Source organism: Nonomuraea sp. NPDC049646 (genome assembly GCF_044465525.1).
Lineage (GTDB): Bacteria > Actinomycetota > Actinomycetes > Streptosporangiales > Streptosporangiaceae > Nonomuraea.
Map to the genome: position 1 here is coordinate 785,460 of NZ_JBITLU010000001.1, position 115,343 is coordinate 900,802.

The following is a 115,343-nucleotide window of genomic DNA, read 5'->3' on the forward strand; positions in this document are numbered from 1 at the left end:
CCGGGGCGTGCGCCGGATCGTCAGCGACGGCGCGGTCAGCAGGGTCGCCTGCACGAGGCCGATGCCGCCGAGCGCGACGTGAGCCTGGAACGCGTCTTCCCGGCCCGGTTCGCAGGACGCGTCCAGCGGCATCCACATCTTCGAGCTCATCTCGCGCCAGTAGGCGAACCGCTCCTGCGGTGGGACGTCGGCGAAGCTGACCACGTCCATGGGCCTCCACATCGAAGTTCCGCTCCGGGGCCGCCCCAGCATCACCCGCTCAAGGTCTCGCGCACAACCCGCCCGGCCCCGGCGCCCGGCGGGCGCTCACCGGGTCCCGTCGGCGAACAGCCTGTCCAGATGCAGGTCGATGGTGGTGAGAGCGTCCTCGGGAGTGATCACGTCCAGTTCGAGGAGGGGGGTGAGGCCGGTGAGGGCGAGGAGCAGGTTCGTCTCGGTCGCCGGGTCGCGGCCGGGGGCGAGGTGCCCGTCGTCGATCGCCTGGCGGACCAGCCGCTCGACTAGGGCCCGTCCCTGGAGGAGGCCGCGGCGGGCCTGCTCGTGGACGGCCTCGTCGTGCAGCGCCTCCAGGACGTAGGCGGCGCTCATCCGGCTGGTGGCGCGGGCGTCGGCGTGCAGGGGCAGCATCTCCGCGAGCGTCAGCCGCAGCACGTCGCGGGGGTGCGGACGGTCGCCGAGGCGGGCGAGGCCCCGTTCGACGCGCAGCGAGGTCTGCTCGGAGGCGAGGTCCATGGCGAAGGAGAGCATGGCGGCCCGGGAGGCGAAGTAGTGCTGGAGCTGCCCGAGGGAGATGCCGGCCTCCTGCGCGACCACCCGGGTCGTCAGGTGCGCGACGCCGTGCTGCGCCACCACCCGCCACAGCGCGCGGGCGATCGCTTCGCGGCGTTCGCGGTGGTCCACCTGTTTCGGCATCGCGGGCCTCTCCCTCGTCAGCCTTTTTCCATACAGTTGACATAATACACTTGACCTATAACCATGGGGGTCCGTTTCGAGGAAGGAGCCGTCATGTCGGTAGAGCCGAGGGTGCGCACCGCGGAAGGCGTGGTGCAGGGGCGCCGGCGGCGGGGGCACGCGGTGTTCCGCGGCATCCCGTACGCCCGGCCGCCGGTCGGCGCGCTCCGCTTCGCCGCGCCCGCCCCGCCCCGCCGCTGGGACGGGACCCGGCAGGCGGCGGAGTTCGGCCCCGCGGCGCCGCTGTCCCTGCCGGTCGACGTGGGCCCGCCGCAGGGCACGGACTGGCTGACGCTCAACGTCGGCACCCCGGATCCGGGCGCGGCCGGGCTGCCGGTGCTGGTGTGGCTCCCCGTGGGCGGCTACGTCTCGGCGGCGTCGAGCGACCCGATGTACGACCCGGCGGCGCTGGCCCGGGCGGGGCTCGTCGTGGTGACCGTCAACAGCCGCGTGGGCGCGGAGGGTTTCGCGTTCCTCGACGACGCGCCGCCCAACCGCGGGCTCCTGGACCAGGTCGCGGCGCTGGAGTGGGTGCAGCGGAACATCGCCGCGTTCGGCGGCGACCCCGGCCGGGTCACCGTGGCCGGGCAGTCCGCCGGGGCGGGGTCGGTGGCCGCCCTGCTGACTATGAAACCGGCGCGCGGCCTGTTCCGGCGGGCCGTCGCCCATTCCGTGCCGGGGCTGCACAGCACCCCGGCGCTGGCCCGGCAGGTCACCGCCGCGCTCGCGGACCGGCTCGGCGCGGCCCCCACCGCCGCGGCCCTGCGCGACACCGACCCCTGGCGCCTGGCCGCGGAGCTCACCTCCTTCAACGCCGGCCTCCATGCCCACCGGGAGAGCTGGGGACGGCTAGCGGCGACCGGCACAGCCCTGTGCCCCGTCGTCGACGGCGAGGTGCTGCCCGAGACGCCCTGGTCCGCGCTGACCGGCGGGCGCGCGGACGGGATCGAGCTGCTGGCCGGTCACACCCGGGACGAGTTCCGGCTGTTCAGCGTCATGAGCGGACGGCAGGGCACCTTCACCGAGCAGGACGCGCACGCGGCCCTGGACCTGTTCGCGCCCCGGCCGCACGGCCCGCAGGCGTACCGCGACGGGTTTCCGCAGGCCGGGCCGGAGGAGCTGGTGGAGACGGTGTACTCCGACGCGCTCTTCCGCATGCCGTCACAGCTGCTGGCCGAGGCGAACGCCGTGGCAGGCGGCAGCTCGTACCTGTTCGAACTGTGCTGGGCCGCCCCGGCGCTCGGCGGCGCTCTGGGCGCCTGCCACAGCCTCGACGTCCCCCTGGCCTTCGGCACGCCGGACAGCCCCGTCGGCGCGCAGCTCCTCGGCGACGAGCCCGCCCCCGAGGCCGTCGCGCTCTCCCGCGAGCTCCAGGAGGCATGGGTCCGCTTCGTCACCACCGGCGAGGCGGGATGGGCCGCGCACCGGCCCGGCCTGCGGCTGACCCGCGTCCTGGACGCCGAGCCGGCGACCCTGCCCTACCCCGAGGAGGTCTCCCGCCGGATCTGGGCGGGCCACTCCCCCGCGCCCTTCGACCTCCCGCCGGACGGGGACGCGGCCCCCGGGGCGCCGCGCCGCTGAGCCGGTTCTGCGGACAAGCCGCGAGGGACTGCGGCGACGGGCGCGCTCTCCGGCCGGATGGGCGCCTGACGCAGGAACGCCGAGGTCGTGGCCACGAACCGGCCGGCGTCGTCGAGCCACGGGAAGTGCCCTGCACCGGCTTGCACGACGAGCTCGGCGTGCGGGAACAGCGCGGCGAGCTCGGCCACCGCGGCGGGCGGGGAGTTCAGGTCCGTCTCGCCCGCGAGCAGCAGCACCGGCGAGGCGAGACGGGTGAGCGCGGCACGGGTGGCGTCGGGGTCGAAGGCGCCCTCGGCGGCGAAGACGGCTGCCGCCTCGTCGTTCCGCTGCTCGTCCTCGGCGGCCTTGTGCGCCTGGGCGGTCTCGTCCCAGCGGCCGTACCAGAACGGCGCGATGGCCCGGAAGGCGTCGCGGCTGGCCTGCCCTGACATGACCTGCTCCAGGGCCGCGAACGCCCCCGGGAACCAGGGCTCCCCCGCGCGCAGCCGGGCGGTCTCCCGCCGGACCTCTTCAGTGACCGTGATGCCGACGGCGGCGACGCTGGGAGCGATCAGCACGAGCCTTCCGACGCGTTCGGGATGGCGAGCCGCGTGGAGGACGGCCAGGTTCGTGCCCGCGGAATGGGCGAGCAGGTCCATCCGGTCGAGCCCAAGGTGCTCGCGCAGGGCCTCGACGTCGTCGACGAGGCGGTCGCAACGGTAGGAGGCGGTGTCCGGCGGCACGGCGGACCGCCCGGTGCCCCGCAGGTCCGCCATGATCAGCCGCCGGTGCGCCGAGAGGCCCCCGAGGTCGCCGAGGTAGGCGGCGGCCTGCATCGGCCCGCCGGGCAGGCAGACCACCGGGGGGCCGTCGCCGTATGCGTGGCAGGCGAGCTCGACGCCGTCGTGGGCGGTGAAGAAGTCCATGCCCGCCAGCCTGCGGGGAAGCCGCGCGCCTCGGCTATCGTTCAGCCACAGCTACATGATGAGGGCGGATGGCGGTCGAGATCAGGTTCACCGCGGCGTCGGTCGCGAAGGTGCGCTTCGCCGTCTCGCCGCTGGGCGAGACGGTGCTGGCGCTGCGGATCCTGTTCGGCACGGGCGGTCATGCCGTCCACCGGCCCTGGGTGCGCCGGGCGCGCCCGCTGCTGGCGCGCGAGAGCGAGCTGCCGCTGCTGCGCGCGCTGATCGCCGGGCCGCTGCCGTCGTTCCTGTTCCCGGCGCCGGCTCAGCGCCTGCCGTCCATCGCGGCGGAGCTGGACCTGGTACGCGCCACGCGGGAGGACTTCTTCCGGCAGGAGTACGGCGCGGTCCTGGGCATGCCGGCCGAGGACGCCCCCGAGCCCGCGGCGGTCCTGCCGCGGCTGGCCGAGGCGCTGCGTCGCTGCCACGAGCTGCTGATCGCGCCACACTGGGGCCGGATGCGCGCCGTGCTGGAGGCCGACATCGGCCGGCGCGCGCTGACCCTGGTCGAGGGCGGGGTGCAGGCGCTGTTCGCCGAGCTGCACCGCGACCTCGCCTGGGACGACGGCCAGCTGGTCGTGCACGGCCGGCGCACCCCGCACGCCGCGCACACGGTGGACTCCGGCGGGCATGGCCTCGTCCTGCAGCCCAGCGTCTTCAACTGGCCGGACGTGGGCGTCGACAAGGCCCCGGTCGCCGCCGCGTCGATCCGCTATCCGGCGATGGGCGTCGGCCTGCTGTGGGAGTCGCCCCGGCCGGCGCTGACGGGCCTGATCCCGGTGCTCGGCCACACGAGAACGCTGATCCTCGCCGCCTTGGCCGAACCCCTGACGACCGCGGCCCTGGCCGTCCGGCTGAGCGTCACGCCGAGCGCGGTGTCACAGCACCTGAACGCGCTGCGGGGTGCGGGCCTGGTGTCGACGCAACGCATGGGCCGCACGGCCCTCCACCTGCGTACGGACCGAGCCAACCACCTGATGGACGGCCCGGTCCCGGACGGCCACTGACCGGCGGCGATCAGGGGCCGGCGGGCGCCGGATCACGGGGAGTCTGGGCCGCGCCGCGTTGCACATGCATGCTCTTTGACGTCTGCCGAAGGGCGGTGCTCTACTTCCCGCCATGACGCCCCTGACGAACCTTCGGCCTGCCCCCGTCATCGACGAGACAGCCCGCCTGCTGACCGAGCACTACGTCTTCCCCGAGACAGCCGAGCAGCTCGCCGCCCTGCTGAGACGACGTCTCGCCGACGGCGCCTACGACGTCGGCGAGGCGGCGGAACTCGCCCGTCTGGTCACCGCGGACCTGCAGTCCGTCAACGGCGACAAACACCTGAGGCTGAAGCACCACGCCGACCCGGTGTCGCCCGAGCAGGGCGCGGCGACCCTGGAATCCATCCGCCGCGACTACGACACCTCGCTGGGCGGCGCGCCCCGGGTGGAGCTGCTCGACGGAGGGGTCGCCGTGGTGGAGCTGGCGCCGATGCTGTTCCCGCTGGATTGGGCCGCCGAACCGCTGAGCGCCGCCCTCACCCTGGCCTCCCGCGCCCGGGCGCTCATCGTGGACCTGCGCGGCAACCGGGGCGGCGACCCGGACACCGTCGCCTTCGTCTGCAGCTACCTCCTGGACGAGCGCACCCACCTCAACACCATGCACTGGCGCGGCGGCGGGCGCAGCGACCAGTCCTGGAGCCTGCCGCACGTCCCCGGCGCGCGTTTCGGCGGCAGCAAGCCGTTGTACGTGCTGTCCAGCGGCGCCACGTTCTCCGCCGCCGAGGAACTGGCCTACGACCTGCAGCAGCTCGGCCGGGCCGTGGTCGTCGGCGAGCCCACCCGCGGCGGCGCGCACCCGTGCAGGGGCTGGACCGTGCACCCGCACCTGGAGGCCACGGTCCCCACCGGCCGCGCCGTCAACCCCGTCTCGGGCACGAACTGGGAGGGCAGCGGCGTGCAGCCGGACGTCCCTTGCGCCGCCGCGGACTCCCTCGACCGGGCACACGCCCTGGCCCTCGCCCGGCTGTCAGGCTGACGCCGCCGGCGGCACCGGACGCCCTTCCGTGACCCGGTCACGGGCCTTCGACCGGCCGCAGCCGGCAGCCCTCGGCGTCCACGAACCAGCCTCCTGAGACCAGGGAGGTTCCGTCGGGGTGGAAGGCCAGTGCGGCAGCCCTGCGGTCGGTCACGGTCGCCTTGGCCCGGCCGGTCGCCGCGTCCCACAGCCGGATGCCGTCCTTGTCGGCCACCGCCAGGGTGGCGCCGTCCGGGCTGAAGGCGACGGCGACGAGCCCGAGGGAGAACACATCGCTGGGCGGGCCGATCTCGCGGCCTCGCGCCTGTTCCGGGGACATGAACGACGGGGTGCCGACCACTGCGTGGGAGAGGGTGTGGGAGGTGTCGTCCAGTGCGCGGGCGATGCCGAAGTCGATAAGGCGGGGGGCGTCGGCGGCGAGGATCACGTTGGACGGCTTGAGGTCGCGGTGCACCAGGCCGCAGGCGTGGATCGCGCCGAGCCCCTCGGCCGGCCCCGCGCCCAACACGGTGCCCGCCTCCGTGGGCATCGGGCCGTGCGCATCGACGGCCTGCTGCAGGGACGGGCGGGGAACGTAGGCGGTGACCAGCCAAGGCGGGTCGGCCTGGGGGTCGGCGTCGACGAGCTGGGCGGTGCAGAACCCGCCGACCCGGCGGGCGGCCTCGGCCTCCAGGGCGAACCGGCGCCGGAACCCGGGATCGTCGGCCAGGTCGGGCCGCACCAGCTTCACCGCGACCGGACGTCCGCCGGGCGAGCGTCCCAGGAACACCTGCCCCATCCCGCCACCCCCAGCCGCCCCTCCAGCCGATAGGCCCCCGCCCAGCGCGGATCACCCGGCCGCAGCGGCTCCGGCCAGCGCGGCAAGTCCATCGCACCTCCGTGTTCACGTCCCGGCAGCGTTCCAGCCCACGGCACGCCGTCACCGGGTCGTCCGTCCACCGGAGATTTTTTCAGGAACAACCCCCCGGGGAGAGTGATCTGCGTCGGCCGACGCCCTGAGCCGGCGAAATGTCGTCGGGTCATGTGAAGATCAGCCGACATGGACATCGACGAGTTCTGGCACCTGATCGAGGAGTCCGCGCGAGAAACCGCCGGGAGGGAGGCGCGCCTGGAATGGCTCCATGAGCGATTGGTGAGGCGTTCCGCGGAGGACATCCTCGATTTCGCTTCATGGATGGAGGTGGCCCGATGCCAGGTGGACACCTATCTGATGTGGGGCGCGGCGCGTACCTTGCACCTGGTAGGCGGATTGGACAGCGTCTGGTATTTCTATTTCTGGGTCATCAGCCTGGGCCGGGAGACCTTCGAACGAGTGACCAGCGACCCCGACACCCTCATGGACGTTCCTGAGGTTCGACGCTTCAACGCCATGCAACGTGACCGCGTTCGGCGCTCGGACGAGGATCGGCCGGAGTTCGAGGAGTTGGGTTACGTGGCCCTCCGGGCGTGGGAGCAGGCGACAGGCAGGGATTGGGAATCCCTGGCCGCCGCTCTTGAGGCTCGTGGCCATGTTCTCGACTCATTGCCCAATCCCTCGGATGAGGAGTGGGATCTGGACGACAAAGAGGAGTCGGCCCGCCGGTTGCCGCGAAGTACTCGGTACATCCGCGACCTGTTCGGCCGCGCTTAGATCACCAGGCTTGTGCCGTGGTCGCTGGCTAACTCGTAGTGAGATTCGGACGCGCGGGTGTCCGGGCTGACTGCCGGCGCAACGGCGTCGCCGCGCGGGAGAATGCCCCGGCCGGGGATGTTCTCCTGGCCGGGGCATTCATTTCCGGGGAACGGTGACGCGTCACGCCTTTCGTGGTTTCAGGCGCGGATGAAGCCGTTGACGATGAGCGGGAGCGACGCGTCCAGGCCGGCCACGTTCAGGACGCCGTCGTCCTTGGGATCGCCGATCGAATATCCCGCGGGCGTCATCGCGGCGACGACCACGCGGACGTCGGCGTTGACGGTGCGCCGGTACGCGTCGAGGGCCTGCGTCGGGTGGGAGGCTCCCGCCCAGGTCTCGTTGTCGGTGAGGACGACGATGCCGTCCACCTCCATGCGCTGGTCGCGCGCCCACGTGAACGGCAGCGACAGGTCCGTCCCGCCGCCCGACGGCTGCCACGAGGCGATCTGGCGCAGGTTCGTGCGCGGGGTCACCTTGGAGGCGTGCACGGACGTGTCGACGTCGATGACGTGCAGGTTTCCCTCCTCGATACGCGACAGCATGACCGCCATCGCGTTGCCCACCTCGTAAGGGGAGCCGATCGGGGAACCGCCCACCCGTACCCCGCCGCCCCAGCTCATCGACCCGGACGAGTCCACGGCGACCAGCAGCCGCCTCCCGGACGGCTCGACCGCGCCGAACGACAGCTCGTACGTCTCCTCCAGCGCGTCGAGGACGGCCGGGACGGGCTGCCAGGTGTGCAGGTCGGCACGCGGGCCGGGCTGCGCCTGCCCGGAGGCGTAGACGCGCATCGCGAGCCAGGCGTCCATGGGGTGGATGCGGGCGCGCAGGATCGCCTCCCGGTCGGTGAGCCGGAGCACCGCCCGCGACGTGGCCGCCGCCATCGGCTGGAGGGTGCCGAGCCGGGTCATGCGGGCCAGGTTGCGGATGAGCGCGGTCAGGCCGACCGTCTCGATCAGCGCCTCCCACACCGACGGCTCCTTCAGGACCGAGTCCGGCAGGAACTCCCACGGCACCTTCGCCTCGGTGACCACCCGCACGGCGTCCTCGGCGGTGGTGACGGCCTTCGCGGTCAGGAACCGGTCGACGGCGGGCAGCTCGTCGCGCGCCTCGTCATCGGAGACGTTGCCGGCGATCCAGCCGAACAGCGTCCTGCGCTGGTCGGTGTCGGCGACCGGGTGGGCGATCCGCAGCACGTCCCGCAGCGCGAACGCCTCGCCCTGCGGCGTCCTGCGCTGGGCCGCCTTGCACGCCTTGAACGCGACCGCGTCGGCCTCACCGGTGAGGAACCAGGAGCCGAGCGCCGTGCGCAGACTCCGGCCCGTCGTCGGCGCGGTGCCTCGGCCGGTCGCCTTGCCGCCGAGGTTCTTGTAGTAGCCGAAGAACTGGGCCAGGTGGTCGGTGGTCCGGGCGACCTTCGCCAGCGCCCGCTTGGCCGCTTGGCGCGTGTCGGCGTCGCCCGCGGCGTAGCAGGCGGCGAGGGCGAACAGGGCCGGACGCTGCTTCGGCGCCCGCGGCGGCCGGGCCGTCGAGATGTCGGTGAGCAGCCTGACGACGCGCGGACCGTCCTCGGCGATGGCTTGGAACAGCACGCCGGCGTTGTCGGCGGTCAGCTTGCTCTCGCCCACGTAGTAGGTGCCGCCGGTGGTGCCGAGGATGAGGAAGTCCTCCAGCCTGCGCCACACGTCCTTGGCGAACGCGTGGCCGCCGGCGGCGTTCGTCACCTGGCCGGCACGGCCGGGGATCGGCTGCGTCTGCGGGGTCGCGATCGCCGAAACGTTCGCGAGAGGGTCATGCGCCATCGTCGGCTCCTTCCTTTCGACCCGCCCGAGGGCGGATGTGACGAAGGGAAGCGGATGTGGTGATGTCCGCCGGTCTTTTATGACAGGCGCTCTTCCGGCTGAGCTACCACCCGGCGTTGCCGGCCGGGTGGGCAGGACTCGAACCTGCGACGACCTGTTCCGATAACCGACGAGCTTCGACTCGCTCCCCCGCCCGTATGCGTCAGCCTTGCCGGCGGTACGGATGTGGAGGTTCCGACCGGTCTCAGCGTGCTGCCGGTTACACCACGGCCCGCGAGTGCGGGCCGCCGGGGCTCGAACCCGGACGACTCGAATGAGAATCGATAACCGATCGGATTCGACCCGTACCGCCGGCAAGGCTGACGCGTGATCAGGTCTGGAATCGGCACGGATATGGGGGACCCGCCGGCCGTTACGGTGCTCTGCCATTGAGCTACACGAACCGAAGTCCGTGACGGGATTCGAACCCGCAACCACCGGCTTAGAAGGCGATAACCGACGAGATTCGACCCGTGCCGACACCAGACCTGACCGGCCTCGCGCGGCCCGGAAAGGCGCGGATGTGCGTGACGGGCACCGGCGGGTTCTTTGTTGGAGAAAGATAACCGACGCCCATTCGACCCGCGCCTGTCCGGGTCTCGCGAAGCTGGTCCCCACATTAGCGATCAGCGCGCCGCAGCACATCTGAATATCGCCCAGATGTGGAAATGTCGGCGCTTAATGGCACGCGATGACCGGCTCGCCCTCACGGACAAGCGGGCAGATCGCCCGGCTCTTCCCGGACGGCCGGGCATTGACGTTCGTGACGGCCGCGCGCACACAATGGGTCGTGGCTTGGAGCCCGCTCCTCGGCGGCGACGCCGGGCGCATCGGCGGGTACACCCGCGCTGGACGTCTGGGTGCGGGCGGCCAGGGCGTCGTGTTCGAGGCGTACGGGCCGGCCGGTGACCGGGTGGCGGTCAAGGTGCTGCACGCCGGGGCGGCACCCCGGGCCCCGTGCTCGCTCTGTCCTTCTCCCCCGACGGCCGCACCCTGTACGCGCTGACCGGCGACGGCGCCCTGTTCGCCTACGTCGCCGACGGCCCCCGCGCCGCCGTCCTGCTGTGCAGCCGCGTGGGCGGCCCCCCGTCCCGGGCGGACTGGTCCCGCTGCATCCCGGACGCCCCGTACCGCGAACTCTGCTGAACGGCCGGGAAGCCACGGTCGTGGTCGGCGTGGTTTCGACGGTCAGCCGCGGGCCTCGCGCAGTTCCCGTTCCAGCCGTTCGATGCGGTCCTGCATCGAGGTGAGCGCGCCCTCCACCGCCTGGCGGGGGAAGAGCTGCGGGATGTGCTGGTGGCAGTTCCAGTCGAAGGCCTCGACCGTGACGAGCACGGTGCGTTCCACCTTGGCACGGTAGTCCGCCACCGCCAGCGGCGATTCGCCCTCCACCACCCGGGCGCGGCCGAGGATCTTCATGCGGGCCTGGTGGGCGTAGTCCATGAGGAACAGGGAGACCCGGTCGTCGTGGTCGAGGTTGCCGACGGTGATGTACTGGCGGTTGCCGCGGAAGTCGGCGAAGCCGATCGTCCGCTCGTCGAGGACCTTGAGGAAGCCGGGCGGCCCGCCGCGATGCTGGATGTAGGGCCAGCCGGTCTCGCCGACGCTGGCCAGGTAGAAGCTCTCGCGGGTCTCGATGAAGGCCCGCTCGTTCTCGCCGATCCGGTCGGGGTCCTGCGGTCCTTCCAGCAGGCGGCGGTAGGCGCCGTCGCTGCCGTGCTCGCGCTGGTGCCGCTGGACGTCCTGCGTGAAGGCGAGCTGGGCGAACCTGCTGGTCATCGCCGCGGCCCGGAGATCGCGCGGTCGGTCTCGCCGATGGCGACGTCGTCGCCGGCCTCACGGCGGGCCGCGTCGGGGGCGGACCGCCGGCCGCCGTCGTCGTGCCACTGGTACGGGAAGCGGGGCATGGGGCTCCTCCTCGAAGGTCGTGCCGGACGAGCGACCCTCTTCTAATGGCCGCAAAGCTCACTAACCATTAGAAGAGGGTGGCGATTCCCGGTCCGCCGAGGACTCTCACGTGACGTCCCGCGGCGGCGGGATCGTCAGGCGCAGAAGGAGGTCCAGGCGGCACGGCCCCCCGGGTCGCGCAGACGGTAGTCGCCTGTGGACCAGTCGAGGTCGAAGTACAGGGCCCACAAGGAGGCGTGCTGGGTGAGGTAGGCGGTCATCTGGCCGACCCAGGCGGCGCGGCGCGTGCCGTCGTCGCCCGCGGCGATGTGGCTGCCGAGTTCGGCCACGCCGTGCGGGAGGTTCTCGGCCTGGTTGACGGCGTACGTGCGGTCGAGCAGGGCGGCCGGGGTGAGGTACTGGCCCTTGGCGGCGACGCTGTCGTAGTTGTAGACGTCCCAGGCCAGGACGTCGATGGCGGCGCTGCCGGGGTAGTAGTCGTGCCAGTCGCGGCCTGAGGCCGGGTCCACCGTCCAGCCCATCAGGATGAGCGTGGCTCGCAGACGGGGGTTGGCCGCCTCGTCGGCCAGCGCGGCGAGGTGGCTCCAGGCCTGACGATAGGCCGCGGCGGTGAACTCGCCGTTCCTGATGTTGTCCTCGGGTTCGTGGTAGTAGGTCCAGTAGATGTCCTGGTCGCGTGGTGCCGCGGCGAACCAGGCGCGCATCGCGGCGTCGTGGGTTCCGGCGACGATCGCGGCGGGGGCGGCCTTGAACGAGATGACCATGGGCCGCTTGCCGGCGTCCAGCTTGCCGGGCCAGGGGTCGGGCAGGCCGCCGTAGAAGACGCGTACCGCCTTCAGCCCGCCGAACAGGGTGTCCTCACGAGCCAGCGCCTGCTGGTAGGTCTCGCCGGTCTCGGCGGCGAAGGAGGCTCCGCACAGGGTCGGCCGGGTGTAGCTGAGGATCAGGCGGGGGCCCAGGTCACCGGCCTCGCGCGAGTGCACGACGGTCGCCGACTCCGCGCTCGGGTTGGTCATCACGAAGGAGTACGTCCCGGCCGCGCGCACCGTGGCCGAGACGTCGAAGCCGATGCTGGTGGCGCCCGGCGCGGGCAGGGTGGCGGTGGCCACGACGGGTCCGGGCGCGGGCCGGACGGGGTAGGTCATCGACTCGGTCCAGGAGTTGTCGGCGACCGAGCGCAGTTCCGTGACGCCGGCCTGCTGGTCGGTCTTCTGGTAGAGCATCTCCAGCCGGGCCGAGGCGATGCTCTGCCCGGCGGGCGGGGCGGGCACGGAGAACTTCAGGTACGCCTGACTGTGCCAGGGCGTGCTCCAGTTGGAGGCCGCGAGTTTGGCCGACGTCCCGTAGACGGTTCCCGGCGCCTCGGCCACCACGTAGGTGTCGGCGACGGGCGCGATGCCGTCCCGTGCCGCCTGTGCCGCAGCGGGCAACGGGGCGAGGCCGCCGAGCAGCAGGCCTGGAAGCAGTGCCCAGGCACGTAATCTCACGGCTGGGCGGAGCATTCTTGGTCGCACGTCTCTCCCTGTCATCTTTTTGGTCGTCCGTTCAGGCCTCTTGCCCGGCTCGAACTTGCGACCTTCAGGAAAAGGCGAACCAGGCGACGAAGAATGCCATGGCGAGAATCGATGGAATGCGACCGCGGCCATTCTTCGCCCGGCTGCACGTCTGCATTCCCGGTGATCGTCGGCCGGTCACCGACGTTTGTCAACCCCAGCCACGACGACCGCCGGGAGTCCGAGACCTCCGTTGGCCTGCGATGCTGATGAGCTGTTCGTCCCCCTTCGCAGGAGAGAGCCATGTCCTTTCCCGAACTTCCCCAGCCGCAGACCGGCGAGGTGCTGCTGCTCCGCGTGTGCCACGAGGACGACACGGACCTATGGGGCGGGCTGCCCGGCGAGATCGGGGGCCGCCGGGAAGGCGACATGCTCGTCGTCGGGGACGGGGTGCGGCTGCGGCCGGTCGAGGACGGCAGGTGGGAGTCCCTGCGCGGCGGAAACGTCCCGGCGCTGGTCGCCGACGGCGGCCCGGTCGCCGTCCTGGTGGACATTCCGGCGGTGTACGGCGACGGGCTGCTGCTGGTGGACCTGGCGGCGACCCCCGGCCGCGGCGTCCGGGTGTCGCCGGCCCGGCTCGGCGAGGTCCTGGCGGCTCTGCTGGACGGCACACTCGAATTCGACCATCTGGTACGCGACATGGACGTGTACGGCCTGTACCAGGGAGACGGCGGCCGCCCGGCCTTCCCCACACCGGCTGCCGTACCGCATCGGCCCTTCCCGGCGCTGCCCACCGGGGTACTGCTGGTCCGCACCTGTTTCGACGACGAGCAGGGCTGGCGGGCCCTGCTCACCGAGCTCGGCGGCGCCGACGAAGACGGCTGGATCGGCGCGGACCTGGACCTGGACGCGATCGACGTCGATCACTATCCGCTCACGGCGTCGGTCGTCGACGACCGGGCCTTCGAGGGTCTGCTGCCCGGTCAGGTCCCGGCGCTGGTCCCTCCGGGCACGGACGACCTCTCGCTGGTCATCCTCGCCGACGCCCGCACCTTCGCCGACCCCGGCCGCCCACTGACCGTCGTCGACCTGTACGACACCCCGGGACAGATCGCCGTCCTCCCCTGCCGCATGGTCGGATCGATGGCGGCCAACCTGGAGATCGCCAACATGGACTTCCACGAGTTCATCGCCGTGGAAGGCACGCAGCCGTGGTGGCAGGGCTCCTGAAAGGCTGCCACGATCACGCCTCGCCACAGCTCGCCTGCCGCCGGTCGACAGCTTGGCCGTGGTGCGACGAGCGCTCGCCCAGGCAGACAAAGCAGCCGCGGGGCATGTGGACGGGTCGCGGAACGCGAGGATGACGAGGCCCGTGCACGCGCGTCTGCCTCGCGCCCTTGTCAGGCGCGGAGCCCGGCCAAGCTCCGCGCCGGGACGCCCGCACAGACCTCAGCCGCCGGTGCCGGGCCAGAAGTCGTCGCCCATCGGGGCGATCCCGCCCGAGCTGGGCCAGGGTTCTTGGCGGCTGCCGGGCCGGCGGCCAGGGCGAGCCCGGCCGCGGTCAGCAACCCGATCGCGGCCAGCTTGAGCGTCGTCTTGGTCATGTCGTCCCCTCTCGTCCCCTTCGGTGGGTGAACTGCGCCCGTGCCCGCCTGGCGACCGCATCGGCATCTGTCGCGAGGCGTCTGATACGTCAAGTAGCTCGGGATCGGGCCGCCGCCATAGAGGCGGACATTGCCCGACTTGCAGCCGTTCCAGTCGCTGCCCGCAGCCGCTGAGGCGAGTGCCGCCGCTCCCGTCCGAAGGAGCATCTTGATCACGGAGTATGGGTCGCGGCCCCTGCGGGGGTCAGGTGAGGCTGAGCGGGGCCGGTTCCACGTCGAGTTCTCTCATCGCCTCGGCGTAGAGCCGGTAGCGTCTGCGGGCCTCACCGTGGCGGCGGGCCTTGGTCAACGTTCGAACCAGGTCCAGATGGGCCGTCTCGTCGTAGGCGTCCCGTTCGAGCAGCCGCAGCAGGTAGCGAACCGCCCGGTCGGGGTCGTCGGCCGCCTCCGCGAGTGCGGCCAGTTCGCGGAGCAGGGCCTGGTGCACGGCGCGAGCCTCCTCACGAAGAGGCACCAGCCACTCGGCGTAAGGAGAGTCCTCGCAGACGTCCCCGGTGTAGCGGGCCTCGGCCGCGACAAGCAGATCCTCGTCCCCGGCGGCGAGCGCCTCGGCGGCGGCGCAGAGGAACTCCTCGACATCGGTACGGAGTCCGACAAGCTGGATGCTGTACTTGTCGGCGCGTACGAACTCCCCGGGCCCGAACTTCCGTTGCGGATCCAGGACCGAGCGCACGGTGGACAGAGCGACCGAAAGCCGGTTGGAACAGGACGCGGGCTCCTCACCCGGCCAAAGGATCTCCATCGCCGCTTCCCGGGCGACCGTGCGGCCGCGCTGGCACGCCAGCCAGGTCAGCAGGTCGCGCGCCTTACGGGACTGCCATTCGACGGCGCCGCCGCGGCGGCTGAGCCGTACTCCGCCCAGCAGGCACAACCGCACGGCGTCGTGGTCGAGGAGCGTGATCGCGCGGAGCAGGCCGGCGCCGGAGCTGTGCGGCCCGCGGATGCCGACGCGGCGCAGCTCCTGCTCGGCCTCGTCGAGGCCGGAGCCGTTGAGCCGCGCGCGGGCGAAGGCGTTACGCGCGATGTCCACAGGGCTGCCGATCCGCGCCCAGATCTCCGCCGCGGAGGCCAGCAGGTCCGCCCGCTCGCCCGGGGATTCGGCCACGGTGAAGGCCGACAGTTCCAGGGCCTCCGCCATCCTGGCCCCGTCGCGGCGGCTGACAGCCGCCTCGTGGGCGGATCGGGCGTAGGCGCCGGCTTTGGCCCGGTCGCCGGTCTCTGCCCAGACCCAGCCGGCGGCCAGGAGCGCGTCCACCCGGCTGGAGCCGCCGCCTGCCGCGACCGCGCGTTCTGCCAGCTGTACGGCCAGCGCCGGATCGTCGACCGCGTGGACGCGGGCCAGTCCGGCCAGGGCTGTCTGGGTCAGATGGGCGTTTCGGAGTTGTTCGGCATGCTTCAGGGAGTTCTCGAAGCCGATCCGGGCATGCATCAGCTCCCCGCGTTCCAGATGGACCTTGCCGAGCCCCGCCAGCGGGTGGCCGAGCTTGTCGCTGCCCACCCGGCCGAAGATGTCGCGCGCGCGTTGGAAGTCGGCCAGGGCTTCGTCGAGCCTGCCCAGGCCCATGAGCGCCTCGGCGCGGTTGTGCAGGGCGATCGCGGTCTGGACGGGGTCCCCGACCAGGTCGGCTCGCCGTACCGAGAGGTCGGAGTCGGCGATGGCCTCCTCGTAGCGGGCCTCCTCCGTGCGGCTCGCGGCCCGGTTGGCCAGGACGCGGGCCGACAGCAGCAGGTCTCCCGAGCTCTCCGCGGCGGCGAGGGCGAGGGCGCTGTGCCGTTCGCTTCCGGCCCCGTCGCCGGCGTCGTGGGTGACCATGGCCAGCGCGGTGTGGGCGCAGGCGGCGGCGCGCTCGTCCTGGCAGAGGGTGGCCATCGCCAGGGCCTGTCCGGCCAGCTCGGCCGCCTCCGCGCTCTGGCCGACCAGCCAGCGGGCGCTGGCGGACCAGGCCAGCAACATCGCCCGGTCGGAGGAGCCCGACGAGGGCGACGGGTACGCCGAGCCGTCGAAGCCGCCGGCCAGCTCGAACGTCGACAACGCCGCCTTGTAGTCCCCCCGCTGGTAGTAGATCATCCCCATCCGCCAGGCCACCGCCGGGTCGGTGGCATCCACACGGCGAAGGCACTCCAGCGCGCCGGCCCAGTCCCCCTGAACCTGGCGTGCCTGCCCCTCGGCCATGTCCACGGCACACGTCCGCGACCCCGCCGGCACGGCAGCGCAGGCCCGGACGAGCTCAGCCGCGTGCCCCTCGGCGAGCAGCGACGCGTGCCACCGTTCGATCATCGCCACCCGATGGACGGGGTCGTCACAAACCGCCAGCGCCTCCCGGACGAATCCATGCGACTCGTACCAATGGGCCGCCACCGACCTCCGTCCGGCCTCGCCCATGAACTCCCGGACCAGGGTCGACACCGCATAACCCTGATCGCAGGGCGTGATCAGGATGTGCTGGGCGGCCAGAGCGCGCAGCTCCTCGCGGGAGACGGCGACCCCCATCGCCCGGCACAGCTCGTCAGTGAACCAGGGCAGCCGGGCGGTCGCGCGGAGGAATTCCTCGTGCTCGTCCTTCACCACCTCCTCGACCAGATAGTCGAACACCGGCGTGGCAGCGATCCGCCTGGCACGGTCCACCGAGGGCAGGCCGCTCAGCCAGCTCAACGTGAGCCGTACGGCGACCGGCCACCCCTTGGTGAGCTCGTGCACCTGATCCGCCAGGTCGTCCGTCCCCAGAACGATCGAGGACAGCGCGCGGGTCTCGGCGGGAGTGAAGGCGAGCTGTTCGGCCGACACCTGGAGGACGTGGCCCAGGCCGCGCATGCGCTGGATCGGGAAGGGCACGGCGGAGCGGGAGATCAGCACCAGGTGAAGGTCGTCGCCGCCGTGGTGACAGAGCTCTTCGAGCAGGCGCGCCCCGGGGGTGCCCGGCTGGATCCGCTCCACCTCGTCGATGACGAGCACGGTCGGCCGGCAGACGGCGGCGGCCAGCTCGGTGGCGAGCCCGGCGGAGCGGATCCAGCCGGCGGGCGCGCCCAGGGCCTGACAGATCTCTTCGATCAGGGTGGCGTCGTCGGCCCAGGTCAGCCAGGCGACCGGGTGATCAGGCCGGGCCCGCGTCCAGCCGCGTACGGCCGAGGTCTTGCCGCCGCCCGGACCGGCGGTCACCACGGTGAGCCGGTGTCGCGGGATCCGGTCGAGAAGGGCGGTGAGTTGCGCTCGTGCCAGCAGAGGCTCGGTCGCCGTCACAGCGAGAAGTATCTGCTGGGCTGGACTTTAAGGCAACTGAAAGATCCATTTCTACCGTTGTTCCCGGTCCCGAACAACGAGGAGAAGATCGTGAGAGTCATTCCAGGCCTGCTCGCGGCGAGCGCCGGCGTCCTCATGCTCACCGCCACAGCCACGGCCACAGCCGCCGCCCCTGCCACCGCCCCTGCCGCCGCCACGACGAAGGCCATGAGCGAGCCCACAGCGGAGGAGCTGCGGGCGGCGCCGATCGCCGAAGAGGCGGAGACCGAGGTCAAGCTCGCGATGCTGCGCTACGGCAACGGGCTGACCGTGGAGTTCAACGAGAGCCGGCCCTCCGGCGACGTGGGCATCGTCCAGACCGCCTTCATCGGCCGCGCCGGCCTGTTCGTCCGCGACCGTGGCGACAGCTTCCTCGAGACCTACCTGAAGATCACCCCGGTCTCGGTCGCGGTCCCGCAGCGGCTGGTGGAGGCCCATGGCACCGAGCCCCTGCCTGCCGAGCTCCAGCGTCGGACGGTCACCGGGGAACCGGTGGAGGCCGACGGCCTCGCCGCCCCCGCGGTCCCGACCATGTCCGGCGCGGTCAACTGCAACAAGACCTACTACCCCTGGTACCACTGGCGGGACGTGGGCCACCCCGGCATGCTGCCCAGGGACTCCTACTCCTCCAGCTACGGCGGCAAGTACGTGCACGCCGACAGCTGGCTCATCAACTGTGCCGCGGCCGGCAACCCGCCCCAGATCGCCGCCCGCCATCGGCTCTTCTACTTCAACAACGTCCTCAGCAAGTGGGCGGAGCAGAGTGACACCGTGGTGTACCCGGGTCAGGAGCAGCACGTCGAGAAGGGGCTCGTCAACCGCTACCGCAGGGTCATCCAGGACGACACCTGGGGCTCCGACCCGGACTGCCTTTCCTGCAAGTACACGCGCGAGGGCCGTTTCCACGACTGAACCCCGACCTACCGCGAACACCGGTGAGCGGGCGGTGGGTTCGATCACTTGCGGCGCCCGGCGCGGCTCGCGCCGGGCGCTTCCGGTCGGTCAGCCGCAGTGTGACCAGTCGGAATTCCAGCTCGTACGGGAGCCGAAGGCATAGCCGCCCCACTTGACGCACGTTCCCGGGGCGGCGAGCTTCCACTGTTCCCCGTCACTCCCTTCGTGATCAAACGGACGTTCGACGAAATCTACGCCATGGGCCGTCGCCCCGGCCGCTGTCGTCCTGGGGGTCAGCCGCTGGGGAAGCCGGGCGCCGAGACGCTGCCGCCCCACGGTGGCAGCCGGTAGGTGCCGAGGGTCCGGATCCTGCCGGTGGTCACGTCGATGGCGTGGACCGTTTCGCCCAGGTCGGGCCACCGGTCGGAGTTCGGATCGCGTACGGTGCCGCCCAGGGCGAGGACCTCGCGCTCGTTGAGCCAGTACCCCAGCCGGTGCGGATTCAGCCGCTGCGCCCGATCGAGCCTGACCTCGGACCTGACCTGGCCGCTCGCCCGGTCCACGGTGACGACCTTGTCGTACGGGTCGGCGCTCGACACGGTCTCTCCCCGCGCCGCCGGGCCGGTCAGCATGGCCACGGTCGTGCCGTCCGGGCCGACGGTTCCCGTCAGCGCCCAGGTCTTCGGCTCGGCGAAGACCGTCACCTCGCCGTCCGAGAGCACGCCGAACCGGCCGTCCTCGTGCTCCACGACCAGGGGCACGCCCTCGTCGGCGGGATAGAGGAAGTTCCAGCCCTTGGGCACCTGCTCGACGACCTGCCCGCTCTCCACGTCCACGACGACCTGGGGGAGGCCGGCCAGGTTCAGGCCGAGCCGGCGCCCGTCCGGCGAGAAGGTGATCAGCCCGCCGCCCTTGACCATGGCCTTGCGCCTGACCACCTGCGGGATCTCCCACACCTGGCCGGTGCCGAGCTCGCGGACGGTGAAGCGTTCGCGCGCGGGGGCGTAGTAGGCGATGCGACGTCCGTCGCGGGAGATGGCCAGCGGGGCGGCGGTGTTCATGTAGTTCTTCCTGGTCTGGTCGGTGTAGACGCTCAGCGCGTCGGCGACCCGGTACCGGGTTCCGTCCTGCAGGACCACCTTCCACTGCAGGCACGTCTCGTCGGCCACCGGCGCGTTGTCCCCGCCGGGCTTCCACGCGTCCTGGCAGAAGTCGTAGTAGGCGTAACGCACCGGCCCCACCCCGGACGCGGGCAGCACGGCGCGGACGGGGACGAGGTCCTCCGGCGACGGCGTCGGCCCCGCGGGGATGCCCCGGAAGGTAGGAGCGGACGAGGGCGTACCGCTCGGGACGGCGCCGACGTCGGCGGGCCCACCGGGTTTGACGAGAAGGGTGACGGCCAGCGTCAGTGCGGCGACGGCCGCGACCGCGGAGCCGCTGATCAGGGTCGTCCGCGTACGCCGGGCGCCGCGCAGCGCGGCCTCGGCGAGATCGACGTCGGGTGCCTGCCGGGCGATCGCGTCGAGCTCGTCACGGAACCTCGTCATCGCGGCACCTCCACCGGATCGATTTCGGACAACAGATCGGCCAGTTCGGGCGCGAGGACGCGCAGACGGCCCAGGGCGTAGTGGGTCTGGCTCTTGACCGTGCCAGGTGAGCAGTTCAGCGCTTCGGCGGTCTCCTCGACGCTGAGGTCTTCGTAGAAACGCAGCACGAGGACGGCGCGCTGCCGTGGAGTCAGCCGGACGAGCGCCTGTTGCAGGACCATCCGGTGCAGCCCGGCGGACTCCGGGTCGTAGGCCCGTTCCGGCGGGCTGCTGGTCAGGATGTCCGTACGCCTGCGCCGCAGCCAGGACACGTGCTCGTTGACCAGAGACCGGCGGGCGTACGCCTCCGGGTTTCCGTCCCTGGCCAGCTTGGGCCAGTGCCTGGCGATCCGGGTCAGCACGGTCTGCAGGAGGTCCTCAGCCCGGTGGGCGTCTCCCGTGAGCAGGTACGCGGTGCGCATCAACGCCTGCTGGCGGGCGCTGACGAACTCCCTGAATCCCTCATATTTGTCCATGCGACTCCTTCCGCCCTAATGAACGTCGGACGTCGGAGACCGGTTGGAGGCGATCCACGCCCGATGCGCGGGCGCGCAGAAACCCGGCGACCCGGCCGGCCCGGCCGGGTCGCTTCGAGCCAGGACGGTCAGCCCTTGGTGCGGACCGTGGCCGACAGTTCGAGCGGGAGGGTCGTGCCGTCGGCGGCCAGCGGGCGGACGGTGAAGGTGTAGCTCGTGCGGCCCCGGAGCCCGGTGACGCGAGCCGTCGTCCCCGTCACCCGCATGACCTCCGTGCCGCCGTTGAGGACCGCGTAGCCGGTGGCGGCCGGCACGGACGGCCAGGTCAGGGTCACCGACTTGGCGTTGACGTTGCCGACGCCGAGTTCGGCGCCGTTCCAGGTGTTGGGCGTCTCGACCACGAACGCGTCGATGACGATGAACTTGTCCGCGCCGTTGACGACCTTGATGGTGTGCTCGCCCATCGGCAGCCCGGTGAGCTGGAACACCCGCTGGGCGGCCAGCCGGATCGGCGAGTCGCAGTCGACGGTGGCCTTGAGCTCGCCGTCGACGTAGACGTCGATGGTGCTCATGTCGGAGTAGCGTTCGGACAGCAGGCTGATGCCGGTGCCGGTGAAGGCGAACTCGACGGCCTGCCCGGCGCGCCAGCCGGCGTGGACGTCGTCGCCGTAGTCGCCCATCCCGCGGTCGGGGCTGTAGGTGAAGTCGTCCGCGGGGTAGGCGATGCGCTTGTCGGTGTCGTTGACGTAGGTGAGCACCACCTTCGGGTCGGTGACGGTGATCCTGTGCTCGCCGGAGAATCCGTCGTGGATCGCGGTGATCGTGGCGGCGCCCCAGCTGCGGGGGGTGACGAGGCCGTCCGCGTCCACGGTGGCGATCGACGGGTCGGAGCTCTTGAAGGTGACGCCCTCGGTGACCGGGGTGCGGGTGCCGTCCGCGCCGACCGTCGCGACGGACAGCCGGGCGGGCTCGCCGACCTTGAGGGTGCCGGCGCCCGCGACGTCGAGCGCCTTGATCGCGGCGGTGGAGGCGGTGAGGGTGAACCTGTCGAGTTCCAGCCCGCTGCCCTCGCTCACGATCCGGAGGGTGTGCAGGCCGGCGGACATCTTGACCCAGGTGGTCACGTTCGCGTCGGCGGACTTGGGGACGAGCACCGTGTTGCGGTCGCCGTCCACCTCGAACCTGAACGTGGTGTCCTGGGCGGCCGAGCCCTTGAAGGTCACCTTGTACATGCCGGTGTCCGGGACGAACACGTTCTCGTAGCGCAGGTAGTCCTTCGGGTCGATGCCGCCGACGACGCCGCCCTCGGTGACGACCCCGGTGTCGGCGCCCTTCCAGTTCCACTCCTGGTCGGTGTTCCACTGCATGGTCCAGTGCTCGGCCTCGACGGTCTGCTCGGACGTGCCCTGCAGGTCGAGCCGGAGCCAGTTCCAGACGACGCCGCCGCCGGCCTCGATCCAGACGACCTTGACCGAGTGCCGGCCCGCGGTCAGCGGCAGGACGAAGTCCTCGGTCCGCGGGCTGAGCGCGCCTCCGGTGGGGCGCAGGCTCAGCGGTCCGGTGGCCTCGGCGCCGTCGACCTCGACGCGGAACGTCAGCGGCTTGTCATTGACGGTCGAGTAGCGAAGCTGCAGCAGGTACTTGCCGTCGGCGGGGACGCTGACGTCGTCGAAGCGCGACCAGTCGCCGGTGTCCACGGAGGTGACGCCGGGGGTGCCGTCGTCGCTGTCGGTGAGGGCGGTGTTCTCGGTGCCCTGCTGCTCGGTCGCCGACTCGGCCTGGAGGGTGATCGACTCGGGCCGTTCCAGGGTGAAGCGCATCCAGTTGAGGAAGAACCAGCGCCCGTCGGGCCGGGTGAGCCTGATCGTGTGACGGCCCTGGGTGAGCGGGATCTGCCGTTCGAAGGTCCTGTAGGTGTTGTAGCCGCCGGAGTCCGGCACCTTGACGGTGGTCACCTCCTTGCCGTCCACCTCGACCTTCAGGTGGTTGGCCTCCTCGGAGGAGGCCCGGAACTCGACCCGGTAGGTGCCGGTGGCGGGCACGTCGACGTTGTCGTACTCGGCGTACTCGCCGGCCGCGTCCATGTAGAGCGCGCCGAGGCCGCCCTCGGGCGGGGCCTCGACGCCGTAGGCGCCGCTCGCCGCGGTGTAGTCCTCGTTCTGGATGGTGAACTGCGTCAGCGGGGACGCCGGCCGCCCGGCCTGCCCGGCTCCCGCGGCGACCCGGACGGCGCCGATCGGGTAGACCTTGTCCTCGCCGCCCGGCATCGCCAGCTCGATGCGCGGCCTGCCGTCCTGGCCGAGCATGGCGACGGCCACGTCGTAGGAGCCCTCGGGCAGGTCGGACGGGAGGGTGAAGGCCGAGTCGATCTGGCGGACGTCGCCCTTGAAGAGCTTGGTCTGGTCGAGGGCGGCGTCGGTGCCGCGCCACACGACGCGGCCGGTGGCCTTGTCGGTGAAGCGCACCTCGACCGGGTAGCGGCGGGGGCTGAAACCGACCCCGCCGTTGGTCCAGGTGTGCGAGATGCGGAACTCGCCGCCGGGCCTGACCTCGGTGTCGTACGTCGCGGTGGGCATGAGGAAGCGGTAGCCGGTGTAGCGCGCCAGCGTCTCGAACCACTCGCCGTAGGCGTCCTTCATCGGCTGCCAGTTCTCGAAGCCGGTGTTGTTGATGCCCTGGAGGTTGGAGTGGTAGCCCTCCAGCGAGTTCTTCACGAACAGCCGGGGGTTGTTCAGCATGATCGTGGGGTTGTCCCAGTTGGAGCCCTCGGACACCTGGATCATGTCGCGGCGCAGCCTGCGGTTGACGTACGGGGCCTGCGCGGTGTCGCCGTAGTTGTGCCAGACGAAGCCGGCGTTGACCGTGTCGGACCGCACGCCCCAGTTGTCGAACGTGCCTGCCTGGTCGTAGCCGTACACGTGGAACCGCTTGGCCTGGGTGTCGGCGTCGGGGTCGTTCCTGTTCACCTCCGCGCCGGCGTTCTGCATCATGACCATCGACTTGTCGAACGCGTCGTCGTAGATCTTGAGGATCGCCCGGAGCGTCGAGACGCGGGTGGCGTTGTCGGGCCACGGGAAGTTCATCGCGTCGTTCCAGCCCGACCACTCGCCGAACAGGGAGAAGGCGCGCAGGTCCACCCACGCCACGCCCGGGTCGCCGTCGTAGCGGCCGGCGAAGGCGTCCACGGCGCGCTTGAGCCGGTCCAGGTAGATCGGGTTGTGGTAGATCGGCTGCTTGGAGAAGTGGTCGTTGTACGGCGCCATCCGGAAGGGCACCCCGGCCTTGTCGAACAGCCAGGCCGGCGGGTACTCGTACGGGAAGACGCCCGGGTCGTTCCTGTAGTCGGGCGCCTCCGACATGAGCAGCTGGAACTCGACCGTCTTGCCCTGCTCGTTCACGCGCTTCATGAACGCGTCGAGGCGGTCCCAGACGAAGACGCCGTCGTCGGGCTCGAAGTCGGCCCAGGCGATCTGGAGCCGGACCACGTCGGCGTCGGCGGGGATCTTCTTCCTGCCTTCGATGAAGTCGGTGATGCCCGGGTCGTTGGTGAAGGTGTAGCCGGGCGTGCCCGGCGTCCGGTGGGTGTTCACGTCGAACGCGGTGCCGGTGTACGGGTTGCCGTGCAGGATCTCGTGGGTGTCGGCGAAGGTCACCGTCGTACGGCCGGCAACCGGTCCGGCGGCGGAGGCGGCGTGCGCGGGCACCACCAGTAAGGCTGCGGTCGTCGTGGCGGCGAGGACGTGGCGGATCATCGGATCTCCAGGGGGACGGAGGCGGCGTCGAGCAGGGAGCGGTAGGCCGCCTCGACGAGGGCGACGGTCCGGTGGCCCGCCCAGGCGTCGGGCTGGCGGGCCCGGCCGTCGCGGACGGCGTCGAGGAAGGCGCGGATGAGCAGGTCGTCGAGCGGCGCGCCGTACCCGTGGGCGAGCGGGCCGTCGTTCCATCCGGTGAGGACCCCGGAGAAGGGCGCGATGTCGGCCACGCCCTCGGTGCCGATCACGGTGAGGGTGACCAGGTCGCCGGTGTTGGGCCGGCCGGGCGGGCGCGACCAGGAGCAGTCGATGGAGGCGATGGCCCCGTCGCGGTAGAGCAGGGAGACCAGCCCGGCGGTCTCGACGGCCTTGCCCGGGTTGGGGATGGAGTTGGCGATCGCGTAGACCTCGACCGGGTCGTCGTCCAGCAGGTCGGCGAGCAGGTCGGCGACGTGCACGACGTGGTCGGTCAGGGCGCCGCCGCCGCTGTCGGCCGGGTCGGTGAACCAGTCCCTGGTGGTGGGGACGCCGCCGCAGTTGGTGGCCGCGATCGACACGATCCGGCCGAGGTCGCCCCGCCGTACCGCGGCCCGCAGGTCGGCGTAGGCCGGCGCGAAGCGGACGGGGAAGGCGGTCATGAGGACGGTTCCCGCCGCGCGGGCGGCCGCCAGCATCGCGGTGGAGTCGGCCGGCGAGGTGGCGAGCGGCTTCTCGCAGAGCACGTGCACGCCCTGGGCGGCGGCGCGCAGCGCGAACTCCCGGTGCCGCGTGTTCTCGGCGCAGATCACCACGCCGTCGGGCCGCCAGGCCCACAGGTCGTCCTCGGTCGGGAAGACGGTGACGCCGTCCGGGACGCCGTCGTGGCCGTCGGCGTAGGCGCCGACCTCCACGTCGCCACGGCGCAGGAGCGCGGCGGCGTACTCGGCGGCGTGCAGGTGGGCGAAGGAGAGCAGGGCGATCTTCATGCGGCTTCCAGGGGCTTGAGGTCGACCGGCCGGCCTTCGGCGGCCGAGCGGGCGACGGCGTCGGCGACGCGCATGGCGGCGAGGCCGTCCAGCGCGGTGACGCGCGGCGGGACACCGGTGGCGATCGAGCGGACGAAGTCCTCGATCTCGGCCCGGTAGGGGCTGGTCAGCGGGGAGAAGGGGGGCAGGATGTCGGGCGCGGGCACGGCGTCGCCCTGGTAGCGGTAGGGGCGGCGCTCGTCGGAGTCGGCGTGCAGCAGCCCGTGCGAGCCGGCCACCTCGAACAGCGTCCTGAACTCGATCGGCGCGGTGGTCCAGGTCGCCGCCAGCACGGAGATCGAGCCGTTCGCGTGCGTGAGGAACGCCTGGGTGCTCTGGCTGCCGCCGACCGCGTGGGTGCGGGCGAAGACCCGCTCGACCTCTCCGCCGATCCAGCGGGCCATGTCGATGTCGTGGATCATGAGGTCGAGCAGCACGCCGCCGGAGAGCGCCTCGTCCAGGAACCAGCCGCCGGCCGGGCTGCGGCCCTGGCGGGTGTGCCGCTGCACGGCGACGTCGCCGATGTCGCCGCGGGTGACGGCCCGGTGCAGTTCGGCGTACTCGGCGAAGTAGCGGACGACGTGCGCGGGGAACAGCGGGACCCGGGCGGCGGCGAAGCGGGCGACCAGGTCCTCCGCCTCGGGGAGCGTACGGGTCAGCGGCTTCTCGCAGATCGTCGGCAGGCCGTGACCGAGCGCGGCGAGCGCCAGTTCGTAGTGAGTGTGCGTCGGCGTGCAGATGTCGACGACGTCCGCCGCCTCGAACAGGGCGTCCAGGCTGGGGACGGTCCGGCCGCCCCCGTGGCGCCGGGTCAGCGCCTCGGCGTCGTCGGCGATCGAGTGGACGACGACGTCGTGGCCGAGGTCGAGCCAGGCCGGGAGGTGCGCGTTGGCGATGCCACCGGCGCCGATGAGTCCGACCGTTGCGTGCATGGGAGATCCGTTTCTTCTCATTTGCCGATGCCTTGCGTCATGCCGTTGACGATGCGGCGGCCGAACCAGAGATAGGTCGCGATCATCGGGAGCACCACGATGACGACGCCGGCGAAGAGCCCACCCCAGTTCGAGGTGTATTGCATGTTGGAGTAGAAGTTGAGCAGCGCGACGTTGAGGGTCTGCGCGCCCTGGTCGGGGACGAGCATCAGCACGATCACGGTCTCGTTCCACAGGCTGAGCGCGTTCAGCACGGCCACGGTCGTGACGCCGGGCCTGGCCAGCGGCACCATGATCTGCAGGAAGGTGCGGAACGGCGACGCGCCGTCGAGGGCGGCGGCCTCCTCCACGTCGCCGGGCAGCGAGCGGAAGTAGCCGATGAGCACGAAGATGCTGAACGGCAGGCTGAGCACGACGTAGAAGAGCGTGACGGTGATCCGCGTGTCCCAGGCGCCGGTGACCCAGTCGATCATGAACCGGGACAGCCCCGCCCCGATGAGCACCATGGGCACGGCGAACGCCTGGAACGGGATGCTCATGCCCACCGCGAAGAAGGTCGCGACGGGACCGCTGGAGCGCCCGCCCAGCCGGGCCACCGCGTAGGCGGCGGGGATGGACAGCGCCATGATGAGCGCGACGGACACGAGCGTGAGGACCACCGAGTTGATCGCGGCGGCGCCGAGCCCGGAGTCCGACCACGCGGTGGCGAAGTTCTCCCACATCCAGGTGGCGGGCAGGCCGGCCGGGTTGTCGAAGATCTCCCGCGAGCTCTTCACCGAGTTCAGCAGGACCCAGACCACCATGCCGACGTTGAACAGCACCCAGGCCCAGATCAGCGCCCTGATCAGGGCGAGCCCGGCGCGGATCACGCCAGCTCCAGTCGTTCGCGCCGCTGGATCCGGCGGGACAGGACGATCAGCACGGCGGTGATCACCGTCATCACGATCCCGATCGCCGCGGCCTCGCCGAGCTGGGCCAGTCCGCCCTCACGGCCGCCGGTGACCCGGAGGTACTGCTCGACGGCGAGGGTCCTGGCCTCGGGGGGCGGGGTGCCCGCCGTGCCGACGAAGGCGATGACGATCTCGAAGGTCTTGATGCCGGCGATCGCCCAGAGCGAGGCGGCGATGGCCAGCATGTCCCTGGTCAGCGGGAGCGTGACGTAGCGGAACTGCTGGAGCTCGCCGGCGCCCTCGATCCTGGCCACCTCGTAGTAGCTCGGCGGGATGCCGTCGACCGCGGACATCACCAGCACGACGTAGAAGCCGGCCGCGCTCCAGACCACCCCGGCCATGATCACGTTGAGGATCAGCTCGGGGGCCAGCCAGGGTTGCCGCAGCTCGGCCAGGCCGAGGGCGCCCAGCGCGGTGTTGATCAGTCCGTCCGGGTTGAACAGGAACGAGACGGCCAGGCCCACGGCGATGGGCGAGATCATGAACGGCAGGAAGACGGCCGCCCGGATGAACGCGCTGCCGCGGGCCGTACGCAATACGATCATGGAGGCGCCGGCGATGAGGAACAGGGCCAGGCCCACGACCAGCGTCAGGCCCAGCGTCTGTACGAACGAGGCACGGAACAGCTCGCTCCCGGCCACCGACACGTAGTTGGCGAAGCCGACCCAGGACAGCTCGGTCCCCAGCCCCGACCACTCGGCGAAGCTGAGCACGACGCCGAACAACGACGGCAGCACGAAGAGGACCAGGTAGGCGATCAGTGCGGGAAGCAGCATCGGCAGGTACAGCCGGCGGCGCTCGCCCTGGAGCGCGCCGCGGGCCGCCTTCGCCCGCCGGTCCGCGGACGGAGCCCGCAGGGCGGTGTCGGACACGGTCACGGTCATCCGTTCATGGCGGCGGTCTTCGCCTTGCCCTCGGCCAGGAACTCCTCGGCGCTGAGCTTGCCGGCGACGAACTTGTCGTCGAGGGGGAGGAAGACGTCGGCCAGCCACTTGGGCCGCACGGTCGAGACGCCGTCGCCGTCGAGCGTGACCTGCTCCGCGTCGCGGATGGACGCCTGCAGCTGCTGGAGCTCCACCGGGGCGGGCGAGTCGGCGCGCGAGGGGATGTTGGCGGCGTCGGTGCCGATGCGGTCGATGTACTTCTTCTGCATGGCGAAGGCCAGGAAGTCGGCGACCGCCTGCTGGTTCTTCGACCTGGCGTTCACGCCCCAGCCGAGCGCGCCGACCGTGGCCACCGCGCCCTTGGCGGGGTCGACGGGCGGGAAGGCGATGATGCGGGGCTTGACCGCGGGGGCGCGCAGCGAGGCGGTCTCGCTGCCGAGCCAGGAGCCGTTCAGGATGAAGCTGTGCTTGCCGGCCGCCCAGGCGTTCTGCGCGGCCGGGAACTTGGTGGCCATGTGGTCGGGCTCGAAGAGATCGGCCTTGACCAGCGACTCCAGCGCCTTGGCCGCCCGCTTCACCTCGGGCAGGTCCCAGGCGGCCGGGTCGGCGGCGAGCTTGAGCAGGATGCCGGGGCCGGCCGTGGACAGCAGCATCTGGTGGATCCAGAAGGAGTTGTAGGCGTTGACCGAGCCGTCGAGCGCGATCGGCGCGCGGCCGGACGCCTTCTCCTTCTTGGCGATCTCCAGCAGCTCGTCGAACGACTTGGGGGCGAAGTCGGGATACTTGGCGGAGTCGTACCAGAGGCCGATGGAGAAGACGCTGTGCGGGACGAAGCCGTACCCCTTGTCGTCGCTGATGGCCTTGAGCACGCTCTTCGGCAGGACCTCCTCGATGGTCCTGCCCTCGCCCGGGATCTTGGTCCGGAAGATCGGGGCCAGGTCGCCGAGCACGCCGGCGGCGCGGAACTCGGCGGTGTGGTCGATGGCGGTGTCGAAGAAATCGGGACCGGCGCCGGTCGCGACGGCGTTCTTGACCTGCTGCTCCTGGCCCTGTGCGAGCCACTGGACGTCGATCTTGACGCCGGTCTGCCGGGTGTAGTCGGCGATGACGCTCTCGAACAGGTTCGCCTGCGGGGTGCCCTTCGCCCACTTGCCCCAATACAGGAGGCTCGCGGGCTCGGCGCCGGCGGGCGCCGGCGAACCGGCGTCCTGGAGCTTCTGGCCGCACGCGCCGAGGGCGAGCACGGCGGAGGCGCAGGTGGCGACGGCTATGGCGCGATTGCGCATGGATGGTCCCTTCTTGCTGGGAGGCACGGTTGGCAATAATAAATACACTTTGTGTTTTAATGGAAGACGTCCCAGGAAACGAAAGGGCCACGTGAGTGCTGACCGGACGTGAAGCGAGCCTGCTGCGCCAGCCCGCAGGCCAGTCGCGCCTGCGCCGCATCAATTCGCTGGCGGTGATCGAGGCGATCCGCCATGAGCCGCTCACCATCCCGGCGATCGCCCAGGTCGTCGGGCTGTCGAAGACCGCGGCCGACACGGTGGTGGGCGACCTCGTGACCCTCGGCTGGGTGACGAGCGTCGAGCCCCTCTCCCCCACCGGAGCCGGGCGCCCGGCCAACCGCTACCGGTTCAACGCGGGCGCGGCCGTCGTCGCCGGCATCGACATCGGCCAGCACACCACCCGCGCCGAGCTCGCCGACCTGAACGGCGAGGTGCTGGCCAGCCGGTCGGTCACCGTCTCCGCCGCCGACCCGCCCGAGGCCGTCCTGGCCGACGCCGTCGAGGTCGTCGACCGGCTCCTCGCCGCGCAGGGCCGCGGGCGCGCCGACGTGTGGGCGATGGGGGTGTCCGTGCCCGCCGTCGTCTACCAGGACGTCGTCACGCGCGGCCTCGACGACTGGGAGGGGCTCAACGTCCGCACCGCCTTCGCGGCGTCCTTCGAGTGCCCCATCGCCGTCGAGAACGACTCCAACCTCGCCGCGTTCGCCGAGGCGTGGAAGGGCAGCGCCGCCGAGGCCGGTTCGATGGTCTACGTGCACTCCGGCAACCGCACCGGGGCGGGGGTCGTCCTGAACAACGCCGTCGTGCGAGGCGCGAACGGCGCCGCCGGCGAGATCGGCGCGCTGCCGCAGATGGGCTGGGAGCATGCCCAGCAGCACCTGCACGACGTCGAGCTCGCCGACGGCCGGCGGGTCAGCAGGGAGGGCGTGTTCGACGCCGCCACCGCGGGCGACCCGCTCGCCGTGGCCGCCGTCGACCGGTTCGCCGACGTCATCGCGATCGGCATCGCCGCGCTGGTGCTCACCGTCGACCCCGAGATCGTGGTGGTCGGCGGCGGCAACGTCCAGGCGGGCGACACCTTTCTCGACCCGCTGCGCCGCCACGTCGAGAGGCTGTGCACCGTACGGCCCGCGCCCCCGATCGTCCCCTCCGCGTTGAAGGACCGCGCGTCGATCACCGGCGCGGGCGGCCTGGCCGCCACCTCGGTCATGGAACAGCTCTACGCCTCGGCCCTGGGCGGCAAGACGCTCTCCAGCGCCTCGACGCCGCCCTGGAAATGGTAAGAACCGGAGAAGGATCCCCCCGTGCCCATGCAGCCCTGGTTTCCCGACGCCAAGCTCGGCATCTTCGTCCACTACGGCCTCTACGCCGTCGAAGGAGTGGCTGAGTCCTGGTCGTTCTACTACGGCGACATCTCCCGTGAGGCCTACCTGGCCCAGCTCGGCGGATTCACCGCGGACGGCTATGACCCCGCGGCGTGGGCGGAGCTGTTCGCCCAGGCCGGAGCCCGGTACGCCGTGCTCACCACCCGGCACCACGACGGCTTCGCGCTGTGGGACAGCGCGTACGGAGAGCTGAACGTCACAGCCTCCCCGGCGGGCCGCGACCTGGTCGGCCCCTTCGCGGACGCGCTGCGCGAGCGCGGGCTGAAGGTCGGCCTGTACTACTCGCACTCCGACTGGAACCACCCCGACTACCCCAGCGTCATCGGCCCGGAGGCCCACCCGAGCCCCTACGTGACCCCTCCGGAGGGGCGGGAGGACCCGGCCGCGTGGGCCCGCTACCTGGCCTACCGCGACGGCCAGGTGGACGAGCTCGTCGAGCGGTACCGGCCCGACCTGCTGTGGTTCGACGGCGAATGGGAACGCTCGGAGGAGCAGTGGGGCATCGACGCCCTCGCCGACCGCATCCTCGCCGTACAGCCGCGGACCGTGCTCAACGCGCGCATGCTCTCGCGCGGCGACTACGCGACGCCGGAACAGGGCGTCCCCATCACGCCGCCCGACGGCCCGTGGGAGCTGTGCCTCACCGTCAACGACAACTGGGGTTTCCGCCCGCACGACACCAACCACAAGCCCGTGGGCCACCTCGTCCGCTACTTCACCGAGACCATCGGCGCGGGCGGCAACCTCCTGCTCGACGTCGGCCCGACCGCCGACGGCCGCATCCTGCCCGAGCAGGCCGACCGCCTGAAGGGCCTCGGCGCGTGGATCGAACGGCACGCCGAGGCGGTGTACGGCACGACCGCCGGCCTGCCGGCGGGCCACCACTACGGCCCGAGCACGCTGTCGGCCGACCGCAGGACCCTGTACCTGACCTGCTTCGACCCGCCCCGCGACACGGTGACGGTGCGCGGGCTGCGCAACACCGTCCTGCGCGCCAGGGTGGTCGGCGCCGACTGCGAGCTCGGGCACTCGATCACCGGGGAGCTCAACGGGGTGCCCGGCGTCCTGTGGATCGACGCGCCCCCCGCGCACGCGATCGACCCGCACGCCACGGTGCTCGCGCTGGAACTCGACGGCGAGCTGAACCTCTACCGCGGCAGCGGCCGCGACTAGCCGTCACCGACCGGGAAGGGCAGCAGCCGCAGCGCATCGTGCGACGCCGCACGATGCGCACGGCGCGGGACGGCGCCGGGGTCCAGGCCGTACGAGCGCGCTCCAAGTGCGTTGCAGCCGAGCCACAAGCGGGCTTTCCTAGCCTTCGGATCATGTTGACGACCCTGGTGGTGACCGCCTCCCTCCTGTTCACCGGCGCCCCCGCGCAGAGCGCGGCGACCAAGCCGCTGACCTTCCGCGGGATGACGCTCCAGATCCCCGCTACCTGGAAGGCCGGGAAGGCGGACAGGTGGGGCATCCACGTCAGGACCAGCGGCTGCGACCGGCTCGCCGTCGAGTGCCGCGGGTTCTACCTCGTCGGGCCGGAGGGCATCTCCCTGGCCCGCCACGGCAACCCCTACGACCCCGAGGAGCCGTACCACCCGGGCAACGGGCTGGCGAGCTGCGCACCCGACAAGCGCTACATAGAGGACTTCCCCGGCAAGCTCGTCGTCCGTGGCATCCGCCCGGTCGGCGCGGGGCACAAGGCTGCCTACCGCGTCTGGCGCGTCGGCTGCACGACGCAGTCGGCCAAGCGGACCGGCGTCTCCTACCAGGAGCGGATCTGGCACCTGCCCAAGTCGAAGATCCTCGTCTTCGACCAGTGGAGCGACAGCCGGCTCGGCGCGATCCTCCAGCGGGCGACCTGGGGCTGAGCCCGCCGCTCAGGCCGGGCGGGCGCGCTCGTCCTTGCCGGCGAGCCAGAAGAGGACCGGCGGCAGAACGAGTTCGACGACCGTCAGCACGATCTGGAACCCGTGCGGGCGGCCGGACACGGCGAGCGAGAGCAGCCGTCCCACCCCGCCCAGCAGGAAGACGGCGGCCAGCCATCGCACCACCCGGGCCGGGATCGGGCGCTGCCGCGCCGCCCACACCCACGCCAGCCCGTAGCCGGCGAAGGCGGCCCCCATGAACCGGCCCCAGCTGTCGATCGTCGGCCCCGCGGCAGCGGCGCCGGGGATCGCCGCGTTGCCGAGCGCCACGTGCAGCAGGCCGATCAGCACGCAGGCCCACCCCATCAGCTGCGCGAGCGTACGGAGCGCCTTGACCATGATCTCTCCCGCCTTGGTTGACATGTGTCTACTAACGGTGCACGCACTAGTAGACGCGTGTCAACTAGACTGGGGCCATGCCTCCACGCCGGCGACTCACCCCTGACGGGCGCCACGCCCAGCTCCTCGCCGTCGGCGCCCGGCTCTTCGCCGCGCACCCCTACGCCGACGTGCTGATGGAGGACGTCGCCGAGCAGGCCGGCGTGTCACGGGCGCTGCTCTACCGGCACTTCCCGAGCAAGCAGGCCCTCTTCGCCGCCGTCTACCAGCAGGCCGCCGACCGGTTGCTCGCCGAGACGCGGCTCGACCCCGCCCACTCGCTGCGCGAGCAGCTCGCGCAGGGCATGGACGTCCATCTCGACTACTTCGTGGCCAACCGCAACGCCGTCCTGGCCGCGAACCGGGTCCTCGCGGGCGATCCGGTGATCCAGACGATCATGTCGAACGAGCTGGACGCGCTGCGGGCGAGGCTGCTGGCGGTCCTGCCGCTCGCGGGCGACGACGTTCGCGAGGCCGTCTCCGGGGTCCTGAAGAGCTGGCTGGTCTTCGTCCAGGTCCTCTGCGTCGACTGGCTCACCCGCGAGACCTGCCCGCGCGACCAGCTGCGCGACATCTGCGTCGGCGCGGCCCTCGGCGCCCTCGAACCCCTGCTCGCCGACGACCCGGCCGGCCGCTGAGAGACGCGCGCTCCCCCGGCCCGCGTCGGGCAGCGGCGCCGCCGGGGTCCTTTCCCGCCGTGGCCCTTGCGGCGTCTTCCGCCCGGACGTCCGTCGGCCCTAAGATGCCGGACCAGGCCTTGGCGATCATGCTTCACCCTTGATCACCGAGCGCCGGTGCAGAGACCCGGGGGGACGTGGCGGCGAGGCCGGTTCGAGGCGTGGACGAGGGCGAATCGAGGGCGGATTGCCCTATTTTGTCGGCCTGGTGGGGGGACCGGCCCTCACCGGTCGTGCCCGGTCCGTCACGGGCGCGATGGAAGGCGGGGCGCGTGACGGCACCTGCCCGGCCCGCTTCCTGATCGACGCCCCGGCCCCCGGCCTCCTGGCCCCCCTCACACACGACGAGCTGCCAGCTCGTGAGCCAATTAGCGAAAGAAGAGATGAAAATATCCTTTTTGTCCCTCGCCGGGATGAGCGCCGTTCTGCTCGGCGTCCTGGCGACGGCCGTCATCCCCGCCTCCGCCGCCGAGGAGACCCTGCGCACCGTGGCGGCGGCCCGGAACCTGCGCATCGGCGCGGCCGTCAACGACCGCGCCCTGGAGACCGACAACGGCTACCGCGACAAGCTCAAGTACGAGTTCAACAGCGTGACCCCCGAGAACGCCATGAAGTGGGTCAACGTGGAGCCCCAACGCGGCGTGTACACCTGGGCCAAGGCGGACGCCGTCGTCTCCTTCGCCCAGGAGAACAAGCAGACGGTCCGCGGTCACACCCTCGTCTGGCACGGCGGCCTGCCCACCTGGGTCAGCGACGGCTCGCTCAGCGACCAGGAACTGCGCGGCGCGCTCCAGCGGCACATCGAGACCACCGTCAAGCGTTACGCCGGCCGGGTGGCCGTGTGGGACGTCGTCAACGAGGTCCTCGCCGAGGACGGCACCCTCAGGCAGTCCATCTGGCTCAAGCGCCTGGGCCCCGGCTACATCGCCGACGCCTTCCGGTGGGCCAGGGCCGCCGACCCCGCCGCCAAGCTCTACATCAACGACTTCGGCGCCGAGTGGAGCACCCCCAAGCGGGACGGCCTCTACAAACTCGTACACGACCTGCGGACCCAGGGCGTGCCGATCGACGGCGTCGGCTTCCAGACCCACTCCATGATCCAGGACCCGATCCCCGGCACGCTGCCGCTGACGCAGCTCAAGAGCACTCTGCAGCTGTTCGCCACGCTCGGCGTCGACGTGGCCGTCACCGAGCTGGACGTCCGGCTCAAGCTGCCGGTGGACGCGGACAAGCTGGCCGCCCAGGGCGAGGTCTACCGCCGGGCCGCCACCGCGTGCCTGGCCGTCGCCCGCTGCGTGTCCCTGACCATGTGGAGCCTCACCGACAAGTACTCGTGGGTGCCGTCCGGGATCTCCGGCTGGGGTGCGGCCCACCCTCTGGACGAGAAGCTGGCCAAGAAGCCCGCCTACCTCCAGCTCCGGTCCGGGCTGACGGACCGGGACTTCACCTCGACCGCCGTCGCCGGCCACTCCGACAAGTGCCTGTCCTTCTCCGGCACGCAGGTCGTCCAGGCGGTGTGCGGCACGAACCAGCGGCTGCTGTTCCGCCGCACGGCGACGAAGACCTACCAGATCTCCGACCCGTCCGGAGAGCAGTGCCTCAAGGTCGGGATCCCGAGGGCGGGGATCCAGTACCCCCTGACCCGCGGCTCGTGCGCGCCCTTGCTCACCGACTACCAGTTCGAGCTGCGTCCGTCGGGGGACGGGCAGCAGATCGTGTCCGTCAGCAACTCCAGATGCGTCGCCGTCGAGGACCGGAGCACCACCGCGGGAGCCGTCCTCGAACTGGTGCCGTGCTCGGGCACCCCGGTCTGGGAGCTGCCCGACATGCCGGGACACCCGTAACAGCCGGAAAGAACCCGGTCGCCGGCGCCGGGCGGTCCGGTCCTCGCCACCGCCCGGCGGGCGCGCGTCGTCATCGCCCACCGCCTCAGCACGGTCAGGTACGCCGAGCTCCTCGCCGCCCAGGCCGGGTCCTCGCGGAGGTGGGCGGGGCCGTGAGCGCTTTTCGGCCCGTCGTCCCTCACCCGGGTTCGGGCTTGTGCTTCGATGTTGCTTTGTCAGTACATCGAAGGAGAGGTCACCGATGCCAGACCTTGACGACCCGGCCGCCACGTTCAGGGAGTTCGACCGCGACCGGGACGGTTACATCACCCGCGAGGAGTTCGCGCTCGCCATGACCGCCCGCGGCGAGGAGGTCACCGCGACCGAGCTCGACTCGATCTTCCACGTCTCGGACGAGCGCGACGGGGACGTGGACGGGCGCATCTCGCTGGCGGAGTTCCTGGTGGCCTGGAACAGGTGACGGCGCGCTCGCCCTGACCCGGCGGCCGGCGTCACCGGAGATGATCGGCCGCCCAGGTGCGGAACGTGCGAGGGGGACGTCCCAGCACCCGCTCGACGTCAGGGGTGAGCCGGGCGTTGCCGTCCCGCGCCACCAGCCGGGAGCCGTCGACCGCGACGTCGGCGAACCCGGCATCCATCCCCGCGGCGACGAGCTGCGCGCGGTAGACCTCCAGCGGCACGTCCACCGTCTCGACGGGCCGTCCGAGCGTCTCGCCCAGCGTCCTGGCCATGTCCGGGACGCTGAGCAGCTCGGGCCCGGTCAGCGTGAGAACGGACCCCACGTGCTCGTCGGACGTCAGCGCCCGCACCGCCACCTCCGCGACGTCCCGCGGATCGACGACCCCCTGCCGGCCCCGGCCCGTCGTGTTCGGCACCGGCCGCCCGAGCCGGACCTGCGCGGCCCACCTCAAGGCGTTGGAGGCGAAGCTGGACGGCCGCAACACCGTCCAGTCCAGCTCGCTCGCGCGCAACGCCTGCTCTCCGGCCCGATGCCAGTCGCCGACCCCGGCGCCGCCGTGCTCCTCTCCCGTGCCGATCGCCGAGAGCTTCACCACCTTCCGCACCCCCGCCGCCCGCGCCGCCCGGACCATCGCCTCGTCATGCCGGGCGAGCCAGGGGCCGGGGGCACTGAGCAGGAACACGGCGCCGGCGCCGCGCGCCGCTCCGGCCAACGACCCCGGATCGTCGAAATCCCCCTGTACGACCTCCACCTCCGGCGGCATCGCGACCCTCGACGGTTCCCGCGTCATCGCCCGGACCCGCTCGCCCCGGCCCGCCAGCAGCCGGACCACCTCACCGCCGACCGTGCCCGTGGCACCCGTGACAACAATCATGCGGATCACTCTGCCGCCCCGCCCACCAGCCTTGATAGGAACTTTCGGCACACGTGCGCAGCCCGCGGCGCGGCTACCGTGGGGTCATGAGCATCGAGGTCCCGATGACCGTGCCGGACCGTCTGCGCCCGCTGGTCGAGGCGGTGAGCGCGCTGAGGGCGGAGGATCCCGCGGCGGGCGGGCGGCCGCCGCTGGTGCACCTCCCCGACCCCGGCACGTCCCTGATCTTCCGTACGTCCCGCGCCGGGCACGGCGACCTGCTCGTCATGGGCCCGCGCACCCGTGCCTCGTACCACGTCGGCAAGGACCTGCCGTTCTGCCTGCGGTTGCGGCTGCGTCCGGGCGCCGGCCGGCCGTTGCTCGGCGTCCCGGTGAGCGAGGTCGTGGACCGGGTGATCCCCCTCGGGGAGCTGTGGGGCGCCTCCTGCGCGCCGCTGGTCGCCGCCCTGAGGCGCGCGGGCGGCGACCACGGCCTGGTGCTCCGGCATCTGGCGGCGGCGCTGCCCGCCAGGATCTCGGCGGACGGGACGAGACGCGAACTGGTCCAGGCCGCCGTCCGGGCGCTGCGCGGTCGTACGGGCGCACGGCGCGAACCGCTGCCCGCGCTCGCCCGCCACCTCGCCGTCAGCGAACGTCACCTGCGCGGCCTGTTCGCCGACGCCGTCGGCCTGTCGCCCAAACGCTACGAACGCATCGAACGCGTCCGCAAAGCCCTCGCCCTCGGTCGCGCCGGCGGCCGCTGGGCCGACCTGGCCACGGACACCGGCTACTACGACCAGTCCCACATGACGGCCGAGTTCCGTACGTTGATGGGCGTCACACCGGCCGCCTACTTCCAGGGCCGCCTGCCCGCCCTCCAGCCCTGCTGACCCGCCGGCAGGTGTCCGAAGGCCCCCGCCTCGCGTTCGGGACGGTTCAGAGCGGGCCGATGCTCAGGGCGAGCGGGCCGGAGACGCCGGTGAGCCCTTGCGCGGTGAGGCAGGCCTGGGGCTTCGTGCTGAACATGGTGAACGTGCCGGTCCACCGCGCCCCCTCGAACTCGCCGTCGACCACCACCCCCTTGATCAGCACGATGCTCTCCGCGCCGTTGAGCGAGACGGTGGAGGTGGAGGACAGCGTGCTGGTGTTGCCGTTGTTCCAGGTGATCATCCGGCTCCCGGTCCTCGTGCCGGAGGTGCAGGAGAACGTCCCCGTGGCGGAGAAGGCCGACGTGGCCTGGAAGATGCTGGGATCACTGCTGGAGGCGCACTCGATCAAGGGAGCCTTCCCGCTGACCGTCACCTCCCTGGGCTGGTCGGTGAGGCCGGGGCTGTAGGTCACCGTCTGGGAACCCGTGCACTTGGTGATCCCGATCGCGGCGCGCGCGCCGGTCGCGGCCGGGCCGAGCAAGGCGGCGACCATCGCGACGAGCAGCGCAAGGCCGCCGATCGCCCGCCCGGCGAACCGAGGCCCGCGCGAGGCGGACACGACCGGCCGGACGCTCGGGAGAACTCGCATGTCCCGGCCTGGAGACCTCACAGGCCCGCTACTTACCGTTAGCATGCACAAACATTACGTCAACATTCCGGTCCCGGACAGCGGCTCCAGAGAGGCAGGTCAGCCAGTGGTCACCCGCAGAGGATTCCTCGGCACCGCCACCGCAGCCGGTGCGACGACGCTGCTCGGGGGCGCCGTCCTGCCCGTCGCGCGTGCTGTCGCCGCTCCGCCGGACGCGGCCGGACAAGGGCCGGCCCGCGACGCGATCCGTGCGGTCAACGCCGGCACGCGGCGGAGCTACGCCGCACTGAAGGCCGACCTCGCCAAGCACCTGAGCCCGGTCGTCGTCGTCCAGAACGACCATCGGGGTGGCCGGTACAGCCTCGTCTCGAACGGGCGGGCAGTGGAGTCGCTGCACCCGGTCGACGAGCTCTACGAGCTGGCGAAGTCGATCGCCCACCTCCCGCTGGGCATCTTCACCGTCATCGCCCCCTACCTGCCCAAGCAGGTCCCGGCGTTCCAGAGCGCCAGAATCGATCCGCACGACCTGGACATGGTCGCGTTCAAGGGTCCGGAGGACGGCTGGATCCAGCCGCTCAAGGACGTCGCCGCCACGATCGACACGGCCCGCCGGCACCTCGACGAGGCGAGACTTCCACCCGGCCTTCAGCAGTCGTGCGCGAACATTCTCGACAGATCACGCGAGTTCATCGCGGACGCCACCCGGAGCCGCTCCTTCGACCTGGACTCCTTCGAGGACTACTCGGGCAGCGTGTACCCGAACATCCGCACCAACATGTACTGGGCGTCCAAGGCGCAGATCGACGGCGTCACGGACGTCATGACCCGCTGGCGCGGGCAGCTCGGCGACAACGCCTGGAAGAACCTGTACGTCGTCGTCTTCACGATCTGGACCACGTCCTCCCTGAACCAGAACTCCGTCATCATCAAGCGGTTCATGGACCCGGCACGGGCCGGCACCCACCTGATCGACATCTCCACGGCCGAGCTGCCCTCCGAGCCGATCGCCGTCGCCCTGGACAACGTCGCCCGGATCGTGCAGGACAACGTCGCCGCAGAGATGATCTTCTGCACCGACACGAAGCTCGCCGACGCACTCAAGGGCCCGGACGAGCTTCTGTCCGGCGAGATCCTGCGACTGCTCGACCACCCGCCCGGCGTCCAGGATGCGGACCGCGCGGTCCGTCGCGGACCCCTTGGCGGGCCCTGACCCGGCCGCGCCCGCTCATCGGTCTCGACCTCGGCTCGCGCACGTCGGAGGATACGGCCGTGGCCGGCTGCGCCGACTCCGCCAGGACGGCTCCGGCAGCACGTCGGCCACGACCGGAGAACGCATCACCCATCGACCCCCTAGGAGCCCAGGAGTCCCTTCATGACCACCGTGATGCTGGTCCACGGCGCCTGGCACCGGCCGAGCACCTGGACGAGACTCGAACCCGAGTTGCACGCCCTCGGCTACGCCACGCGCGCGCCCGCCCTCCCGAGCGCCGGCGAACGTCCCACCGCCGGCATGCACGACGACGCCGCCGTGCTGGCCGCGGAACTGGCCGCGGTCGAGGGCCCGATCGTGCTGCTGGCCCACTCCTACGGGGGCATCCCGGCGACCGAGGCCGCCGCCGGGGCGGGCAACGTCGAGCGGCTGATCTACCTGGCCGCGTACGTGCCGGACCGGGGACAGTCGTTGTGCACCCTCCACGGCCTGCCGGACCCCGACGACACGAGCGGCCTGTTCCCCCTCATCGACCAGCCGCGCACCTCGTTCTACGGCGACCTGCCGGACGCCGAGGCCGAGCGGGAGATGAGCCGCCTGGTCAACCAGAGCGCGCGGTCCTTCACGGAGAAGACCGGCGCGGCCGGCTGGCACGACATCCCCTCCACCTACGTCATCACCGAGCGGGACCGGGCACTCCCGCCCGTCCTGCAGGAGCGGATGGCAGCCCGAGCCGCCGAGATCCGCAGGCTGACCAGCGGCCACTGCCCGTTCCTGTCCCAGCCGGACCGCCTGGCCGCTCTCGTCGACGGCATCGTGCGGTCATCGCCCGGCTGAACCGCGGATCGCCCGATCTCCAGGCCGTGCGGATCACGACGCGTGCCCGGTGGGCAGCAGGACGGTCAGCAGCCAGCCGCCGTCCTCGTCCGGGCCGGCGGTGAGGGTGCCGCCGAGCGCGTGGGCGCGTTCGCGGACGCCGCGCAGCCCTTGCCCGGAGGAGGGCAGGCCGAGCGGTGCGGCGGGCGGACGGCCGTTGCGCACCTCGACGGCCAGCCCGCCGGGGGCCGCGGTAAGGCTGACCCGCACCCGGGTGCCCGCCCCCGCGTGTTTGAGGACGTTGGTGAGCCCCTCCTGGACGATCCTGGCAGCCGCGGCGCGGGCCGGCAGAGGCGTCCGCGCCACTTCGGGGCCGAGGTCGAGCTCGACGAGCAGCCCCGCCGCGCTCATGCGCTCGGCCGACTGGCGGATCACGGCAGCCGGGTCGGCCGGCGGGCCGGGCTGCCTTCCGGGGTCGCGCAGCAGGTCGAGCAGGTCGTGGAGGTCTTCGAGCACCTGGTGGCCGGTGTCACGGATGTCGGTGAGCACCTGGCCGGAGGGCCCGCCGGGGTCGGCGTGGCGGGCGGCGCCGGCCCGCAGGACCATGGCGCCGACGTGGCGGGCGACGATGTCGTGCATCTCGCGGGCGATGCTCTCGCGCTCGGCCAGCTGGTCGGCGCGCACCTGGGCCAGCGCGCGCTGTCGCGACTCGCGCAGGCGCAGCCGTTCCGCCTGGCTCGCGGCCTGCCGGGCCCGCAGGTAGCGGCCGCTCGCCACGGGGGCCACGACGAGCGTCATCAGCGCCAGGACACGCATCGGCCGCCCCTCGGCGCCCGGCCCGGCGTCGGCCGGCGCGGCGGTGAAGGCGGCGACGACGAGAACGGCGACGAGGTAGACGACGATCGTCCAGAGCCGGGAGGCCACGCGCATGGCGAACACGCCCAGGGCGACGAGGACGAGCATGACGCAGGTGGCCGTCGCCTCCTCGAAGTACCGGCCGGCCAGCGGCATGAGGACGACCTGAAGGACGAACACCAGCCCCGGCAGCCGCCGCGCGACGCCCAGGGACAGGCCCGCGAGCACCACCACCGACGCGGTGACCCAGACCGGCCCGCCGGCGGTGTCCCAGCCCGTCCAGGTGTTCAGGACGGTCAGGGTGAGCCCGCCGCCGGCCAGCAGCACGTCCGGAGTGACGTCGCGCTCGGGCAGGCGTCCGGCCGGGCCGCGCAGGTAGACGCCGATCAGGACGGGCACCACGACGGCCGCGGCGCAGTACCACCAGGCGCCGGCCGTGACGGGGTGGCCGGGATCGGCCAGGTTGACCAGGGTGGCCGCGCCCACGACCAGGGCCGAGCAGGACACGGTGAGCGGCCGCGCCCTGTGCGCGACGACGCCGAGGGCCGCCAGGAGCAGGATCTGCACGGTGTTGACGGTGAACGCGCCGAGCTGGTCGGTGAGGACGAGCAGCCCCGCCAGGTAGCCGGCCACCGCCACCGGCCACCGCCGCAGGAACCCCATGGGAGCCCCGGCCAGCACGGAGAAGGCGCCGCAGATCACCACGGGCGCCGCCGCGGTCCCCCAGGTCTGCCACGTGGTCAGGACGTCGAAGCCGATGGCGGCCGTCACCAGCAGGACATCCAGCGCCTTGCCACGCCATCGCATGCGCCAACGGTATCCAGACAGCCCCGGAGATCGATACTCCCGAACTACCGTCACGTCGACAGATTCCCCGCGCGGCGGATCAGCCTGATTTCGGTGCCACCTGAAGGAACGTCGAACATGAGGACGACGCGGCTGGCTGGGCCCGTACGACGGGCTGCGCCGACGCGCGGGCGGAGGTCACCTCCATCAGCGGTGCGCAGGGACGAGCGCAAGCGGATCGTCCCCCCTGCCGTCGGCCTGCTCGACCTCACCTGCCTCGGCCTCTTCAGCGAGGACGACCGCCAGCGCCTGCTCTGGTGCACCCCAAGCGCCGGGAGCGACACCGCTCGCGCGCGGCCTGGGCGCGTGATGCCCTGTCGGACCTCTCGCATGCGGAACAGACGAGTTCACCGGGGCCGGCGGGATCAGTCGGCGCCGATGACGATGAACGGCGCCCACGTCCCGTGGTCGCGGTAGACCCGCGGGTGGGCGCGCCGGACCGCGGCCTTGGCGACGGCAAGCGCCTCGGCGGCCGGTCGGCCGCGCGCCAGTTCCTCGTAGAAGCGCCGCATCAGGCGCCGGGCCGGCGCGTCCTGAATGGGCCAGAGCGTGAGCACGACGTTCCGCGCCCCGGCGTACAGGAGGGCGCGGCTCAGCCCCACCATGCCCTCCGCGGCGCGCATCCGGCCCAGTCCGCTGTCGCAGGCGGAGCAGGTGACGACCTGGGCGCGCAGCCTGAGGTCGAAGATCTCGTGCATCTGCAGGACCTCGTCCAGGTTGTCGAAGTCCGCCAGTTCCTCAGGCGCCGGAGGAGACAGGACCAGTCCCGAGTAGAGCGGATTGACGTCATCCAGGACGCCGTGCGTGGCGAAGTGGACGAACCGGTACTCCGGCGCCTCCCGCCGGACCGCCGCTTCGGTCGCGGACGGCCCGAGACGCACCCGAGCGAGGTCGCCGAACACCTCGGCGATGGCACGCAGCTCGCGGCGGGTGCCGGGCAACCGGGAGAACGCCTCGTCCGTCCCCGGCCACAGCGGTTGCGCCGCCTCACCGCCCGGGTCCGGCAGCACGGGGTCGCCGAACCCGAGGAACATCTTGCCCGCCTGTGCGGGGGGCGTCCCGCGGAGCTGGCTCAGCACGGTGGCGGAAGGCGCGTACGACACCACGCTGTGGTCGGTCAGGTGGCCTCCGTCCGGATGCGGGAGCAGTTCGAACGGCAGGTAGGCCAGCCGGCCCTCGGGGACCACGATCATCCGTCGCCCCCGGCCCGCGCCGCCGGGCAGGAGCGGGCGCAGCACCAGCCGGGCAAGCTCCTCCTGCGCGTCTCTTTCGGCGTCGCCGCCCGGCTCACCGCGCCGGTACGCCGCCGTGGCCGTGTCCACCAGCTCCGCCAGACCGGCCGGGGAGACGGGCAGTTCCGCCATGTGGAAGCCGGTGCGAGTGACCGACCAGCCGAACACCATGTCGCCCGTCACCGCGTAGGCGAGCATGACCTCGCCGTCACCGAGCACGGCCTGCGCCTGCCCGAGGGTGAGCGGGTCGGGCGCACGTAGGTCGGCGTATCCGGGAAACACCTTCCGCAGGCGGGTCAGAACGCTCTCCAGCTCCTCCTCGACCCGCTGGATCTCGGCCTCGACGCCGTTCTCGCCGTGGTACGCGGACTGCTTGCGGAGCGCGGACAGCCGGTGCCGCAGCCGCCGGTCGTCGGCCACGAGAGCGTGCTGCTCGTCCGTGGCAGGCGTCAGATCGATCCCGCGCTCGGCGAGCAGGTCGCTCGTCGTCCGCGCGCGGACGCGCTCCGCCTGGTCGAAGGCGTCGGCGTGCTCGCCCCGCGCGTGCAGGACGGCCACCAGCTTGTGGTAGGCGATGTGCCGCTCGGTCAGCGCCGGCTCACGGGCGCTCGACGTCGTACCGGACCGGTTGCGCAGCGCCTCGCTGAGGTTCACGGCCTCTCTGAGGTTCTCGGCGGCGATGTCGAGGTCGCCGCGGGCCCTGGCGATCTCCCCGAGAAGCATGAGGTCGCCGGCCACCCGGTCCGAGCCGGGCACGCGGCGCCGGTCGATCTCCAGCGCCCGCTCCGCCAGTCGCCGGGCTTCGTCGTCCTCACCGCGCAGGTGCCGGACCCAGGCCAGGTTGGCGAGCGAGGCCGCCACCGCGGGCGAGTCCGGCAGCCGGTCCCGGTCGGCCTGGTAGGCCCGGGTGAGGTGGTCGAGCGCCTCGTCCAGGTCACCACGGGCGGCGTACACCCCGCCGATGTTGGTCAGGTCCGTCGCGTGCTCGCGGGATGACGGCGCGGCGCGCTGATCGATGTCCAGAGCCGTCCGGTACGCGGAGAGCGCCGCGTCCGTCTCCCCCAGCGTCCGCAGGACGGAGCCGACGTTGCTGTGTGTGCTGGCGGTGGCCACCGCGGCGGGAGCCAGGGCGTGCTGCAGGTCACGGGCCTGCTCGTAGTAGCTCAAGGCTCGCCGCAGGTCACCCATGTCGTGATAGACGGCGCCGAGATTGTTGAGCGCGACGGCGGTCCCGGTCGAGCGCTCGGCGAGATCGCGATGCAGCTTCAGAGCCTGCCGGTGCGCTTCGAGGGCATGGCCGAGGTCTCCGGACAACTGGTACGCCTGGCCCAGCGCGCCGAGCGCTCCGGCGTGCGTCGCGGAGCCGGGGGCCGAGGCCACCGCGATGTCCATCGCCCGCTGTACGCTCCGCTTCGCCGCGTCCGGATCGCCGTCCGCGAGCAGCACCCGCGACAGCGACACGTGCGCGTTCGCCGTCTGCAGTGACCCGGCGTCGACTGCCCGGCTGGTTTCCAGCGCAGCTTCGTAGAAGCGCCGCGCAGCCGCGTGATCGCCCTGGTCCAGGGTGACATGGCCGAGGTTGGCCAGGACCGTCGCTCCCGCGGCGGGACGGCGGGCGCGACGGCACAACTCCAGCGCCTCCCGGTAGGCGGCCAGCGCCTGATCGAGGTCACCGCGTACGTGATGCACCCCGCCGATGTTGTTCAGGCAGGTGGCGACGAAGGCGGGCGCGTCGTCCCCGGCGAGCCGCAGTGCCTCCTGGTAGCAGGACAGCGCCTGGTCGTACTCCCCCAAGGCGTCGTGCACGGAACCGAGGTTGTTCACGATGACCGCCGACTCGGCCGTCGGCCGCCCGCCGTCCTCGAAGATGGCGACGGCTCGCCGGTAGAGCGCGACGGCCGTCCGGTGCTCGCCGCGCGCGAACGCCAGACGGCCCAGATTGTTGAGCGCGTTGCCGGCCTCGGGCGTGCCGGGCGGGTCGTCCGTGCGCTCGCCCTCCGCCCGCAACGCCCTGGTGAACAGGTCCTCGGCCGCGTCCAGCTCGCCCTGATCCTGGCGGACGCGTCCCAGCCAGTTGAGGCAGGCGGCGATGCGGTCCGACCCCGGCGCGAGGGCCGTCCACAGCTCCAGGGCGCGGCCGAACTCGGCTGCGGCCGTGTCCAGGTCGCCGCCGAAGTAGGCGTCCTCGCCGGCCCGCACGGCCCTGTCGGCCGACCTCCGCTTGAAGATCACGACGACTCCGGCAGCAGAGGGGAGAGACCGTCGCCGATGACGGTCAGCCCGGCCCAGGTTCCCGGCGCCGGCGACGACCGCCGCCGGAGGTAGTCGAGCTGTGCCCGCTGGAGCGCCGCCGAGGGCGGGATGCCGGCCCGCAGGAGCTCGTAGAAGGTCCGCAGCAGGGTAGCGGTCGGCGTGCTGCCGATGTCCACGGTCCCGGCCAGGACCCACCGCGCGCCGGCCAGCAACGCTGCCGTCGGCAGGCCCAGGGGGTCGACCGCCGCCCGTACGGCCAGCCGGCCCGACCAGCATGATGCGGTGATGAACGCGTCCGGCAACCGGCAGCCCAGCAGTTGCGCCGCCGTCAGCAGGTCGTCGGGGCCGAGTTCGACGGCCTGCGCGAGGCCGGCGTGCGGCGACGGGCCGTCGTCCCCGGACCGTGGCTCCGCGCCGTGCGCGCTGAGCACGACCGCCGCGTAGCCGCTCGCGTCCGCGAGCCGGTCGCGCAGCTCCCGCTGCCCGGCCAGCTCGACCGGGCCCGGCATGGACCGCAACGCGTCCTTCTCCCGCCGCCAGCCGGGCAGGCCGTGATCGAGGAAGGCCAGCGTTCCCCGGCCGCGGCGGGGAGGACGCGCCCGTAACGCCGACCACAGGGCCAGCGACGGCACCACGGAGATCTGCGCCAGCTCGGCGAGGTACCGGCCGTCGATCATCAGGGCCGCCACGGGCACCGGCCCCAGGACGCTGCCCGTGGAGACGATCAGCGGCGGGTTCGCGCCCGCAGCCAGCGTCTCCGCCAGCTCGCCGGGGACGAGCGTCCGGCCGAGCTCGGCCAGCTCTGTCTCCTGCGGCTGCCAGGCGATCTCGTCCTGAGCCTGGTGGTAGGCGTCCAGGTGCCGCCGCACACCCGTCGGCATGATCACCTCTTCGACGGCCCGGACCCCCTCGGACGTCACCCAGATGCGGTGGCAGAAGGTGTCGTCCTCCTCCAGGACGTCCACCAGCAGCGCGTGGCCGCCTTCCGGCAGGCTCGCGATCATCTCGTCGAGGTCGGCGCCGCCCTCGACGGTCTGCCGTAATTGGCGGGAGGTCTCGTCCTCCAGGCGCCGGTACAGCTCCCGAAGCCGGTCGGCGTCCTCGGGGCGGGCGTCCCGCGACCGGAGTTCCGCCCTCCTCAGCGTGATCTCCCCGATCAGCTCGCGCAGCGCGGGGGCGAACGTGGCTCCGGCGCGCACGAACGCCGCCAGCGCGTCCGACCGGGCCGCGGTCGCGACCTTCAGAGCGGTACGCCCGTCCCCCGCCCGCGCGGCGCAGTGCAGGGCCAGCCCGTACGTGTGCCGGTGGGACTCGTAGAAGGAGCGGCGCTCATCGGGCGCCCGCAGCCGCCGGCCGTGCTCCTCGTCCAGCTCGAATGCGGCCACGGCATGGCGGGTGGCCTCGTCCACCTGATCCGCGAGGATCAGTTCGGTGGCCAGATGGTAGTGGACGAGACCGGCTGCGCCCGGGTCGTCGCTCACCCGCAGGGCGGCGAGCGCCTCGCGGAACCGCATGATCGCGGTGGGGCGGTCCGCGCGCCCACGAGCGATGAGTCCGGCCTCAAGGGCGGCCTGCGACAGGCCGCGGGCGATGTTCTGGCCGCCGCCCATGGCGCTGTACATCTGGACGACGTCGTCGAGCAGCTCCTCCGCCGCGTCGAGGTCGCCTTCGAGGCGGGCCAGCTGAGCCAGGCCCAGGGTGGTGAGCACCTGGTTGCCCGCCTCACCACCCCCCAGGCGCAGCGACTGCGCGAATCTGCGGCGTACGCGAGCCGCCACCGCGGGGTCGTCGGCGACGTCGGTCATGTCGAGGTTCCCCATGCGGCGAGCCACCTGGGCGGCGCCGAAACGGCGACCGGCCCGCAGGTGGCCGGCGAAGGCGGCGGCGTAGTGCCGCCGCGCCTCCTCCCTCTTGCCGACCTCCGCCAGCACCGCGCCCAGTTCACGCTCCGCGTTCGCGGCTCCCACCCGGCGCCCGAGGCCGCGATATCCCTCCAAGGACTGGACGAGCAGATCGCGGGCGGTGTCGTAGTCGCGCGCCAGCCGTGCCGAGAGCGCCAGCTCGCCACGGCCCCCGGCGAGGAGAAGCTCGGCCGCCGGACCGGGCGGACACCGCTCGGCGGCGCGCAGGGCCTCCAGCAGGAACCCGCGGGCCTTGACGAAGTCGCCGTCGAGGTGGGCGGTCTTGGCCCTCTGCACCAGCGCGTACCCGACCTCCAGATCGTCGTTCCCCTTCCGGGCAACCTGCTCGGAACGTTCCAGCAGCCGGTCGGCAGCCAGGTAGTCGCCGTCATAGCGGGCCACGATCGCCGCCTCGCGCAGCGCCTCGCACAGGAGCTTGGGCTCCCCCAACCGCTCCGCGAGGGCGACGGCCTCGGCCAGCGCGGCGCGCGCCACGTCGTTGCGCTGGACGGCCCCCTGGTGCCAGCCCCACTCCAGCAGCACGCGGACGCGCCGGTCGGCGGGCAGCTCGTCCAGCCTCTCCAGCAGTGCTTTGAGCAGGGCCTCGGCTTCGGGCAACCGGTGCGCGTCGACCAGTGTGGTCACCTGCGCCAGCATGGCGTCCACCTGAACGAGGTCACGAACCATCGGCGTCTCCAGGGCATGGTGGTCTCAAGGGTTCTGCGGCACGGCGAAGGCCGTCAAGGATCGCTGACGGTCGGCGCGCCATCGCCCGGGGTTCAACGCCCCACCCACGACCACGCGTCCGCCGCGTACTCCTTGCTCTCCACCCGGCACCGGCGGAAGTTCTCGGGGTTCAGGTAGCCCTCGCGCACCACGTACCTGTAGAGCACGTCCGCGATCACGGCGACCACGTCGCTCTCCGGATTGTCGCGCACGACCTCACGCAGCGACTCGCTGTTGAGCATGCGGTTGACCTCGATGATGGTGGGACCGGAGTAGCCGATCGCGGCTATCCCGAACGGCCCGAGCACCACCGCCAGGCGCAACCTCATCCGGTCGGAGAAGCGCCGGTTGTCGGCGGCGAGCCGGTCGCGCCAGGCGTGGAGGAGCCGGGGGAGCGTGTCGTGCAGTTCGAGGTCCTGGGGCAGGAACACGTTCATCCCGTCGCCGGTGTCCTGCCGGTCGGTCGTGGTGACGTCGACGCCCAGGTCGTCCAGAACCTGCTGGCACAGCGCCGCCATCCGGTCCTGGACATCTCTCTTGCCGGGCCCCGACCTGGCGCTGTACTCGACCACATCGACCGCGAACCCCATGCGGACCAGCTCGCGCTCGCCTGGATCCCGGCTTCGGACAGGGCGGCCAGGAGGGGGTTCCGCTTGTCGCGGCGGTTCGCTCCGCGCGATCTCCTCGATGCTTCTGGCGTTGGACAGGGTCAGCCGGGCGTAGCGGCCCGCGTCCTGCAACTCCCTGATGAACCACTCGGCCAGCTCGAGGTCACCGGGCAGCGGTTCGCCGGGCGATTTGGTCATGTTGTCCAGCGCGATGGTGACGGTGTGCCGCATCTTGTCGAGCTGAGCGCCGGTCGTCGCCAGATCCGCCATGCTGACACGCAGCTCTCGCAGCTCCAGGAGCAGCTCCGGGCTCGCCGGACGATCCCGCAGCAGACGCTGGATCCGGCTGATACGGGCGTCCGTCTCCCGCTCCAGGGAACTGGTCTGTTCCCCGTCGCCCCAGATGCGCAGCTGGTAACGGACCTTGGCGGCATGCATGAGGTGACGGGCGAGCGGCGGCAGGCTGACGTCCCCGCGGCTCCACGTCCACGCGCTCAGCTCGGCGTCCCGATCCGGGGAGGCGAGGATGACGAGACGCCGTTCCGCACGGTCGTCGCCACCGGCCCCCGTCTCCCAGAGAAGGAAACCGTCACGCTCGTGGCGCTGCTCGTCCCAGTCCGGCCGCCATTCCGCCGCGGGCAGCCCCAGCCGGACGGCGTCGCCCAGCGCGGAGATCGGCTGCTCCTGGTGCTTCGCCTGGTAGATGCGGGCCGAACCGAGCAGTGCGCCGGTGCCGCCGCCGGACAGCTCCTCCCACCAGCGATCGAATTCCACCCAGCCGTTGGAGGTTCGCGAGCCGAGTCGCGCGGCCCGGTCGGCCGCGTCCAGCGGAGAGGCGAACACCAAGGACAGGTTCAGCACGTCGTGGATCTGCCGGGCGATGATCTGGCAGTCGGCCCTCGGGTCCTCCTGCGCCGCGAGGGCGCGATCCGGCGCGTTGGGCCGCAGCGTGCGAGGCAGGGTCGTGAGCAGGCCGGTCCCGGCGACGGGGAGCGTGGTGCCCAGCCGCCGGCGGCACCTCGACCAGATCTCGCGCACCTGCTCGTAGCCCTCGGCGGCGAACGGTCCCTCGACCGGGGCGAAGACGTGGACGATCAGTTCCTGATCAGTCAGCGCCGGGCTCTTCATCGTCCCTCCCCCGCGTGCCGGGCTTCTCACCGTCCCTCCGCTGACCGGAGCGAACCTCCCCCAGCGCGTGCACCAGCCGGTTGCGGCGATCCCGCACATCCTCGGACGGGGGGAGCAGTGGCTTGGTGCCGATGCGGGTGACCCGTACCGGGCCCGCGAGCTCCAGCTCGGCCACGGCCTCCTGAGCCGCCTCCGGGTCGTGCGAGCGCAGTGCGGCCGCGAGGGCGTCGAGGAGGTCCCGCACGCGTTCCCACCGTGCGGATGCGAGCCGCCATTCCAGCAGATCGTCCAGAACGTCAAGGGCATCCGCCACCGCCTCGGCGCCCAGCGCCGGGACATCGTCGGCCGTCTGGTCAAACGCGTCCATGCTCGAAGCATCGCACCGACACGCGGCGGATGCACTACGTTCAACGCTTCCACAGCCCATCGCGGAGAGCGGCGTCGAGCGGGCTGCGAGGACCGAGCCGCGGACACCGGCGGCCCGCCGGCGGAAGACTGTCGGATTCTTCGAACAAACCGTGGCCGCATGGGGATGGTGGGAGCGCGGTTCGTCGGCCGTGCGCGGCGCGACACCTTGGACCGCGCCGCAGTTCGCCCCCGGAACGACACCTCGCACGTCGCCGCGTGACGTGCGACGGAACTGCGCAGACAGGCGGGTTGGTGCTGACGTGGATCGAGGCGACGGCGCGCGGAGCGGGCGGCGACAGCCCCCTCCCCGCCGCGGGGATCTCGTTGATCCACTCGCGGACTCCCTCGCCGCGCTCTTTCCAGCCCGGACGGCCAGACCTTGGCCAGCGGCGGAGGCGACCAGGTGATCAGACTGTGGAACATGGACCTGGGCCAGGACATCAAGCGCATCTGCGCCGTCACCTGGAACACCCCCACGGCCGACGAATGGCGGCGCCACATCGACAGCTCCCTGACCTTCCCCGCACCCTGCTGGCCCATGCCGGCCGCTGCGGCGGATCGCCACCGGTGGCATGGGCCGCGCCCGGTCAGGCGGGCGTGAGTGGCCGGCTTAGCCTCGGCCTAACCTTCGACAGACCCGCGGACGAGCTGCGTCCGGCTCGGACGCATCAGCCACACGGCGGCGGCGAGCGTGAGCACCCAGCCGGTCACTTCGATGAGCAGGTGATCCGTTGCGGCGGGGACGGACTGCAGCAGGTACACCCGGACGCTGTTGATCGCGCCGTGCGTCAGGACCGCGGGCCAGACACTCCCCGACCGCCACCGAAGTGCGAGCAACAGCGGCGCCCATGGCAGCATGCCCGCGAAGTAGACGACGATGTCCCAGGTCGACCGATCGCCGATGACGGCGAGGACCGGCAGGTGCCAGACGATCCAGACCAGACCGCTGACCAGGGCCAGCCGCCAGAATCCCCATGCCGCGGCGCGCGTCGCCAGCCAGCCGCGCCAGCCGAACTCCTCGCCGATGGCGAAGGCCGACTGCATGAGGAAGACCGGAGCGATCCAGATGGTCGCCGCGGAGATCTCGTCCAGCGGGTTGAGCTGCCAGATCCCGAATGCCAGTGCGATGGCGGTCTGGATCGCGGCGATGGCGGCGATGAGGCCGATGCCGACGCCGGCCCACTTGGGGGTGCCGCGCCACCTGACGGCGAACGTCTCCCGGAACGTTCCGGGTCGTCGGGCGAGCCACATGATGATCGCCGCGAGCAGCGGGGTCAGTTGCAGGATCGGCGTGATCAGGTTGTAGACGTCCGTCGGGACGAGCCGGAAGACCATCGGGACGGACAGCGCGAAACACAGCAGGACGGCGATCGTGAAGAACCACGTGACGTCGACAGCAGCTGATCTGGAGCGCGTGGCGGACGCGGTCATGATGACCTCGCTTCGTGCGGGCGCGAGGATGCAGCTCGCCGAGTGGTCCCGGCACAGGCCGGGGCTGTCCGGCCGGCGAGCATGACGACGTTGGGAGGTTTGAGACGTAGGAAACGCACGAACTCGAAGGTAGGGCGGGCGGAATCGTCCGGCCTCACCCCCAGGGGTGAACCAGGTACCGCCCGTCAGGATGGAATCCGCCTGCCGGCCGGGGCTTCGGCGGTCAGCCGGGGTGGCGGTCCAGCAGGCCGGCGAAGGCGGCTGCCGCGTTGTCGGCGCGGGCCGGGTCCGCGGCCACCATGCGGTCGAGTGCCAGGCCGTCGAGTGTGGCGAGGATGAGGTCGGCGAGCGGCTCGGCCTCGTCCGCCGGGATGCCCAGGGCGAGGAGGCCGCTTCGCAGCGGCTCGCGCCACGGCCCGCGCAGCTGTTCGACGGCGGCCCTCCAGCGTTCGGGTTCCTTGGCTGCGAGGACGGAAAGGTCGAGATAGAGCCGGGTGGTCCGCGTGCCGCTCGGGTGCGCGAGGCTGGACCACACATGCCTGACGAGGTCGGCGACGCTGCGCACCGCCTCGCCGGGCGGTTCGGCCGCCGCGGCCAGCCGCTGCTGCGCGAGTTCGAGGGCGGCGCCGACAAGCCGTTCCTTGCTGCCGAAGTGGTAGATCAGCATGCGGTCGCTGGTGTTGAGGGCGTTGGCCAGCGGACGCAGCGACAACCCGATGAGACCGTGTTCGAGCACGTAGTCCAGCACCTGCTCGGCCAGCTCGGCACGACGATCCATGGCTCGACCGTAGCAGCCTGCCCCGCGGATGTAGCGCATGCTACATCCGCATGAACGACTCCTGCGCCTCCGCCGCGCAGGCCATCCTGCGCAGCACGGCGGTCGGCCACTTCCTGAACCCCGAGACCATGACGGCCGAGCCCACGACCATGTTCACGCTGCCCGACACCTGGGGACCGGCCGGCGGCACGCCGATCGGCACCGTCGCCGACCTGCTCGCCTTCGGGCGCACCCACCTCGCGGGTGGGGTGTCGCCTTCCGGCGCGCGCGTGCTGTCGGCCGAGTCGACCGCGCTCATGCAGCAGGTCTCGTACGACATGGCGTCCCCGAACACCCCGCCGATGGGCCTGGGCTGGGTGCTGTACCCGTTCGGCGAGACCACCGTCCTGGCCATGTCCGGCGCGTCGCCCGGCGGCGTGTCCATCCTGTGCGTCCTGCCCGAGCACGACCTGGTCCTCACGGCCTTCGGCAACAGCCCGGGGGCGATCATGCTGCAGGACCAGCTCCTGCAGTGGCTGCTGAGCGAGCATCTCGGCGTCCGGATCCCGGCTCTGATCACCGGGGCGGAGGAGGTGGACCTCACCCCGTACGTGGGCACGTACCGCTCCAACCAGCTCCGCATCGAGGTCAGCATCGCCGACGGCCAGTTGGAGGAGCGGACGACCTACGAACCGGCGGACGAGACGCAGGAACGCATCTTCACCGAGTTCGCCGGCGGCACGACCTCGGCCCCGCCGCAGCGCTACGTGCCCATCCGTCCGGGCCTCTTCGCGCCCGCCGGTTACCCGCTGGAGACGTTCGACGGATACCTGCGGCTGCTGCTCGTCTCCTACCACGACGTCCGCGACGGCCAGGCGCGCTTCCGCAACGGCGGCGGCCGCCTGACCCGCCGGGTCTGATCACTGCCCGCCGAAGTGGAAGGATGTCCAGCATGCTCACGATCGGCCAGCTCGCGGACTACGCCGGAGTGACCGTCAAAGCCATCCGGCACTACCACGAGCGCGGTCTGCTCGCCGAGCCCGACCGCGACTCCTCCGGTTATCGGCGCTACGCCGCCGAAGACGCCATCGATCTCGTCAAGATCCGGACCCTGGCCCATGCGGGCGTGCCGCTGGCCCGCGTCAAGGATCTTCTCGACGCCGACCCGGACGCGCTCGCGGCGGCCATCGCCGAGATCGACCACGACCTCGAAGACCGCATCGCGCAGCTGCTGCGAACCCGCGATCAACTCGCCCAGCTGCGCGGCGGCGACCGGCTCTTCGTCTCCCCGGAGGTCGCCGACCACCTCGACGATCTGCGCCGGCTCGGCGTGAGCGAGCGCCAGACAAGCCTGGAGCGCGGCGGCTGGATCCTCATGCAGACCGCCTCCCCCGAGGACGCCTCCTTGTGGATCGCCGAAAAGCGCGAGCTCATGGCTGATCCCGAGTTCCGCGCCCTCTACCTCGAACACGACGCCGCCTACGACTGGGCCGCGGACGATCCCCGCCTTCCCGTCCTCGCGGACCGGACCCGGAAGTGGTTCGCCGGCCACCACAGCTGCTCGGAGACCAGCCGCGTCCCCGACCCCGCCATCGCCCGGCTGGCCGCGCAATCCCAGCCCGGCGCCTCGTCCCCCGCCTGGGACCGCCTCACCCAGCTCATGAACGGCTGACCCGTGCCAGGAAGACGAGCTCTCTTCCTGGCCGATCAGGCGCGCTCTGCCGCGTTACCGCAGAGCTGCCTCGGCGGCGGTTTTCAGGTCATTGAGCCAGGTTTCAAGGCCCATGTCGGACTTGGGGTCGGCTTGCGGGCCGGTGTGGCTTTCCTCGGTCCGTACGAGGACGCCGCCGCGGACCTTGACGAAGTTCCAGACGTGGACGCCGTCGATGTGGAAGCCGGGACCGTCGGCCGGTCCGGTCCAGCGCATGCACGTGCCGTACTGGAGCTGCCGGACCACGGAGGTGATGACCACCGTGCCGGGCGGGGCCGGCGGGTCGGCGGGCAGGTGGACGGTCGCCTGGAACCGGGAGTTCCTGCGCAGCGGGCCGGCGTCCAGGCGCTTCACGGTCATGGGAGCGGCAGGCTTCTGCCATGAGGGCCAGGCTTCGACATCGGCCTGGAGGTTCCAGATCGTGCGCAGCGGCGCCTGGATGAAGATCTCACTCCGGTGGCGGGCCTCGGCAGCCGGGTCGACGCCCTTCCCCTGGCAGGTCAGCGAGGAACCAGGCAAGCCATGGGCGATGGCGGCGGCCTGGGCCGGTAAGGCGGCGATGGCCAGCGGGAGCGCAACCATGACAGCGCGCGCACTGACCCGGCGGCGAGAGATCGAACGACCGAGGAACATGACGCCTCCACAAGGAAGTTACATAGACTCTTGTTAGTTAGAGGCTATAACGCAAGTTTCAAGGCGTCAACGGAACCCGTCGCCGACCTGCCGGTCACCTGCCCTGATCAGGTGCGGACGTGAGGGCGGCGACGGTCAGCGTCAGGCGCCGGGTCAGCACCTCGGTGGCGGTGTCGGCATCACGGGACAGCGCCGCCTCCTCCGGGCGGCGGTGCTCCGCGGCGCCGTCGCGGCCGGGCGTGCGCCGCGCCGACCAGCGGCGGGCCGGCTCACCCGCCGTCCACAGCCGGTCGAACGCGTCCAGCGGCACGGGGTTGCCGCACCCGTCCAGCAGCGTCCGGTGGAAGACGCGGTGCGCCTCCGACCACGCGCCGGTGTAGTACTCGCCCTCCTCGGGCACGTACGGCGACGGGCGGGCCAGGCGGTGGTGGGCCGCCCGCGCCCGCGCCTCCCGGTCGAGGTCACCACGCTCGATCGCCAGGCGCAGCATGACCGGCTCGACCGTCCGGCGGGCCTCCGCGATCTGCTGCCACCGCCGGTCGGAGAAGTCGGGGACGGCGAACCCCGGTTGGGCAGCCGCACCGCGATGCCCTCGCCCACCAGCTGCACCAGGGCCTCGCGCACGACGGCCAGGCTCACCTCGTGCCGCTGGGCCGGATCCCGCCACCTCCATGAAGGAACAGACGTGAACAACCCCTTTGCCCGCCTCCCCCACGTGCCGCCCTTCACCGTCACCAGCACCACGCTCGCCGACGGCGCCCGCCGGCCGGCCGAGGAGATGTCCGCCGGCCTCCCGGGAGGCAAGGACGTCTCGCCGCACCTGTCGCGGAGCGGCGCTCCCGAGGGGACGAAGAGCTACGCCGTCACGGCGTACGACCCGGACGCGCCGACCCCCTCCGACGGCGCCCGCTCCCTGCGGCCGCGCATCTCGCGGGTCCGTACGGGCGTCGGTCTCGCCCGTCAGGCCCCCCGGGGCGGCCTGATCGGATGCGCTCCGGCCTTCGCGGCGGCGATGGCGGCCGCCGCGGCCTGTTCGGCGACGGTCTCGTCGATGGGTTCGTGGCTGACGAGCATCCGGTAGTAGAACGGCGCGCCGACCGATCGGATCACCTGGACCGGGTCGGTGTCGGGCGGGAGGTCGCCGCGTTCGATGGCGTGCCGCACCGACTCGGCGGCCATGTCGTTGCGGGTCTCGAAGAAGTCGTGCAGGGCCTGCGCCGCCCGCGGGTCGAGCACGGCCGCGCTGATCAGCCCGAGCATCGCCGGACGCCAGACCGGGTCGCTGTAGAAGCGGTGGATGCCGACCGCGAGCCCGCGCAGGTCCACCTCCAGCGACCCGGTGTCCAGGAGCGGCACCTCGGAGACGGTCAGGTCGGCGATGAGCTCGACCAGCAGGCCCACCGGATCGCGCCAGCGCCGGTACACGGTGCTCTTGGCGACGCCCGCGATGTCGGCCACGCGTTCCATGCTCAGGTCCGCGTACCCGTGGGCCTCCAGTTCGGCGCGGGTGGCGGCCAGGACGGCGGCGCGCACCCGTTCGGTACGCCCGCGCGGTCGCATCGTCCCCGGTGCCGGGCGGTCCTCGGACAAGGCAGGCTCCTCTGCTCGCGTGATTGCCGTCCTCCGAGAAGCAAGTCTAACGCAACCACGGTTTCCTTTAACCGTTGAAATGAGCAACTAAGAAAACCGGGGTTGTACTAGTGCGGTCGCGCGGCTACTTTGAGAGCGAGTTAACGAGATCCCAGTTTTGTTTATGTCGCCTCTCGTGAGGAGGGCACCCATCGTGTCCCAGACCGCCATCCGCAGGTACACCGGCCTGTTCGGCCTGGTCGCAAGCATCCTGATCGTCGTCCAGGTCCCGCTGTACTTCATCTACGAGACCCCGCCCGACTGGGACGTCCTGACCCGCAGCCTGCTCGGCATCACCGGCTGCACGGTCTACGTCGTCCACTTCCTCGGGCTCGGCGAGCTCATCCGCCACGTCGGCCCGTCCTACCGCTGGCTCGCCGGCGTCGTCCAGAGCGCCGGCCTGCTGTGGGTGGCCATGGTGTTCGTCCCGCAGTCCATGGAGGTGGGCGCGGCGATCACGGTGGGCCACGACATCGACACCACCACACAAGGACCCTTCGCCGGCGCCCAGTACCTCATGCAGGGGGCCGTCTCCAGGCTCCTCATGGGCCTCTTCCTGATCGCCCTGGGGATCGCGGTGTCCCGGCTCGGCCTGCTGCCGCGCTGGGTGGCGCGCTCGGCCCACGTCCTCGCCGCGATCAACCTCGCCTTCCTGCCCGCCGTGTACTTCGGCGACGACGCCGCCGACTTCTACAGCGCGCAGGGCTGGGGCACCACCGCCAGCATGGGCGCCCTGTGGAGCGTGTGGACCCTCGCCGTCAGCATCAGCCTCCTGCGCAGCGCCCGCCACGCTGCTGACCCCGCACACGACCGCGGCCCGGCCGTCGCGGCCGGTGCGATCGGCTCTCCGGCCTCCTGAGCCGGGACTCCCCCATCCCCCCACTTCGAGGAATTCCATGAGAAACGTCCTTGGAGCGCCCGTGACCGTGCTCGCCTGCCTGGTCACCGCGCTCGCCACAGCTCCACCCGCGACGGCCGCGAGCCACCGCCGGGCCGGTGCGGATCCGGCGGTGGTCCGCATCGAGACGGGCCTCGTCCGGGGCGCGCTGCACGCGAAATACCGCCTCTTCCAGGGCATCCCGTACGCGGCGCCGCCTGTGGGCGCGCTGAGATGGGGATCGCCGCGACCCGCCGCCGCGTGGACGGGGGTGCGCGCCGCGACCCGCCCCGGCCCCGCGTGCGCCCAGGTCATGGACTTCATCGGCGACAAGCCGAGCACCGCCGAGGACTGCCTGTACCTCAACGTCACCACGCCGCGGCACGCCGCCGCGAAGCTGCCCGTCATGGTGTGGATCCACGGTGGCGGCTTCCTGGGCGGCTCCGGAGCGATCTACGGCGCCGAACGGCTGGCCACCGAGGGCGACGTCATGGTGGTGACGTTCAACTACCGCCTCAACGCGCTCGGCTTCCTGGCGCACCCCGCGCTGAACGGCGGTCCGGCCCGGCACGGGTCCGGCAACTTCGGGATCGAGGACCAGCAGGCGGTGCTGCGCTGGGTGCGGGCGAACGCGGCGTCGTTCGGCGGCGATCCGCGCAACGTCACCCTGTTCGGGGAGTCCGCCGGCGGGATGTCGAGCTGCGTCCACCTGACCGCCCCGGGATCGCGGGGGCTGTTCCAGCGCGTCATCCTGCAGAGCGGGCCGTGCACCCTGCGCTGGCCGTGGGCGCCCAGCACGGCCGGACCGGACGCGGAGACCTGGCGTCCCAAGCCGCGGGCGCAGGCCGAGCGGCAGGCCGTCGAGATCGCCGCCGCGGCCGGCTGCGCCGACCCGGGCACGGCGGCCGCCTGCCTGCGGGCCAAGCCGGTGTCCGTCCTGCTGAAGGCAGTCGGCCCGCGCGGGCTCGCGCCGGCCTACGGCGCCGGGGTGCTCCCCCAGGATCCGGTACGCCTGCTCAGGTCCGGCGAGTTCGCGAAGGTGCCGGTCATGCACGGCATCACCCGGGACGAGCACGTCACCTTCCAGGTCGGCTTCGACGCCGAGGCGGGCGGCCCGATCGCCGCCAAGGACTACCCCGGCGTGCTCGGCACGTTCCTGGGCCTGGACGGCAAGCGGACCGCCAAGGTGATCCGCCGCTACCCGCTGAGCGACTACAAGGGCTCGACGAGCTGGGCGATGGCGAGCACGCTCACCGACTGGGCCTGGGCCTGCCCCGCGGTCGAGACGAACCGGCTGCTCGGCCGGCACGTGCCCACCTACGCCTACGAATTTTCGGACCGGACGGCCCCCTGGTTCAAGGAGGCTCCCCCGCAGCGCTATCCGACGGGCGCCTACCACGCCGGGGAGCTCCAGTACCTGTTCTCCCGCGCGTACGCCGGCCGTGACCTGTCGCCGGAGCAGCGGCGGCTCTCCGACGACATGATCGGCTACTGGACCCGCTTCGCCCGCACCGGCGACCCCAACGGCGACCGGGCGACCCGCTGGCCGCCCTACGACCCGTCCGGAGGTCAGGTGCTGTCGCTCGCCCCGGGCCCGGACGGGATCGGCGAGGTGAACCTCGGCCGCGAGCACCGCTGCGACTTCTGGAAGCCGCTCACCTGACGCGTCCGTGACACCGGGCGCGCGATCACCGGCCGCCTGAGAGCACGCCCGCCGGCCTGCGCGGATGGCTACGGGCCGTGGTGGACGAGTGCCGCCCACAGGTCCGGCCTGTCCGGGTGGGTGCGGCGCAGGTCGCGCATGACGCGATGCAGCACGCGGGCGGCGTCGTCCGCGGCCGGTCCGGGCAGCTCGCGGTAGAACGCGCGGGCCACCGCCGCGGCCGTCGCGTCGTCGAGCAGCCACAGACTGCCGACGACATGGCGGAAGCCGACCAGCTGGAACGCGGACGCGAGATGGATCGACTCGTTGGCGTGGAAGATCCCGCTGAAGGCGGTCGAACAGGCCGACAGGTAGGCCAGTTCGGCCTGGTCCAGGGCCAGTGCGGCGATGGCCCCGACGGGCAGCAGGTCGTCGTGCAGGACGAGGCCGCCGAACGACGGCTTCTCGACGTCGGTGGCCGCGTGGCAGGCGAAATGGGCCCAGGTGCGGCCGGGCAGCTCGGCCAGCACCCGGCCGGTCGTGGCGTGCTCGTCCACGAGAAGGACGCCGGGGTGGCGCCGGTGCAGGGCCTTCGCCTCCTCGGCCGTACCGCTGAGGGCGGGCAGCTCAAGTGATCGGGTGACCGCGACGGTGAGCTGGCGGCGTGCCGTGGCCGGCGTGCGCGACCTGGCCAGGGCGAGCGCGCGGAGCGTCGGCGCGTAGGAGGACACCACGTGGCCGGGAAGGGCCGCGTGCAGGGGGAGGACGCCGAGCATGCCGACGGGCAGCCACCAGACCCGGTCCACGCCGGGCAGGGCCGCTGCGATCGGCCCGGCGATGGTGGCCGACAGCCACTCCAGGGTCTCCTTGACCACCCTCTGCATGCGCAGCGCGCCGGTCAGCGTGCCGTCCGCGGACGCCTGCATGGCGATGACCAGTTCGGCCACGTGCCGCGCCACGTCGTCCCAGGTGAGGCCGGGCAGCGTGACCGGGACGAGGTCGTCGGCGGTGATGATGATCGCATCGCTGCGGGTGCGTGCCGCGTTGACCAGCACCGCCGCGCCGCCCTCCGTCGCGGCGCGCAGTTCGTCCAGGTCCGGGAGGGCGAGGAAGCGGGGTGCCCCGCGCCGGATCTCCTCGATCAGGTCGTCGTACTCGGCCCACAGCCGCGTGCGGTCGTCGACCAGTTCGGTGGTGAGCACCATCACGCCGCCGGGATGCACCTGTGACGTCGTGCGAAGCCTGTCGCGGACGTCCCGGAAGCGCGCGGCGAGCCCGGGTTCGCGGGCCTCCAGTTCGGCGAGGTCGGCGTGCAGGTCGGCCTCTTCGGCCAGCAGGACGCCTCTGCCCTGTTCCGCCACGGCGACGGCCCCCGCCGGGTCGCCCGCGGCCAGGTGGGCGGCGACGGCCTCGCCCACCAGGTGCGTGTACTCGCCGGCCCGCTCTTCCTGGTCGACGCGGGAGTTGCGCCTGGAGACCGCGGCGGGCAGCAGCGCGATCGCCGCGTCGTACAGATCGGCGGCGAGCGACGGCTCCCCGAGGTCGGCGGCCAGTGCGGCCAGCCGGGTGAAGGCGTGGACGTTGTGGCCGGGCACCGAGCGGACGGCGCCGCGGGCCCGCTCGGCGAGGCGCCGCAGCTCGTCCACCGTCATCGGGGGTGAGCCGGCGGCGCGGCGTGCCGAGTGGACGTCGGTGGTCACGGAGATGATCCCGGCGGTGGCGGGGTGGCCGTCCGGCAGCCGCTGGAGGGCGTTGCGGGCGAGTTCTCCCGCATGTTCGAGGTCCGCGGCGTCGCCGTCGCGCTCGTACCGCCACAAGTAGCCGTGGGCGAGGTCCGCCAGTTGCTTGGCCAGGTCCGCGCCGCCGGACGCCAGCGCGAGCGCCTGTTCGCCGGCCTCGATCGCGCGATCCAGCATCCCCGGATCCCCGCCGTGCTCGTGACGCCGGGCCAGTACGGCGGCGAGCTGCCTGAGGTAGATCACCCGCTCGGGGTGATCGGCGGGCACCGACGCCAGGCTCTCCTCCGACAGCTCGATGGCCCGGTCGAGGCTCGCCACGTCACCCAGCCGCCGGTGGCGCTGGAGCAACGCGATGCTGAGGTTGTTCAGCCGTCCCGGCCGGTCGGGATCGTCCGGCCGGGTGGCCTCGACCGACGCCTCGCTCAGCGTGATCATCCGGAGCAGGTCGGTCAGCCCGCCGTCCCTCAGGTACCGCAGCTGGTACCCGATGCCCAGGTAGGAGACCGCGACCGGCAGCACCGGATGATCCTTCGGCGCGGTGTCCACGACGTGATCCCCCAGCCGGATCGCCTCGTCCAGATCCGCCACCTCGCCACGCAGCTCGTACCGCTGCTCGTAGACCGCGACCAGATTGGCGGCCGCCGCGAACCACTCGCCGCTCTGCTCGCTCACCAGGCTCAGCGCCTCCTCCGTGGCCGAGGCCGCGGCATCGAGATCGCCGGGATCGCCCTGGCGCTGGTAGCGCTCGCGGCAGGCGACGCCGAGGTTCATCAGCAGCAGCGGCAGCCCCGGGCTGCCGGACGGCGTCCCGGCCGCCGCCTGGGCGAGCAGCGTGATGACGACGGTCAGGTACGACGGTTCGGACGTGGTGTGCGCCTCGGCGAGCATGGCCGCCGCCGTCCCGGCCTGGACGTCGGGGTCGGCGCCGGGCCCGATCAGCGTCCGCAGCAGCTCGGGGACCGCGCGGGGGATGTGCGCGACCGGTGTCAGGTGGAAGACGGCCTGGGACAGCTCGAAGTTCGACTCGGTGGCCACCCAGCGGGCGTGGAAGAGCCATCCGATGGCGATATGCGCCTTGAACAGCCGTCTGCGCTCCGAGCCGGTCATCTCCGAGGGCGGCCGCCGCACCGCGCCGTGCCACAGCCGCAGCGCGTCCGCGAGAGCGTCCTCGCCGAGCACGGTCCGCCCGTCACCGGTACGTTCGTAGGCCGCCAGGCGGCGGCGGATCCGGCGGGCGATCAGATAGAGCCGGAAGCCGTGCGGCGCACCGAAGATCCCCACCTCAGCGTCCTTTCCGTGCCACAGCGGTGACCCGGCTGCCCTCCTCGACGGTGAGCGGCCCGGCCCGGCCCTCCTCGGCCACGCCCAGGGCCACCGCGAGCGTACGGCCGTGCAGGTCAACGACGGACTCGACGAGCGACGCCAGTTCGGCCACGGCGGCGCGGGCGCGTACCCAGCCGGCGGCGCCGACCACGATCGCGACCAGGGCGGCCGGCCACCACACGAAGGCGAGGGCGGCCAGGGGCCACGACCAGCTCGCGACGGCGACCGCCGTGGCCAGCGCGGTGCCGGCGTTCCCGAGATCGGCACGCGCGGCCTCCGGCAGCACCATCCAGAGCCTCGGCCAGACGAAGGGCAGGTCGAGGCCGTAGCGGTCGCGTGCGACCGCCTCCGCACCGTGGATCCGGTCTCCCAGCCAGGTCGGCCGCCCCGGCTCGGCCAGGGCCATCCGGTTGACCCTGGCCGCCGCCTGGTCGATCCGCTCCTGCTGATCAGGGGTCCTGGTCTCGGCGGGGTGGGCCCGGGTGAGCGTGCGGCGTCGTGTCAGCAGCGCGTGCCAGCGGTCGCGCCTTCGCCGTACGAGCGTGGTCCGCAGGCCGCCGAACGGCCACGGCCACCGGCCCAGCCACACCGTCCGCGTCACCCCGGCCATCGCCTGCACCAGCAGCCCGGCCGCGCCGGTCGCCACCAGGACCGCGACCAGCAGGCCCACCTGACCGCCCGCGGGCCGCCGGGCGAACCATTCGGAGAACGCGACCATCTCCCTCGCCGCCAGCTCCACGTCGAGGGCGTGGGCATGCCCCAGCCGGACGCCGAGCGCCGCGACGGCGACGAACAGCACGCCGGGAAGCAGCAGCAGCGAGACCCAGCGCTCGGCGAGCTTCTTGGCCAGCTCGGCGAAGAAGTCTCCCACGACCGCTACCCGGGCCGCATCGGCGTGCCGGTCACCCGGCACACCGGGATCGGCCCGCCGGGCAGGGGGGTCTCCAGCCGGTCGCACGCGCCGTCCGGGCAGCCGAACCGCTCCTCGTGCGCCCGGCCGTCGCCGCCGCCCGGCAACGCGCTGCCGAGGGCGCGCAGGGCGCCGGAGCCGTCGCCGCCGAGCAGTTGCCCCAGCATGGGGATGATCGGCCGCCGCGCGCGGGCCGCGGCCTCGATGGCTGCGAGCAGCCGCCGGTGGCGCTCGGACTGGCGCGCGCATTCGGCACGCAACTCCGGCAGTTCGCCGCACAACACGGTCAGCGCGAGACGTTCGGCGTCGTCCATCGCCTCGATAGTCTCAGCCCGTGACGGCGGCATCAAGGCGGGACGGGCCCTCGGCAAGGCCGAGGACGCGCAGGGCGTTCTCCTTGTAGATGAGCGGCTTGGCCTCGTCCTTGACGTCCAGGGCGGCGAAGTCGGCCATCCAGCGGTCGGGGGTGAGGACGGGGTAGTCGGAGCCGAACAGGACCTTGTGCCGCAGCGGCCCGGCGGCCTGGCGGACGAGCTGCGGCGGGAAGTACTTCGGCGACCAGCCGGACAGGTCGAGGTAGACGTTGGACTTGTGCCCGGCGATGGACAGGGAGGCGTCCACCCAGGGGACGGACGGGTGCGCGAGGATCATGGTGAGCCCGGGGAAGTCGGCGGCGACGTCGTCGAGCAGCATCGGGTCGGAGTGGCGGAGCTTGATGCCGCGCCCGCCGGGCAGGCCGGCCCCGATGCCGGTCTGGCCGGTGTGGAACAGCGCGACGCTTCCCAGCTCCTCCAGCGCCCGCCAGAGCGGGTAGCAGGCGGGGTCGTTGGGGGCGAAGCCCTGCAGGCTCGGGTGGAACTTGAAGCCGAGCACGCCGAAATCCTGTGCGAGCCGCCGGGCCTGGACGACGGCGGCCGGGCCGCGGCGCGGGTCCACGGAGCCGAAGGGGATGAGGACGTCGGCGTGCTCGGCCGCCTGCCGGGCGATCTCCTCGCTGGACAGGGCCGGGTGGCCGAGCTCGGTGGAGGCGTCGACGGTGAAGACCACCGCGGCCATGTTCCGCCGCCGGTAGTAGGCGGCGACGCGGTCGATCGTCGGGGTGCGGTCCTGGCCGGCCTTGAAGTATCTGGCCGACGCCTCCATCAGCTCGGCGTCGAGGGAGAGGCGGCCGTGGTGGTCGGCCTCGATGTGGACGTGGACGTCCAGGGCCGCGATGGCGTCCGGGTCGATGCGCGGGGTGTAGATCATTTCTCCTTCTCGGCGGGTCAGGGAAGGGCGTGGTGCCGGCGCTTGGCCTGCAGCAGGGCGACGAGCAGCGCGTCGCGGTCGGCCGCCATGGCTGCCTGGTCGATGCCGTCGAGCTCGGCGCGCACGCCGTCGACGAGCAGGGCGGCGAGTTCGGGCGTGAGCCGCGGCGTGCCGAGGTCGTCCATCCAGGTCTGGGCGGGCGGGCCGAGGTGGCGCAGGGTGTGCGCCATCCCGCCGGGCCCGCCCGAAAGGTGCTGGTTGACCAGCGGGCCGAGCAGCGCCCACCGCAGGCCGGGGCCGTGCGCGATGACGGCGTCGATGTCGGCGACGCTCGCGACCCCCCGCTCCACCAGCGAGTACGCCTCCCGCCACAGGGCAGCCTGGAGCCGGTTGGCGAGGTGCCCGGGAACCTCGCGCCGCACGAGCACCGGCCGCTTGCCGACGGCGCGGTAGAAGTCCATCGTCTGCTGGGTGGCGGCGGGGCCGGTGCGCTCGCCGGGCACGACCTCCACCAGCGGGATCAGGTGGGCGGGGTTGAAGGGATGTCCGACGAGCACCCTTTCGGGATGCGCGGGGCACATCTCCTGCAGGCGGCTGGGCACCAGGCCCGAGGAGCTGCTGGCGATCGGTGTGCCGGCCGGGGCCGCCTCGTCCAGCGTGGCCAGCAGCGCGTGCTTGAGGTCGGCGCCCTCGGGCCCGCTCTCCTGGACGAACCGCGCTCCGGCGACGGCGTCACCGGCGGTCGCGGTGAAGGCCAGCCGGTCGCGGGAGGCGCCGTCTGCGAGGCCGAGCCGGGTGAGCGCGGGCCAGGCCAGGTCGATGGCGGCCCGCAGCCGTTCTTCGGCGTCCGGGGCGGGGTCGAAGGCGGTGACGTCGAGGCCGCGGGCCAGGAACAGCGCCGCCCATCCGGCGCCGATGACGCCCGTGCCGATGACGGCGACCGGCTGGCCCGCCGGGCCGGTCACGCCCGCCTCGCGCGGTCGCGGGCGACGGCGGTGAACGCGTCGAGCGCTGCCGGGTCCATGAGGGAGCCGGCCGAGGCGACCTCGTCGGCCGCGGCGCCCAGCAGGATCTTCTTGACGGGCACTTCGAGCTTCTTGCCGGTCCGTCCGTAGGGCACCAAGGGGACGGCCATGACGGCGTCGGGCACGTGCCGCGGGGACAGTGTGGCGCGGATGTGCGCGAGCAGGCGGGTGCGTAACGCGTCGTCCAGGGCGAGTCCGCCGGCGAGGACGACGAACAGGATCAGCTCCCCCATGCCGCCGTCGTCGCTCTCCAGGTGGACGACGAGGCTGTCGGTGACCTCTTCGACGTCCTGCAGGGCCCGGTAGAACTCGGCGGTGCCCAGCCGGACGCCGCCGCGGTTGAGCGTGGCATCCGATCGGCCGGTGATGACGCAGGAGCCGTGGGCGGAGAAACGGCACCAGTCGCCGAAGCGGAAGGCGCCGGGATAGCGGCTGAAGTAGGTGTCGCGCATCCGGCGGCCGTCGTCGTCGCCCCACAGGCGTACCGGCATCGAGGGCATCGGCGCGGTGATGACGAGCTCGCCGACGTCGCCGACCACCACGTCGCCGCGCTCGTCGAACGCCTTGGCGTCCACCCCGAGGCTCGGCCCGGACATCTCCCCCTCCCACACGGGCTGCAGAGGCGATCCCTGGACGAGACCGGTGCACACGTCGGTGCCGCCGCTGCCGACGTTCAGCAGGACGGCGGGGCCGAGCTGCTCGGCCGCCCACCGGAAGCCCTCGGCGGGGAAGGGGCTGCCGGCCACGCCGAGCTGCCGCAGCCGGGACAGGTCGAACTCCTCGCCCGGCCGCACCCCCTCCTTGCGGCAGGCCATCAGGTAGCCGGGGCTGGCGCCCATGAGGGTGGCGCCGGTCTCCTGCGCGAGCCGCCACTGCGCGCGCAGGTCGGGGTGGAGCGGGTTGCCGTCGATCATCACGATCGACGAGCGCACGAGAAGCGCCGAGACCAGCGTGTTCCACATCATCCACGCCGTCGTGGTGAACCACAGCAGCCGGTCGCCGGGACCCAGGTCCCAGTGGAAGGCGTGGTTCTTCAGGTGTTCCAGCAGGATGCCGCCGTGGCCGTGCACGATGGCCTTCGGCTTGCCGGTGGTGCCGGAGGAGAACAGCACGTACAGCGGGTGGTCGAACGGCACGGGCTCGAACCGCAGCGCCTCGTCGCCGGGCGCGGCGAGCTCCGCCCAGGGAAGGGCGTCGCGCAGGCCGAGCCCGCCGTACGGGACGTGCACGACGTGCTCCAGCGAGGGGATGCCGTCCCGGATGGCCTGGACCTGCTCGCGCCGGTCGATCTGCTTGTCCCCGTAGGTGTAGCCCGCCACCGCGAGCAGGACGGCCGGCTCGATCTGGCCGAACCGGTCCACCACGGCGGGGGCGGCGAACTCCGGGGCGCAGCTCGCCCAGACGCCGCCGAGGCTCGCCGTGGCCAGGAACGCGATCAGCGTCTCCGGGCAGTTGGGCAGGTAGGCGACCACCCGGGTGCCGCGCCGCACGCCGAGCCGCCGCAGGCCGGCCCGGACGCGCCGGACCTGCTCGGCGAGCTCGGCGAAGGTGAGCTCGACGCGTGGCCGCGTCTGGGAATGGCCGACGACCGCGACCTGGCCGGCGTCCTGGGGCGTGCCGAGGCAGTGCTCGGCGTAGTTCAGGGTCGCTCCAGGGAACCAGCGGGCGCCGGGCATGCCCGGTTCGGCCAGGACGGTGTCGTAGGGCGTGTGGGCCTTGATCTCGAAGTAGTCCCACACCGCCGCCCAGAAGTCCTCGACGCCGGTGACCGACCAGTGCCGCAGCTCGTCCCAGGTGGGTACGGTCACGCCGCGCTCGCGGGCGAGCCAGCCGATGAAGCCGGTGGCGTGCGCCCTGGCGATCTGCTCGGGGCCGGGGACGTACAGCGGCTCCGCCGGGGGGAGGGCGGCGCTCATCGGGCGGCTCCCGGACGGCCGACCTTGGCGGCCCGGCCGTCGAGGAAGTCCTGTATCCGGGCCTTGGCCTCCGTGCTGCTCTGCGCCACGGCCGACATGAGGGATTCCAGCAGCAGCCCCGTCTCGGGATCGGCGTCGGCGATGCGCGGCAGGGCGTGCAGGACGGCGTAGTTGGCGATCGGCGAGTTCCCGATGACCCGCCCGGCCAGGGCGAGGGCCTCGGTGACCCCGCCGCCCTCGGCCACCCGGTAGTCGACCAGGCCGCGGGCCTCGCCCTCCGCGGCCGTCAGGACCCTTCCGGTGAGCATCATGTCGATCATCGGCTGGGTTCCGATGAGCCGGGAGACCCGGACCGAGGCGCCGCCGCCCACGAAGAGCCCCCGGCTGCCCTCGGGGAAGGCGAAGAACGCCGACTCCTCGGCGACGCGCAGGTGCGCGGCGGCCGCCAGTTCCAGGCCGCCGCCGATGACGGCGCCCTTCAGGACCGCGATCACCGGCAGGACACCGTGGTCGATGCGGCTCATCGCCTCGTGCCACCCGCGCGAGTGGTGCAGGCCGCCGACGGCGTCCCGTACGGTGAGCTCGCCCAGGTCGAGCCCGGCGGAGAAGTGCGCGCCCTCGGCGGCGAGCACCGCGGCCTTGGCCCACGCGGGCGGGGCGGCGAAGAAGGCGCCGAGCCCGGCGATCGTGGCCTCGTCCAGCGCGTTGCGTTTGGCCGGCCGGTTCAGCGACAGCACCGCGACGTCCCCGTGGCGCTCCAGCGCCAGTGATGGGGGCAGGTCAGGGCAGGGAGGGGTCACAGGCTCTCCAATTGACAGGAATCCTGATGAAGAAGGCTGAAGTATCATCAGGTTTCCTGTCAATGCCTGGCTGGGATACTGTTCGCCATGGCCAGCGCCCCGCCCCGCCCCACCCCGTCGCTGCTGTACGCCGTCAAACGGCTCGAACTGGCGATCAAGTCGCGCCTGGACGAGATGCTGCGCGACTCGGGCGTGACCACGCCGCAGTACACGGCGCTCACCGTTCTGCAGCACAAGGACGGGATCACCGCCGCCCAGCTCGCCCGCGACTCCTTCGTCACCCCGCAGGCCATGGCCGACCTGATCGGCGCGCTCGACCGGCGTCACCTCATCCGCCGCTCCCCCAACCCGGGCAACAAGCGCGAACTGCTGCTCTACCTCACCGACGAGGGCCGGGCGCTCCTCGACGCCTACGCCGAGGCCGCCGCCGGCCTTGAGGACCACATGGTCTCGGGCCTGTCGCCCGACCAGGCCGACGCCTTCCGCGCCGCCCTCACCCTGGCCTGGACGACCCTGCGCCCGGCCCGCAAGTGATCAGCCTCCCGCCAGGGAGCGGGGAGCGGAGGAGGCGCGGACGTCGAACCTCGCCTGGAGCAGCCGGCCGCCCGCGACCTCGCGGCCCTCGATGAGGTCGACGAGCATCCCGACCGCGATGTCGGCCGTCTCGACCGGCAGGAAGCTGAGCGTGCTGACGGGCGGGTCCGTGAACGGCGCCGTGGGGTCCTCCGTCGCGCAGACCAGCAGCAGGTCGCCGGGCACCGACCTGCCGAGCTTGCGGATCCTGTCCAGGAGCAGGGACGGGCTGACCTCGACCAGCACGACCAGCGCGTCCGGCGGCTCGGGATCGCTCAGCAGCCTCTCCACCGCGGCCAGCGTCGGCTCGAAGCCGGGCCCGGGGAGCTGGGCCAGCAACGGGACGCGGCCCCGCTCCGCACTCCAGTCGAGGTAGGCCCGGACGGAGTCGCGGTGGTAGCAGGCCGTGGTCGGGGCGCCGACCGCGGCGATCCGCCGGGCGCCCGCCGCCGCCAGGTGGTCGAGCACGCCGCGCAGGGCCGCGCCGTAGTCGAAGTCGACCCATGGCCACGGCGTCCCCGCCACGGCCCTGCGGTCGGAGACCACGGCCACCCCCGCGGCCAGGAAGTCCCCGACCAGCGGATCCCCCTCGACCGGATCCACCACGAACACGCCGTCGAGCGGCAGGTCGGTCCAGTAGTCGTCGGGGCCGGTGGTGGGAAGCAGCACCACGCCGTATCCGTGGGTCATGCCCGCGCGGGTCGTGGCGGCGGTCAGCCGGGCGAAGTAGGCGAGCTCGGTGTAGAACCACGGATGCTCGACGAACTCGCGGGCGGCGAGGCCGAGCAGGCGTGAGCGCCCGGCGCGCAGCCGCCGCGCCGTGGCGTTGGGCCGGTATCCGAGCCGGCGCGCCACCTGCCGGACGTGCTCGCGGGTGGCGTCGGGGAGGCGGCCCGCGCCGTTGAGCGCGTCCGAGACGGTGGTCTTGGACACCCCCGCCGCGCGGGCGACGTCGACCAGGCGCACGCGCGCGCCGACCTTACGCTCTGGCTGTTCCATGGGTGCGATCTTTGCAGCATGTCAGCCGTTCCGCCACCTCGCCCACCGTTGCTGAATCGTTCCTTCAGTGTCTTGTGCAGGAACGTTCCTTCACCAATACTCGTGGCACTTTCCCGCACGAGGAAGAGGTGGTCCGATGCGTACCGCTCGTCTCGCCGCCGCGGCGCTGACCGTGCTGGCGGCCGCTGCCTGCGGCGGCGGCCCGGCCGCGCCGAAGGCGGCCGGAGCCGGCGCCTTCACCGTCACGGCGGACCTCCCGCCGGCCAAGGGCCCGGTGGACGCCGTGACCTGGGCGCTCTACGCGGAGCCGCAGTCGCTCGACTACGCCTACGCCTTCGATTACCCGCCCAACACCGTGCTCGCCAACGTGTGCGAGCAGCTCATGCGGATCACGCCCGGCTTCCAGGTGCAGCCGGGGCTCGCGAGCAAGGCCGAGTCCCCCGACCCCGGGCGCTGGGTTTACACGATCCGCGAGGGCGTCCGCTTCCACGACGGCTCGCCGCTCACCGCCGACGACGTGGTCGCCAGCATGCGCCGGCACATGGATCCGAAGGTGGGGTCGTACTGGGTCTCGTCCTACCAGAACGTCAAGTCGGTGGAGAAGACGGGCCCCATGGAGGTCACCGTCCACATGAAGAAGCCCGACCAGCTCTTCAACGAGCAGATGGGCACGTCGGCCGGGACCATCGAGAGCGCCGCGTTCCTGGCCCGCCAGGGCACCGGGTACGGCACCCCGGACAAGGGCGTGAACTGCACCGGGCCGTACTCGCTCGACAAGTGGGACAAGGGCCAGGCGATCACCCTCAAGCGCTTCGACGGCTACTGGGACGCCGCGCTCAAGGCCAGGGCCGCGACCGTGCGGAACGTCTTCATCCCCGACCCGGCGGCCCGCGTCAACGCCCTGCTCTCGGGCGAGGCGGACGGCAGCTACCTGGTCCCCACCACCGGCTTCACCCGCCTGGGCGCCGCCTCCAGCGGCAAGCTGTACTTCGGCCCCAACACCGCCGCCGTCAGCCTCATCCCGCTCGACCTCAAGGGCACCCTCGGCGACCTGAGGCTGCGCAAGGCGCTGTCCATGGCGCTCGACCGCAAGGCCATCCTGAAGGCCAGCGTGGCCGGGGTGGCCACCCCGGCCAAGGCGCCGGCGGCGCGCGGCGCGTGGGGCATCGCCCCCGAGGCCGCCGAGCGGTACTACGCCGAGCTCCCCGAGCTGGACACCGACCTCGAAGCGGCCAGGAAGCTGGTCGAGGAGGCCGGCGGCACGGGCCGGAAGATCGTGATCGCCACGAGCACGATGGCCCCCGACATCGGCGTCATCGCGAACGCCGTCCAGGCCGCGGGCCAGGCCATCGGGCTCGACGTCGAGCAGAAGGCGGTGGCCCCCGACGCCTACTCCGCGCTGTTCTCCGACCCCAAGGCCCGCGAGGGCATCGACCTGGTCATGACCATCTGGTACGACTCCACCCCCGACCCGCTGGAGTTCTACGGGATCCTGCAGACCGGCAACTTCGCCAACTACGGCGGCTACTCCAACCCCGGCTACGACAGGCTCGTCGACCGGGCGAGCGCCGAGGCCGACCCCGCGGCCCGCGCCGCCGTGGTCGCCGAGCTGCAGGAGATCGCCGTCCGGGACCTCGTGTGGATCCCGCTGTACGAGGTGCCGCACAGCATGTTCCTCAACAAGCGGCTCACCGGCGCGCCCACCGGCATCACCCAGCTCGTCTACCCCTGGGCCGCGGCGCTCGGGTCGGCCGGCTGATGGCCGCCTTCCTCGGCCGCAGGCTCGCCGGACTGGTCGCGACCCTGCTGGGGGCCTCGTTCGCGGTCTTCTCGGCCGTCTACCTGGCTCCCGGCGACCCGGCCTCGTTCCTCACCCAGGGGCGTTCCGCGTCCCCGGAGGCGATCGCGGCGATCAGGGCGCAGTACCACCTGGACGACCCGTTCCTCACGCAGTACCTCAAATGGGTCGGCGGCGCGGTGACCGGGGACTTCGGCCGCTCGGTGCAGTTCCGGCAGGACGTGACCGGCCTGCTGCTGGCCAGGCTGCCCACGACGCTCTTCCTGGTCGGCTACGCCGGGCTGCTCATCGTGGTCGCGGGGCTGATCCTCGGCGCCCTGGCCGCGCTGCGGCCGGGCCCGCTCGACAGGGTCGTCCTCATCGGCACCGGGGTGGCCACCGCGACCCCCTCGTTCGTCGCGGCGATCGGCCTGATCTCGCTGTTCTCCGTCCAGCTCGGCTGGTTCCCCGCCTTCGGCAACGGGGACGGGCCGGCCGACCGGCTCTGGCATCTGACCCTGCCCGCTGCCGCGCTCGCCCTGACGTTCGCCGGCCTGCTGGCCCGCGTCACCCGCGCGTCCATGCTGGAGGAGCTGGCCCGCGAGCACGTCGAGGTGGCGCGTTCGCGGGGCGTCCAGGAGAGCGCGGTGATCCGGCGGCACGTCCTGCGCAACTCGCTCGGGCCGATCAGCACGGTCACCGGCACGGTGATCGCCGGGCTGCTCGTCGCCACCTCGATCGTGGAGACCGCCTTCGGCCTGTCCGGGATCGGGCAACTGCTGGTCAGCTCGGTCACCGTCAAGGACTTCCCGGTCGTGCAGGCCGTCACCACCTTGATCGTCGTCGTCTTCGCGGGCGCCAACCTGCTGGTCGACCTGGTCCAACCGGCCATTGATCCGCGCCTGCGCAGGGCGTAGCGAAGGAGTCCCCTTGACAGCCGTGACCCTCCACCGCCGATACCGGCTCCCGGCGGACAGGACGACCGTCGCCGGCGTCGCCGTCCTGGCCGTCCTGGTGGCGGTGGCGATCCTCGCGCCGGTCGTGGCGCCGCACGACCCGCTCGCCGTCGACTTCTCCGCCGCGCTGAGCGGCCCGAGCGCCGATCACCTGCTCGGGGCCGACCAGTCCGGCCGCGACGTCCTGTCCCGCCTGATCTTCGGCGCGCGGGCGGGGCTGCTCGGCCCGCTCCTGGTGGTGACCCTGTCGACGGTGGCGGGCACCCTGCTCGGCGTCCTCGCCGCCTGGACCGGCGGGGTCGCCGACGCGGTCCTGTCGCGCGCGATGGACTTCGTCTTCGCCTTCCCCGCGCTGCTGCTGGCGATCAGCCTGGTGGCCATGTTCGGGCCCGGCCTGACCGCGCCCGTCGTGGCGATGAGCATCGCGTACACCCCCTACGTCGGACGGCTGGCGCGCGGCGTCGCCCTGCGGGAGATGTCGCGTCCCTACATCCACGCCTACCGGGTGCAGGGCTGGCCCGGCTGGGTCATCTGCCTGAAACACCTGGTCCCGAACGTCGTGCCGCTGATCCTCGCGCAGTCGGCGATCAACTTCGGCTACGCGCTCATGGACCTCGCGGCGCTCTCCTTCCTCGGGTTCGGCACGCAGCCGCCCGTCCCGGACTGGGGCGCCATGATCAACGAGGGCGCGTCCGCGCTGCTCCAGGGCGCCATGCTGCCCGCGCTGGTCCCCGGCGCCGCCGTCGTGGTCACGGTGGTCGCCTTCAGCATCGTCGGCGAGGGCATCGCCGACCGCGTCTCCGGGAGGGAGCGCTGATGCTCCGGATCGACGACCTGACCGTACGGCCGGCGCCCGGCCAGGCCGCACGGCCCATCCTGGACGCGGTGTCGCTGCGCGTCGCCCAGGGCGAGGCCGTCGGGCTCGTCGGCGAGTCCGGGTCGGGCAAGTCCGTCACCTGCCGGGCCGTGCTCGGCCTGCTGCCCGCGCGGGCCGCCGTGAGCGGGCGCGTCCTGGTCGACGGCCAGGACGTGCTGTCGCAGAACGCCGCGGGGCTGCGTGACCTGCGCCGCCGCCGAATGGCGATGATCTTCCAGGATCCGCGGGCGTCGATCAATCCCGTCCGGCGGATCGGCGACTTCGTCACCGAGGGGCTGCGGGCGGGCGGCCTGCCGTACCGGCGGGCCCTCGATCGCGCGGAGGGGCTGCTGGAGGCGGTGGGCATCGAGGACCCGCGCGGCGCGCTGCGCCGCCACCCGCACGAGTTCTCCGGCGGGATGCTGCAACGGGTGATGATCGCCGGGGCGCTCGCCGCCGAGCCCGACCTGCTGCTCGCCGACGAACCGACGACCGCCCTGGACGTCACCACGCAGGCCGAGGTCATCGCGATCCTGTCGCATCTGCGAAGCACGCGCGGGATGGGCATGCTGTTCGTCACCCACGACCTGGAGCTGGCCGCGGCCATCTGCGACCGCATCTACGTGATGTACGCGGGCCGCATCGTCGAGGAGCAGGCCACCGGCGAGCTCTTCGCCCGGCCCCGCCACCCGTACACGGCCGGGCTGCTGGCGGCCACGCCCCGGCTGGAGTCGCCCGAGCCCCCGCGCGGCGTGCCGGGCAGGCCCCTGTCGCTCGCCGAGTCGCCGGACGGGTGCGCGTTCGCGGCCCGCTGCCACCTGGCCGTCGAGCGGTGCCGGGAGCGGCGGCCCGAGCTGGAGACCCTGGAGCACGCCCAGGTGGCGTGCCTGAGAGCGGGAGAGCCGGTCCATGACTGAGAACGTGCTGGAGGTCGAGGGGCTGCGCAAGGCGTTCGGCGGAAAGACCGCCGTGGACGGCGTCTCCTTCTCGCTGCGGGCGGGCGGCTCGCTCGCCGTCGTGGGCGAGTCGGGATCGGGCAAGACGACGACCGCGCGCATGCTCGTCGGCCTGGAGATCCCCGACGCGGGACGGATCGGCGTCGAGGGCCGCGACCGCTCGCGCGTCCCGAGGGGGCGCCGGGCCAGGCTGGCACGGGCGCGGGAGATCCAGATGGTCTTCCAGGACCCCTACCTCTCCCTGGATCCGCGCGTCAGCGTCAGCGAATGCGTGGAGGAGTCGCTGCGGCTGCATTTCGCCATGGACCGGCAGGCCCGCCGAGCCCGCCGCGACGAGCTGCTGGAACGCGTCGGGCTCGGCGAGCGCGAGGCGGCCGCGCTGCCCAGGCGGCTGTCCGGCGGGCAGCGCCAGCGGGTCGCCATCGCCCGCGCGCTCGCCACCGAGCCGAAGGTGCTCATCCTGGACGAGGCCACCTCTGCGCTCGACGTGTCCATCCAGGCGCAGATCCTCGACCTGCTGACGCGGATCCGCCGCGACCTCGACATCGCCTACCTGTTCATCACCCACGACCTGGCCCTGGTACGGCACGCGGCCGACGACATCGTCGTGCTGTACCGCGGCAGGGTCGTCGAGGCCGGGCCGACCGAGCAGGTCCTGGCCGCCCCCCGGCACCCCTACACCCGCCTGCTGCTGCACTCCGTGCCGCGGCCCGGCTGGGACCCCGTACAGATCGCCGCCGACCGGCGCGCCCTTCAGGAGATCATGTGAGCGACCTCGCGCACCTGCCCGCCACGCAGGCCCTGGAACTGTTCAGGACCCGGGCCCTGTCGCCCGTCGAGCTCATGACCGCGGTCGTCGAGCGGGCCGAGGCCGTCGAGCCCAGGGTCAACGCGCTCAGCGAGACGATGTTCGAGGAGGCGCTCGACCAGGCCAGGAAGGCCGAGCACGCCTACCTCCACGGGTCGCCGCGGCCGCTCGAAGGGCTGCCGGTCGCCACCAAGGACGAGCAGCCGATCGCGGGAAGGCGGGCCAGCGACGGCTCCCTGGCCCATGCCGGCCTCGTCGCCGACGCCACCCACCCGGTCGTGGAGCGCGTCGTCGCCGCCGGCGGGATCGTCCACGCCCGCACCACCACGCCGGAGTTCTGCTGCGCCGCCTTCACCCACTCCCGGCTGTGGGGCGTCACCCGCAACCCCTGGAACCTGGACTACTCGCCCGGCGGCTCCTCCGGCGGCTCGGGCGCGGCCCTGGCGTCGGGGACCGCGACGCTCGCCACGGGGTCCGACATCGGCGGCTCGATCCGCCTGCCCGCCGCGGCCACCGGCACGGTCGGGTACAAGCCCCCGTACGGGCGGGTGCCCGCGATGCCCCCGTACAACCTGGACCACTACTGCCATGACGGGCCGATGGCCCGCACCGTCGCCGACTGCGCGCTCCTGCAGAACGTCATCGTCGGGCCGCACCCGGCCGACGTCGTCTCCATCCGCCCGGCCGTGTACGTCCCCGAGCGCCTCGGCGACGTCGCGGGGCTGCGCATCGCGTACTCGCCCGACCTGGGGAACTGGGAGATCGAGCCGGACGTCGCGGCCAACACCCGCGCGGTCGCCGACGCGCTGGCCGCCGCCGGGGCCGTCGTGGAGCAGGTGGAGGTGCCGCTGCACCGCGCCGACGTCATGCGCGCGGCCTTCATCCACTTCGGCGCCATCTTCGGCCCCATGGTCGCCGGCGTGGCCGACGAGCACCGCGACCAGCTCACGCCCTACGCCCTCGCCTTCGCCGAGGACGCCCGCGCCGCGCTGGCCCGGGACGGCTTCCTGGCCGGGCTGGAGCTGGAGGGCCGCATCTACGCCGTGATCGGCGACCTGCTCGACCGGTACGACGCGCTGATCTGCCCCACCGCCGGCGCCGCCGCCCTGCCCGCGGGCGAGGACTACGTGCACACCGGGCTGACGGTCAACGGCGTCCAGCTCGACCACTACCTGGAGTATTCGCTGACGACCGTGTTCAACGTCGCCAGCCGCTGCCCGGTGCTCAACGTCCCGTCCGGCCTGTCGTCGTACGGCGTGCCGACCGGGGTGCAGATCGTCGGCCGCAGCTACGACGACGCGACCGTCTTCCACATCGGCGCCGCCGTCGAACGCGTCCTGCCGTGGCCCACCCGCCCGCAGCTCTGAGGAGAGTTCCATGACTTCTGCCGACATCCTGTTCGTCAACGGCCGGGTGCGTCCCATGGCCGGCGCTCCGAGCCGTGCGGTGGCCGTGCGCGAGGGGCTGATCCTGGCCCTCGGCGACGACGAGGAGATCCGCGACCTCGCGGGCCCGCGGACCGAGGTCGTCGACCTGGCCGGACGGACCCTGCTCCCCGGGTTCCAGGACGCCCACGTGCACCCGGTGCTGGCCGGGCTCACCATGACCCGGTGCGACCTGCACGAGGCGGGCGACGCCGCCGACGCCCTCGCCGCGGTCCGCGCGTACGCCGCGGCCAATCCCGAGGCGCGCTGGATCTCCGGCGGCGGATGGTCGATGGAATGGTTCCCCGGCGGCACGCCGAGCCGGATCGCCCTCGACGAGATCGTCCCCGACCGGCCGGTCTACCTCACCAACAGGGACGGGCACGGCGCGTGGGTCAACACCGAGGCCCTGCGGCTGTGCGGCGTCCACGACGGCACCCCCGACCCGAACGACGGGCGCATCGAGCGCGAACCGGACGGAACCCCCCAGGGAACCCTGCACGAGGGCGCCGCCTCCCTGGTGGGCAGGCACGTGCCGGAACCCACGGACGAGGACCTGCTCCGCGGCCTCCAGGCGGGCCAGCGACGCCTGCACCAGGCCGGAGTGACGGCCTGGCAGGACGCGATGGTCAGCCCGGAGGTCCAGCGCGCCTACGCCGCAGCCGCCGAAGCCTCGCTGCTCACCGGGCGCGTGGTCGGCGCCCTGTGGTGGGACCGGGACCGGGGCGAGGAGCAGATCCCCGAACTGCTGGCCCGCCGTACCACCACCGGGCGGTTCAGGGCCACCAGCGTGAAGATCATGCAGGACGGCGTGGCGGAGAACTACACCGCCGCCATGACCTCCCCCTACCTGGACGGCTGCGGATGCCGGACCGGCAACAGCGGCATCAGCTTCGTCGCCCCCGAGGACCTGCGCGCCCACGTCACCCGGCTGGACGCCGTCGGGGTCCAGGTCCACGTGCACGCGGTCGGCGACCGGGCCGCCCGGGAGGCACTGGACGCGTTCGAGGCGGCGCTCAAGGTCAACGGGCGCAAGGGCAACCGGCATCACATCGCCCACCTGCAGGTGGTCCATCCCGACGACGTGCCGCGCTTCGCGGCCCTGGAGGTCACCGCCAACATCCAGCCGTTGTGGGCGGCCCACGAGCCGCAGATGGACCAGCTGACCATTCCCTTCCTCGGCGACCGGCGCGCCGCCTGGCAGTACCCCTTCGGCGACCTCCTGCGCTCCGGCGCCGCCCTGGCCGCGGGCAGCGACTGGCCGGTCAGCAGCCCGGATCCGTTCCTCGGCATCCACGTCGCCGTCAACCGGATGCTGCCCGACGGATCGGGACAGCCGTTCCTGCCCGCGCAGCGCCTCACGGTGGCGGCGGCCCTGTCGGCGTACACGATCGGCACCGCCCGGATCAACCACCTCGACACCCGGACGGGGACCATCGAGCCGGGCAAGCTCGCCGACCTCATCGTCACCGACGCCGACCCGTTCGCCGTCTCCCCCGGCGACCTGGGCGGCATCACCGTCCTGGCCACCTACGTGGAGGGACGACGGGTGCACACGCATCCGTCCTTCTGACCCCTCGCCGCCGGGCGGAACCGGCCTGTGCCCCGTCATCGGAGGCCGACGCCCGGTCCGGTGCCGTTCCTAGGGAGGGGTCACTTGTCCGGGGTGTCGCTCTCGGCGGCGTTGGGCAGTCCTTCGAGCTCGCGTACGCGCTCGATCATCTCCCTGATCGCGGTCAGGCTCTTCGGCGAGAGGCCGGCCGCCCGCAGCGCGATGCCCCGTACGGAGGCGTCGCGCATGGCGGCGAGCAGCGACAGCTCGGCGTCGATGCGCTCGGCGGCCTCGTCGTCGAAGAAGTAGGCGGGCGGGACGCCGAAGAACCCCGCGAGCGCTTCGAGGTGGCGTTTGGTGGGGTTGTCGCGCAGCCCCTTGCGGAGCTGCCAGATGTACGTGCCCGAGATGGTGGGCCCGCCCGCCGCCCGCAGCGCGTCGGCGACGTCCTCGAAACTGTATTCGCCGCCCTCTCGCGGGTGGACCGTGCGGAACAGGTGGTCCAGCTTGGCCGCCAGAGTACGGCGTCCATCGGATGGGGTGTCGGGCATGCTTCCTCTGCCGGATGGACGCAGGCGGCTGGGTGGAGAAGGGGATGCTGCCGCCAGCATACCAGAGGAATTAACTTCAGTTGACGACCGAATGGCGTTCCGTTAACGACAGTCTACGCGGGCTCCAGCGCCCGGCCGTGGTGCAGCGTCTCGGCGTACGAGAACACGTACCCCCGGCCCACCTCGACCGGCGCCAGTTGGGCGAGGTCGGCGTCCGGCACGTCGGGGAAGCGCAGCTCGGCGCGTCCCGTCCAGACGTCCGAGAACTCCACGTCGCTCACCTGCGAGGTCACCAGCCGCGTCACCGGCTCCTCCCCCGGCAGCCAGGCCGGGAACAGCCGCGTGTGCACCAGCGGGACGGTGTGCAGGCGGGGTGGCCCCTCGGCGCGGCCCTCGATGGTCACGGCCGCCTCGGCGACGCGCCTGCCGCCCGCCGACAGCGCGGCGTCGAAGCGGCCTCCGGGCGCGAGCCTCGGTCCCGCCCTGCCGACCCGGGCCGGCCTGATCTGGTGCACCTGCCCGAACTGCTTGGGCATGCCCTGGATCCAGCCGCGCACCAGCGGCACCGGCTCGTCGACCCAGGCGTACGGGCAGCGGGCCAGCGGGCGGCCGCGGTACTCGCAGGCGAGCAGGATCAGGAACTCGGTGAACCGGCAGCGGGCGGGGTCGGCCAGCTCGGCGCCGTCGGCGGAGCACCACTGCCACTCGGCGAACACCGCGGCGGCCGCTCCCGGATCGGGGCCGAGGGTGAGCTCCGGCGGCAGGAAACGGGCCGCGGCCCCGGGGTCCACGCGGTAGTCGGCCATGATGACGTCGCCCGAGAAGTGCCAGGGCGGCGGCGTGACCATCGCCGCCCGGCCCGAGGGCGAGAGCGGAAGCGTGTACCCGTGCGGGGGCCGGGCGAGCGGGGGCTCGGTGGGTGGGGGCTCGGTGGGCGGGGGCTCGGTGGGCGGGGGCTCGGTGGGTGGCGGCTCGGGTGCGGTGTGCGGGAGGGCGGTCATCGGGCGGGTCCTCTTCCGTGAGGGGATAGGTTTCGGATCATCTGGGGGCCGGTTCTCAGGTTTCCGGGGGGATCGCGTTCCAGGCCGCGGCCAGCCGTTTCGCGGCGGCGGCGAGCTGGTCGGGGGTGTTGAGGCCGTACGCGAGCCGTACGGCGCCCGCCGCTCCCCTCCCCCGGGACGCCGTCGAGCCGGGGGCGGAGGTGAAGCGGGAGCCGGCGGCGACCAGGACGCCCGCGCGGCGGGCGGCGGCGAGCAGGCCGGCTTCCGGGCGGTCGGCGCGCACCCACACGAACAGGCCGCCGGCGGGCCGGTCGAGGGCGAAGCCGCCGTCCAGCCGCGCCGTGAGGGCGTCCACCAGGGCGTCGCGCCGTTCGCGCAGGCGTTCGCGCAGCCAGAGCAGGTGGCGGTCGTAGTGGCCCCGCTCCAGGAGGGTGGCCACGGCGAGGGAGGTGGTGTGGTTCGGGCAGCCGCCGCTCTGCAACACGCCATGGACGGCCAGCCGGTCGGCCATGGCGGGCTCGGCCGTCAGCCAGCCCAGGCGCAGCCCGGGCGCCAGCGACTTGGAGAAGGTGCCCAGTCTGATCACGCCCTGGTGCCCGTCCAGGCAGGCCAGGGCTGGTGGTCCGGCGCCGCCGTCGAGGCGCAGGTCGGCGTAGGCGTCGTCCTCGACGATCGTCGTCGCGTGGCGGCGGGCGACGGCCAGCAGCTCGCGGCGGCGGGCGAGCGGCACCACCCGGCCGGTCGGGTTGTGGAAGGTGGGGTTGAGGTAGACGAAGGCCGGACGGGTGCGGGTCAGGGCCGCGTCGAGGGCCTGCGGATCCATGCCGGAGGCGTCCCCGGGCACGCCGTACGTGCGCAGGCCGCAGTCGGTGAGGATGAGCCTGCCCAGGTCGTAGCAGGAGTCCTCGACGAGCACCGCGTCACCCGGCCGGGCCAGGGTGGTGGCGAGCAGGTGAAGCGCCTGCGAGGTGCCCGCGGTGATCAGCACGCCGTCCGGCCCGCAAGATCCCCCGGCCCCGGACGAACCGCCGGGCCCCGGGTTGTCGCCGAGCCCCGAAGAGCCGCCGGTTGCGGCAGAACCGCTCGCCCCAGAGGAACCGCCCTGCTCGGGGAAGCGGCCAGGTGCGGGGAAGCCGCCAGGTGCCGAGAAGCCGCCGGGCTCGGGGAAGCCGCCAGGTGCAGGGGAACCGCGAGGTGCGTAGCTACCGCGAGGCTCCGGGGCACCGCATGCGCGGCGGGCGAGCGTTGTGCGGAGGGCCAGGGCGCCGCGGTCGTCGCCGTACGCGAGGGCGGCCGCGCCGTAGGTGGCCATGGCCTCGGCGTACGCCTCCGCCAGCAGGTCCACGGGCAGCAGGCCGGGGCCGAGGTAACCGGGCCCGAGGTCGGTCGTGCCGGGCGGCACGACCGACTGCACGACGCCCGCCTCCCACCGCAGCCCGTGCGACCCCGGCCCGGCCCGGCCACCCGCCGGAGACGCGACGTCCGCGACGTCCGCGCCCGCCCGCGAGGCACCGGAACCAGCCGTGCGCACCAGCCAGGCGGCGGGGCCTCCGACCGCGTGCGCCGACGCGGGGCCGCCGACTGCGGATCCCGAGGCCGGGCCGCCGACCGAATGTGCCGGGGCGGGGGTGCCGGGTGGGCGGGGGCCGGGGGTGGTGGGGGTGGGGGTCATCGGGGGGACAGGACGAGGCGGAGGGCTCGGGCGGCTTCGCTGAGTGAGGCGGCCGGACGGGCGAGCGCCACCCGGAGCATGTGGTCGCCCTCGGACGGGTCGGCCCAGTGGAACTTCTGGCAGGGCAGCATGTAGACGTTGTGCTCGCGCAGCGCCGACCACACCTCCAGCGCCGAGCGCCGCCCGAGGCGGACCCGTTCGACGCTGGCCCGGCTGCCGGGGTCGGGGAAGTCCACGTCCGGCAGGCCGGCGAGTGACCGCCGCACCAGCGCGCGGTTGCCGGCGATGAAGCGGTGCAGGTCGGGCAGGCCGCCGTCGGCGGCGTCCTCGGCGAAGCGCTGCACCAGCGCCAGCACGAGCGGGGACGCGCCGAGCAGGATGTCGGAGTAGACCTTGGCGACGGGCAGCCCGGGCTCGGCCGAGGTCACCAGCCAGCCGATCTTCAGCTCCAGCGTGGGCCACAGCTTGCCGGTGTCCTCGATGACGATCCAGCGGCAGCCGCTGTCCTCCAGCACCCGGTAGTGGTCGTAGTGGGCCCGCGGGTCGAAGCCGCGGAACGAGGTGTCCAGCGTCAGGACGACGTCGTGCTCGGCGCACTGGGCGGCCAGGGCGCGCAGCCGCTCCTCCGGCAGCACGCGCCCGGTGGGGTTGTTGGGCGTGGTGACGAAGACGCAGCTCACCGCGTCGAGCAGGGCTCGGGGCAGGTCGCCGCCGTGCAGGACGTCCTCCTCCAGGGGCAGCAGGTTCAGGCCCACGCCGCGCAGGATGTCGGGGATGTTGTCGAACGTCGGGTGGATCAGCGCGACCGCCTCGCCCTTCTGGGCCAGGGCCCTGGCGAAGATCTCCATGGCGACCGAGGAGGAGTAGCAGGCGAACACGCGGCCGTCGCCGACCGGGTGGCTGTGCTGGCCGAGCAGGCCCAGGTAGGCGCGGCAGGCGTCCAGTTCCACCTCCTCGGGAGCCCGCGCCGCGGCCTTGGCGAACAGGTTGGGCAGGTCGTCGATGATCCGCGCCTGGCTCGCGGTGAGCGCCTGCCGGGCGTGCCCGTCGGCGAGGTTCAGCGGGCTGTTCAGCGCCAGACATTCGAATTCGGTGAGATTGATCGTCTGGAGTTCCTGCATCACTTTCACCTCACGTGCGTTTTGGAGTGGAATACCCGGACGCAAAATAAGTCGCGCAATTCGTTTCCGTCAATGCATGGCGGACGACTCCGCCGACGAGCTGTGTGTTTTCCGGACGAGTCAATTCCGTTGTGTCTTCATGGGCCCGATGAGAGGCTGCGACCAGCGGTTACACCTCCACACAATCGCTGGAAGGGGTCTTCGTGGATACCGTCGCAACCATTGTTCCACCGCTCGCGGAAACGCCGCAGAAAAGGGCCGTGATCGGCCTGTCCGTGGTCGCCGTCGCCGTTCTGGCGGTTTTCCTGGCGTTCTCCGGCGGCCCCGGCTACTACGTCGACGAGCTGTATTTCCGGGTCGCCGGCGAGCATCTCGCGTGGGGGTACGTCGATCAGCCGCTCCTCGTCCCCCTGCTGGCGCGGCTGCAGATCGCGCTGTTCGGCGACTCGCTGACCGCGATCCGGGTCGTGCCGGCGCTGCTGACCGCCGGGTCGGTGCTGGTCGCCGGGCTGATCGCGGGCGAGCTCGGCGCGGGACGCCGGCTCCAGGTGCTGACCGCGTGCGTCTGCGCCGCCGGTCTGGCCACGCTCGCCGCCGGCCACGTGCTGCACCCCACGGCCGTCGACCACCTGGTGTGGGTCACGGCGTGCTGGCTGGTGATCCGGATCCTGCGGACCGGCGACGAGCGGCTGTGGCTCGCCGTGGGCGCGGTCGTCGGCGTGGGGCTGCTGGCCAAGTACCTGGTCGTGCTGCTGGTCGTGGCCCTCGCGGCGGGGGTGCTCGTCGCCGGGCCGAGGCGCGTGCTGGGGAGCCGATGGCTCCTGGGCGGCGCCGGGGTGGCGCTGCTGATCGCCTCGCCCGGACTCCTCTGGCAGGCCGCGCACGGCTGGCCGCAGTTCACGATGGCCGGTGAGATGTCGGCCGGGCCGGCGGGCGCCGTCAACTTCCTGGTGGGCCAGGTGCTCATGATCGGGCCCTTCCTGACCCCGGTCTGGGTGATCGGGCTGGTGGCCCTGCTCCGGCGGGCCGAGTGGCGGCCCTACCGGCTGATCGCGGCGGCCTACCTCGTCGTGGCGCCGCTGCTGATGCTGCTCGGGGCCGAGCCCCGCTACACCGAGGGGCTGCTGACCGTGCTGCTGGCGGCCGGCTGCGTGCGGGCGGCGACGCTCGGCCGCCGCCTGTGGCTGGGCGCGGCGGCGGTGCTCAACGGCGTGCTCGCCGCGCTCATGGTGCTGCCCGTCCTGCCCGTCGTGACGTACGCCGGGAACCCGGTGCTGGCCGTGCTCGGCGAGGAGCAGTTCGGGGAGACCGGCTGGCCGGACCTGGCCGCGCAGGTGTCGGCCGTCCATCGCGCGCTGCCGGCGGACGAGCGGCGCCGGGCCGTCGTGTACGCCCAGAACTACGGCGAGGCCGGCGCGCTGGCCCGGTACGGCGGCGCGTACGGGCTGCCCGCGCCCTACAGCGCCCACAACTCCTACGCCGACTTCGGGCGTCCGGCCGACGGCGCGGACGTGGTCGTCGCGGTCGGGGTGGAGCGGGCGTCGTTCTCGGCGCTGTTCGGCCGGTGCGAGGCGCGCGGGCGGCTGGCCTTCGCCGTCCCGCACTTCGAGGAGGGCAAGGAGGTGCTGGTGTGCCGGGGGCCGCGGCTGCCGTGGGCGGCGATGTGGGAGCGGTTGCGCTGGACGGGCACCTTCTGAGCCGCTCATGACGGCTCGGTCCCCGTACGCCAGGACGAGTAGGCGCGCAGGCCGTACAGCAGGGGTACGGCCGGCGCGCACCGCTCGATGCCGTACACCTCGCCGAAGACCACGACGTGGTCGCCGGCCTCGACGGTCCTGGCCACCCGGCAGTCGGCGACGGAGTGGGACTGCTCCACCAGGTGCGGCCCGCCGTAGGCGGGGCGGGCGGACCAGCGGACCCGGTCGAAGCGGTCGTCGGCGCCGGAGGCGAACAGTTCGGCGGTGTCGCGGGCGCGGGCGTGCAGCAGGTTCACGGTGAACTGCGCCGTCTTGAGCATGGCGTGCAGCGTGGGGCTGAGGCTGCGGGCGCACACCAGCAGCGTCGGCGGGTCGAGGGTGACGCTGCACACCGACGAGCAGGTCATGCCGCGCGGGCGGCCGTCGGGGCCGGTCACGGTCACGACGGCGACGCCGCTCGGGAAGGTGGACATCAGCGACCGGAAGCGGTCGGGATCGACCGTCGGCGTCATGGGCAGGGCCTCCACCAGGGGGAGATCCGTCATCGCAAGCCTCCGTTCTGTGCGACGGGTACCGGGGCCGTCCCGCGCGGCCGCGGCGGCCGCTGGAGCAGGGCGTAGGACGGGCCGGTCGCCGCCGTGGTCACCAGCGCCATGACGGCGAGCGCGAGGAACATGGCCGGGGTGAGGATCCCGGCCTCGTGGCCGATCTGCAGCACGACCAGCTCGGTCAGGCCCCGGGTGTTGAGCAGCACGCCCAGGCGCAGCGCCGTCCCGCGCGGCTCGCCGCCCAGGCGGGCCCCCGCGTAGGCGCCGCCGACCTTGCCCGCCGTGCCGAGCAGCGTGACCAGGACGATCGCGGTCCACGGGGCCGCCGCGAACGGCTCGGCGAACACGGTGAAGCCGGTGACCACGAAGAACACCGGGACGAGCAGCCGTCCGGCGGCCGAGACGAGCCGCACGGGCCGCTCCCAGGGATCCTCGCCGCCGCCCGGCGCCGCGGACGCGGCGGCCGCGGGCGTCCGGGAGGGGGCCGGGGCCGCGAGGGGCAGGGCGAGGGCGGCGAGGGCCGCGGCCAGGATCTCGGTCAGCCCCCAGGAGCGCATCGCCGCCGCGGCGGCCAGCGCCCAGACGGCGAGGAGCAGCGCCGCGGCCCGCGGGCCGCGGGCCGGCAGGCGCAGCAGCGGGACCGTGCCGAGCACCCGCCGTACCGCGAGCGCTCCGGCCAGGGCGGCGGCGGTGACGCCGGTGAGCACGGCCACGTTCCCGAGGCCGCCGCTCGCCAGGCTCACCGCCAGCGCGACCAGCAGCCACGCGACCGCGTCGGTGACCGTGGCGACCGTCATCGACAGCACGCCCGGCCGGGTGCCGACCAGGCCGCGTTCGGTCAGGATCCGCGCCAGGACGGGGACGGCGGTGACCGACAGCGCCACGGCCAGGAAGACGACCAGCGCGGGAGCGGGGGCCGTGCCGCGCAGGCCCGGTTCGTCCCCGGCCAGCGCCCACGCGGCCACGCCGGCCCCGGCCAGCATCGGGACGGCGAGCGCGCCCGCCGCGGTCCAGCCCACGGCCCGGCCGCGCACGAGCGGCGCGGCACGGCGCAGCTCGTGGAGCACGCCGACCAGGTAGAGCACCAGACCGGCGTGCCCGCACCAGCTCAGCCAGTCCAGGGGCAGCGCCCGCGCGGCGCCGGGACCGGCCACGGCCACCGCCAGCGGGCCCGCCGCCATCCCGAGCGCCACCTCGCCGATCACGGCCGGCTGGCGCAGCGCCCCGGCCAGCAGCCGCCCGGCCCAGGCGAGGAGGAGGACCGCCGCGAGCACGACGCCGAACAGGGCGGCCCGCGCCGGTTCCTCGGCCGCAATCATCGTGTCCGGCTCGGCTCGGGTCGCCGTCCGGGCAGCGCGTCGCCGTTGAGCGCGGCGATGTACTCGTACTGGCTGGGCAGTCCGGCGACCAGCGTCTCGGCCTGCCGGCGGACGAGCCCCAGCTCGCGCTCCGCGCGCCCGTGGTCGAAGTACCGCAGGGCGGGCGGGGCCTGCACCGGGACGCCGCCGAGCCCGAGCAGCATGGCGATGTAGGAGTAGGACTCGAAGCCGTGGTAGTGCGGGAAGACCGTCTCGTTGTCGGGCAGGCGCGCCTGCCACAGCTCCAGGCGCTCGGCCAGCCCGTCGGGGACGGGCCGGGTGGCCGCGTCCTTCCAGTAGTCGTTGTCGGAGCGGGCGGCGGCGTGGTAGTGCAGCGCGAGGAACTCGCGGACGCCGTCCATGACGTTGGCGACCTGCCGGTTGTAGGACTCGCGCAGCCGCTCGTCCCAGCGCTCGCCGGGGAAGTGCTTGACCAGTTGCTCGATGGCGTTCTGGATGAAGAACAGGCCGGTCGACTCCAGGGGCTCGACGAAGCCGCTGGACAGGCCGACGGCCACGCAGTTGTTGACCCAGGAGCGCTCGCTGCGGCCGATCCGCATGCGGATGTGGTTGGCCTCCAGCTCGTCCGCCTCGGGGCCGACGAACTCGCGCAGGGTGCGCTCGGCCTCCTCGGGGGTGCAGTAGTCGCCGGCGTAGACGTAGCCGGTGCCGATGCGGCCGTACAGGGGGATGGTCCAGATCCAGCCGGCGTCCATGGCGGTGGCGGTGGTGCAGGGACGCAGGCCGCGCGCGGCCATGTCCGCGGGCACGCGCAGCGCCACCGCCCGGTCGTTGGGCAGGCTCTCCTGGTAGGAGACGAAGGGGACGGACAGCGCCTTGTTCAGCAGCATGCCGCGGAAGCCGGTGCAGTCGATGAACAGGTCGCCGGCCAGCTCGCCATGCTCCTTGGTGAGGACGTGGTCGATCCAGCCGCGCTCGTCCAGGCGGACGTCCACGACGTCGTCCAGGACGTGCCGGACGCCGCGTTCGGTGCCGAACCGGGTGAGGTAGGAGGCCAGCAGCGCGGCGTCGAAGTGGTAGGCGTAGGGGAACTGGGTGTTCTGCTCGGTCAGGGTGGTGCGGTAGGCGCGCTCGTCGGGATTCTCGCTGAAGTCCTGCTCGAACAGCTCGCCCGACAGGTAGCGGGGCGAGCGCTTGGCCTCGCACAGCCAGCTGATGACGAAGCAGTCGCGGTCGAAGCTGCCGCCGGGGCGGGCGTCGAGCCACCAGTCGGTGAGCGGGAAGCCGTCCACGACGCGCAGGCGCTCGAACGGGTGGTAGAAGTGGTGGCCGGGGGCGCGCCAGTTCTCGAAGCGGATCCCCAGCTTGTACGTGGCGTGACACTCGGGCATCCACTCCCGCTCGTCCAGCCCGAGATAGTCGAAGAAGTGGCGGATCGTGCTGAACGTGGCCTCTCCCACGCCGATGGTCGCGATGTTCTTCGATTCCACCAGAGTGACGGCGATTCGGTCGCCGAATGCCGCGCGGAGATATGCGGCGGTCATCCAGCCCGAGGTGCCGCCGCCCACGATGACGACGTTCTTTACCATTCTTGAGCCCTTGTCCATGCGTCGGGAAACGCGCGTCGGAAGAACCGGGAATAGGACGGGGCAGTGCTCCGGCCGCCCTATTTCGAGCGTGCCGGACGGCCCCGGACGTTTTCCAGCTCATTGACGCCGGAGCTAAACAGGGCGGTCAGACGGGCGGTGGTGGGGTGGCGCGGGCGGCCGGGCAAGCGCCCCTGTGCAGGGCGTTCACGGTCGCCCACAGGCCGTCATCAACTGGCGTAGATGACAAATTCTTGATCCACCAACACCAGTTGACTTCCCAACTGTCGCCGAGTTAGCTTGAGCAAAACTGGGGGCTCCCACCACGGACGCCCTCATCGCCCGGGCCGCCCTGATCCACGCGGCCACCGCGTCGTGCGCATTTTTCCCCGCGCCGCGGCGTGATCGACGAACCCGCAAAATGCGAAATGGGAGCCGCGGTGCTGCGGATTCATTTCACGGTCGAAGACCTGGCACGCCTGCGCATGGCGGCGACCCTCGGCCCGGTGACGGAGAGCGTGTTCGCCCTCGACCTGTTCGCCAGGAGCGGCGGCGCCGTCCACGGCGAATGGCGCAGGGACGTGCGCGAGCGCATGAACGGCGCGGCCGGCCAGGTGGATCGGCTGGCCCGCCAGCGCCGGCCGCTCGGCGAGCTGCTCGGACTGCTCGACCGCTCCCCCGGCGAATCCGGCTTCCGTGCCGGGGACGCCGCGGACCCGTGGGCGACCGCCACCGTGCTGGCGTTCTGCCGGGCGGCGGTGCTGCCGTACTGGGGGCGGGTGCGCGCCTACCTGGAGCTGGAACGGGAGACGTTCGGCCGCATCACGATCACCAACGGCGTCGAATGCCTGCTGGACACCCTGCACCCGAAGCTGGTCTGGAACCCGCCGGTCCTGGAGGTCCCGAACGACGAGGACCGCGACGTGTACCTCGACGGCAACGGCCTGCTGCTCAGCCCCTCGTTCTTCCTCCAGGTCAGGCACTGCCTGTTCCTGGACAGGGAGCACGAGACGGGACTGCCCGCGCTGGTGGTCTCGGTCCCCTGGACGCCGGCCGTGCTGTCGGACCTGGTGGCCGAACCGACGGCCGACGACGAGGCCCTCGGCGCGCTCGTCGGGCACACCCGGGCGGCGGCCATGCAGGCGCTCATGGACAGCTGCACCACCGGCGCGCTGTCCGAGCGCCTCGGCATCTCCCTGGCCGGCGCCAGCAAGCACGCCACCGTGCTGCGCAAGGCCGGGCTCATCACCACCGCCCGCAACCGCAACACGGCCCTGCACACGCTGACGTCGCTGGGCATGGCGCTGCTGCGCGGCGGCGGCCACCTCATCTCACAACGCAACTGACCTTCCCTGGAGGACGAACCATGAGCACGAACCCCTTCGAGGACCCCGACGGCGTCTACCTGGTGCTCGTCAACGACGAGGGACAGCACTCGCTGTGGCCGGCCTTCGTGGACGTGCCCGCCGGATGGGCGGTCGCGCTGCCCGAGACCGACCGGGAGCGCGCGCTCGGCTACATCGAGGAGAACTGGACCGACATGCGGCCCAAGAGCCTCATCGCGGCGATGGAGGAGTGAGCCGTGCTGATCATCGAGGGCGGCGGCGAGCCCGTCCAGGAGCGGATCAGGGCCGGGCAGCGGGCGCTGCGCGAGAGCCTGACCAGCCACGGGGCGCTGCTGTTCCGCGGCTTCGAGGTGGGCGGCGTCGAGGGGTTCGACGCCGCCGTGCGCGCGTTCTCCGGGACGCCGCTGGCCTACACCGAACGGTCCTCGCCGCGCAGCGTGATCAAGGGCAACGTCTACACCTCGACCGACTACCCGCCCGAGGAGGAGATCTTCCTCCACAACGAGAACTCCTACCAGGCCGTCTGGCCCATGGTGCTGTTCTTCCACTGCCTGCGGCCGCCGCAGTCGCAGGGGGCCACGCCGCTGGCCTCCACGCGGGAGGTGCACGACACCATCGACCCGGCGGTGCGCGAGGAGTTCGAGCGGCGCGGCTGGATGGTCCGGCGCACCTACGACGACGAGCTCGGCATGCCGTGGTCGGAGGCGTTCGGCACCACCGACCGGGACGAGGTCACCGCGTACTGCGAGCGCAACGGCGTACGGGCGACCTGGCTCGGCGACGGGCGGCTGCGCACCGAGGCCGTACGCGCGGCGGTGCACCGGCATCCGGTGACCGGCGAGCCGGTCTGGTTCAACCACGCCACGTTCTTCCACGTCACGACGCTGCCCGAGGCCGTGCGCGAGGGGCTGCTGGAGATGTGCGGGGAGGAGGGGCTGCCGAGCAACACCTACTACGGCGACGGCGGCGCCATCCCCGACGAGGTCACCGACCACCTGCGCAAGTGCTACCGGGCGGCCTCGCGCCGCTTCGACTACGCGGCCGACGACCTGCTCGTCATCGACAACATGCTCACCTCGCACGGGCGCGAGCCGTACACGGGGCCGCGGAGGATCGCGGTCGCCATGGCCGAGCCGTCGCGGGCGTAGCTCGGCGGAACCTCAGTCGTCCCGGTCCTCGTTCCCGGCCCGCGACCCCGGCTCGTCGCCGGGGTCGCGGGCCGGGGCGGTTGCGCGCAGGCGCCGGTTCGTCGTGCCGAGCACGGCCAGCAGCAGCAGGTCCGCGACCAGCCCCGGCACCGCCGAGAACTGGTTCACGATGAACGCGAACACCTGCCCGAACAGGATGTCGACCAGGAGCGCGAGGTAGAGCGCCTGGAAGGCGGCCGGCCGGTTCCACCGTAACCGGGCCGCGCCCCACAGGCTGAGCAGCACCGTCACCGCCGCGGACGCCGCCAGGCCGATCACCGCCCCCCACTCCCGTTCCTGGCCGAGGGAGTCGTAGGAGCTCTCCAGGGCCAGGCCGACCAGGGGCAGCGGGGCCCGTACGACGAGGCAGGCCACCGCGAGCACCACCACGACCGGCCGCCGGCACAGCCGCTCCAGCCAGGCCAGGGCGGCGCGCACGGCGGGAAGGCGCGGCGGCTCGCTGGAGGGCACCATGCCGAGCAGCCGGACCGCGGCCGCGTCGAGCGGGTCGCCGGAGTCCTGGACCAGGCGGATCGCGCCGCGCCGCTGCTCGACCGTCAGCCCGGAGGTGACGCCGACGAGGGCGGCGTGCAGCGCGTTGGCGGTCCGCTCGGCGCAGGTGTAGCCGGTGCGGCCCTTCAGCCACTGGGCCAGCACGACGAGGGCGGCGAAGACCAGGTAGATGATGCCGGCGGCGGGCCGGTAGAAGTAGTCGTTGCGCTCGGTGACGAACTTGCCGACCTCGTCGAGGAACGTGCCGAAACCGGCGCCGCCGAGCAGCGCGCCCCAGGTCCTGGCCCGCTCGCCGAGGAAGGCGAGGGTGAGGCCGAGCCCGGCCGCCATCAGCAGGCCGCCCCACAGGACGTGCGCGATGTGCAGGTCGCCGCCGCCGAGCTTCGGGTAGCCCGTGCTCGCCAGCCAGGTCCTGATCAGCAGCACCGCGCTGATCCCCGCGATGGCGAACACCTGCAGATGAGCCGCCGCACTGGTGATCCTTGCCAGTCGTGATCGGCGCACCGGGTCCTCCTCCGCTGTCAATGACGTCGTGGGAAGCGCCGACCAGGAGCCGGGTCGTCGGCGAATTTCACTTGCGCGGCGCTTCCGCCCGGGGATCGACACCGGCGCGGGACGCTCGCTGACACCTTTTCGACGCTAGCACACCGGCTTCGTGACTGCCCTGTTTAGCTTGAGGCTCAAACACATTGAGCTCCGGCCCCCCGGCGACCGAACCTTGACCGGACGGGTGTCGCCGAGGAAGGGAGCGAGTTGTGTCGACTTTCGAACTGCGGAAAGACGAGGCGACGGCGATCACGGAGCTGGCGGACGAGCTCGCCCGGCAGCATCCGGGGGTCGAGTCCGCGCAATTCCAGAAAATCGGCCGGGTTTATGCCGACGAGCTGCCGAGACGCCTCCGCGCGGAGTTGCACGATTTCCGGCTGGCCGAGCCGTCGGGCCTGCTGGTGATCTCCGGGCTGCCGGTGGACGACGCCGCGCTCGGCCCCACTCCGAAGGACTGGAAATCGCGTCCAGAACCGTCGCCGACACTGTCGCTGGACATCGCGTTCTACCTGGTCATGAGCCTGTTGGGGGAGCCGATCGGCTGGGTCACGCAGCAGGACGGGCGTATCATGCACGACGTTTTCCCGATGCCCGGCTTCGAACGCGAGCAAATCGGCTGGAGCAGCGCCGAAACGCTGGTCTGGCACACCGAGGACGCCTTCCACCCGCTCCGCACGGATTATCTCGGGCTGTTCTGCCTGCGTAATCCCGACAAGGTGGAGACGACCTTCGCCGAGGTCGGTTCGATACATCTCGACGAGGCCACGGAAGCCTTGCTCCGGGAGCACCGATTTCTCATTCTCCCGGACGACTCGCACCGCCCGGAGAATCGCGCCCCGGATCGCGACGACGACCCGAGGGTGGCCGACCTGAAACGCCGCAGTTATCGCCAGGTCGAAAGGGCGCTGACCGATCCGGAGCCGATGCCGGTGCTTTTCGGCGCCCCGGACGACCCGTATCTCTGCGTCGATCCGCACTATATGCAAGGAATACAGGGAGAGGACGAGGAGAAAGCGCTCGCCGTCCTCGCCGCGACCGTGGACGCGGCCATGACCGGGATCGTGCTCGAACCCGGCGACATCTGCGTCATCGACAACTACAAGGCCGTGCACGGGCGCAAGCCCTTCCGCGCCCGCTTCGACGGGACGGACCGGTGGCTGCGCCGGCTGAACGTGGCCAGGGATCTTCGCAAGTCGCGCGAGTTCCGGCTGGACGCGCGGTCCCGCGTCATCTACTGAGGCTAGGAGCACCGGGTGATGGACAACTCGACACGTGACGTCCTCGATCTGTTCGCCGAGCGGGTCCGGCTGGCTCCCGGCGCGACCGCCGTGTCCTCGGCCGCGGGCTCGCTCGCCTACCGGGAGCTCGACGCGCGCGCGAACGGGTTCGCCCATCGCCTGCGCGGGCTCGGGGCGGGCCCGGACACGCTGGTCGCCGTCTACGCCGAACGCGGCCTCGACCTGGTCGTGGCGCTGCTCGGCGTGCTCAAGGCGGGCGCGGCGTACCTGCCGCTGGATCCCGGCGTGCCGGCGAGCCGCCTGGCCGTCGTGATCGACGACGCGGGCGCGCCCGTCGTCGTCACCCAGCGGGCGCTGCGCGGGCGGCTGCCGGTGACGGCGGCGCGGGTGGTGTGCGTGGACGACGATCCCGCGCCGGTCGCCGACGCGCCGCCCGCCGCGCCGGGCCGTCCGGCGGACCTGGCGTACGCGATCTACACCTCCGGCTCCACCGGCCGTCCCAAGGGGGTGCTCGTCGAGCGCCGGCAGCTCGCCGCGTACCTGGCCTGCTGCCTGCGGGACTACCCGGGGCTGGCGGGCACGGCGCTGCTGCACTCGTCGGTCTCGTTCGACCTGTCGGTCACCACGCTGTGGGGGCCGCTGGTCGCGGGCGGGCGCGTCCACGCGGGGACGCTCGACGAGCCGGGCGGCGTCCGGCCGTCCTTCCTGAAGATCACCCCGAGCCACCTGCCGCTGCTGGAGGGCGGGGCGCCGGACGCCTGCCCGGAGCGCGGCGAGCTGGTGATCGGCGGCGAGGCGCTGCACGGCGACGCGCTCGGCCGCTGGCGCGCGGCCCATCCCGGCGTGACGGTGGTCAACGAGTACGGCCCCACGGAGACGACGGTCGGCTGCGTGGCCTTCCGCCTCGGACGCGGCGACGGCACGCCCGGCGGCGCGGTGCCGATCGGCCGGCCGATGTCCGGGTCGCGGGCCTACGTCCTCGACGCCCGGCTGCGGCCCGTCCCGCCGGGCGAGCGGGGCGAGTTGTACGTCGCGGGCGCCGGGGTGGCCCGCGGGTACCGGGGGCGGCCCGGCGGCACCGCGGAACGGTTCGTCGCCGACCCGTACGGGACGGACGGCGAGCGCATGTACCGCACCGGGGACGTGGTGCGCCTCCTGCCGGACGGGGAGCTCGAATACCTCGGCCGGGCGGACGACCAGGTCAAGGTGGGCGGGCACCGGATCGAGCCCGGCGAGATCGAGGCCGCCCTGTCCCGGCATCCGCGGGTGGCCGCCGCCGCGGTCGTCGCCGACGGCGACCGCCTGGTGGCCCACGTCGTCCCCGTCGCCCGTCCCGGCGGCCCGGACCACGCGTCCGCCGGGCCGTCGCCCGAGCAGTTGCGGGCCTTCCTCGCGCGGGACCTGCCCGAATACCTGATCCCTTCGGTGTTCCAGCAGCTCGACCGGCTCCCCCTCGCGGCCAGCGGCAAGGTGGACCGCGCCGCCCTGCCCGCCGCGGGCCCCCAGGGCGTCACCGGCTACACGCCTCCCGGCGGCCACGAGGAACGGGTGATCGCCGAGCTGTGGGCCGAGGTGCTGGGCCTGGACCGGGTGGGCGTGACCGACGACTTCTTCGCCATCGGCGGCAACTCCCTGCTGGCCTTCCGCGTGGCGCCGCGCATCCGGGCCGCGCTCGGCACGAGCCTGTCCCCCCGGGCGATCTTCCGCGAGCGCACGGTCGCCGCCCTGGCCGCGTCCCTGAAACCGGACGGGACCAGCACCAGGAACCAGGACGAATCGCCCGAGGCGGGCGTGGACGTCGTCACCCCGCTCCCGCCCGGACGCGACGCGCCGCTGTCCTACGCCCAGCGGCGCTTCTGGTTCTTCCACGCCCACGACCCCGGCGGCACCGAGTACAACGTGCGGTTCGGCTACCGGGTGAGCGGGCCGTTCGACCCCGAGGCGCTGCGCACCGCGCTCGGCGAGCTCATCGCCCGGCACGAGCCGCTGCGCACGACGATCGAGGACGGCGTCGCGGGGGCCGAACCCGTGCAGAAGGTGCACGCGGCCGTCGAGGTCCCGCTGACCGTCACCGACGTCGCCGGACTGCCCGGCGAGGAGCTGGACCGCCTGGTGCGGCAGGAGGTGACCCGGCCCTTCGACCTGGCTCGCGGCCCCGTGCTGCGCCTGGCCGTGCTGCGCCGCTCGGCCGAGGACCACCTGCTGGTGCTGAGCCTGCACCACTCGGTGATCGACGCCGTGTCGATGCGCGTCCTGGCCGACGAGCTGGGCCTGCTCTACGACGCCGCCCGCCACGGCCACCGGGCGTCGCTCGCGCCGTTGCCCGTCCGGTACGCCGACTACGCCGCCTGGCAGCGCCGCCGCTGGACCGACGACAGCCTGGCGGACCAGCTCGATCACTGGCGTCGCCGGCTCGACGGGATCACCCCGCTCGACCTGCCCACCGACCGCCCGCGTCCGGCCGTACGCGGCTCGGCGGGGGCCGCGCACCGCTTCACCGTCCCGGCGGAGCTGGCCTCCGCGCTCGGGGACCTCGCCGCGCGCACCGGGGCGACGCCGTTCATGGTGCTGGTCGCGGCCTGCCAGGTGCTCCTGTCCAGGTACGCCGGCCAGCGGGACGTCTCGGTCGGCACCCCCGTCTCCGGACGCGACCTGCCCGAGCTCGAACCGCTCATCGGCTGCTTCGTCAACACCCTGGTGCTGCGCTCCACCGTGGACGAGCGCGCCACGTTCGCCGAGTTCCTGGACGCGGTGCGGGAGACCGTGCTGAACGCCTTCGCCAACCGGGACGTGCCCTTCGACCGCCTGGTGCGCGAGCTGGACGCCGAGCGCGACCCCAGCAGGACGCCCCTGGTGCAGGCCATGGTGGCGCTGCAGAACGCGCCGCCGAAGACGCCGCGCTTCGCCGGGGCGCGCACCGGGCCGTACCGGCTGCCGCACGTGTCCTCGATCTTCGACCTCACGCTGGAGTTCGTCGAGCGCGAGGACGGCGGCGCGCTCGACGCGATGATCGAGTACAGCACGGACCTGTTCGAGGCCGCGACCGCCGAGCGGATGGCCGCGCACCTGATCGCGCTGCTGGAAGCGGTGACCGCGGCCCCGGATCGCCCCCTGGCCCGCCTTCCCCTGCCCGCCGCCCCCCGGACCGCCCCCGCTGACACCACACCGGCCGACGCCGTGCCGACCGGCGCCGTGCGGTATGCGCGGGCTGCGCGGGGCGAGCGGCCCGTGCATGTGCAGGTGAGCGAGTGGGCCCGGGTCGCGCCCGACGCCGTCGCGCTGGAGTGGGACGGCGGCACCCGCACCTACGCCGACCTCGACCGGCGCGCCGACCGGCTGGCGCACCGGCTGCGCGGCCTCGGCGTGGGCCGGGGCGTCCCCGTGGCGGTGTGCATGGAACGCGGCCCGGACATGGTCACCGCCGCCCTCGGCGTGCTCAAGGCGGGGGGCGCGTACGTGCCGCTCGACCCCGGCATCCCGGCCGAGCGGCTGGCGTACGTGATGGCCGACACCGGCGCGCCGATCCTGCTGGCCGACGAGGACCACGAGGGGCTGCCCGTCGTGCGGCCCGGCGACGCCTGGACGGGCGACCGTCCCGGCGGCACGGAGACGGCCGACCGTCCCGGCGCCGGAGCCGAGTGCGCGACCGAGCCGGGCGACCTGGCGTACGTCATCTACACCTCCGGCTCCACGGGCCGTCCCAAGGGCGTCATGATCGAGCACCGCGGCCTGGCCGACCTGTGCGCCTGGCACGTGGCGGCGTTCGGGGTGGTGCCCCGGGACCGGGCGTCCCAGGTGGCCTCGCTCGGGTTCGACGCCGCCGTGTGGGAGGTCTGGCCGTACCTGTGCGCGGGCGCCCGCGTCGCCTTCCCCGGCCAGGACGCGCTGGACGACCCGGAGGAGCTGGTGGCCTGGTTCACCGCCATGGGCACCACGATCTGCTTCCTGCCGACGCCCCGGCTGGAGACCGTCCTCGACCTGCCCGCGATCGACGGGACGGCGCTGCGCACCGTCCTGACGGGCGGCGACGTGCTGCGCCGCCGGCCGCGGCCCGGCGTCCCGTTCCGGCTGGTCAACAACTACGGGCCCACCGAGGCCACCGTCGTGGCCACCGCCGGGGACGTGAGCAGGGAGGGCGACGGGCTGCCGCCGATCGGCCGCCCGGTGACCGGCAGCGCCGGGTACGTCCTGGACGCCTACGCCAACCCGGTCCCGGCGGGCGTGCCCGGCGAGCTGTACCTGTCGGGGCCCGGCCTGGCCCGGGGGTACCTGAACCGGCCCGGCCTGACCGCCGAGCGCTTCGTCGCCGACCCGTTCGGCCCGCCCGGCGGGCGGATGTACCGGACCGGCGACCTGGTCCGCCTGCTGCCCGGCGGCGAGCTGGAGTACCTGGGCCGCGGCGACGACCAGGTGAAGATCCGCGGCTTCCGGGTGGAGCCCGGCGAGATCGAGGCCGCACTCCAGCGCCATCCCTCGGTGGGCGGCGCGGTCGTGCTGGCCTCCCCGGGACGCGACCGCCTCCACGGGTACGTCACCCCGGCGGGCGGCGCCGAACCCGACCCCGCCGCGCTGCGCGCCTTCCTGGCCGGATCGCTGCCCGGCCACATGATCCCCGCGGTGATCATGGTGCTGCCCGCGTTCCCGCTGACCGAGCGGGGCAAGGTGGACCGGGCGGCGCTGCCGGTGCCCGGCGCGCGGGCGGGGGCGGCGGCCTACGTCGCGCCCTCGGGGCCCGTGCAGCGGGAGCTGGCCGCGATCTGGGGCGAGGTGCTGGGCGTCGAGCGCGTGGGGGCCGAGGACTCCTTCTTCGCGCTGGGCGGCGACTCGATCCTGGCCATCCAGGTCGTGTCCAGGGCGCAGCGCGCCGGGCTGCGGCTCACCGCGCGCGACCTGTTCCGGCGGCAGACCGTGGCGGCCCTGGCGCCGTACGTGCTGCGGGCCGGGCAGCCCGCGGCCGCCGCCGGCGAAAGAGCCGACGACGGCGGGCCCGCTCCCCTGACGCCGATCCAGCGTTTCCTGTTCGACCGGTTCACCGTGCCCGGGACGTTCCACCAGTACGTCGAGGCCGAGCTGGCGCACGACGTGGACGCACGGGCGCTGGGCGTGGCGGTGTCCGCCCTGGTCACCCGGCACGCCGCGCTGCGCACCCGGTTCCCCCGGCACGACGGCGGACGATCCCAGCACGTCACCCCGCCACCGGCCGGGGACGTCCTGCGCCACGTCCGCCTCGACGGCGAGACCGCCGAGGGGGACGCGGGGGACGCGATCGCGCGCGCGGGCGAGGCCGTGCAGCGCGGCATCGACGCCGAGCGCGGGCCCGTGTTCGCGGCGGTGCTGTTCACCGGCGCCGGCGCGCCGCGCCTGCTGCTCACCGCGCACCATCTCGTCGTGGACGGCGTGTCCTGGCGGGTGCTGCTGGAGGACCTGCACACCGCGTACGGTCAGGCCGTCCGCGGCGAGCCCGTCGACCTGGGCGCGGAGACCGCCTCCTTCGCGAGCTGGGCCCGCGACCTGGCCGCGCACGCCGCCGCCGGCGCGTTCGACGGCGAGCTCCCCCACTGGACCCGGACAGTCGACGCCCCGGGCGCGGCGGACGTCCCGCTGGACCGCGAAGGGGCCAACCTGGTGGCGTCGGGGCGGCGTACGACGGTGGCGCTGGACGAGGAGACCACCCGCGCCCTGCTGCGCGACGTCCCCGGCGTCTACCGCACGGAGGTCAACGAGGTGCTGCTGGCCGCGCTGGCCCGCACCCTGGGCGACTGGACCGGGCGTACGGACCTGCTGCTGGCCACCGAGGGCCACGGCCGGGAGGAGATCTTCCCCGGCGCCGACCTGTCCCGCACGGCCGGCTGGTTCACCACCTACTTCCCGCTGGCCCTGCGCCTGCCCGGCGGCGGCTGGGGCGAGCTGCTGAAGAGCGTCAAGGAGCAGGTCAGGGCCGTCCCGGGCCGCGGCTTCGGGTACGGCGTGCTGCGGTACCTGCGCGGCACCGCGCCCGAATGCCACCCCGCCGTCTGCTTCAACTACCTCGGCCGGTTCGCCCCCCCGCTGGACGGCCTCTACCGGGACGTCGCGCCCATCGGCCTGTTCCAGGACCCCGGCGACGTCCGGCCGCACCTGCTCGACGTCGTCGCCGCGGTCCGCGCCGGCCGGCTGGAGATGACCTGGGAGTACTCGGCCGACCTGCACGACGAGGCCACCGTCGCCCGGCTCGCGGACGGGTTCGCCGCCGATGTGACCCGGCTGGTGCGCCACTGCGCCGGGCCGGGCGCGGGCGGCCGCACCCCGTCGGACTTCCCGCTGGCCGGCCTGGACCAGGCGAGCCTGGACCGGCTGGTCGGCGACGGACGCGACGTGGCCGACGTCTACCCGCTCACCCCCGGCCAGGCCGGCATGCTCTACGAGTGCCTGGCGGCCGGCGACGACCTGTACGTCGCCCAGTTCGGCATGCTGCTCGACGGCGTCGGCGACCCCGGGAGGCTGGCGCGGGCGTGGCAGTCGGTCGTGGACCGGACGCCCGTGCTGCGCACGTCCCTGGCCTGGGACGGCCTTGATCATCCCGTGCAGATCGTGCACGAGCGGGCCCGCCTGCCGGTCGTCCGGCACGACTGGCGCCGCCTGCCCGAGGACGAGCGGCGGGCCGCGCTGGCCGCCCTGCTCGCCGCGGACCGGGCCGCGGGCCTGGACCTGACGGCCGCGCCGCCGTCCAGGCTGGCGGTCATCCGGCTGGACGACGACACCGTCCGCGTCGTGTGGACCCTGCACCACATCCTGCTGGACGGCTGGAGCGTCCACCGGCTGCTGCGCGACGTCCTGGCCGCGTACGCCCACCTGTCCGGGGAGGGCGACGGCGGCGCGCCCGAGCCGCGCCGCCCCTTCCGCGACTACGTGGAGTGGCTGGCGGGCCGCGACCTCGGCGCCGACGAGACCTACTGGCGGCAGGCGCTGGCCGGGCTCACCGCCCCCACGCCGCTGCCCTACGACCGGCCGCCCGGCAGGGAGCACCGGCCCAAGGCCGCCGGACGGGTCCGCGCCGCCCTGCCGCCCGGCCTGACCCGGCGGCTGGCCGACCGGGCCGCGGCGGCCGGCCTGACGCTCAACACGATGGTCCAGGGCGCGTGGTCGGTCCTGCTGTCCCGGCACAGCGGCGAGCCGCGGGTGTGCTTCGGCGCCACGGTGTCGGGCCGCCCCGAGGACCTGGACGGCGCCGAGTCCATGATCGGCATCTTCATCCAGACGCTGCCCGTCCACGTCCACGTGGACGGCGCCCGCCCGCTGCTGCCCTGGCTGCGCGAGCTCCAGGAGTCGCAGGCCGGGGCCCGGGAGCACGAGGCGGCCTCGCTCACCAGGATCCGCGCGTGGAGCGACGTGCCGCCGGGGACGGCGCTGTTCGACAGCATCGTGGTCTTCGAGAACTACCCGATCGACTACGCCGCACCCGGCCCGCGCCTGCGCGAGGTGGACGCCGCCGAGGCGAACGGCTACCCGCTCGGCCTGGTCGTCTACCCGGGCGAGGAGCTGTCGTTCGTGCTGCTCCACGACGAGGAGCTCTTCGACGCGGCGACCATGCGGCGGCTCGGCGAGGGCCTGTCGGCGCTGCTCGGGCAGCTCGCCGCCGACCCCGGCGGGACCGTGGGGTCGCTCAGCGCGGTGAGCGCGCGGGAGCGGCGGCTGACGCTGACGGAGTGGAACGACACCGCCCGCGCCTACCCGCGCCGGACCGTCCACGAGCTGTTCGCCGAGCGGGCGCGGGAGAGGCCCGGCGCGGTGGCGGTGCGCGGCGGCGGGGCGGAGCTGACGTACGGGGAGCTCGACCGTCGTTCCGGGGAGCTGGCCGAGGTGCTGGCCGCGCTCGGCGTGCGCGCCGAGTCCCGGGTGGCGGTGTTGCAGGGACGCTCGCCGGACGCGCTGGTCTCGATGCTGGCCGTGCTCAGGGCGGGCGGCGCGTACGTCCCGCTCCATCCGGACTTCCCGGCCGGGCGCATGCGGTGGATCCTGCGGGACACCGGCGCGGTCGCGGTGCTCACCGACCGGTCGCTGGCCGGGCGCGCCGCCGGCCTGGGCCTGCCCGCCGTCGAGGTGGACGGCGACCTGCCCGCCCCCGCCCCCGTGCCCGGCCCCCTGCCGACCGTGCCGCCCGGGTCGCTGGCGTACGTCATGTACACCTCGGGCTCGACCGGGTCGCCCAAGGGCGTCGCGGTCACCCACGAGGACGTGGTGAGCCTGGCCTGGGACCACCGCTGGCGCGGCGGCGGGCACGACCGGGTGCTGTTCCACTCCCCGCACGCCTTCGACGCGGCCACCTACGAGATGTGGGTGCCGCTGCTGGCCGGCGGCGAGGTGGTGGTCGCGCCCGGCGACCTGGACGCGCGGCGGCTGCGGGCGCTGACGGCCGAGCACGGCGTCACGGGGATGTTCGTCACGTCCGCGCTGTTCAACCTGTTCGCCGAGGAGCTGCCCGAGTGCTTCGCCGGGCTGCGCGAGGTGTGGACGGGCGGCGAGGCGGCCTCGCCGCAGGCGCTCGCCCGGGTGATCGGCCGGTGCCCCGGAACCACGTTCCACAACGGGTACGGCCCCACCGAGACCACCACGTTCGCCACGACCCGGCAGATGACCGCCGAGCTCGTCCGGGCGGGACGGGCGCCGATCGGCCGTCCCATGGACAACACCCGCGCCTACGTGCTGGACGCCGCCCTGTCGCCCGTCCCCGTCGGCGCGCCGGGCGAGCTGTACCTGGCGGGCGCCGGCCTGGCCAGGGGCTATCTCGGCAGGCCGGGCCTGACCGCCGAACGCTTCGTGGCCGACCCGTTCGGCGGCGGCGGGCGGCTCTACCGCACCGGGGACCGGGCCCGCTGGACGCCCGAGGGCGACCTGGAGTTCCTCGGCCGGGTGGACGGCCAGGTGAAGATCCGGGGCTTCCGGATCGAGACGGGCGAGGTGGAGGCCGCGCTCCTGGCGCAGCCCGGTGTCGCCGAGGCCGTCGCGGTGGCCCGGCAGGACGCCGCCGGACGCCGGACGCTGGCGGCGTACGTGGTGCCGGCGGCCGGCGGGCCCGCGCCCTCGCCCGAGGAGCTGGCCGCGGGTTTGGGCGCGCGGCTGCCCGCGTACATGGTGCCCGCGGCGTTCGTGTCCCTGGACCGGCTGCCGCTGAACGCCAACGGCAAGGTGGACCGCGCCGCCCTGCCCGAGCCCGCCCCGCCGCGGGAGCGGGCCCGGTCGTACGTCGCGCCGCGCAACCCGACCGAGGAGGCGCTAGGCCGCATCTGGGCGCAGGTGCTCGGCCTGGACCGGGTGGGCGTGCACGACGACTTCTTCGCGCTCGGCGGCGACTCGATCACCAGCCTGCGGGTGACGTCGCGGGTGGGACCGGCCTTCGGCGTCGAGCTGTCGCCGCGCGACCTGTTCCTGACGCCGACCGTCGCCGGGCTGTCGGAGGTCGTGCAGGACCGGATCCTGGACTCCCTGGAGGAGGCCGTCCACCGGTCCTGACGGGTCCTGACGGGTCGTGACGGCGGCTCAGCGCGCGCTCAGCCGCCGGTAGGCGCGTGAGACGAGGCCGAGGAAGGCGGCGTCGCTGCTCAGGTCGACGCCGCCGGGCACGGCCGCCGGTCCGGCGCCGCCGTCGGGCGGCAGGCCGCTGGCGCGGGCGCGGATGGCCGCGTCCACCGCGGCGGCCTCGGCGAACGCCTCCAGCCGCTGGCCGCGCAGGCCGGACCGCGCGCCCTCCCGCCGGGCCGCGTCCGCCACGCGCGGGTCGAGGTACGGCTCCAGCGCGATCCGGCCGTCCCGGATCTCCACGAACCGCCGGTACAGCCGCAGGTCCAGGTCGCGGAAGGTGACCAGCTCGGTCAGCAGCGGCGCCGGGTCCAGCAGCGCGATGTCCGGGCTGGCCCGGTAGAGCGCCCGCCACAGCGGACGCAGCCGCAGGTGCAGCCGGAAGTCGCGGAGCCAGCGCGACCGCGCGGGCCACCACGACGGCAGGGCCAGGCCGGCCAGCACCGCCAGCACGCCGAGCGGCACCAGCAGCATGTCCAGCGGCGCCCGCAGCAGGTCGGGATAGTCCGCGCCGATCCGCCGGCAGGCGAAGTAGGCCGCCTTGTGCAGGTGGTAGAGCACGGTCAGCGACGCGCCCACGGCGATCAGGCGCAGCCCCGCGCTCACCGCCCGGTTCCCCGTCTGGCGGGCCTCCCGCAGGGCGAACCAGGTGACGTGGCACAACACGGGCACGAGGTAGCACAGGAAGACCAGCCAGTATTCGAGCACGCCCGGCGTGCCCCCGTAGCGGACGGCGAAGCGCGGGCTGTTGACCGGCGTACGGGCCAGGGCGAAGGTCAGGCACATGCCGAGCAGCACGAGCGCCGGCCAGGCCGCCTCACCCCACGTACGCCGGCGCGGCCCTTCCGGCGGCGGGCCGACCTGCCGCACGAACGTCCCGATCGACCAGGCGACGGCCAGCATGAACGCGTGCGACACCAGCCTGGCCAGGTTCGGCACGCCGGTCAGCCGCCAGACGGCGTCGTAGGCCCACGGCGTGTTGACCGCCGTCGAGGCGGCGATCGCGGCCAGGATGACGAACACCGCCCGCCCGGCCGGGTCCCGCGCCCAGGACCGCACGGCCGCCAGCCGGTACGCGGTCAGCGCGCTGGCCAGCACCGCGGGGCCGTAGAGCCGCAGCCACTCACCCACGGCCGAGGCCGGACACCCCGCCGCGGAGCGCGTCCACGGTCCCGGTGAGCACGGCGTCCACGCGCCGGACGTCCGACGCCCGCGGGCGCGACTCCCGGCAGGCCCGCTGCCAGATGAGCGAGGCGAGCAGCTCGGCCTCCTGCTCCTCCTCCGACCCGTAGATCGAACGCCTGAGCACGCGGCGGACGAGCGCGGGGTTGAGGCTGGGGAACAGCACGTGCCGCTGGGCCCGCGGATCGGCCTCGGGGTAGTGGCCGCAGATCACATGGCTCAGCTCGTGCAGGATGATGTGGTCCTGGTGCGGCGGCGTCGTGTCGGGCTTGTAGAAGATCAGGTCGGTCGCCTCGGTGGCCAGCCAGGCGCCCAGCATCTCGTCGTCGCCGGGCAGCTCCAGGAGCCTGATGGGCCGCCCCCGCTCGGCGGCGACCAGGTCGCAGAGCGTTCTGACGCGATAGGGCCGCGGCATGGGTAATCGGCGGGCGATCTCCGCGCAGCGACGTCGCATGAGCCTGAACTTCTTGCCGGCGGGAGTCATACCTCTCCAGGGCTAACAATTCAGCATCGACATCCGATCACGATCGTGTCGCATCCGCTTCGACCATGACAACGTCGTGCTTGCTCTGCCCCTTGGACGGCCGGCTTAACCAACTCCGCACCCGCCCCCCGTACCCGCCTGTGACCTGGTTCTTTAGCCGTCGGTTCAATGCTCTGGAGCGTCCGGGCGGCCGTTGACACCATCAAGGTGAGGCGGCGGGCGGCCTCGGACGACGCCCGCGAGGGCCGGGCCGCGCGCTTACCGCAGTTCATCGAAACGTTATCCAGGCGCGGGCGGCCGACCGTCGACCGGAGGGCTTGGAGACACCCCGATGCATATCTCTTCCCAGCGGGACGAGCGGATCGCGGCACTGCCGGAACACCTCCGTGACCAGATGCTGCGCAGGCTGGCCGGCCGGTCGGCCGCCGAGCCGATCCCGCGCACGGACACCACCGGCCCGGTCCCGCTCTCCCCCGCCCAGGAGCGGCTCTGGTTCATGTACGAGCTGGACCCGGACGCCGTGGACTACCTGGTGCCGCTGGCCGTACGGCTGAGGGGCGAGCTGGACGTGCCCGCGCTGCGGACCGCGCTCACCCGGGTGGTGGCCCGGCACGAGACCCTGCGCACCACGTTCGGGTCCGTGGACGGGCGCGGCACGCAGCGGGTCATGCCCGCCGCCCCGGTGCCGCTGCCGGTGACGGACCTGTCGGAGCGTCCCGGCGAGCTGGACCGCCTGCTGGAGGAGGAGGCCCGCCGGCCCGTGGACCTGCGCGTGGGGCCGGTGTTCCGGGCCCGGCTGATCCGGCTCGGCCCGCGCGAGCACGTGCTGACCGCCCACGCCCACCACATCGTCACCGACGGCTGGTCCTCGCGGGTGCTGCTCGACGACCTGGCCGCCCTGTACGCCGAGGCCGCCGGCGGCCCGCCCGCCGGCCTGCCGCCGCTGCCGGTGAGCTACGCCGACGTCAGCGCCTGGCAGCGGGAGCGGGCCTCGGGGCCGCAGGCCGCCGAGCAGCTCGCGTACTGGCGGCGCAGGCTGGACCGGCTGGCCCCCATGGACCTGCCGACGGACCGGCCGCGCCCGCCGGTCAGGAGCTCGGCCGGGGCTGCGTGCGCGTTCGAGGTGCCGGCGGACGTCACCGGGCGGCTGCGGGAGATCGGCGAGCGGGCCGGCGCCACGCTCTTCATGACGCTGGTCGCCGCCGTGCACGCGCTGCTGGCCCGCTACACCGGCCGTCCGGACGTGGCCGTGGCCACCGTCGTGTCCGGCCGGGACCGGGTCGAGACGGAGAACCTGGTCGGCTTCTTCGTCAACACGCTGGTGCTGCGCGGCGAGGTGGACGAGTCGCGCCCGTTCGAGGAGCTGCTGGACCGCACCCGCACGACGGTGCTGGACGCGTTCGCCCACGACCGGGTGCCGTTCCAGCGGCTGGTGGAGGCGCTGCGCCCGGAACGCGACCCGAGCCGCCCGCCGCTGACGGAGGTGGCGGTCAACCTGCGCAACCTGCCGCCCGGCACGGCCGCCTTCCGCGGCCTGCGGGTCACCGAGCTGCCGCCGCCCGTGCTGGCCGCGAGCATGGACCTGTCGTTCGACTTCACCGAGCGGGACGGCGGCCTGGCCGGGAGCCTGGCCTACAACACGAGCCTGTACGGGCCGGACACCGCCGAGCGGATGACCGCCCACCTGGTGCGCCTGCTCGCCGGGATCTCGGCGGCCCCCGGACGGCCGCTGGCCGGCGTCCCGCTGCTCGGCCGCGCCGAGCACCGGCTGCTGACCTCGTTGTGGCCCGGGACCGGCGCCGGGCCGGAACCGCTGACGGTGACCCGGCTGTTCGCCGAGCAGGTGGCGGCCCGGCCGGAAGCCGAGGCCGTGGTGTGCGCCGGCCGCTCGCTCAGCTACGGCGAGCTGGACGAGCGCGCCGACCGGCTGGCCCGGCTGCTGGCCGCCAGGGGCGCGGGGCCCGAGCGGTACGTCGCGGTGGCGCTGCCCCGGTCGCTCGACATGGTGGTGGCGGTGCTGGCGGTGCTCAAGGCGGGGGCCGCGTACCTGCCGGTGGACGTCGGGCAGCCGGCGGAGCGGATCGCGGCCATGGTCGGCGACACCCGTCCGGTGCTGGCGGTGGCCACCGGCGAGAGCGCGTCCGCGCTGCCCGCCGGCCTGCCGTACGTCGAGCCGGACGACCCCGCGCCGGCCGGGCCGCCCACCGGCGTCCCGGTCCCGGCCGCGCGGCCGGAGAACCCCGCCTACGTGATCTACACCTCCGGCTCCACCGGCCGGCCCAAGGCCGTGGTGGTCACGCACGAGGGCGTGCACGACATGGTCCGCCTCCAGCGCGAGCGCATGGACGCCGGACCGGGCGCGCGGGTCCTGCAGTTCGCCTCGCTCTCCTTCGACGGCGCCTTCTGGGAGCTGGTGCTCGCCCTGCTGTCCGGGGGCACGCTCGTGGTCGCCGCCGACGACGAGCGCCCGCCGGGCGCGCCGCTGGCCGGGCTGATCGCCCGCGAGCGGGTCACCCACCTCACGCTGCCGCCCACCGCGCTGGCGACGCTGCCCGAGGACGGCGTGCCGCGCGGCGCGGTCGTGGTGGTGGCGGGCGAGACGTGCCCGCCGGAGCTGGTGCGCGCCTGGTCGCCGGGGCGGCGCGTGTTCAACGGGTACGGGCCCACGGAGACCATGGTCGGCGCCACGCTGAGCGAGCCGCTGACCCCGGCGGACGCCGACCCGGGCCCGGTCCCCATCGGGCGGCCCTTCCCGAGCATCCGGGCGTACGTGCTGGACGAGCGGCTCAGGCCCGCGCCCATCGGCGTGCCGGGCGAGCTGTACCTCGGCGGCACGCGCCTGGCCAGGGGGTACCTGAACCGGCCCGGCCTGACCGGCGGGCGGTTCGTGGCCGACCCGTACGGGCCGCCGGGCAGCCGCATGTACCGCACCGGGGACCGGGCGCGCTGGCTGGCGAACGGGCGGCTGGAGCACGCCGGCCGCACCGACGACCAGGTCAAGCTGCGCGGGTTCCGGATCGAGCCGGGCGAGGTCGAGGCCGCGCTGGCCGGGCAGCCGTCCGTGGTCGCCGCCGCCGTCGCGGTCAAGGAGGACGCGAACGGGACCAGGCGGCTGGTGGGCTACGTCGTACCGGCCGAGGGCGGCGCGGACCCCGCCGGGCTGCGCGAGGCGCTGCGGCGGCGGCTGCCCGAGCACATGGTGCCGACGGCGTTCATGCTGCTGCCCGCCCTGCCGCTCACCCACAGCGGCAAGGTGGACCGGCGGGCCCTGCCCGCGCCGACCGGCGCCCGCCACAGCGGCGAGGAGTACGCCGAGCCGCGCACCCCGGCCGAGCGCGTGCTGGCCGAGGTGTGGGCGCGGGTCCTCGGCGTCGAGCGCGTGGGCGTGCACGACAACTTCTTCGACCTGGGCGGCGACTCCATCCTCGGGCTCCAGGTCGTCGCCGGGGCGCAGGCGGCCGGGCTGGCGCTGACGCCGCGCCTGATGTTCCTCCGCCAGACCGTCGCCGACCTGGCCGCCGAGCTGCCCGACGACCTGCCGGGCGGCCTGCCGGGCGGCCTGCCGGGCGACCGGGACGCCGACGACGGCCCGGTGAGCGGCGAGGTGCCGCTCACGCCGATCCAGCACTGGTTCCTGGAGAACCTGGCCGACAGCCTGCCCCGCTTCAACCAGGCGGTCGCGCTGGAACCGCCCGAGGAGGCCGGCGAGGACGCCATCGAGGCGGCGCTGGCGGCCCTGATCGAGCGGCACGACGCGCTGCGCCTGCGGCTGGAGCGCGACGGCGACGGCTGGCGGCAGCACAACGCCGCCGCCGAGCCCGCCCGGGTGCTGCGCCGCGTCGACCTGTCCGGCCTGCCCGAGGACGAGCGCGCCGGGCACGCCCACCGCGCGGCCGTCGAGGCGCAGACCGCCTTCGAACTCGACCGCGGACCGCTGATCAAGGCCCTGCTGTTCACCGGCGACGGCCCCCGGCGGCTGTTCCTGGCCGCCCACCACCTGGTCGTGGACGGCGTGTCGTGGCGCGTCCTGCTGTCGGACCTGGAGGTCGCCTGCCGCCAGGCCGCCGCCGGCGAGCCGATCCGGCTGGGCCCGCGGACGACGTCCTTCCGCGAGTGGGCGCTGCGCCTGCGCGACCACGCGGCGGCCGGCGGCTTCGACCACGAGCTGGACCACTGGCGGCGGGTGCGCGAGCTGGCCGCCGGGGCGCCCGCGCTGCCCGTGGACGACGCCACGGGCGGCAACCTCGCCGGCGACCTGCGGACGGTGACGACCACGCTGGACGCCGCCCTCACCCGCCGCCTGCTGCGCGAGGTGCCCGAGGTCTACCGGACGCGGATCGACGAGGTGCTGCTCGGCGCGCTCGGCCGCGTGCTGGCCGACTGGACGGGCGGCGCCCGCGTGCTGGTCGAGCTGGAGGGCCACGGACGCGAGGAGCTGTTCCCCGGCGTGGACCTGTCGCGCACGGCCGGCTGGTTCACCACCGTCTCCCCCCTGGTGCTGGAGCTCCCGGACGGCGGCTGGGGCGACCTGCTCCGCTCCGTCAAGGAACAGATCAGGGCGGTCCCGCTGCGCGGCCTCGGGTACGGCGCGCTGCGCCACCTGTCCCCCGCCGGGGCCGAGCTGCGCGACGACCGGCAGCCCGAGGTGGCCTTCAACTACCTGGGCCGGATGGACTCGCGCGGCATGCTGCCCACGCCCGAGGGCACCGAGCGCGACCCGCGCCAGGAGCGCGCCCACCTGCTGGAGGTCAACGCCGTGGTGCGCGGCGACCGGCTGGAGATGCGCTGGTCGTACTCGTGCCGGCGGCATCGGGAGCCGACCGTGGCAGCCCTGGCCGAGCGGACGGCGGCGGCGCTGGCGGAGATCGTCGAGCACTGCGCGGAGCCCGGCGCGGGCGGCTGCACCCCCTCCGACTTCCCGCTCGCCCGGCTCGACCAGGCCGCCGTGGACCGCGTCGCCGGCGACGGCCGCTCGGTCGAGGACGTCTACCCGCTCACGCCGCTGCAGGGCGGCCTGCTGTTCCACTCGCTGGCCGACCCCGCCACCGACACCTACACCTCCCACTTCAGCCTCCTGCTCGACGGCGTGGACGACCCCGAGCGGCTGGCGCGGGCCTGGCAGGAGGTCACCGACGACGTCCCGGCGCTGCGCACGGCGATCGTCTGGCAGGACGTGCCCGAGCCGGTGCAGGTCGTGCGGCGCGGCGTGCGGCTCCCGGTCGAGCAGCACGACTGGCGCGCGCTGCCGGAGGCCGGGCGGCTGGCCGAGACCGAGCGGCTGTGGGCGGCCCGCGCCGGACGCCGCCTCGACCTGGCCGTCGCGCCGCTGGCCCGGCTGGTCGTGGCCCGCCTGACCGACACCCGGGTGCGGGTCTTCTGGACCGCGCACCACCTCATGCTCGACGGCTGGAGCGCGGCCCAGGTGCTGACCCAGGTGTTCGAGCGGTACGCGGGCCGGCCGGCGCCGGTGCGCAGGCCGTACCGGGACTACGTGGAATGGCTCGGGCGGCAGGACCTGGCGGCGGCCGAGCGGCACTGGCGGCGGGAGCTGGCCGGGTTCACCGCGCCGACGCCGATCCCCTATGACCGGCCTCCGGCGCGGACGCACCGGTCGCGCTCGACCGCCGCCGTACGGGTGAGCCTGCCCGCCGACCGCTCCGCCCGCCTGTACGAGCGGGCCAGGAACGCCCGGCTGACGGTGAACACGCTGCTCCAGGGCGCGTGGGCGATCCTGCTGTCGCGCCACGCCGGGGAGCGCGACGTGTGCTTCGGCGCCACCGTCTCCGGCCGCCCCGCCGGGCTGCGGGACGCCGAGTCGATCGTGGGGCTGTTCATCAACATGCTGCCCGTCCGGGTCGAGGTGGACGGCGAGGCCGAGGTGTTCGACTGGCTGCGCCGGCTCCAGGATCGCCAGGCCGAGTGCCGCCAGTACGACTACCTGTCCCCCGCCCAGGTCCACCGGTGCGCGGACCTGCCGGGCGGCGTGCCCATGTTCGACAGCGTCCTGGTGTTCGAGAACTACCCCGAGGGCCGGCGCGGCGGGCACGGCGTACGGGTGCTGGAACACCTCGGCGACGAGCGCAGCAACTACCCGCTCATGATCACCGCGCACGCGGGCGAGGAGCTGACCCTCGCCGCCGACTACGACCCGGCGCTGCTCGACGAGGCCACCGCGGCCCGGCTGCTGGGCCGCCTGGAGGTGCTGCTCGACGCGCTCGCCGACGGCACCGCCCGGCGGACGTCGGACCTGCCGGTGCTCACCGCCGCCGAGCGCCGGCAGCTCGCCGCCTGGAACGACACCGCGGCGCGCTTCCCCGACCCCCGCCCGGTGCACGAGCTGTTCGCCGAGCAGGCCGCGCGCACCCCCGGCGACACCGCCGTGAGCTGCGGCGCCGACAGCCTGACCTTCGCCGAGCTGGACGGGCGGGCCGACCGGCTGGCGCACCTGCTGATCGAGCGAGGGGCGCGGCCGGGCACGCTGGTCGGCGTCTGCCTCGAACGCGGCGTGGACGCCGTGGCCGCGCTGCTCGGCGTGCTGAAGTCGGGGGCGGCCTTCGTGCCGCTCGACCCGGACTACCCGGCGGCCCTGCTGGCGACCATGCTGGCCGACTGCGCCGCGCCGCTCGTGGTCACCCGTCCGGCGCTGCTCGACCGGCTGGGCGGGACGCCTGCCCTCCTGCTGGACGACGCCGCCCTGGCCGCCGCCCCCGCCGGGCCGCCCCGGGTGGACGTCGGGCCGGACGACCTGGCGTACGTGATCTACACCTCCGGCTCCACCGGACGGCCCAAGGGCGTGATGGTCGAGCACCGCAACGTCCACCACATGACCCACGCCTGGGACGCCCGCTACGGCCTGGCCGGGACCCGGCCGCGCTGCCTGGCGGTCTCCAGCCAGTCGGTCGACCTGTTCTTCGGCGACTTCCTGCTGTCGGCGATGTTCGGCGGCGAGATGGTGATCTGCCCGGCCGACCGCGTCGGCGACCCGCGGGCGATGGCCGACCTGCTGGTGAGCAGCCGGGCGCAGCTCATGGTGACCGTGCCGTCGCTGGCGGCGGCGGTGAGCGAGGAGCTGGAGCGCACGGGCCGGCGGCCGGAGGCGCTGCGGGTGCTGATGGTCGGCTCGGAGGGCTGGCCGGTGGCCGAGGCCGAGCGGGTGCCGGCCCGCCTGGCGCCCGGGACGATCGTGGTCAACGCCTACGGCGCGACGGAGACCACCGTGGACTCGACGGTGTTCCAGCTCGGCGCGGCGCCCATGGGGCAGGGGCCGTACGCGCCGATCGGGCGGCCGTTCGCCAACACCCGCGTGCACGTGCTCGACGCCGGGCTGCGGCCGGTGCCCGTGGGCGTCACCGGCGAGATCTGCGTCGCCGGGGACGGGGTCGCGCGCGGTTACTGGGGGCGGCCCGAGCTGACCGCGAGCCGGTTCGTGCGCGACGCGTCCGGGGAGCGCGTGTACCGCACCGGCGACCTGGGCCGCTGGCGGGCCGACGGCGAGCTGGAGATCGTCGGGCGCGCCGACGACCAGATCAAGGTGCGCGGGTTCCGGGTGGAGCTGGGCGAGGTGGAGGCCGCGCTGGCCGCCCATCCCGGGGTGGCCGCCGCCGCGGCGGCCGGGCACCGGGACGAGGCGGGGCGGACGCGGCTGGTCGGCTACGTCGTGCCGGCGGGCGCGGACGCCCCCGGCCCGGCCGAGCTGCGCGCGTTCCTGGCCGCGCGGGTGCCCGCGCAGGCGGTGCCGTCGGCGTTCGCCCGGCTGGACGCCCTGCCGCTGACCGCGGGCGGCACCCTGGACCGGCGGGCGCTGCCCGTGCCCGACGGGCCGCTCGACGCGGCCGTGCCCCGGGTCGCCCCGCGGAACGCCACCGAGTCGCTGCTGGCCGGGATCTGGGCCGAGGTGCTCGGCCTGGACGTGGCCGACGTGGGCGTCGAGGACGACTTCTTCGACCTCGGCGGCGACTCCATCCTCAGCATCCGGGTGATCTCGCGGGTGCGCGCGGCGCTCGGCGCGGCCCCCTCGCCGCGCCAGCTCTTCGACACCCCCACCATCGCCGCCTTCGCCGGCACGCTCACCGCCGCCCCCTCCTCGGTCTCCGACGCTCTCGAACGGGTCACGGGTGACGCGGGCCTGCCGCTGTCCTTCGCCCAGCAGCGGCTGTGGTTCCTCAGCGAGTTCGAGCCCGGCGGCTCGGAGTACAACACCGTGTACGGGCTGCGCCTGTCCGGCGAGCTGGACGTGGCCGCGCTGCGTGCCGCGCTCGACCGGCTGGTGGAGCGGCACGAGGCGCTGCGCACGGTCTACGGCGACGTGGACGGCCGCGGCACGCAGACGATCCTGCCTCCCGCGCCGCCGCCCCTGCCGGTGACCGACGTGTCCGGCGACGGCGATCCCGAGCGGGCGATGCGCGAGGCCGTGCGGCGGGAGGCGTCCCGGCCGTTCGACCTGCGGCGCGGGCCCGTGCTGCGGGCCAGGCTGGTGCGGCTGGGCGCCACCGAGCACGCGCTGGCGCTGGTCATGCACCACATCGCCACCGACGGCTGGTCGATGGGCGTGCTCGGCACCGAGCTGGGCGCCTGCTACGCCGCCGCGCTGCGGGGCGAGCGGGCCGAGCTGCCACCGCTGCCGGTGCGGTACGCCGACTTCGCCTCCTGGCAGCGCCGGCACCCGTCCGACCCCGGCTACTGGGAACGCCGGCTGGCCGGCCTCACGCCGCTCGCGCTGCCGGTCGACCGGCCCCGCCCGCCGGTGCGGGTGCCCGACGGCGCGATGCGCCTGCTCGACGTCGCGCCCGGGACGCTGGACCGGCTCAAGGCGCTGGCCCGCGCCCACGACGCCACGCTGTTCATGGTGCTGACCGCGGTGACGCAGGTCCTGCTCTCCCGGATCTGCGGCCAGCGGGACGTCGCCGTCGGCACGGCGACATCCGGCCGCGGCCGGGCCGAGCTGGAGGGGCTGGTCGGGTTCTTCGTCAACACCGTCGTGCTCAGGTCCACGGTCAGCGGCTCCTCGACGTTCGCCGCGTTCCTGGCCGACGTGCGATCGACCGTGCTGGAGGCGTTCGAGCACGAGGACGTGCCGTTCGAGCGGCTGGTCGAGCTGCTGCGGCCCGAGCGGGACCCGAGCAGGAACCCGCTGGTGGACGTCATGGTGGTGCTGGACAACACGCCGTCGGCCGACCCCGACCTGCCGGGGCTGCGCGCCGCGCCGCTGCCGGCCGTCTCCGACCAGGTCAGCCACGACCTGACGTTCGACTTCCACGAGCACGGCGGCCGGCTGACGGCGGCCATCGGCTACAGCACCGCGCTGTTCGACCACGCCACCGCCGACCGGCTGGCCGGGCACCTGGCGACCCTGCTCGACGCCGTCGCGGCCGACCCCGGCGCCCTCCTGACCGACCTGCCGATCATGACGGACGCCGCGCGGGCGCAGGTCCTGACCGGCTGGAACGACACGCGCGACGCCGCGCCGCCCGCGCTGTTCGCCGACCTGTTCGCCGAGCGGGCCCGCGCCGACGCCGGCCGTCCCGCGCTGGTCTTCGGCGCCCGCACGCACACCTTCGCCGAGCTGGACGCCCGGGCCGACCGCCTGGCCCGCCTGCTCCGCGCCCGCGGCGCCCGGCCCGAGACCCTGGTGGGCCTGGCCTGCTCGCGCGGCGACCGGACCGTCGTGGCCCTGCTGGCGGTGCTCAAGGCCGGGGCCGCCTTCCTCCCGCTGGACCCCGACCTGCCGGACGAACGGCTGTCGTTCATGCTGGACGACGCCGCGCCGGTGATCGTCCTGACCGACCGGGAGGCGGCCTTCGGCCCGCCCGTGCCCGGCGAGCTGATCATGCTGGACGATCCCGCGCTGCTCGACGGCCTGCCGGACGGCCCGCCGGACTGGCCCGCGCCGCGCCCCGAGCACCCGGCGTACGTGATCTACACCTCGGGCTCGACCGGCCGCCCCAAGGGCGTGGTGCTCGAACATCGCGGGCTGGCCAACCTGTTCCTCGACCACCGGGCCGGTCTCATCCGCCCCGAGGCGGGCGGCGGGCGGCTCAGGGCGGGGCTCACCGCGGCGTTCAGCTTCGACACCTCGCTGGAGGGCGTGCTGTGGCTGGCCGACGGCCACGAGCTGCACGTGATCGACGACCTCACGCGGCGCGACCCGGAGGCGCTGCTGTCCTACATCGACCGGCACCGGATCGACGTGCTGGACCTGACGCCGTCCTACGCCGAGCAGCTCGTCCCGCTCGGCCTGCTCACCGGGGACCGGCACCGGCCTGCGGTGGTCATGCTGGGCGGCGAGGCGGTGGGCGAGGCGCTCTGGCGCGACCTGCGCGAGGCCCCGGACACCGCCGGCTACAACTACTACGGTCCGACCGAGTGCACGGTGGACACCCTGTACTGCCGCCTGTCCGACAGCGAGCGGCCCGTCGTGGGCCGGCCGATGCGCAACACCCGCGCGTACGTGCTGGACGACTGGCTCCGGCCGGTGCCCGTGGGGGTGGCCGGGGAGCTGTACCTGGCCGGTGACCAGCTCGGCCGCGGCTACCTCGGCCGGCCCGCGCTCACCGCGGAACGGTTCGTCGCCGGGCCGTTCGAGGAGGCGGGCGGGCGCATGTACCGCACCGGGGACCTGGCGCGGTGGCGTCCCGACGGGATGCTGGAGTACCTCGGCAGGACCGACGACCAGGTCAAGGTGCGCGGGTTCCGGATCGAGCCCGGCGAGATCGAGGCGGTGCTCGGCGAACACCCGCAGGTGGCCCAGGCGACCGCCGTGGTGGTCGGCGGCGGGAGCGACAGCGGGCCGGGCGTGCCGCGGATCGCCGCGTACGTCGTGCCGGTGGCCGGGGCCGTGCCCGAGCCCGCCGCGCTGCGCGACTTCGCCCGCGGCCGGCTGCCCGGCTACATGGTGCCGCACTTCTTCGTGACGCTGGACGAGCTGCCGCTGACCAGCAGCGGCAAGGTGGACCGGCGGGCCCTGCCGCGGCCGTCCGCCTCGGCCGGGGGCGCGGACGACCGGCTCGCGCCGCGCGACGGCGTGGAGTCGGCGCTGGTCCAGGTGTGGGCGGAGGTCCTGGGCGTCGAGCCCGCGGCGGTCGGGGTCGAGGACAACTTCTTCGACCTGGGCGGCGACTCCATCCTCAGCATGCAGATGGTGGCCAGGGCCAGGCGCGCCGGGATCGCCGTCACGGCCAAGGACCTCTTCCTCCACCAGACGATCGCCGAACTCGCCCCGGTCGCCCGCGACGCCGCCCCCTCCCCGATCACCGACGCCGCGCCCTCCACCACTGGGCCCGTTCCGCTGACGCCGGTGCAGCGGGCGTTCCTCACCGGCCGCCGGGTCGCCCCGCACCACTACAACCAGTCCATGCTGGCCGAGCTGACCGGCCCGGTGGAGGAGGAGGCACTGCGAGCCGCGCTGGCCGCGCTGGCCGACCGGCACGACGCGCTGCGCGCCCGCTTCGAGCGGGACGGCGACGACTGGCGTCAGCACGTCGCCCCCGCCGGAACCGCGCCGGTGCCGCTCACCCGGCACGACCTGACGCACCTGGCCGGGGACGCCGAGCGGCTGGCCGCCATGGACGAGCTGGCCGCCGCCGCGGACGCGGGCTTCGACCTGGCCCGCGGCCCCCTGTGCCGGGCCCTGCTGTTCGACGCCGGCCCCGGCCACCGGCCGTGGCTGCACCTCACCGCCCACCACCTGGTCGTGGACGCGGTCTCCTGGCGGATCCTGACCGAGGACCTGGAGACCGCCTACCGGCAGGCCGCCGGCGGCGAGCCGATCGACCTCGGCCCCGCCTCCACGCCGTTCGGCACGTGGGCGGCCAGGCTGGCCGGGTACGCCGCCGGGGACGAGGCGGGCCTGGAGGCCGCGTACTGGACCGGGCTGCCGGACCCGCCGCCGCTGCCCGTGGACCGCGACGGCGACAACCTGGTCGGCTCGGTCGCCGCCGTGTCCGGCGCGCTGTCGCCTGAGGAGACCCGCGCGCTGGTCCGCGCCGCCCCGGCCGCCTTCCGCGTACGGCTCCACGAGCTGCTGGTCGCGGCCCTGGCCTGGACGCTCAGCCGGTGGAGCGGCGAGGACCGGGTCGTGATCGACATGGAGGGCCACGGGCGCGAGCCGCTGTTCGAC

84 protein-coding genes and 1 pseudogene (2 of these 85 cut by a window edge) are annotated in these 115,343 nt (G+C 73.2%); 37 read left to right on the top strand and 48 right to left on the bottom strand.

Features of this window, described 5'->3' with window-relative positions; genetic code table 11:
* Both ACIBQ8_RS03550 and ACIBQ8_RS03555 read right to left on the bottom strand, forming a co-directional pair.
* Nucleotides 1–210, bottom strand: partial view of a helix-turn-helix domain-containing protein gene (locus tag ACIBQ8_RS03550; protein WP_397190937.1) — the 5' portion only. It extends 762 nt beyond the left edge of the window; the window shows 210 of its 972 coding nt (coding positions 1–210); its start codon is at nt 208–210; its stop codon lies off the left edge, out of view.
* A gap of 96 nt (nt 211–306) precedes the next feature.
* The gene (locus ACIBQ8_RS03555; RefSeq protein ID WP_397190938.1) at nt 307–912 is read right to left on the bottom strand and encodes a TetR/AcrR family transcriptional regulator; all 606 of its coding nucleotides are present in this window, start codon (nt 910–912) and stop codon (nt 307–309) included.
* A gap of 93 nt (nt 913–1,005) precedes the next feature.
* On the opposite strand from ACIBQ8_RS03555, the gene ACIBQ8_RS03560 reads away from it, so the two are divergent.
* Entirely contained in the window at nt 1,006–2,532 is a 1,527-nt protein-coding gene (locus tag ACIBQ8_RS03560) for a carboxylesterase/lipase family protein (RefSeq protein WP_397190939.1), read from the top strand.
* On the opposite strand, the gene ACIBQ8_RS03565 is transcribed toward ACIBQ8_RS03560, so the two are convergent.
* The gene (locus ACIBQ8_RS03565) at nt 2,430–3,437 is read right to left on the bottom strand and encodes an alpha/beta fold hydrolase (RefSeq protein ID WP_397190940.1); all 1,008 of its coding nucleotides are present in this window, start codon (nt 3,435–3,437) and stop codon (nt 2,430–2,432) included. The two genes, ACIBQ8_RS03560 and ACIBQ8_RS03565, sit on opposite strands and share 103 nt — an antisense overlap.
* Before the next feature lie 68 nt (nt 3,438–3,505).
* Here ACIBQ8_RS03565 and ACIBQ8_RS03570 point away from each other — a divergent pair, with 68 nt between their 5' ends.
* On the top strand, nt 3,506–4,480 hold the full coding sequence (locus ACIBQ8_RS03570; RefSeq protein WP_397168746.1) for a DUF5937 family protein: 975 nt from the start codon (nt 3,506–3,508) through the stop codon (nt 4,478–4,480).
* Between the two features lie 112 nt (nt 4,481–4,592).
* Entirely contained in the window at nt 4,593–5,498 is a 906-nt protein-coding gene (locus ACIBQ8_RS03575) for a S41 family peptidase (RefSeq protein ID WP_397190941.1), read from the top strand.
* A 37-nt stretch (nt 5,499–5,535) separates the two neighbouring features.
* Here the strand turns inward: ACIBQ8_RS03575 and ACIBQ8_RS03580 are convergent, their stop codons facing one another.
* Nucleotides 5,536–6,276, bottom strand: coding sequence for a WD40 repeat domain-containing serine/threonine protein kinase (locus ACIBQ8_RS03580; protein WP_397190942.1), 741 nt, complete (start codon nt 6,274–6,276; stop codon nt 5,536–5,538).
* 261 nt (nt 6,277–6,537) lie between these two features.
* Between ACIBQ8_RS03580 and ACIBQ8_RS03585 the strand changes: the two genes are divergently transcribed.
* Entirely contained in the window at nt 6,538–7,128 is a 591-nt protein-coding gene (locus ACIBQ8_RS03585) for a DUF4240 domain-containing protein (protein WP_397190943.1), read from the top strand.
* A 179-nt stretch (nt 7,129–7,307) separates the two neighbouring features.
* On the opposite strand, the gene ACIBQ8_RS03590 is transcribed toward ACIBQ8_RS03585, so the two are convergent.
* Entirely contained in the window at nt 7,308–8,972 is a 1,665-nt protein-coding gene (locus ACIBQ8_RS03590) for a TROVE domain-containing protein (RefSeq protein WP_397190944.1), read from the bottom strand.
* 996 nt (nt 8,973–9,968) lie between these two features.
* Here ACIBQ8_RS03590 and ACIBQ8_RS03595 point away from each other — a divergent pair.
* Complete coding sequence (locus ACIBQ8_RS03595) at nt 9,969–10,157, top strand: hypothetical protein (protein ID WP_397190945.1); 189 nt, start codon at nt 9,969–9,971, stop codon at nt 10,155–10,157.
* Nucleotides 10,158–10,199: 42 nt separating this feature from the next.
* Here the strand turns inward: ACIBQ8_RS03595 and ACIBQ8_RS03600 are convergent, their stop codons facing one another.
* The 3 genes from ACIBQ8_RS03600 to ACIBQ8_RS03610 form a co-directional block, all read right to left on the bottom strand.
* Nucleotides 10,200–10,790: a pyridoxamine 5'-phosphate oxidase family protein gene (locus ACIBQ8_RS03600; protein WP_397190946.1), complete on the bottom strand. Its 591-nt coding sequence runs from the start codon at nt 10,788–10,790 to the stop codon at nt 10,200–10,202.
* The gene (locus ACIBQ8_RS03605) at nt 10,787–10,918 is read right to left on the bottom strand and encodes a hypothetical protein (RefSeq protein ID WP_397190947.1); all 132 of its coding nucleotides are present in this window, start codon (nt 10,916–10,918) and stop codon (nt 10,787–10,789) included. Before ACIBQ8_RS03605 ends, ACIBQ8_RS03600 begins: the two co-directional genes overlap by 4 nt.
* Before the next feature lie 135 nt (nt 10,919–11,053).
* On the bottom strand, nt 11,054–12,406 hold the full coding sequence (locus ACIBQ8_RS03610) for a DNRLRE domain-containing protein (RefSeq protein WP_397190948.1): 1,353 nt from the start codon (nt 12,404–12,406) through the stop codon (nt 11,054–11,056).
* 309 nt (nt 12,407–12,715) lie between these two features.
* Between ACIBQ8_RS03610 and ACIBQ8_RS03615 the strand changes: the two genes are divergently transcribed.
* The gene (locus ACIBQ8_RS03615) at nt 12,716–13,642 is read left to right on the top strand and encodes a DUF6924 domain-containing protein (protein ID WP_397190949.1); all 927 of its coding nucleotides are present in this window, start codon (nt 12,716–12,718) and stop codon (nt 13,640–13,642) included.
* A 618-nt stretch (nt 13,643–14,260) separates the two neighbouring features.
* On the opposite strand, the gene ACIBQ8_RS03620 is transcribed toward ACIBQ8_RS03615, so the two are convergent.
* Nucleotides 14,261–17,314: a tetratricopeptide repeat protein gene (locus tag ACIBQ8_RS03620; RefSeq protein WP_397190950.1), complete on the bottom strand. Its 3,054-nt coding sequence runs from the start codon at nt 17,312–17,314 to the stop codon at nt 14,261–14,263.
* A 90-nt stretch (nt 17,315–17,404) separates the two neighbouring features.
* On the opposite strand from ACIBQ8_RS03620, the gene ACIBQ8_RS03625 reads away from it, so the two are divergent.
* Nucleotides 17,405–18,265, top strand: a complete 861-nt coding sequence (locus tag ACIBQ8_RS03625) for a hypothetical protein (protein WP_397168761.1) — start codon at nt 17,405–17,407, stop codon at nt 18,263–18,265.
* Nucleotides 18,266–18,540: 275 nt separating this feature from the next.
* Here the strand turns inward: ACIBQ8_RS03625 and ACIBQ8_RS03630 are convergent, their stop codons facing one another.
* From ACIBQ8_RS03630 to ACIBQ8_RS03665, 8 genes are all read right to left on the bottom strand, one after another.
* Entirely contained in the window at nt 18,541–19,794 is a 1,254-nt protein-coding gene (locus tag ACIBQ8_RS03630; RefSeq protein ID WP_397168763.1) for a hypothetical protein, read from the bottom strand.
* On the bottom strand, nt 19,791–20,309 hold the full coding sequence (locus ACIBQ8_RS03635) for a SigE family RNA polymerase sigma factor (RefSeq protein WP_397168765.1): 519 nt from the start codon (nt 20,307–20,309) through the stop codon (nt 19,791–19,793). The genes ACIBQ8_RS03630 and ACIBQ8_RS03635 overlap by 4 nt, the downstream gene beginning before the upstream one ends.
* A 128-nt stretch (nt 20,310–20,437) precedes the next feature.
* On the bottom strand, nt 20,438–24,061 hold the full coding sequence (locus ACIBQ8_RS03640) for a carbohydrate-binding protein (RefSeq protein WP_397190951.1): 3,624 nt from the start codon (nt 24,059–24,061) through the stop codon (nt 20,438–20,440).
* Nucleotides 24,058–25,026, bottom strand: a complete 969-nt coding sequence (locus ACIBQ8_RS03645) for a Gfo/Idh/MocA family protein (RefSeq protein WP_397168769.1) — start codon at nt 25,024–25,026, stop codon at nt 24,058–24,060. Before ACIBQ8_RS03645 ends, ACIBQ8_RS03640 begins: the two co-directional genes overlap by 4 nt.
* Nucleotides 25,023–25,997 carry a Gfo/Idh/MocA family protein gene (locus ACIBQ8_RS03650; RefSeq protein ID WP_397168771.1) on the bottom strand — a complete coding sequence of 325 codons (975 nt, stop codon included), beginning with the start codon at nt 25,995–25,997 and terminating at the stop codon, nt 25,023–25,025. Before ACIBQ8_RS03650 ends, ACIBQ8_RS03645 begins: the two co-directional genes overlap by 4 nt.
* A gap of 17 nt (nt 25,998–26,014) precedes the next feature.
* Entirely contained in the window at nt 26,015–26,866 is an 852-nt protein-coding gene (locus ACIBQ8_RS03655) for a carbohydrate ABC transporter permease (protein WP_397168773.1), read from the bottom strand.
* The gene (locus ACIBQ8_RS03660; RefSeq protein ID WP_397190952.1) at nt 26,863–27,831 is read right to left on the bottom strand and encodes a carbohydrate ABC transporter permease; all 969 of its coding nucleotides are present in this window, start codon (nt 27,829–27,831) and stop codon (nt 26,863–26,865) included. The genes ACIBQ8_RS03655 and ACIBQ8_RS03660 overlap by 4 nt, the downstream gene beginning before the upstream one ends.
* Nucleotides 27,828–29,117: an extracellular solute-binding protein gene (locus tag ACIBQ8_RS03665; protein WP_397168776.1), complete on the bottom strand. Its 1,290-nt coding sequence runs from the start codon at nt 29,115–29,117 to the stop codon at nt 27,828–27,830. The genes ACIBQ8_RS03660 and ACIBQ8_RS03665 overlap by 4 nt, the downstream gene beginning before the upstream one ends.
* A gap of 95 nt (nt 29,118–29,212) precedes the next feature.
* On the opposite strand from ACIBQ8_RS03665, the gene ACIBQ8_RS03670 reads away from it, so the two are divergent.
* From ACIBQ8_RS03670 to ACIBQ8_RS03680, 3 genes are all read left to right on the top strand, one after another.
* Nucleotides 29,213–30,400: an ROK family protein gene (locus tag ACIBQ8_RS03670; protein WP_397190953.1), complete on the top strand. Its 1,188-nt coding sequence runs from the start codon at nt 29,213–29,215 to the stop codon at nt 30,398–30,400.
* Nucleotides 30,401–30,427: 27 nt separating this feature from the next.
* Nucleotides 30,428–31,675: an alpha-L-fucosidase gene (locus ACIBQ8_RS03675; RefSeq protein WP_397191112.1), complete on the top strand. Its 1,248-nt coding sequence runs from the start codon at nt 30,428–30,430 to the stop codon at nt 31,673–31,675.
* A gap of 152 nt (nt 31,676–31,827) precedes the next feature.
* Nucleotides 31,828–32,370, top strand: coding sequence for a hypothetical protein (locus ACIBQ8_RS03680; protein ID WP_397190954.1), 543 nt, complete (start codon nt 31,828–31,830; stop codon nt 32,368–32,370).
* Between the two features lie 9 nt (nt 32,371–32,379).
* On the opposite strand, the gene ACIBQ8_RS03685 is transcribed toward ACIBQ8_RS03680, so the two are convergent.
* Nucleotides 32,380–32,790, bottom strand: a complete 411-nt coding sequence (locus ACIBQ8_RS03685; protein ID WP_397190955.1) for a DUF4345 domain-containing protein — start codon at nt 32,788–32,790, stop codon at nt 32,380–32,382.
* Between the two features lie 53 nt (nt 32,791–32,843).
* Here ACIBQ8_RS03685 and ACIBQ8_RS03690 point away from each other — a divergent pair, with 53 nt between their 5' ends.
* The 3 genes from ACIBQ8_RS03690 (at nt 32,844) to ACIBQ8_RS03700 (ending at nt 35,786) form a co-directional block, all read left to right on the top strand.
* A complete protein-coding gene (locus ACIBQ8_RS03690; protein WP_397168784.1) occupies nt 32,844–33,443 on the top strand; it encodes a TetR/AcrR family transcriptional regulator in 600 nt (199 codons plus the stop codon).
* A gap of 452 nt (nt 33,444–33,895) precedes the next feature.
* Nucleotides 33,896–35,326, top strand: a complete 1,431-nt coding sequence (locus tag ACIBQ8_RS03695; RefSeq protein WP_397190956.1) for an endo-1,4-beta-xylanase — start codon at nt 33,896–33,898, stop codon at nt 35,324–35,326.
* 241 nt (nt 35,327–35,567) lie between these two features.
* A complete protein-coding gene (locus ACIBQ8_RS03700) occupies nt 35,568–35,786 on the top strand; it encodes an EF-hand domain-containing protein (protein ID WP_397168788.1) in 219 nt (72 codons plus the stop codon).
* 31 nt (nt 35,787–35,817) lie between these two features.
* Here the strand turns inward: ACIBQ8_RS03700 and ACIBQ8_RS03705 are convergent, their stop codons facing one another.
* A complete protein-coding gene (locus ACIBQ8_RS03705) occupies nt 35,818–36,660 on the bottom strand; it encodes an NAD(P)H-binding protein (RefSeq protein WP_397190957.1) in 843 nt (280 codons plus the stop codon).
* 86 nt (nt 36,661–36,746) lie between these two features.
* On the opposite strand from ACIBQ8_RS03705, the gene ACIBQ8_RS03710 reads away from it, so the two are divergent.
* A complete protein-coding gene (locus ACIBQ8_RS03710) occupies nt 36,747–37,529 on the top strand; it encodes a helix-turn-helix domain-containing protein (protein WP_397190958.1) in 783 nt (260 codons plus the stop codon).
* 46 nt (nt 37,530–37,575) lie between these two features.
* On the opposite strand, the gene ACIBQ8_RS03715 is transcribed toward ACIBQ8_RS03710, so the two are convergent.
* Complete coding sequence (locus ACIBQ8_RS03715) at nt 37,576–38,157, bottom strand: hypothetical protein (RefSeq protein ID WP_397168793.1); 582 nt, start codon at nt 38,155–38,157, stop codon at nt 37,576–37,578.
* A 106-nt stretch (nt 38,158–38,263) separates the two neighbouring features.
* Between ACIBQ8_RS03715 and ACIBQ8_RS03720 the strand changes: the two genes are divergently transcribed.
* The gene (locus ACIBQ8_RS03720; RefSeq protein ID WP_397190959.1) at nt 38,264–39,367 is read left to right on the top strand and encodes a hypothetical protein; all 1,104 of its coding nucleotides are present in this window, start codon (nt 38,264–38,266) and stop codon (nt 39,365–39,367) included.
* 162 nt (nt 39,368–39,529) lie between these two features.
* Nucleotides 39,530–40,204, top strand: a complete 675-nt coding sequence (locus tag ACIBQ8_RS03725; RefSeq protein WP_397190960.1) for an alpha/beta hydrolase — start codon at nt 39,530–39,532, stop codon at nt 40,202–40,204.
* A 33-nt stretch (nt 40,205–40,237) separates the two neighbouring features.
* On the opposite strand, the gene ACIBQ8_RS03730 is transcribed toward ACIBQ8_RS03725, so the two are convergent.
* From ACIBQ8_RS03730 to ACIBQ8_RS03750, 5 genes are all read right to left on the bottom strand, one after another.
* On the bottom strand, nt 40,238–41,845 hold the full coding sequence (locus ACIBQ8_RS03730; RefSeq protein ID WP_397190961.1) for a sensor histidine kinase: 1,608 nt from the start codon (nt 41,843–41,845) through the stop codon (nt 40,238–40,240).
* Between the two features lie 404 nt (nt 41,846–42,249).
* Nucleotides 42,250–45,348 carry a tetratricopeptide repeat protein gene (locus ACIBQ8_RS03735; RefSeq protein ID WP_397190962.1) on the bottom strand — a complete coding sequence of 1,033 codons (3,099 nt, stop codon included), beginning with the start codon at nt 45,346–45,348 and terminating at the stop codon, nt 42,250–42,252.
* Entirely contained in the window at nt 45,345–47,957 is a 2,613-nt protein-coding gene (locus ACIBQ8_RS03740) for a CHAT domain-containing protein (protein WP_397190963.1), read from the bottom strand. The genes ACIBQ8_RS03735 and ACIBQ8_RS03740 overlap by 4 nt, the downstream gene beginning before the upstream one ends.
* A 92-nt stretch (nt 47,958–48,049) precedes the next feature.
* Complete coding sequence (locus ACIBQ8_RS03745; protein ID WP_397190964.1) at nt 48,050–49,732, bottom strand: CATRA conflict system CASPASE/TPR repeat-associated protein; 1,683 nt, start codon at nt 49,730–49,732, stop codon at nt 48,050–48,052.
* Nucleotides 49,710–50,099 (bottom strand): CATRA system-associated protein, encoded by a 390-nt coding sequence (locus ACIBQ8_RS03750; RefSeq protein ID WP_397190965.1) that lies wholly within the window; start codon nt 50,097–50,099, stop codon nt 49,710–49,712. The genes ACIBQ8_RS03745 and ACIBQ8_RS03750 overlap by 23 nt, the downstream gene beginning before the upstream one ends.
* 444 nt (nt 50,100–50,543) lie before the next feature.
* Here ACIBQ8_RS03750 and ACIBQ8_RS03755 point away from each other — a divergent pair, with 444 nt between their 5' ends.
* Nucleotides 50,544–50,741 (top strand): hypothetical protein, encoded by a 198-nt coding sequence (locus ACIBQ8_RS03755; RefSeq protein ID WP_397168808.1) that lies wholly within the window; start codon nt 50,544–50,546, stop codon nt 50,739–50,741.
* 20 nt (nt 50,742–50,761) lie between these two features.
* On the opposite strand, the gene ACIBQ8_RS03760 is transcribed toward ACIBQ8_RS03755, so the two are convergent.
* Nucleotides 50,762–51,571 carry a lysostaphin resistance A-like protein gene (locus ACIBQ8_RS03760; RefSeq protein ID WP_397168809.1) on the bottom strand — a complete coding sequence of 270 codons (810 nt, stop codon included), beginning with the start codon at nt 51,569–51,571 and terminating at the stop codon, nt 50,762–50,764.
* Between the two features lie 223 nt (nt 51,572–51,794).
* Nucleotides 51,795–52,349, bottom strand: coding sequence for a hypothetical protein (locus ACIBQ8_RS03765; protein ID WP_397168810.1), 555 nt, complete (start codon nt 52,347–52,349; stop codon nt 51,795–51,797).
* Nucleotides 52,350–52,399: 50 nt separating this feature from the next.
* Between ACIBQ8_RS03765 and ACIBQ8_RS03770 the strand changes: the two genes are divergently transcribed.
* Together ACIBQ8_RS03770 and ACIBQ8_RS03775 are read left to right on the top strand one after the other, a co-directional pair.
* Complete coding sequence (locus tag ACIBQ8_RS03770; RefSeq protein ID WP_397190966.1) at nt 52,400–53,248, top strand: hypothetical protein; 849 nt, start codon at nt 52,400–52,402, stop codon at nt 53,246–53,248.
* A gap of 32 nt (nt 53,249–53,280) precedes the next feature.
* Nucleotides 53,281–54,000: a MerR family transcriptional regulator gene (locus tag ACIBQ8_RS03775; RefSeq protein ID WP_397190967.1), complete on the top strand. Its 720-nt coding sequence runs from the start codon at nt 53,281–53,283 to the stop codon at nt 53,998–54,000.
* Nucleotides 54,001–54,054: 54 nt separating this feature from the next.
* On the opposite strand, the gene ACIBQ8_RS03780 is transcribed toward ACIBQ8_RS03775, so the two are convergent.
* Both ACIBQ8_RS03780 and ACIBQ8_RS03785 read right to left on the bottom strand, forming a co-directional pair.
* The gene (locus ACIBQ8_RS03780) at nt 54,055–54,672 is read right to left on the bottom strand and encodes a polyketide cyclase /reductase (protein ID WP_397190968.1); all 618 of its coding nucleotides are present in this window, start codon (nt 54,670–54,672) and stop codon (nt 54,055–54,057) included.
* Between the two features lie 94 nt (nt 54,673–54,766).
* On the bottom strand, nt 54,767–55,345 hold the full coding sequence (locus tag ACIBQ8_RS03785; RefSeq protein ID WP_397190969.1) for an FCD domain-containing protein: 579 nt from the start codon (nt 55,343–55,345) through the stop codon (nt 54,767–54,769).
* 105 nt (nt 55,346–55,450) lie between these two features.
* Here ACIBQ8_RS03785 and ACIBQ8_RS03790 point away from each other — a divergent pair.
* A pseudogene (locus ACIBQ8_RS03790) lies at nt 55,451–55,558 on the top strand (hypothetical protein); the annotation flags it as partial.
* Between the two features lie 74 nt (nt 55,559–55,632).
* Here the strand turns inward: ACIBQ8_RS03790 and ACIBQ8_RS03795 are convergent.
* Complete coding sequence (locus ACIBQ8_RS03795; protein WP_397168820.1) at nt 55,633–56,262, bottom strand: TetR/AcrR family transcriptional regulator; 630 nt, start codon at nt 56,260–56,262, stop codon at nt 55,633–55,635.
* Between the two features lie 193 nt (nt 56,263–56,455).
* Here ACIBQ8_RS03795 and ACIBQ8_RS03800 point away from each other — a divergent pair, with 193 nt between their 5' ends.
* Together ACIBQ8_RS03800 and ACIBQ8_RS03805 are read left to right on the top strand one after the other, a co-directional pair.
* On the top strand, nt 56,456–57,160 hold the full coding sequence (locus tag ACIBQ8_RS03800) for a hypothetical protein (RefSeq protein WP_397190970.1): 705 nt from the start codon (nt 56,456–56,458) through the stop codon (nt 57,158–57,160).
* Between the two features lie 37 nt (nt 57,161–57,197).
* On the top strand, nt 57,198–58,841 hold the full coding sequence (locus tag ACIBQ8_RS03805; RefSeq protein WP_397190971.1) for a carboxylesterase/lipase family protein: 1,644 nt from the start codon (nt 57,198–57,200) through the stop codon (nt 58,839–58,841).
* A gap of 68 nt (nt 58,842–58,909) precedes the next feature.
* Here the strand turns inward: ACIBQ8_RS03805 and ACIBQ8_RS03810 are convergent, their stop codons facing one another.
* The 7 genes from ACIBQ8_RS03810 to ACIBQ8_RS03840 are packed head-to-tail and all read right to left on the bottom strand — an operon-like array spanning nt 58,910 to nt 67,781.
* Entirely contained in the window at nt 58,910–61,840 is a 2,931-nt protein-coding gene (locus tag ACIBQ8_RS03810) for a CHAT domain-containing protein (RefSeq protein WP_397190972.1), read from the bottom strand.
* Nucleotide 61,841: 1 nt separating this feature from the next.
* Nucleotides 61,842–62,753 (bottom strand): hypothetical protein, encoded by a 912-nt coding sequence (locus ACIBQ8_RS03815; protein WP_397190973.1) that lies wholly within the window; start codon nt 62,751–62,753, stop codon nt 61,842–61,844.
* A gap of 5 nt (nt 62,754–62,758) precedes the next feature.
* Nucleotides 62,759–63,106, bottom strand: coding sequence for a hypothetical protein (locus tag ACIBQ8_RS03820; RefSeq protein ID WP_397190974.1), 348 nt, complete (start codon nt 63,104–63,106; stop codon nt 62,759–62,761).
* A gap of 13 nt (nt 63,107–63,119) precedes the next feature.
* Nucleotides 63,120–64,040, bottom strand: a complete 921-nt coding sequence (locus ACIBQ8_RS03825; protein ID WP_397190975.1) for an amidohydrolase family protein — start codon at nt 64,038–64,040, stop codon at nt 63,120–63,122.
* A 17-nt stretch (nt 64,041–64,057) separates the two neighbouring features.
* Nucleotides 64,058–65,005, bottom strand: coding sequence for a 3-hydroxyacyl-CoA dehydrogenase NAD-binding domain-containing protein (locus ACIBQ8_RS03830; RefSeq protein ID WP_397190976.1), 948 nt, complete (start codon nt 65,003–65,005; stop codon nt 64,058–64,060).
* Nucleotides 65,002–66,981 carry an acetoacetate--CoA ligase gene (locus ACIBQ8_RS03835; protein WP_397190977.1) on the bottom strand — a complete coding sequence of 660 codons (1,980 nt, stop codon included), beginning with the start codon at nt 66,979–66,981 and terminating at the stop codon, nt 65,002–65,004. Before ACIBQ8_RS03835 ends, ACIBQ8_RS03830 begins: the two co-directional genes overlap by 4 nt.
* A complete protein-coding gene (locus ACIBQ8_RS03840) occupies nt 66,978–67,781 on the bottom strand; it encodes a crotonase/enoyl-CoA hydratase family protein (protein ID WP_397190978.1) in 804 nt (267 codons plus the stop codon). The genes ACIBQ8_RS03835 and ACIBQ8_RS03840 overlap by 4 nt, the downstream gene beginning before the upstream one ends.
* Nucleotides 67,782–67,868: 87 nt before the next feature.
* Between ACIBQ8_RS03840 and ACIBQ8_RS03845 the strand changes: the two genes are divergently transcribed.
* Nucleotides 67,869–68,315 carry a MarR family winged helix-turn-helix transcriptional regulator gene (locus tag ACIBQ8_RS03845; RefSeq protein ID WP_397190979.1) on the top strand — a complete coding sequence of 149 codons (447 nt, stop codon included), beginning with the start codon at nt 67,869–67,871 and terminating at the stop codon, nt 68,313–68,315.
* Here ACIBQ8_RS03845 and ACIBQ8_RS03850 read toward each other — a convergent pair whose 3' ends face one another.
* Nucleotides 68,316–69,353, bottom strand: a complete 1,038-nt coding sequence (locus ACIBQ8_RS03850; RefSeq protein ID WP_397190980.1) for a LacI family DNA-binding transcriptional regulator — start codon at nt 69,351–69,353, stop codon at nt 68,316–68,318.
* Between the two features lie 136 nt (nt 69,354–69,489).
* Here ACIBQ8_RS03850 and ACIBQ8_RS03855 point away from each other — a divergent pair, with 136 nt between their 5' ends.
* Genes ACIBQ8_RS03855 through ACIBQ8_RS03885 form a run of 7 tightly spaced genes read left to right on the top strand, consistent with a single transcriptional unit; the run spans nt 69,490 to nt 77,703 of the window.
* Nucleotides 69,490–71,112 carry an ABC transporter substrate-binding protein gene (locus ACIBQ8_RS03855; protein ID WP_397190981.1) on the top strand — a complete coding sequence of 541 codons (1,623 nt, stop codon included), beginning with the start codon at nt 69,490–69,492 and terminating at the stop codon, nt 71,110–71,112.
* Nucleotides 71,112–72,047 carry an ABC transporter permease gene (locus ACIBQ8_RS03860; RefSeq protein ID WP_397168842.1) on the top strand — a complete coding sequence of 312 codons (936 nt, stop codon included), beginning with the start codon at nt 71,112–71,114 and terminating at the stop codon, nt 72,045–72,047. Before ACIBQ8_RS03855 ends, ACIBQ8_RS03860 begins: the two co-directional genes overlap by 1 nt.
* A gap of 22 nt (nt 72,048–72,069) precedes the next feature.
* Nucleotides 72,070–72,903: an ABC transporter permease gene (locus tag ACIBQ8_RS03865; protein WP_397191113.1), complete on the top strand. Its 834-nt coding sequence runs from the start codon at nt 72,070–72,072 to the stop codon at nt 72,901–72,903.
* A complete protein-coding gene (locus ACIBQ8_RS03870; RefSeq protein WP_397190982.1) occupies nt 72,903–73,859 on the top strand; it encodes an ABC transporter ATP-binding protein in 957 nt (318 codons plus the stop codon). The genes ACIBQ8_RS03865 and ACIBQ8_RS03870 overlap by 1 nt, the downstream gene beginning before the upstream one ends.
* The gene (locus tag ACIBQ8_RS03875; RefSeq protein ID WP_397190983.1) at nt 73,852–74,667 is read left to right on the top strand and encodes an ABC transporter ATP-binding protein; all 816 of its coding nucleotides are present in this window, start codon (nt 73,852–73,854) and stop codon (nt 74,665–74,667) included. Before ACIBQ8_RS03870 ends, ACIBQ8_RS03875 begins: the two co-directional genes overlap by 8 nt.
* Nucleotides 74,664–76,073, top strand: a complete 1,410-nt coding sequence (locus ACIBQ8_RS03880; protein WP_397190984.1) for an amidase — start codon at nt 74,664–74,666, stop codon at nt 76,071–76,073. Before ACIBQ8_RS03875 ends, ACIBQ8_RS03880 begins: the two co-directional genes overlap by 4 nt.
* Nucleotides 76,074–76,083: 10 nt before the next feature.
* On the top strand, nt 76,084–77,703 hold the full coding sequence (locus ACIBQ8_RS03885; protein WP_397190985.1) for an amidohydrolase: 1,620 nt from the start codon (nt 76,084–76,086) through the stop codon (nt 77,701–77,703).
* Nucleotides 77,704–77,783: 80 nt separating this feature from the next.
* On the opposite strand, the gene ACIBQ8_RS03890 is transcribed toward ACIBQ8_RS03885, so the two are convergent.
* The 4 genes from ACIBQ8_RS03890 to mppP form a co-directional block, all read right to left on the bottom strand.
* The gene (locus tag ACIBQ8_RS03890) at nt 77,784–78,233 is read right to left on the bottom strand and encodes an XRE family transcriptional regulator (protein WP_397190986.1); all 450 of its coding nucleotides are present in this window, start codon (nt 78,231–78,233) and stop codon (nt 77,784–77,786) included.
* Nucleotides 78,234–78,346: 113 nt separating this feature from the next.
* Nucleotides 78,347–79,234, bottom strand: a complete 888-nt coding sequence (mppR, locus tag ACIBQ8_RS03895) for an enduracididine biosynthesis enzyme MppR (RefSeq protein WP_397190987.1) — start codon at nt 79,232–79,234, stop codon at nt 78,347–78,349.
* 55 nt (nt 79,235–79,289) lie between these two features.
* The gene (locus ACIBQ8_RS03900; protein WP_397190988.1) at nt 79,290–80,906 is read right to left on the bottom strand and encodes an aminotransferase class I/II-fold pyridoxal phosphate-dependent enzyme; all 1,617 of its coding nucleotides are present in this window, start codon (nt 80,904–80,906) and stop codon (nt 79,290–79,292) included.
* The gene (mppP, locus tag ACIBQ8_RS03905; RefSeq protein WP_397168856.1) at nt 80,903–82,027 is read right to left on the bottom strand and encodes an enduracididine biosynthesis enzyme MppP; all 1,125 of its coding nucleotides are present in this window, start codon (nt 82,025–82,027) and stop codon (nt 80,903–80,905) included. Before mppP ends, ACIBQ8_RS03900 begins: the two co-directional genes overlap by 4 nt.
* Before the next feature lie 260 nt (nt 82,028–82,287).
* Here mppP and ACIBQ8_RS03910 point away from each other — a divergent pair, with 260 nt between their 5' ends.
* Complete coding sequence (locus ACIBQ8_RS03910; RefSeq protein ID WP_397168857.1) at nt 82,288–83,724, top strand: glycosyltransferase family 39 protein; 1,437 nt, start codon at nt 82,288–82,290, stop codon at nt 83,722–83,724.
* A gap of 5 nt (nt 83,725–83,729) precedes the next feature.
* On the opposite strand, the gene ACIBQ8_RS03915 is transcribed toward ACIBQ8_RS03910, so the two are convergent.
* The 3 genes from ACIBQ8_RS03915 to ACIBQ8_RS03925 are packed head-to-tail and all read right to left on the bottom strand — an operon-like array spanning nt 83,730 to nt 87,180.
* A complete protein-coding gene (locus ACIBQ8_RS03915) occupies nt 83,730–84,269 on the bottom strand; it encodes a flavin reductase family protein (RefSeq protein ID WP_397168859.1) in 540 nt (179 codons plus the stop codon).
* Nucleotides 84,266–85,591 (bottom strand): cation:proton antiporter, encoded by a 1,326-nt coding sequence (locus ACIBQ8_RS03920; RefSeq protein ID WP_397168860.1) that lies wholly within the window; start codon nt 85,589–85,591, stop codon nt 84,266–84,268. The genes ACIBQ8_RS03915 and ACIBQ8_RS03920 overlap by 4 nt, the downstream gene beginning before the upstream one ends.
* Nucleotides 85,588–87,180 carry a tryptophan halogenase family protein gene (locus ACIBQ8_RS03925; protein WP_397168862.1) on the bottom strand — a complete coding sequence of 531 codons (1,593 nt, stop codon included), beginning with the start codon at nt 87,178–87,180 and terminating at the stop codon, nt 85,588–85,590. The genes ACIBQ8_RS03920 and ACIBQ8_RS03925 overlap by 4 nt, the downstream gene beginning before the upstream one ends.
* Before the next feature lie 437 nt (nt 87,181–87,617).
* On the opposite strand from ACIBQ8_RS03925, the gene ACIBQ8_RS03930 reads away from it, so the two are divergent.
* The 3 genes from ACIBQ8_RS03930 to ACIBQ8_RS03940 are packed head-to-tail and all read left to right on the top strand — an operon-like array spanning nt 87,618 to nt 89,671.
* Nucleotides 87,618–88,523: an ArsR/SmtB family transcription factor gene (locus ACIBQ8_RS03930; protein ID WP_397190989.1), complete on the top strand. Its 906-nt coding sequence runs from the start codon at nt 87,618–87,620 to the stop codon at nt 88,521–88,523.
* 20 nt (nt 88,524–88,543) lie between these two features.
* The gene (locus ACIBQ8_RS03935; protein WP_397168866.1) at nt 88,544–88,756 is read left to right on the top strand and encodes an MbtH family protein; all 213 of its coding nucleotides are present in this window, start codon (nt 88,544–88,546) and stop codon (nt 88,754–88,756) included.
* A 3-nt stretch (nt 88,757–88,759) separates the two neighbouring features.
* A complete protein-coding gene (locus ACIBQ8_RS03940; RefSeq protein WP_397168867.1) occupies nt 88,760–89,671 on the top strand; it encodes a TauD/TfdA family dioxygenase in 912 nt (303 codons plus the stop codon).
* Nucleotides 89,672–89,683: 12 nt separating this feature from the next.
* Here ACIBQ8_RS03940 and ACIBQ8_RS03945 read toward each other — a convergent pair whose 3' ends face one another.
* Nucleotides 89,684–90,727 carry a hypothetical protein gene (locus ACIBQ8_RS03945; RefSeq protein ID WP_397190990.1) on the bottom strand — a complete coding sequence of 348 codons (1,044 nt, stop codon included), beginning with the start codon at nt 90,725–90,727 and terminating at the stop codon, nt 89,684–89,686.
* Nucleotides 90,728–90,978: 251 nt separating this feature from the next.
* Here ACIBQ8_RS03945 and gntD point away from each other — a divergent pair, with 251 nt between their 5' ends.
* Together gntD and ACIBQ8_RS03955 are read left to right on the top strand one after the other, a co-directional pair.
* On the top strand, nt 90,979–92,007 hold the full coding sequence (gene gntD, locus ACIBQ8_RS03950; protein ID WP_397168871.1) for a guanitoxin biosynthesis L-enduracididine beta-hydroxylase GntD: 1,029 nt from the start codon (nt 90,979–90,981) through the stop codon (nt 92,005–92,007).
* A gap of 18 nt (nt 92,008–92,025) precedes the next feature.
* Nucleotides 92,026–101,496: an amino acid adenylation domain-containing protein gene (locus tag ACIBQ8_RS03955; RefSeq protein WP_397190991.1), complete on the top strand. Its 9,471-nt coding sequence runs from the start codon at nt 92,026–92,028 to the stop codon at nt 101,494–101,496.
* 27 nt (nt 101,497–101,523) lie between these two features.
* On the opposite strand, the gene ACIBQ8_RS03960 is transcribed toward ACIBQ8_RS03955, so the two are convergent.
* Together ACIBQ8_RS03960 and ACIBQ8_RS03965 are read right to left on the bottom strand one after the other, a co-directional pair.
* Entirely contained in the window at nt 101,524–102,693 is a 1,170-nt protein-coding gene (locus ACIBQ8_RS03960) for an MAB_1171c family putative transporter (protein WP_397190992.1), read from the bottom strand.
* Complete coding sequence (locus ACIBQ8_RS03965) at nt 102,686–103,198, bottom strand: hypothetical protein (protein WP_397168877.1); 513 nt, start codon at nt 103,196–103,198, stop codon at nt 102,686–102,688. The genes ACIBQ8_RS03960 and ACIBQ8_RS03965 overlap by 8 nt, the downstream gene beginning before the upstream one ends.
* 361 nt (nt 103,199–103,559) lie before the next feature.
* Here ACIBQ8_RS03965 and ACIBQ8_RS03970 point away from each other — a divergent pair, with 361 nt between their 5' ends.
* Nucleotides 103,560–115,343, top strand: the 5' portion of a protein-coding gene (locus ACIBQ8_RS03970) for an amino acid adenylation domain-containing protein (RefSeq protein ID WP_397190993.1). 534 nt of this gene lie beyond the right edge of the window; 11,784 of the gene's 12,318 nt are visible here — the first part of the coding sequence; it begins with the start codon at nt 103,560–103,562; the stop codon falls past the right edge of the window.

Bases quoted from the DNA above. Each gene is read 5' to 3' on its own strand.
- ACIBQ8_RS03555 (WP_397190938.1), bottom strand. From the start codon at position 912: ATGCCGAAACAGGTGGACCACCGCGAACGCCGCGAAGCGATCGCCCGC.
- ACIBQ8_RS03560 (WP_397190939.1), top strand. From the start codon at position 1,006: ATGTCGGTAGAGCCGAGGGTGCGCACCGCGGAAGGCGTGGTGCAGGGG.
- ACIBQ8_RS03565 (WP_397190940.1), bottom strand. From the start codon at position 3,437: ATGGACTTCTTCACCGCCCACGACGGCGTCGAGCTCGCCTGCCACGCA.
- ACIBQ8_RS03570 (WP_397168746.1), top strand. From the start codon at position 3,506: ATGGCGGTCGAGATCAGGTTCACCGCGGCGTCGGTCGCGAAGGTGCGC.
- ACIBQ8_RS03575 (WP_397190941.1), top strand. From the start codon at position 4,593: ATGACGCCCCTGACGAACCTTCGGCCTGCCCCCGTCATCGACGAGACA.
- ACIBQ8_RS03580 (WP_397190942.1), bottom strand. From the start codon at position 6,276: ATGGGGCAGGTGTTCCTGGGACGCTCGCCCGGCGGACGTCCGGTCGCG.
- ACIBQ8_RS03585 (WP_397190943.1), top strand. From the start codon at position 6,538: ATGGACATCGACGAGTTCTGGCACCTGATCGAGGAGTCCGCGCGAGAA.
- ACIBQ8_RS03590 (WP_397190944.1), bottom strand. From the start codon at position 8,972: ATGGCGCATGACCCTCTCGCGAACGTTTCGGCGATCGCGACCCCGCAG.
- ACIBQ8_RS03600 (WP_397190946.1), bottom strand. From the start codon at position 10,790: ATGACCAGCAGGTTCGCCCAGCTCGCCTTCACGCAGGACGTCCAGCGG.
- ACIBQ8_RS03605 (WP_397190947.1), bottom strand. From the start codon at position 10,918: ATGCCCCGCTTCCCGTACCAGTGGCACGACGACGGCGGCCGGCGGTCC.
- ACIBQ8_RS03615 (WP_397190949.1), top strand. From the start codon at position 12,716: ATGTCCTTTCCCGAACTTCCCCAGCCGCAGACCGGCGAGGTGCTGCTG.
- ACIBQ8_RS03630 (WP_397168763.1), bottom strand. From the start codon at position 19,794: ATGACGAGGTTCCGTGACGAGCTCGACGCGATCGCCCGGCAGGCACCC.
- ACIBQ8_RS03635 (WP_397168765.1), bottom strand. From the start codon at position 20,309: ATGGACAAATATGAGGGATTCAGGGAGTTCGTCAGCGCCCGCCAGCAG.
- ACIBQ8_RS03640 (WP_397190951.1), bottom strand. From the start codon at position 24,061: ATGATCCGCCACGTCCTCGCCGCCACGACGACCGCAGCCTTACTGGTG.
- ACIBQ8_RS03645 (WP_397168769.1), bottom strand. From the start codon at position 25,026: ATGAAGATCGCCCTGCTCTCCTTCGCCCACCTGCACGCCGCCGAGTAC.
- ACIBQ8_RS03650 (WP_397168771.1), bottom strand. From the start codon at position 25,997: ATGCACGCAACGGTCGGACTCATCGGCGCCGGTGGCATCGCCAACGCG.
- ACIBQ8_RS03660 (WP_397190952.1), bottom strand. From the start codon at position 27,831: ATGACCGTGACCGTGTCCGACACCGCCCTGCGGGCTCCGTCCGCGGAC.
- ACIBQ8_RS03665 (WP_397168776.1), bottom strand. From the start codon at position 29,117: ATGCGCAATCGCGCCATAGCCGTCGCCACCTGCGCCTCCGCCGTGCTC.
- ACIBQ8_RS03675 (WP_397191112.1), top strand. From the start codon at position 30,428: ATGCAGCCCTGGTTTCCCGACGCCAAGCTCGGCATCTTCGTCCACTAC.
- ACIBQ8_RS03680 (WP_397190954.1), top strand. From the start codon at position 31,828: ATGTTGACGACCCTGGTGGTGACCGCCTCCCTCCTGTTCACCGGCGCC.
- ACIBQ8_RS03685 (WP_397190955.1), bottom strand. From the start codon at position 32,790: ATGTCAACCAAGGCGGGAGAGATCATGGTCAAGGCGCTCCGTACGCTC.
- ACIBQ8_RS03690 (WP_397168784.1), top strand. From the start codon at position 32,844: ATGCCTCCACGCCGGCGACTCACCCCTGACGGGCGCCACGCCCAGCTC.
- ACIBQ8_RS03695 (WP_397190956.1), top strand. From the start codon at position 33,896: ATGAGCGCCGTTCTGCTCGGCGTCCTGGCGACGGCCGTCATCCCCGCC.
- ACIBQ8_RS03700 (WP_397168788.1), top strand. From the start codon at position 35,568: ATGCCAGACCTTGACGACCCGGCCGCCACGTTCAGGGAGTTCGACCGC.
- ACIBQ8_RS03705 (WP_397190957.1), bottom strand. From the start codon at position 36,660: ATGATTGTTGTCACGGGTGCCACGGGCACGGTCGGCGGTGAGGTGGTC.
- ACIBQ8_RS03710 (WP_397190958.1), top strand. From the start codon at position 36,747: ATGAGCATCGAGGTCCCGATGACCGTGCCGGACCGTCTGCGCCCGCTG.
- ACIBQ8_RS03715 (WP_397168793.1), bottom strand. From the start codon at position 38,157: ATGCGAGTTCTCCCGAGCGTCCGGCCGGTCGTGTCCGCCTCGCGCGGG.
- ACIBQ8_RS03725 (WP_397190960.1), top strand. From the start codon at position 39,530: ATGACCACCGTGATGCTGGTCCACGGCGCCTGGCACCGGCCGAGCACC.
- ACIBQ8_RS03730 (WP_397190961.1), bottom strand. From the start codon at position 41,845: ATGCGATGGCGTGGCAAGGCGCTGGATGTCCTGCTGGTGACGGCCGCC.
- ACIBQ8_RS03740 (WP_397190963.1), bottom strand. From the start codon at position 47,957: ATGGTTCGTGACCTCGTTCAGGTGGACGCCATGCTGGCGCAGGTGACC.
- ACIBQ8_RS03745 (WP_397190964.1), bottom strand. From the start codon at position 49,732: ATGAAGAGCCCGGCGCTGACTGATCAGGAACTGATCGTCCACGTCTTC.
- ACIBQ8_RS03750 (WP_397190965.1), bottom strand. From the start codon at position 50,099: ATGGACGCGTTTGACCAGACGGCCGACGATGTCCCGGCGCTGGGCGCC.
- ACIBQ8_RS03760 (WP_397168809.1), bottom strand. From the start codon at position 51,571: ATGACCGCGTCCGCCACGCGCTCCAGATCAGCTGCTGTCGACGTCACG.
- ACIBQ8_RS03765 (WP_397168810.1), bottom strand. From the start codon at position 52,349: ATGGATCGTCGTGCCGAGCTGGCCGAGCAGGTGCTGGACTACGTGCTC.
- ACIBQ8_RS03770 (WP_397190966.1), top strand. From the start codon at position 52,400: ATGAACGACTCCTGCGCCTCCGCCGCGCAGGCCATCCTGCGCAGCACG.
- ACIBQ8_RS03775 (WP_397190967.1), top strand. From the start codon at position 53,281: ATGCTCACGATCGGCCAGCTCGCGGACTACGCCGGAGTGACCGTCAAA.
- ACIBQ8_RS03780 (WP_397190968.1), bottom strand. From the start codon at position 54,672: ATGTTCCTCGGTCGTTCGATCTCTCGCCGCCGGGTCAGTGCGCGCGCT.
- ACIBQ8_RS03785 (WP_397190969.1), bottom strand. From the start codon at position 55,345: ATGGAGGTGGCGGGATCCGGCCCAGCGGCACGAGGTGAGCCTGGCCGT.
- ACIBQ8_RS03805 (WP_397190971.1), top strand. From the start codon at position 57,198: ATGAGAAACGTCCTTGGAGCGCCCGTGACCGTGCTCGCCTGCCTGGTC.
- ACIBQ8_RS03820 (WP_397190974.1), bottom strand. From the start codon at position 63,106: ATGGACGACGCCGAACGTCTCGCGCTGACCGTGTTGTGCGGCGAACTG.
- ACIBQ8_RS03825 (WP_397190975.1), bottom strand. From the start codon at position 64,040: ATGATCTACACCCCGCGCATCGACCCGGACGCCATCGCGGCCCTGGAC.
- ACIBQ8_RS03835 (WP_397190977.1), bottom strand. From the start codon at position 66,981: ATGAGCGCCGCCCTCCCCCCGGCGGAGCCGCTGTACGTCCCCGGCCCC.
- ACIBQ8_RS03845 (WP_397190979.1), top strand. From the start codon at position 67,869: ATGGCCAGCGCCCCGCCCCGCCCCACCCCGTCGCTGCTGTACGCCGTC.
- ACIBQ8_RS03850 (WP_397190980.1), bottom strand. From the start codon at position 69,353: ATGGAACAGCCAGAGCGTAAGGTCGGCGCGCGCGTGCGCCTGGTCGAC.
- ACIBQ8_RS03855 (WP_397190981.1), top strand. From the start codon at position 69,490: ATGCGTACCGCTCGTCTCGCCGCCGCGGCGCTGACCGTGCTGGCGGCC.
- ACIBQ8_RS03860 (WP_397168842.1), top strand. From the start codon at position 71,112: ATGGCCGCCTTCCTCGGCCGCAGGCTCGCCGGACTGGTCGCGACCCTG.
- ACIBQ8_RS03870 (WP_397190982.1), top strand. From the start codon at position 72,903: ATGCTCCGGATCGACGACCTGACCGTACGGCCGGCGCCCGGCCAGGCC.
- ACIBQ8_RS03875 (WP_397190983.1), top strand. From the start codon at position 73,852: ATGACTGAGAACGTGCTGGAGGTCGAGGGGCTGCGCAAGGCGTTCGGC.
- ACIBQ8_RS03885 (WP_397190985.1), top strand. From the start codon at position 76,084: ATGACTTCTGCCGACATCCTGTTCGTCAACGGCCGGGTGCGTCCCATG.
- ACIBQ8_RS03890 (WP_397190986.1), bottom strand. From the start codon at position 78,233: ATGCCCGACACCCCATCCGATGGACGCCGTACTCTGGCGGCCAAGCTG.
- mppR (WP_397190987.1), bottom strand. From the start codon at position 79,234: ATGACCGCCCTCCCGCACACCGCACCCGAGCCGCCACCCACCGAGCCC.
- ACIBQ8_RS03900 (WP_397190988.1), bottom strand. From the start codon at position 80,906: ATGACCCCCACCCCCACCACCCCCGGCCCCCGCCCACCCGGCACCCCC.
- mppP (WP_397168856.1), bottom strand. From the start codon at position 82,027: ATGCAGGAACTCCAGACGATCAATCTCACCGAATTCGAATGTCTGGCG.
- ACIBQ8_RS03915 (WP_397168859.1), bottom strand. From the start codon at position 84,269: ATGACGGATCTCCCCCTGGTGGAGGCCCTGCCCATGACGCCGACGGTC.
- ACIBQ8_RS03920 (WP_397168860.1), bottom strand. From the start codon at position 85,591: ATGATTGCGGCCGAGGAACCGGCGCGGGCCGCCCTGTTCGGCGTCGTG.
- ACIBQ8_RS03925 (WP_397168862.1), bottom strand. From the start codon at position 87,180: ATGGTAAAGAACGTCGTCATCGTGGGCGGCGGCACCTCGGGCTGGATG.
- ACIBQ8_RS03935 (WP_397168866.1), top strand. From the start codon at position 88,544: ATGAGCACGAACCCCTTCGAGGACCCCGACGGCGTCTACCTGGTGCTC.
- ACIBQ8_RS03955 (WP_397190991.1), top strand. From the start codon at position 92,026: ATGGACAACTCGACACGTGACGTCCTCGATCTGTTCGCCGAGCGGGTC.
- ACIBQ8_RS03965 (WP_397168877.1), bottom strand. From the start codon at position 103,198: ATGCGACGTCGCTGCGCGGAGATCGCCCGCCGATTACCCATGCCGCGG.